100 protein-coding genes, 3 tRNA genes, 1 rRNA gene, 1 other RNA gene and 2 pseudogenes are annotated in these 108,840 nt (G+C 71.3%); 61 read left to right on the plus strand and 46 right to left on the minus strand.

What is annotated here, in order from left to right; all coding sequences use genetic code 11:
- Positions 1-91 (plus strand): 5S ribosomal RNA (gene rrf, locus ACGFH8_RS20220); the annotation flags it as partial.
- A 926-nt stretch (positions 92-1,017) separates the two neighbouring features.
- Positions 1,018-1,497 (plus strand): hypothetical protein, encoded by a 480-nt coding sequence (locus ACGFH8_RS20225; protein ID WP_393369138.1) that lies wholly within the window; start codon positions 1,018-1,020, stop codon positions 1,495-1,497.
- Here ACGFH8_RS20225 and ACGFH8_RS20230 read toward each other — a convergent pair.
- On the minus strand, positions 1,470-3,284 hold the full coding sequence (locus ACGFH8_RS20230; RefSeq protein ID WP_393369141.1) for a VanW family protein: 1,815 nt from the start codon (positions 3,282-3,284) through the stop codon (positions 1,470-1,472). The genes ACGFH8_RS20225 and ACGFH8_RS20230 overlap by 28 nt on opposite strands.
- A 166-nt stretch (positions 3,285-3,450) precedes the next feature.
- Between ACGFH8_RS20230 and nudC the strand changes: the two genes are divergently transcribed.
- From nudC to ACGFH8_RS20245, 3 genes are all read left to right on the plus strand, one after another.
- Positions 3,451-4,368: an NAD(+) diphosphatase gene (gene nudC, locus ACGFH8_RS20235; protein WP_393369143.1), complete on the plus strand. Its 918-nt coding sequence runs from the start codon at positions 3,451-3,453 to the stop codon at positions 4,366-4,368.
- Between the two features lie 334 nt (positions 4,369-4,702).
- Positions 4,703-5,326 (plus strand): DUF6230 family protein, encoded by a 624-nt coding sequence (locus ACGFH8_RS20240; protein ID WP_393369146.1) that lies wholly within the window; start codon positions 4,703-4,705, stop codon positions 5,324-5,326.
- Between the two features lie 77 nt (positions 5,327-5,403).
- Positions 5,404-6,966 carry a DUF6114 domain-containing protein gene (locus ACGFH8_RS20245; RefSeq protein ID WP_393369148.1) on the plus strand — a complete coding sequence of 521 codons (1,563 nt, stop codon included), beginning with the start codon at positions 5,404-5,406 and terminating at the stop codon, positions 6,964-6,966.
- 184 nt (positions 6,967-7,150) lie between these two features.
- Here ACGFH8_RS20245 and ACGFH8_RS20250 read toward each other — a convergent pair whose 3' ends face one another.
- Positions 7,151-8,821 (minus strand): DUF885 domain-containing protein, encoded by a 1,671-nt coding sequence (locus ACGFH8_RS20250; RefSeq protein ID WP_393369151.1) that lies wholly within the window; start codon positions 8,819-8,821, stop codon positions 7,151-7,153.
- A 131-nt stretch (positions 8,822-8,952) separates the two neighbouring features.
- On the opposite strand from ACGFH8_RS20250, the gene ACGFH8_RS20255 reads away from it, so the two are divergent.
- Entirely contained in the window at positions 8,953-9,951 is a 999-nt protein-coding gene (locus ACGFH8_RS20255) for a DMT family transporter (RefSeq protein ID WP_393369153.1), read from the plus strand.
- A 43-nt stretch (positions 9,952-9,994) separates the two neighbouring features.
- On the opposite strand, the gene ACGFH8_RS20260 is transcribed toward ACGFH8_RS20255, so the two are convergent.
- Both ACGFH8_RS20260 and ACGFH8_RS20265 read right to left on the minus strand, forming a co-directional pair.
- Entirely contained in the window at positions 9,995-11,065 is a 1,071-nt protein-coding gene (locus ACGFH8_RS20260) for a PHP domain-containing protein (RefSeq protein WP_393369156.1), read from the minus strand.
- Between the two features lie 29 nt (positions 11,066-11,094).
- On the minus strand, positions 11,095-11,931 hold the full coding sequence (locus ACGFH8_RS20265; RefSeq protein ID WP_393369159.1) for a M23 family metallopeptidase: 837 nt from the start codon (positions 11,929-11,931) through the stop codon (positions 11,095-11,097).
- Here ACGFH8_RS20265 and ACGFH8_RS20270 point away from each other — a divergent pair.
- The 4 genes from ACGFH8_RS20270 (at position 11,930) to ACGFH8_RS20285 (ending at position 13,815) form a co-directional block, all read left to right on the plus strand.
- The gene (locus ACGFH8_RS20270; RefSeq protein ID WP_393370421.1) at positions 11,930-12,316 is read left to right on the plus strand and encodes a hypothetical protein; all 387 of its coding nucleotides are present in this window, start codon (positions 11,930-11,932) and stop codon (positions 12,314-12,316) included. The two genes, ACGFH8_RS20265 and ACGFH8_RS20270, sit on opposite strands and share 2 nt — an antisense overlap.
- Positions 12,317-12,410: 94 nt before the next feature.
- Entirely contained in the window at positions 12,411-12,578 is a 168-nt protein-coding gene (locus ACGFH8_RS20275) for a hypothetical protein (RefSeq protein ID WP_393369162.1), read from the plus strand.
- 117 nt (positions 12,579-12,695) lie between these two features.
- Positions 12,696-13,223, plus strand: coding sequence for a tRNA adenosine deaminase-associated protein (locus ACGFH8_RS20280; protein WP_393369163.1), 528 nt, complete (start codon positions 12,696-12,698; stop codon positions 13,221-13,223).
- A 145-nt stretch (positions 13,224-13,368) separates the two neighbouring features.
- The gene (locus ACGFH8_RS20285; protein ID WP_393370424.1) at positions 13,369-13,815 is read left to right on the plus strand and encodes a nucleoside deaminase; all 447 of its coding nucleotides are present in this window, start codon (positions 13,369-13,371) and stop codon (positions 13,813-13,815) included.
- 15 nt (positions 13,816-13,830) lie between these two features.
- On the opposite strand, the gene ACGFH8_RS20290 is transcribed toward ACGFH8_RS20285, so the two are convergent.
- Positions 13,831-14,997 carry a sensor histidine kinase gene (locus ACGFH8_RS20290; protein WP_393369164.1) on the minus strand — a complete coding sequence of 389 codons (1,167 nt, stop codon included), beginning with the start codon at positions 14,995-14,997 and terminating at the stop codon, positions 13,831-13,833.
- Positions 14,994-15,650 (minus strand): response regulator transcription factor, encoded by a 657-nt coding sequence (locus ACGFH8_RS20295; protein ID WP_357255565.1) that lies wholly within the window; start codon positions 15,648-15,650, stop codon positions 14,994-14,996. The genes ACGFH8_RS20290 and ACGFH8_RS20295 overlap by 4 nt, the downstream gene beginning before the upstream one ends.
- Before the next feature lie 131 nt (positions 15,651-15,781).
- On the opposite strand from ACGFH8_RS20295, the gene ACGFH8_RS20300 reads away from it, so the two are divergent.
- The 4 genes from ACGFH8_RS20300 to ACGFH8_RS20315 are packed head-to-tail and all read left to right on the plus strand — an operon-like array spanning position 15,782 to position 19,279.
- Positions 15,782-16,306: a hypothetical protein gene (locus ACGFH8_RS20300; protein WP_393369166.1), complete on the plus strand. Its 525-nt coding sequence runs from the start codon at positions 15,782-15,784 to the stop codon at positions 16,304-16,306.
- Positions 16,303-17,388 (plus strand): peptidoglycan-binding protein, encoded by a 1,086-nt coding sequence (locus tag ACGFH8_RS20305; protein WP_393369169.1) that lies wholly within the window; start codon positions 16,303-16,305, stop codon positions 17,386-17,388. Before ACGFH8_RS20300 ends, ACGFH8_RS20305 begins: the two co-directional genes overlap by 4 nt.
- Positions 17,385-18,080, plus strand: a complete 696-nt coding sequence (locus ACGFH8_RS20310) for an ABC transporter ATP-binding protein (RefSeq protein WP_393369172.1) — start codon at positions 17,385-17,387, stop codon at positions 18,078-18,080. The genes ACGFH8_RS20305 and ACGFH8_RS20310 overlap by 4 nt, the downstream gene beginning before the upstream one ends.
- Positions 18,080-19,279, plus strand: a complete 1,200-nt coding sequence (locus ACGFH8_RS20315; RefSeq protein ID WP_393369175.1) for an ABC transporter permease — start codon at positions 18,080-18,082, stop codon at positions 19,277-19,279. The genes ACGFH8_RS20310 and ACGFH8_RS20315 overlap by 1 nt, the downstream gene beginning before the upstream one ends.
- A gap of 81 nt (positions 19,280-19,360) precedes the next feature.
- Here ACGFH8_RS20315 and deoD read toward each other — a convergent pair whose 3' ends face one another.
- Positions 19,361-20,068 carry a purine-nucleoside phosphorylase gene (gene deoD / locus ACGFH8_RS20320; protein WP_030328147.1) on the minus strand — a complete coding sequence of 236 codons (708 nt, stop codon included), beginning with the start codon at positions 20,066-20,068 and terminating at the stop codon, positions 19,361-19,363.
- A gap of 75 nt (positions 20,069-20,143) precedes the next feature.
- Between deoD and ACGFH8_RS20325 the strand changes: the two genes are divergently transcribed.
- Both ACGFH8_RS20325 and ACGFH8_RS20330 read left to right on the plus strand, forming a co-directional pair.
- Positions 20,144-20,230: transfer RNA gene (locus tag ACGFH8_RS20325), tRNA-Ser, on the plus strand.
- Positions 20,231-20,532: 302 nt separating this feature from the next.
- Positions 20,533-21,642 (plus strand): NYN domain-containing protein, encoded by a 1,110-nt coding sequence (locus tag ACGFH8_RS20330; RefSeq protein WP_393369178.1) that lies wholly within the window; start codon positions 20,533-20,535, stop codon positions 21,640-21,642.
- On the opposite strand, the gene ACGFH8_RS20335 is transcribed toward ACGFH8_RS20330, so the two are convergent.
- Positions 21,609-22,736, minus strand: coding sequence for an ice-binding family protein (locus ACGFH8_RS20335; protein WP_393369181.1), 1,128 nt, complete (start codon positions 22,734-22,736; stop codon positions 21,609-21,611). The two genes, ACGFH8_RS20330 and ACGFH8_RS20335, sit on opposite strands and share 34 nt — an antisense overlap.
- Positions 22,737-22,870: 134 nt before the next feature.
- The gene (locus ACGFH8_RS20340; RefSeq protein WP_393369184.1) at positions 22,871-23,806 is read right to left on the minus strand and encodes a TetR/AcrR family transcriptional regulator C-terminal domain-containing protein; all 936 of its coding nucleotides are present in this window, start codon (positions 23,804-23,806) and stop codon (positions 22,871-22,873) included.
- Between the two features lie 181 nt (positions 23,807-23,987).
- Between ACGFH8_RS20340 and ACGFH8_RS20345 the strand changes: the two genes are divergently transcribed.
- A complete protein-coding gene (locus tag ACGFH8_RS20345; RefSeq protein ID WP_393369186.1) occupies positions 23,988-25,592 on the plus strand; it encodes a carboxylesterase/lipase family protein in 1,605 nt (534 codons plus the stop codon).
- 65 nt (positions 25,593-25,657) lie between these two features.
- On the opposite strand, the gene ACGFH8_RS20350 is transcribed toward ACGFH8_RS20345, so the two are convergent.
- On the minus strand, positions 25,658-26,305 hold the full coding sequence (locus ACGFH8_RS20350; RefSeq protein WP_393369189.1) for a response regulator: 648 nt from the start codon (positions 26,303-26,305) through the stop codon (positions 25,658-25,660).
- Complete coding sequence (locus ACGFH8_RS20355) at positions 26,293-27,513, minus strand: sensor domain-containing protein (RefSeq protein WP_393369191.1); 1,221 nt, start codon at positions 27,511-27,513, stop codon at positions 26,293-26,295. The genes ACGFH8_RS20350 and ACGFH8_RS20355 overlap by 13 nt, the downstream gene beginning before the upstream one ends.
- 110 nt (positions 27,514-27,623) lie before the next feature.
- On the opposite strand from ACGFH8_RS20355, the gene ACGFH8_RS20360 reads away from it, so the two are divergent.
- On the plus strand, positions 27,624-28,772 hold the full coding sequence (locus ACGFH8_RS20360; protein WP_393369193.1) for a serine hydrolase domain-containing protein: 1,149 nt from the start codon (positions 27,624-27,626) through the stop codon (positions 28,770-28,772).
- A gap of 68 nt (positions 28,773-28,840) precedes the next feature.
- Positions 28,841-30,391, plus strand: a complete 1,551-nt coding sequence (locus ACGFH8_RS20365; RefSeq protein ID WP_393369196.1) for an alpha/beta hydrolase — start codon at positions 28,841-28,843, stop codon at positions 30,389-30,391.
- A gap of 14 nt (positions 30,392-30,405) precedes the next feature.
- Here the strand turns inward: ACGFH8_RS20365 and ACGFH8_RS20370 are convergent, their stop codons facing one another.
- The 3 genes from ACGFH8_RS20370 to ACGFH8_RS20380 form a co-directional block, all read right to left on the minus strand.
- Positions 30,406-30,900: a hypothetical protein gene (locus tag ACGFH8_RS20370; RefSeq protein ID WP_393369199.1), complete on the minus strand. Its 495-nt coding sequence runs from the start codon at positions 30,898-30,900 to the stop codon at positions 30,406-30,408.
- A 92-nt stretch (positions 30,901-30,992) separates the two neighbouring features.
- On the minus strand, positions 30,993-31,547 hold the full coding sequence (locus ACGFH8_RS20375) for a hypothetical protein (protein ID WP_393369202.1): 555 nt from the start codon (positions 31,545-31,547) through the stop codon (positions 30,993-30,995).
- A 94-nt stretch (positions 31,548-31,641) separates the two neighbouring features.
- Entirely contained in the window at positions 31,642-32,364 is a 723-nt protein-coding gene (locus ACGFH8_RS20380; protein ID WP_393369203.1) for an alpha/beta hydrolase, read from the minus strand.
- Between the two features lie 57 nt (positions 32,365-32,421).
- Between ACGFH8_RS20380 and ACGFH8_RS20385 the strand changes: the two genes are divergently transcribed.
- Entirely contained in the window at positions 32,422-32,991 is a 570-nt protein-coding gene (locus tag ACGFH8_RS20385; protein WP_393369205.1) for a TetR/AcrR family transcriptional regulator, read from the plus strand.
- A 136-nt stretch (positions 32,992-33,127) separates the two neighbouring features.
- On the opposite strand, the gene ACGFH8_RS20390 is transcribed toward ACGFH8_RS20385, so the two are convergent.
- Together ACGFH8_RS20390 and ACGFH8_RS20395 are read right to left on the minus strand one after the other, a co-directional pair.
- Positions 33,128-33,319 carry a DUF397 domain-containing protein gene (locus ACGFH8_RS20390; RefSeq protein ID WP_393369208.1) on the minus strand — a complete coding sequence of 64 codons (192 nt, stop codon included), beginning with the start codon at positions 33,317-33,319 and terminating at the stop codon, positions 33,128-33,130.
- Positions 33,310-34,076 (minus strand): annotated as a pseudogene (locus tag ACGFH8_RS20395) (Scr1 family TA system antitoxin-like transcriptional regulator). The gene ACGFH8_RS20390 and the pseudogene ACGFH8_RS20395 overlap by 10 nt, the downstream one beginning before the upstream one ends.
- Positions 34,077-34,276: 200 nt before the next feature.
- Between ACGFH8_RS20395 and ACGFH8_RS20400 the strand changes: the two are divergent.
- Positions 34,277-34,537, plus strand: a complete 261-nt coding sequence (locus ACGFH8_RS20400) for a flavin reductase (RefSeq protein ID WP_393369211.1) — start codon at positions 34,277-34,279, stop codon at positions 34,535-34,537.
- A 339-nt stretch (positions 34,538-34,876) separates the two neighbouring features.
- Here ACGFH8_RS20400 and ACGFH8_RS20405 read toward each other — a convergent pair whose 3' ends face one another.
- Positions 34,877-35,713: a class I SAM-dependent methyltransferase gene (locus tag ACGFH8_RS20405; protein WP_393369214.1), complete on the minus strand. Its 837-nt coding sequence runs from the start codon at positions 35,711-35,713 to the stop codon at positions 34,877-34,879.
- A 178-nt stretch (positions 35,714-35,891) separates the two neighbouring features.
- Here ACGFH8_RS20405 and ACGFH8_RS20410 point away from each other — a divergent pair.
- Positions 35,892-36,194: pseudogene (locus ACGFH8_RS20410) on the plus strand (pentapeptide repeat-containing protein); the annotation flags it as partial.
- A 63-nt stretch (positions 36,195-36,257) separates the two neighbouring features.
- Positions 36,258-37,520 carry a Shedu anti-phage system protein SduA domain-containing protein gene (locus ACGFH8_RS20415; RefSeq protein WP_393369216.1) on the plus strand — a complete coding sequence of 421 codons (1,263 nt, stop codon included), beginning with the start codon at positions 36,258-36,260 and terminating at the stop codon, positions 37,518-37,520.
- Positions 37,521-37,609: 89 nt separating this feature from the next.
- On the opposite strand, the gene ACGFH8_RS20420 is transcribed toward ACGFH8_RS20415, so the two are convergent.
- Positions 37,610-37,694: transfer RNA gene (locus tag ACGFH8_RS20420), tRNA-Ser, on the minus strand.
- A gap of 82 nt (positions 37,695-37,776) precedes the next feature.
- On the opposite strand from ACGFH8_RS20420, the gene ffs reads away from it, so the two are divergent.
- Both ffs and ACGFH8_RS20430 read left to right on the plus strand, forming a co-directional pair.
- Positions 37,777-37,866, plus strand: an RNA gene (ffs, locus tag ACGFH8_RS20425) — signal recognition particle sRNA small type.
- 203 nt (positions 37,867-38,069) lie between these two features.
- The gene (locus ACGFH8_RS20430) at positions 38,070-41,225 is read left to right on the plus strand and encodes a DNA polymerase III subunit gamma and tau (RefSeq protein ID WP_393369219.1); all 3,156 of its coding nucleotides are present in this window, start codon (positions 38,070-38,072) and stop codon (positions 41,223-41,225) included.
- Positions 41,226-41,283: 58 nt separating this feature from the next.
- Here ACGFH8_RS20430 and ACGFH8_RS20435 read toward each other — a convergent pair whose 3' ends face one another.
- A complete protein-coding gene (locus tag ACGFH8_RS20435; protein ID WP_393369221.1) occupies positions 41,284-41,955 on the minus strand; it encodes a DUF998 domain-containing protein in 672 nt (223 codons plus the stop codon).
- A 202-nt stretch (positions 41,956-42,157) separates the two neighbouring features.
- On the opposite strand from ACGFH8_RS20435, the gene ACGFH8_RS20440 reads away from it, so the two are divergent.
- The 8 genes from ACGFH8_RS20440 to ACGFH8_RS20475 all read left to right on the plus strand — a co-directional run bounded on the left by ACGFH8_RS20440 (position 42,158) and on the right by ACGFH8_RS20475 (position 49,869).
- Positions 42,158-42,466, plus strand: a complete 309-nt coding sequence (locus tag ACGFH8_RS20440; protein WP_007466279.1) for a YbaB/EbfC family nucleoid-associated protein — start codon at positions 42,158-42,160, stop codon at positions 42,464-42,466.
- Positions 42,467-42,474: 8 nt separating this feature from the next.
- Positions 42,475-43,068 (plus strand): recombination mediator RecR, encoded by a 594-nt coding sequence (recR, locus tag ACGFH8_RS20445; RefSeq protein WP_393369223.1) that lies wholly within the window; start codon positions 42,475-42,477, stop codon positions 43,066-43,068.
- Positions 43,069-43,181: 113 nt separating this feature from the next.
- Entirely contained in the window at positions 43,182-43,640 is a 459-nt protein-coding gene (locus tag ACGFH8_RS20450; RefSeq protein ID WP_393369225.1) for a hypothetical protein, read from the plus strand.
- A 232-nt stretch (positions 43,641-43,872) separates the two neighbouring features.
- The gene (locus tag ACGFH8_RS20455) at positions 43,873-45,543 is read left to right on the plus strand and encodes an ABC transporter substrate-binding protein (RefSeq protein WP_393369226.1); all 1,671 of its coding nucleotides are present in this window, start codon (positions 43,873-43,875) and stop codon (positions 45,541-45,543) included.
- Between the two features lie 97 nt (positions 45,544-45,640).
- Complete coding sequence (locus ACGFH8_RS20460; protein ID WP_393369229.1) at positions 45,641-46,648, plus strand: ABC transporter permease; 1,008 nt, start codon at positions 45,641-45,643, stop codon at positions 46,646-46,648.
- A gap of 65 nt (positions 46,649-46,713) precedes the next feature.
- On the plus strand, positions 46,714-47,673 hold the full coding sequence (locus ACGFH8_RS20465) for an ABC transporter permease (RefSeq protein WP_357255591.1): 960 nt from the start codon (positions 46,714-46,716) through the stop codon (positions 47,671-47,673).
- A gap of 112 nt (positions 47,674-47,785) precedes the next feature.
- A complete protein-coding gene (locus ACGFH8_RS20470) occupies positions 47,786-48,772 on the plus strand; it encodes an ABC transporter ATP-binding protein (RefSeq protein WP_393369230.1) in 987 nt (328 codons plus the stop codon).
- Entirely contained in the window at positions 48,769-49,869 is a 1,101-nt protein-coding gene (locus tag ACGFH8_RS20475) for an ABC transporter ATP-binding protein (protein WP_393369232.1), read from the plus strand. Before ACGFH8_RS20470 ends, ACGFH8_RS20475 begins: the two co-directional genes overlap by 4 nt.
- Positions 49,870-49,956: 87 nt before the next feature.
- On the opposite strand, the gene ACGFH8_RS20480 is transcribed toward ACGFH8_RS20475, so the two are convergent.
- Positions 49,957-50,346, minus strand: coding sequence for a hypothetical protein (locus tag ACGFH8_RS20480; protein ID WP_393370427.1), 390 nt, complete (start codon positions 50,344-50,346; stop codon positions 49,957-49,959).
- A complete protein-coding gene (locus ACGFH8_RS20485; RefSeq protein ID WP_393369235.1) occupies positions 50,340-50,981 on the minus strand; it encodes an HNH endonuclease family protein in 642 nt (213 codons plus the stop codon). The genes ACGFH8_RS20480 and ACGFH8_RS20485 overlap by 7 nt, the downstream gene beginning before the upstream one ends.
- 107 nt (positions 50,982-51,088) lie before the next feature.
- Here ACGFH8_RS20485 and ACGFH8_RS20490 point away from each other — a divergent pair, with 107 nt between their 5' ends.
- A complete protein-coding gene (locus tag ACGFH8_RS20490) occupies positions 51,089-52,582 on the plus strand; it encodes an MFS transporter (protein WP_393369238.1) in 1,494 nt (497 codons plus the stop codon).
- Between the two features lie 31 nt (positions 52,583-52,613).
- On the opposite strand, the gene leuA is transcribed toward ACGFH8_RS20490, so the two are convergent.
- Together leuA and ACGFH8_RS20500 are read right to left on the minus strand one after the other, a co-directional pair.
- Positions 52,614-54,365, minus strand: a complete 1,752-nt coding sequence (gene leuA / locus ACGFH8_RS20495) for a 2-isopropylmalate synthase (RefSeq protein WP_393369240.1) — start codon at positions 54,363-54,365, stop codon at positions 52,614-52,616.
- 237 nt (positions 54,366-54,602) lie between these two features.
- Positions 54,603-55,874 carry an MFS transporter gene (locus tag ACGFH8_RS20500; RefSeq protein WP_393369242.1) on the minus strand — a complete coding sequence of 424 codons (1,272 nt, stop codon included), beginning with the start codon at positions 55,872-55,874 and terminating at the stop codon, positions 54,603-54,605.
- Positions 55,875-55,950: 76 nt separating this feature from the next.
- On the opposite strand from ACGFH8_RS20500, the gene ACGFH8_RS20505 reads away from it, so the two are divergent.
- Positions 55,951-56,940, plus strand: coding sequence for a DUF5937 family protein (locus ACGFH8_RS20505; RefSeq protein ID WP_393369245.1), 990 nt, complete (start codon positions 55,951-55,953; stop codon positions 56,938-56,940).
- Positions 56,941-56,952: 12 nt separating this feature from the next.
- Here the strand turns inward: ACGFH8_RS20505 and ACGFH8_RS20510 are convergent, their stop codons facing one another.
- Positions 56,953-57,483, minus strand: a complete 531-nt coding sequence (locus ACGFH8_RS20510; RefSeq protein WP_393369246.1) for a nitroreductase family protein — start codon at positions 57,481-57,483, stop codon at positions 56,953-56,955.
- 83 nt (positions 57,484-57,566) lie between these two features.
- Positions 57,567-58,355: a hypothetical protein gene (locus ACGFH8_RS20515; RefSeq protein ID WP_393369249.1), complete on the minus strand. Its 789-nt coding sequence runs from the start codon at positions 58,353-58,355 to the stop codon at positions 57,567-57,569.
- A gap of 256 nt (positions 58,356-58,611) precedes the next feature.
- Between ACGFH8_RS20515 and ACGFH8_RS20520 the strand changes: the two genes are divergently transcribed.
- Together ACGFH8_RS20520 and ACGFH8_RS20525 are read left to right on the plus strand one after the other, a co-directional pair.
- Complete coding sequence (locus tag ACGFH8_RS20520) at positions 58,612-59,877, plus strand: aspartate kinase (protein ID WP_357803330.1); 1,266 nt, start codon at positions 58,612-58,614, stop codon at positions 59,875-59,877.
- A 5-nt stretch (positions 59,878-59,882) separates the two neighbouring features.
- On the plus strand, positions 59,883-60,944 hold the full coding sequence (locus tag ACGFH8_RS20525) for an aspartate-semialdehyde dehydrogenase (protein ID WP_393369252.1): 1,062 nt from the start codon (positions 59,883-59,885) through the stop codon (positions 60,942-60,944).
- 153 nt (positions 60,945-61,097) lie between these two features.
- Here the strand turns inward: ACGFH8_RS20525 and ACGFH8_RS20530 are convergent, their stop codons facing one another.
- Positions 61,098-62,462, minus strand: coding sequence for a diguanylate cyclase (locus ACGFH8_RS20530; RefSeq protein ID WP_393370430.1), 1,365 nt, complete (start codon positions 62,460-62,462; stop codon positions 61,098-61,100).
- Between the two features lie 250 nt (positions 62,463-62,712).
- On the opposite strand from ACGFH8_RS20530, the gene ACGFH8_RS20535 reads away from it, so the two are divergent.
- The 6 genes from ACGFH8_RS20535 (at position 62,713) to ACGFH8_RS20560 (ending at position 65,909) form a co-directional block, all read left to right on the plus strand.
- Positions 62,713-63,054: an ArsR/SmtB family transcription factor gene (locus ACGFH8_RS20535; protein ID WP_393369254.1), complete on the plus strand. Its 342-nt coding sequence runs from the start codon at positions 62,713-62,715 to the stop codon at positions 63,052-63,054.
- Positions 63,055-63,282 carry a hypothetical protein gene (locus tag ACGFH8_RS20540; protein ID WP_393369257.1) on the plus strand — a complete coding sequence of 76 codons (228 nt, stop codon included), beginning with the start codon at positions 63,055-63,057 and terminating at the stop codon, positions 63,280-63,282.
- Entirely contained in the window at positions 63,279-63,869 is a 591-nt protein-coding gene (locus tag ACGFH8_RS20545) for a CDP-alcohol phosphatidyltransferase family protein (RefSeq protein ID WP_393369260.1), read from the plus strand. Before ACGFH8_RS20540 ends, ACGFH8_RS20545 begins: the two co-directional genes overlap by 4 nt.
- Positions 63,866-64,366 carry a hypothetical protein gene (locus ACGFH8_RS20550; protein WP_393369262.1) on the plus strand — a complete coding sequence of 167 codons (501 nt, stop codon included), beginning with the start codon at positions 63,866-63,868 and terminating at the stop codon, positions 64,364-64,366. Before ACGFH8_RS20545 ends, ACGFH8_RS20550 begins: the two co-directional genes overlap by 4 nt.
- A gap of 101 nt (positions 64,367-64,467) precedes the next feature.
- Positions 64,468-65,247 (plus strand): phosphodiesterase, encoded by a 780-nt coding sequence (locus tag ACGFH8_RS20555; RefSeq protein ID WP_393369265.1) that lies wholly within the window; start codon positions 64,468-64,470, stop codon positions 65,245-65,247.
- An 11-nt stretch (positions 65,248-65,258) separates the two neighbouring features.
- A complete protein-coding gene (locus ACGFH8_RS20560) occupies positions 65,259-65,909 on the plus strand; it encodes a histone deacetylase (protein WP_393369267.1) in 651 nt (216 codons plus the stop codon).
- A gap of 18 nt (positions 65,910-65,927) precedes the next feature.
- On the opposite strand, the gene ACGFH8_RS20565 is transcribed toward ACGFH8_RS20560, so the two are convergent.
- Positions 65,928-66,725: an alpha/beta fold hydrolase gene (locus ACGFH8_RS20565; protein ID WP_393369269.1), complete on the minus strand. Its 798-nt coding sequence runs from the start codon at positions 66,723-66,725 to the stop codon at positions 65,928-65,930.
- Positions 66,726-66,978: 253 nt separating this feature from the next.
- Here ACGFH8_RS20565 and ACGFH8_RS20570 point away from each other — a divergent pair, with 253 nt between their 5' ends.
- Complete coding sequence (locus ACGFH8_RS20570; RefSeq protein WP_393369272.1) at positions 66,979-68,685, plus strand: bifunctional metallophosphatase/5'-nucleotidase; 1,707 nt, start codon at positions 66,979-66,981, stop codon at positions 68,683-68,685.
- A 787-nt stretch (positions 68,686-69,472) separates the two neighbouring features.
- Here ACGFH8_RS20570 and ACGFH8_RS20575 read toward each other — a convergent pair.
- On the minus strand, positions 69,473-70,756 hold the full coding sequence (locus ACGFH8_RS20575; protein WP_393369275.1) for an MFS transporter: 1,284 nt from the start codon (positions 70,754-70,756) through the stop codon (positions 69,473-69,475).
- A 151-nt stretch (positions 70,757-70,907) separates the two neighbouring features.
- On the opposite strand from ACGFH8_RS20575, the gene ACGFH8_RS20580 reads away from it, so the two are divergent.
- Entirely contained in the window at positions 70,908-71,381 is a 474-nt protein-coding gene (locus ACGFH8_RS20580) for a hypothetical protein (RefSeq protein WP_393369278.1), read from the plus strand.
- Between the two features lie 48 nt (positions 71,382-71,429).
- On the opposite strand, the gene ACGFH8_RS20585 is transcribed toward ACGFH8_RS20580, so the two are convergent.
- The 3 genes from ACGFH8_RS20585 to ACGFH8_RS20595 form a co-directional block, all read right to left on the minus strand.
- Positions 71,430-73,346: a hypothetical protein gene (locus ACGFH8_RS20585; RefSeq protein WP_393369281.1), complete on the minus strand. Its 1,917-nt coding sequence runs from the start codon at positions 73,344-73,346 to the stop codon at positions 71,430-71,432.
- A gap of 175 nt (positions 73,347-73,521) precedes the next feature.
- On the minus strand, positions 73,522-74,982 hold the full coding sequence (locus ACGFH8_RS20590) for a hypothetical protein (RefSeq protein ID WP_393369284.1): 1,461 nt from the start codon (positions 74,980-74,982) through the stop codon (positions 73,522-73,524).
- On the minus strand, positions 74,979-75,533 hold the full coding sequence (locus tag ACGFH8_RS20595; protein WP_393369287.1) for a SigE family RNA polymerase sigma factor: 555 nt from the start codon (positions 75,531-75,533) through the stop codon (positions 74,979-74,981). The genes ACGFH8_RS20590 and ACGFH8_RS20595 overlap by 4 nt, the downstream gene beginning before the upstream one ends.
- Positions 75,534-75,674: 141 nt before the next feature.
- On the opposite strand from ACGFH8_RS20595, the gene ACGFH8_RS20600 reads away from it, so the two are divergent.
- Positions 75,675-76,328: a class I SAM-dependent DNA methyltransferase gene (locus ACGFH8_RS20600; RefSeq protein WP_393369289.1), complete on the plus strand. Its 654-nt coding sequence runs from the start codon at positions 75,675-75,677 to the stop codon at positions 76,326-76,328.
- 35 nt (positions 76,329-76,363) lie between these two features.
- Here ACGFH8_RS20600 and ACGFH8_RS20605 read toward each other — a convergent pair whose 3' ends face one another.
- From ACGFH8_RS20605 to ACGFH8_RS20615, 3 genes are all read right to left on the minus strand, one after another.
- Positions 76,364-76,882 carry a hypothetical protein gene (locus ACGFH8_RS20605; RefSeq protein ID WP_393369292.1) on the minus strand — a complete coding sequence of 173 codons (519 nt, stop codon included), beginning with the start codon at positions 76,880-76,882 and terminating at the stop codon, positions 76,364-76,366.
- 100 nt (positions 76,883-76,982) lie between these two features.
- Positions 76,983-77,059: transfer RNA gene (locus tag ACGFH8_RS20610), tRNA-Pro, on the minus strand.
- An 85-nt stretch (positions 77,060-77,144) separates the two neighbouring features.
- Positions 77,145-78,038, minus strand: a complete 894-nt coding sequence (locus tag ACGFH8_RS20615) for a metallophosphoesterase (RefSeq protein WP_393369295.1) — start codon at positions 78,036-78,038, stop codon at positions 77,145-77,147.
- A gap of 25 nt (positions 78,039-78,063) precedes the next feature.
- Between ACGFH8_RS20615 and ACGFH8_RS20620 the strand changes: the two genes are divergently transcribed.
- Together ACGFH8_RS20620 and ACGFH8_RS20625 are read left to right on the plus strand one after the other, a co-directional pair.
- A complete protein-coding gene (locus tag ACGFH8_RS20620; RefSeq protein ID WP_393369297.1) occupies positions 78,064-78,519 on the plus strand; it encodes a GatB/YqeY domain-containing protein in 456 nt (151 codons plus the stop codon).
- A gap of 186 nt (positions 78,520-78,705) precedes the next feature.
- Positions 78,706-79,020: a hypothetical protein gene (locus tag ACGFH8_RS20625; RefSeq protein WP_393369300.1), complete on the plus strand. Its 315-nt coding sequence runs from the start codon at positions 78,706-78,708 to the stop codon at positions 79,018-79,020.
- Positions 79,021-79,100: 80 nt separating this feature from the next.
- Here the strand turns inward: ACGFH8_RS20625 and ACGFH8_RS20630 are convergent, their stop codons facing one another.
- Positions 79,101-81,521 (minus strand): penicillin-binding protein, encoded by a 2,421-nt coding sequence (locus ACGFH8_RS20630; protein WP_393369302.1) that lies wholly within the window; start codon positions 81,519-81,521, stop codon positions 79,101-79,103.
- 407 nt (positions 81,522-81,928) lie between these two features.
- Between ACGFH8_RS20630 and ACGFH8_RS20635 the strand changes: the two genes are divergently transcribed.
- Positions 81,929-82,249 carry a WhiB family transcriptional regulator gene (locus tag ACGFH8_RS20635; RefSeq protein WP_393369305.1) on the plus strand — a complete coding sequence of 107 codons (321 nt, stop codon included), beginning with the start codon at positions 81,929-81,931 and terminating at the stop codon, positions 82,247-82,249.
- A 6-nt stretch (positions 82,250-82,255) separates the two neighbouring features.
- On the opposite strand, the gene ACGFH8_RS20640 is transcribed toward ACGFH8_RS20635, so the two are convergent.
- The 3 genes from ACGFH8_RS20640 to ACGFH8_RS20650 are packed head-to-tail and all read right to left on the minus strand — an operon-like array spanning position 82,256 to position 85,055.
- Positions 82,256-83,407, minus strand: a complete 1,152-nt coding sequence (locus ACGFH8_RS20640; RefSeq protein WP_393369308.1) for an ArsA family ATPase — start codon at positions 83,405-83,407, stop codon at positions 82,256-82,258.
- A 53-nt stretch (positions 83,408-83,460) separates the two neighbouring features.
- The gene (locus ACGFH8_RS20645) at positions 83,461-84,438 is read right to left on the minus strand and encodes an ArsA-related P-loop ATPase (RefSeq protein ID WP_393369311.1); all 978 of its coding nucleotides are present in this window, start codon (positions 84,436-84,438) and stop codon (positions 83,461-83,463) included.
- 26 nt (positions 84,439-84,464) lie between these two features.
- On the minus strand, positions 84,465-85,055 hold the full coding sequence (locus ACGFH8_RS20650; protein ID WP_393370433.1) for a hypothetical protein: 591 nt from the start codon (positions 85,053-85,055) through the stop codon (positions 84,465-84,467).
- A gap of 533 nt (positions 85,056-85,588) precedes the next feature.
- On the opposite strand from ACGFH8_RS20650, the gene ACGFH8_RS20655 reads away from it, so the two are divergent.
- The 7 genes from ACGFH8_RS20655 (at position 85,589) to ACGFH8_RS20685 (ending at position 93,539) form a co-directional block, all read left to right on the plus strand.
- Positions 85,589-86,071: a hypothetical protein gene (locus tag ACGFH8_RS20655; protein ID WP_393369313.1), complete on the plus strand. Its 483-nt coding sequence runs from the start codon at positions 85,589-85,591 to the stop codon at positions 86,069-86,071.
- A gap of 45 nt (positions 86,072-86,116) precedes the next feature.
- Positions 86,117-86,272, plus strand: a complete 156-nt coding sequence (locus ACGFH8_RS20660) for a DUF4177 domain-containing protein (RefSeq protein WP_007466198.1) — start codon at positions 86,117-86,119, stop codon at positions 86,270-86,272.
- Complete coding sequence (locus ACGFH8_RS20665) at positions 86,269-86,730, plus strand: RidA family protein (RefSeq protein WP_357252990.1); 462 nt, start codon at positions 86,269-86,271, stop codon at positions 86,728-86,730. The genes ACGFH8_RS20660 and ACGFH8_RS20665 overlap by 4 nt, the downstream gene beginning before the upstream one ends.
- Positions 86,731-86,848: 118 nt before the next feature.
- The gene (locus tag ACGFH8_RS20670) at positions 86,849-87,685 is read left to right on the plus strand and encodes an MBL fold metallo-hydrolase (protein WP_393369315.1); all 837 of its coding nucleotides are present in this window, start codon (positions 86,849-86,851) and stop codon (positions 87,683-87,685) included.
- Positions 87,682-91,308: an adenylate/guanylate cyclase domain-containing protein gene (locus tag ACGFH8_RS20675; protein ID WP_393369318.1), complete on the plus strand. Its 3,627-nt coding sequence runs from the start codon at positions 87,682-87,684 to the stop codon at positions 91,306-91,308. The genes ACGFH8_RS20670 and ACGFH8_RS20675 overlap by 4 nt, the downstream gene beginning before the upstream one ends.
- Before the next feature lie 200 nt (positions 91,309-91,508).
- The gene (locus ACGFH8_RS20680; RefSeq protein WP_393369321.1) at positions 91,509-92,012 is read left to right on the plus strand and encodes a hypothetical protein; all 504 of its coding nucleotides are present in this window, start codon (positions 91,509-91,511) and stop codon (positions 92,010-92,012) included.
- 30 nt (positions 92,013-92,042) lie between these two features.
- Positions 92,043-93,539: a serine/threonine-protein kinase gene (locus ACGFH8_RS20685; protein ID WP_393369324.1), complete on the plus strand. Its 1,497-nt coding sequence runs from the start codon at positions 92,043-92,045 to the stop codon at positions 93,537-93,539.
- Here ACGFH8_RS20685 and ACGFH8_RS20690 read toward each other — a convergent pair.
- Positions 93,526-93,867 carry a hypothetical protein gene (locus ACGFH8_RS20690; RefSeq protein ID WP_393369326.1) on the minus strand — a complete coding sequence of 114 codons (342 nt, stop codon included), beginning with the start codon at positions 93,865-93,867 and terminating at the stop codon, positions 93,526-93,528. The genes ACGFH8_RS20685 and ACGFH8_RS20690 overlap by 14 nt on opposite strands.
- Positions 93,868-94,035: 168 nt before the next feature.
- Between ACGFH8_RS20690 and ACGFH8_RS20695 the strand changes: the two genes are divergently transcribed.
- From ACGFH8_RS20695 to ACGFH8_RS20710, 4 genes are read left to right on the plus strand one after another with little or no spacing between them, the layout of a single operon-like run.
- Entirely contained in the window at positions 94,036-94,977 is a 942-nt protein-coding gene (locus tag ACGFH8_RS20695) for a transporter substrate-binding domain-containing protein (RefSeq protein ID WP_393369328.1), read from the plus strand.
- A complete protein-coding gene (locus ACGFH8_RS20700) occupies positions 94,974-96,167 on the plus strand; it encodes a hypothetical protein (RefSeq protein ID WP_393369331.1) in 1,194 nt (397 codons plus the stop codon). The genes ACGFH8_RS20695 and ACGFH8_RS20700 overlap by 4 nt, the downstream gene beginning before the upstream one ends.
- Before the next feature lie 49 nt (positions 96,168-96,216).
- A complete protein-coding gene (locus ACGFH8_RS20705; protein WP_393369334.1) occupies positions 96,217-96,564 on the plus strand; it encodes a PadR family transcriptional regulator in 348 nt (115 codons plus the stop codon).
- Positions 96,561-97,571: a hypothetical protein gene (locus ACGFH8_RS20710; RefSeq protein ID WP_393369336.1), complete on the plus strand. Its 1,011-nt coding sequence runs from the start codon at positions 96,561-96,563 to the stop codon at positions 97,569-97,571. Before ACGFH8_RS20705 ends, ACGFH8_RS20710 begins: the two co-directional genes overlap by 4 nt.
- An 11-nt stretch (positions 97,572-97,582) precedes the next feature.
- Here ACGFH8_RS20710 and ACGFH8_RS20715 read toward each other — a convergent pair whose 3' ends face one another.
- Genes ACGFH8_RS20715 through ACGFH8_RS20745 form a run of 7 tightly spaced genes read right to left on the minus strand, consistent with a single transcriptional unit; the run spans position 97,583 to position 106,700 of the window.
- On the minus strand, positions 97,583-98,773 hold the full coding sequence (locus ACGFH8_RS20715; RefSeq protein WP_393369339.1) for an acyl-CoA dehydrogenase family protein: 1,191 nt from the start codon (positions 98,771-98,773) through the stop codon (positions 97,583-97,585).
- A 13-nt stretch (positions 98,774-98,786) separates the two neighbouring features.
- Positions 98,787-100,751 carry a biotin carboxylase N-terminal domain-containing protein gene (locus ACGFH8_RS20720; RefSeq protein WP_393369342.1) on the minus strand — a complete coding sequence of 655 codons (1,965 nt, stop codon included), beginning with the start codon at positions 100,749-100,751 and terminating at the stop codon, positions 98,787-98,789.
- A 13-nt stretch (positions 100,752-100,764) separates the two neighbouring features.
- Positions 100,765-102,366 (minus strand): acyl-CoA carboxylase subunit beta, encoded by a 1,602-nt coding sequence (locus ACGFH8_RS20725; protein ID WP_393369345.1) that lies wholly within the window; start codon positions 102,364-102,366, stop codon positions 100,765-100,767.
- Complete coding sequence (locus tag ACGFH8_RS20730; protein WP_393369348.1) at positions 102,363-103,559, minus strand: acyl-CoA dehydrogenase family protein; 1,197 nt, start codon at positions 103,557-103,559, stop codon at positions 102,363-102,365. Before ACGFH8_RS20730 ends, ACGFH8_RS20725 begins: the two co-directional genes overlap by 4 nt.
- 37 nt (positions 103,560-103,596) lie before the next feature.
- Positions 103,597-105,261, minus strand: a complete 1,665-nt coding sequence (locus tag ACGFH8_RS20735; RefSeq protein ID WP_393369351.1) for an acyclic terpene utilization AtuA family protein — start codon at positions 105,259-105,261, stop codon at positions 103,597-103,599.
- The gene (locus ACGFH8_RS20740) at positions 105,258-106,055 is read right to left on the minus strand and encodes a TIGR03084 family metal-binding protein (RefSeq protein WP_393369354.1); all 798 of its coding nucleotides are present in this window, start codon (positions 106,053-106,055) and stop codon (positions 105,258-105,260) included. The genes ACGFH8_RS20735 and ACGFH8_RS20740 overlap by 4 nt, the downstream gene beginning before the upstream one ends.
- A gap of 39 nt (positions 106,056-106,094) precedes the next feature.
- On the minus strand, positions 106,095-106,700 hold the full coding sequence (locus ACGFH8_RS20745; protein ID WP_393369356.1) for a TetR/AcrR family transcriptional regulator: 606 nt from the start codon (positions 106,698-106,700) through the stop codon (positions 106,095-106,097).
- Between the two features lie 202 nt (positions 106,701-106,902).
- On the opposite strand from ACGFH8_RS20745, the gene ACGFH8_RS20750 reads away from it, so the two are divergent.
- Positions 106,903-108,594 carry a helix-turn-helix domain-containing protein gene (locus ACGFH8_RS20750; protein ID WP_393369359.1) on the plus strand — a complete coding sequence of 564 codons (1,692 nt, stop codon included), beginning with the start codon at positions 106,903-106,905 and terminating at the stop codon, positions 108,592-108,594.
- Positions 108,595-108,840 lie beyond the last annotated feature (246 nt).

The following is a 108,840-nucleotide window of genomic DNA, read 5'->3' on the forward strand; positions in this document are numbered from 1 at the left end:
GCCCGGTTACATTCCGAACCCGGAAGCTAAGCCCTCCAGCGCCGATGGTACTGCACTCGTGAGGGTGTGGGAGAGTAGGACGCCGCCGGACAATCCTTCAGATAGGGCCACCCCCAACGGGGTGGCCCTATCTGCGTTCGCCTCTTCTGGTTGATCGACCCGGATTTCCTGACCTCAGGGCTACCCGATGACGGTGAGGCCGGGAACAGCGGGTTCAAGACGCCCGGAACCGGCAAGGTCACGCTCGATCCATGATGTAGTGGCCTCACCGCCGAGCGGATACCACTACAACCAGGATGTTGCACGATCTTGCGGCCTTGCGGTCTGCAGTCTGCGGATAGGCGACGCGGGGCTCGTATGACACTGGGCTCGTATCGGTTGCGTGGCCGCACGTATCGGTTGATCGACTCGGAGTCACCGAATCGGCGGTATCCGTGCCCGGTTGACGCCCCGATATTGGCAAAGCCGAGTCGGACGACTCTGGACGGGCGATCAACTCGCCGGGTAGCCGGCGGGCCGCGAAGTGGTCGACTCGGCGTCCTTGACGTCAGGGAATTGCGGGTGCGGAACCCGCCGATATCCCGGAAATCCGAGTCGATCACCAATGTCGGGGTATCCGCAGGTGCCAGACACCCCGATATCCAGGAACCCGAGTCGATCAAAGGACCGCACCCTTAGGCCCGTGCCGTGCTCACCCGGACGATCCGGCCCGCGCCGCACGACACAGGCAAGGCGCCAGGTCTCGACGGAGTCGCGCCGGCGCCGGGTCAACTTTGGACAAGATCGTGCTGGCACCGGGTCAGATCTGGACGGGGTCGCGCTGGCACCGGGTCAGGTCGATACTTCCGTGGTTACCTTCGGGACGTGGGAGTGCTCATGAGGCCGCCTGTCGGCGAACCAGACGTTGCGGCGCGCACGTCGAATCAGCCCTCACGCGGGCTTCGGGGCACGGCGCGGCTGTCAGCGGTCGCGCTGACTGTGTGGGCGGTCGTCGATGTGGTCCGCACCATTCTCACGGTGGGGCACTATGAGTCCCGCATCGAGATCGCCACCCATGGCAACGTCGACGCGGTGCCTGCCTTCTACGCGTACATGATCCTGAGCGAACCGTTCCCGTACGGATTCGTGCCGGCTGCGGCGGACTGGCTGTGGATACTCACCGCACTCGTCGCGGTCGCTGCCGTCGTCACCTGGCAGTACTACGTGCGGCGTACGACGGAGTGGCTGGGAGATGCGGTGCGGTGGCCGCCGGCCCGGACGATCTGGTCGTGGTTCGTGGCTGTCGTCGGCACCGCCGTCCTCTACCTGCTCAGCTGGCTGTACCGCTGGGCAACCGCGGATGACGGCAGGTCCCACGAGACGTCGTTGGACACCCGAACGGTGGCCTATCCGCTCTGGACCGCCGGGACGGTGCTTGTCGTGGTCACGGTGGTCCTGAGTGTTCGGCTCGTGCGCCGGACAGTCGAGGCTCAGGAGGGCTTCGGCCCGCAGACGTAGCGGGGCTCGGCGTCGTAGCGCCAGGTGAACTTCTCCCGCTTGACCACCGCGCCGTTCTTCTTGATGACCCGGAAGGCGTCCTGGGCGAAACCGTTGATGCCGTTTGTCGCGATGCACGAGGGGCCGGGCTCCAGGTGGATCAGCTTCGGTGTGGTGATGTTGCGACGCGGCCCGTACTCCGTCTTCACGCTGTCGTAGATCTTGGTGCTCCAGATCGACACGGTGATCGTGCTGGACGTGTGCGACGTGTCGATGAGGACGCCGTACTCCGTGTTGTTGCGGAACTTGAAGTCCAGGTCCGGCCAGAAGATCGTCGACTCGATGACCGCCGGGTAGCGGTCGAACCAGTACGAGTGGGGCTTGTGCTCGACGTCCTCCAGTCCGGCGTAGTAGGTCGCGTTGAACAACGTGGTGGTGAACTGTGAGGTGCCGCCGCCGACGCCCGGCACGAGCTTGCCGCCGAGGATGACCGGCGCGTCCCGGTAGCCCTGTGCGTAGCCGCGCTCGCCGGTGTGCCCGTTCAACGAGAACGTCTTGCCCGGCAGGACGACGGTGCCGTCCACCTCCTTCGCGATTGTCGCGATGTTCTGACTGCGCGACGAGGCCATGCCGCCGGTGAAACGGGTGGTGAAGGTGGACACCCGCTCCTTGATGCCCAGGCCGGCCAGCTTCTCCGCGGTCAGCTCCGGTGGCGTCGGCTTCAGCTCGCCGGTCACCTCGCGGCCGTCCGCCTTCGGGAGGACCGCCAGCAGGTTCTGACCCAGTGTCGCGGCGTCCAGTTGTTGCCCGGGTCGCCCGTCTTTGGTGGTGGGTCGGCCACCGACGATGGTCATCGTGGCGTCCTTCGGCGGCACCTCGATGGTGGCCAGGCTGTCGCCGAGCGCCGCCCGCAGTCGCTTGACGTCCACCGACGGGGTCAGCTTGCCGGCCTTGTCGGCGGTGAACCGCAGGCTCTTCGCGATGGCGGCGGGCGGGACCTGCACCGACCCCTTGTCGGTACGCAGGGTGACCGGTGCGGCGACCGCCGGCTTGGCCAGCTCGGTGACCAGCCGGTCCAGCTCCTCCGGGGTGGTCGCCGGGTGGCTCTCCACGAGCGGCACGGTGACCGGGGTGCCGGCCAGCCAGCCGGCGCGCACCACCTCGGCCGAGCGCTGCGGTTGCAGGGTCAACCCCGGCTTGGGCTGTACGACCTTCGGCGTGGTGCCCTGGTAGGTGATTGCCGGCATCGTCATTCCCTGGGCCTGGTCGCCGAGCATTTTACGGAGCGCGTCGTCCAACCGGTCCACGTCGACGGTGACCACCGGGTCGACCGTGCGGGAGCCGACCAGACGGCTGACCGGGTGCGCGTCGGCCGCGGCCGCTGCCGCGACTGTCGCCGGCACGTCGACGGCCAACCCCACCTCGGCCGGATTGATCTCGACGGTCCGCCCGTCGACAGTGATCTTCAATGGGCCGGCGAGAGCCGCCGCCCGCCGGTCCAGTTCGGCCCGCAACTCCCGGTCGGCGTCCGCGCGGCTCCGGCCGCCCAGCTCGGTGCCGAGCACGCTCGTGCCACGGGGAACGTCACCGGCGTACGCCCAGGCGCCGGCACCCGCCACCGCGGCGAGGACGCCACCGGTGACGCCTGCGGCGAGCAGCGTTCGTACGCGGCGGGGTCGGCTCGGGCCGCCCTCCGGATCGCCCGGGGCGGGAGTCGTCACCGGTCCGTCGTCCGGCCAGGTGACAGCGGTGACCTGCACGGTGGGCCGGTCGTCGGCGGTGGGACTCTTTTCGCCGTACAGCGTCACTGCAACCTCGATCGCCAGGGTGCCGCGGGAGATACGCGCTCCCGGAGGCACCTACGGTAACGAATGCCCGGCCGTGCCCATCCGGTGCTGCTACCGCGTGTCGCTCGTGTCGTCGGAGCACGGGGGCGGTGCCGGCGGCGGACCGGAGACGTGGCACGGTGACCGGGTGGACACTGCGGAGCGGGTGTTGGCGTACGGCGGCGGTTGGTTGGACCGGGCGGGTCTTCTGCGTACCGATCCGACCCGGTTGAGCGCACTGCTCGCCGAGTCGAGCACCGTGGTGTTGGCGTTGTGGCGCGACCGCTGTCTCGTCGACGCGGACGGGCCGGTCCGGCTCACCGCGGAGCGGGCGTCGCTCGTCCGGTCCGCCGCGGGTGAGACGGTCTTCCTGGGGCTCGACGGTGACGTCGCCGTGTTCGCCGTGGACCTGTCCGCACTCCCCGAACGGGCCGCCGTCGAGATGGCCGGTGCGGCACGTTCGGTCGACGTGCGGGCCCTGGTCGGGCGACTCGAACCGGGTGAGGCGGCCGTCCAGGCGTACGCCCGGGGTCTGCTGCACTGGCATCGGCAGCAGCGGTACTGCGGGACGTGCGGGGCGCCGGCCGTCGCGGACGGCGGCGGGCACATGCGTACCTGCACCGGCGGTGAGTGCGGGCGTCTCCTCTTTCCCCGGATCGAACCGGCGATCATCGTGCTGGTCGAGGCACCCGGCACGCCGGATCGGTGCCTGCTGGCCCGGCACGCCGGTGCGGCCGAGGACGCGTTCTCGACACTTGCCGGCTTCGTGGAGATCGGCGAGAGCCTGGAGGACGCGGTCCGTCGGGAGATGGCCGAGGAGGCGGGCGTGACCGTCACCGACGTGACCTACCAGGGGTCGCAGGCCTGGCCGTTCCCCGCCGGCCTCATGGTGGGATTCCGGGCCACCGCCACGTCCGACGAGGTACGCGTCGACGGTGAGGAGCTGCTGGAGGCGCGCTGGTTCACCCGGGCGGAGTTGCGGGACCGGGTGGCTTCCGGCCGTACGCTCGGGCGCGTCGACGCGATCGACCACCGCCTTCTCGAGGACTGGCTGGCCGCGTCCTGACCGGTGGGGCTGCGCGGGAAACCGCCCGCTTTACAGTCGTTACATTATTGTAATCCGACTATATGTCGTCACGCTCCGCAGTAGTTGCGGCGAATCGCACGTACCTCCGTCGGTTTTGCCGTCTTTTGCCGGTAACTGCCGCGACCCTTCGTGACCTCGCGCTGGCGCTGGTCCGAGCTCCTGTTACTGCCGGGTAAGCCGGGGGTTGTGACCTACGCCCCAACGGGTGCACCATCAACCCCGATCGTTACCCGCCGGTAACAGATGTCGGGCCCACGCAGGGCCGCCAGACCGTCACCGGCGAGCCGCGCGCACCCACCTCGAGGAGGAATCCGTGCAGGATCGGTTGAACAATCAGGGTCGTACCCGGTGGCGGCGGTTCGCCGCCATGGCGGTGCCCGCCACCGCCGCCGCGGGCGCCATCCTGTTCGGAATGTCGACAGGCGCCATCGCGTCCGACATCACGGTCTCCGGTCAGACCTTCAAGATCGGCGCCGATCGCCTTGAGGGCGACGGCTTCAAGCAGTACGGCGGCATCGTCCGGGAAAAGGGCAAGGACGGAAAGGCCGGTCAGGTCCACCCGATCGCGCTCTCCGAGATCAGCAGCGCCGAGTTGTACAGCCTCTGCCAGTCCGTCCGCGCGGACCTGCCGGGCCTGCCGGTGGTGCTCACCATCAACGCCGGTGAGGGCAAGGAGCCCGCACGGGCCAAGGACCTGCTGATCGCCATGGACTCGCTGGACGGCAACGCGACCTTCACCAACATCAAGATCGGTCGGGACGCCACCGACCTGAACCCGACGGCGCAGGCCGGCTCGTTCGGCCAGAACTCCGACCACGTGACGATCACCAACCTGCAGCAGGTGTCCCGCTACACCACGGCCGCCACGTTCAACCTGGTCGGGCTTCGGCTGAAGGTGAACGTGGGCGAGGACGCCAAGGGCAAGGAGTGCTTCTGAGGTGAGCCGAGGCCCGCGGTGCGCCACCGCCGCGGGTCCGGCCCGTGTCCCTTTCCCCGCGTGGCCAGGAGGAGTACGTGACAACCGCGAACCCGTCCCACGCCCGGCCCGGTGGTCCGGCGCAGGCGTGGCGGCTCTTCCGCCGCTGGCGGCGCAGTCGGCCGTTCACCGGCGGCCTGCTCACCGCCCTGGCCGGGCTGGAGATGTTTGCGTCCACCCGGATGACCCTCAACGGCCTCAGCTTCCACAGTGGGGCGAGCGGTCTACTCTCGCTGCTGATCCCGGTCATCCTGGTCACCTGCGGTCTGCTGCTGTGGTTCACGCCGGCGCAGCGCCTGTTCTACTCGATCGTCGCGGCGGTCACCGCGGTCTACTCGCTGATCGGGCTCAACCTCGGCGGCTTCTTCGTCGGTCTGCTGCTCGGCATCGTCGGCAGTGCGCTCGCGTTCGCCTGGACACCGACCACGCCACAGGCAGGCGGTGAGCCGGCTGGCGTCGAGCCGGCTGGCGGTGAGGGGCCGATGGTCGAGCCGGCTGGTGTGGAGCGGTCGGATGTCGAGCCGGCTGGCGGTGAGGGGCCGATGGCCGAGCCGGCTGGCGTGGAGCGGTCGGGGGTCGAGTTGGCCGGTGTGGAGGGGTCGTTTGTCGAGCGGACTGGCGTCGACGGCGCTGCCTTTCCGACGGCGGCCCCGGCGTCCGACGGCGGCGAGCCGCCCGCGCGGTCGGGGCGAGCCACCGATCCGCGCCGAGCGTTCGGCATCGTTCTGCTGGTGCTCGGCCTGGCCGCCGGTGTGCTTGCCGTCCAACCCCGAGTGGTGCGGGCCGCCCCGAGCCGGCTCGCCCCGACCGCCTGCCCCACCCCGTCCCGGGATGCCAGCCCGTCGCCCAGCCACAGCCCGGCCACGCCGGCCGCGAGCCCGGACCCGGACGGCAACGTGGTCACCGACATCCTGGACGGAGTCGGCGATCTGCTCAGTGGTGGACGCCGTGCGGAGACCCCGACGCCGTCGACCAGCCCGGCCGGCACGCCCACCGCGGGACCGACCGGCACGCCGACGGACGGCAACTGCCCGCCGCCGACCCCGGGTGGCCCGGGCACGGCGACCCCCGAAGGGCCGGGCGCACCAACCCCGGGCCGGCCGGGTACGCCGACCCCCGCCGGGCCGGGCAGGGTGGAGCCGGGCAAGCCGCTGCCGCGCATCGCCGCCGATCCCACCCTGCCGACGGTGGCGCAGACGCCGTCCAAGCTCACCGGATCATCGGTCCGGATGACCGGGCTGCGGTTCGAAGGCGTCACCGATCTGCGCACCGTGACGGGCAACCTCAAGGTGCTGAAGTTCAGCATGCGTGAGGCGGTGACCGACGACTTCCTGCTCAGCGCCGACGGCCCCGCCGGGCGCAACCAGCGGTACGCGACGGACCGGCTGACCGTCAGCGGAAACGTGGCCTTCTACGCCACCAGGTTCGTCGGCCGGCTCATCGGCATCAAGATCACCCTGACGCCGGATCTGCCACTGCCCGACGGTGTGCCGGTCACCTCGCCCATCCCGATCACGTTCACCGACCCGGCCATCGACCTGGCGTACGTCACGAGTGACACGCTGACCGCCCGACCGGCGTTGGCGCTGACCCTCGGCTGAACCGCACCCGCCGTACGGTCGGGAGCGCCGGCGGTTGTCGTACCGCCGGCGCTCGGAACCGTCGCCAACTCGGAACCGTCGCCAACTCGGAGCCGTCGTTGACTCGGAGCCGTCGTTGACTCGGAGCCGTCGCTGACTCGGAGCCGTCGCCGACTCGGAGCCGTCGTGACTCAGAGCCGTCGTCTCAGAGCCGAGCCAGCGCCTGACGCAGCGGGTCGAGGCCCAGGCTGCCCAGGTCCAGCGCCTGCCGGTGGAACTCCCGCAGGTTGAAATCCGCGCCCTTGCGGGCTTTGGCGTCCTCGCGGGCCTGGAGCCAGATCCGCTCACCCACCTTGTACGACGGCGCCTGCCCCGGCCAGCCGAGGTAGCGGTTCAGCTCGAAGCGCAGATTCTCGTCCGGCACCCGGCAGTGCGCCCGCATGAACTCCCAGCCCAGCTCGGGCGTCCACCGCTCGCCCGGGTGGAAGCCGAACGGATTGTCCTTGGGGATCTCCAGCTCCAGGTGCATCCCGATGTCGACGATCACCCGTGCGGCACGCATCGCCTGGCCGTCGAGCATGCCCAGTTTGTCGCCCGGATCATCCAGGTAGCCCAGCTCGTCCATCAGCCGCTCCGAGTAGAGCGCCCAGCCCTCGCCGTGCCCGGAGACCCAGCACAGCAGTCGCTGCCAGCGGTTGAGCAGGTCGGCCCGGACAGCGGTCTGCGCCACCTGGAGGTGATGACCGGGCACACCCTCGTGGAAGACGGTCGTCACCTCCCGCCAGGTGGAGAAGTCGGTGATGCTCTGCGGCACCGCCCACCACATCCGGCCCGGACGGGAGAAGTCCTCGCTGGGGCCGGTGTAGTAGATGGCGCCGTCGCTGGTCGGGGCGAGGCAGCACTCGATGCGGCGTACCTGTTCCGGGATGTCGAAGTGGGTGCCGTGCAGCTCGGCGATCGCCTTGTCGGCGAGGGCCTGCATCCAGTCCCGGAACGCCTCCTTGCCCTGGATGGTCCGGGCCGGGTCGGCGTCCAACCTGGCCACGGCCTCGTCGACGGTGGCACCGGAGCCGGCGATGCGCCCCGCGACGACACGCATCTCCGCCTCCAGGCGGGCCAACTCCGCGAAGCCCCAGGCGTACGTCTCGTCCAGGTCGATCTTGGCGCCGAGGAAGTACTGCGAGGCGAGCTCGTAGCGCTCCCGGCCGGCGGCCTGCTTGTCCCGCCCGTGCGGGGCCAACTCCGTCCGCAGGAACTGGCCGAACTCGGCGGTCGCCGCGGTCGCCGCCGCCGCGCCCCGCCGCAGCTCCGCGCCGAGCGAGCCCTCCGCGCCCAGCCGCTCGACCAGCCCGTGGAAGAAGTTGTCCTGGGTCGGGTCGACCCAGATGTCGCACTGCTTGGCCACCTCGACCAGCTGCACCTTCGAGCTGACCTGACCGGCGGCGAGGGCCTCCCGGAGGGTGACCTTGTAGTTCTCCAGCGCGCCGGCGAAGCCGTTGAGCCGGGCCGCGATGTTCGCCTGCTCGTCGCTGGTCGCGGTCGGCATCAGGTCGAACACCATGCGGATCTCGTGCAGCCCGCTCTCGATCACGCTGATGCCGCTCGTCGTCTCGCCGGCGTCGTACCGGGCCAGGTCCAGGCCGAGGCGTTCCTGCATGGACTCCTTGGCGATCCGCTCGGACTCGGTCTGCGGCTCGGTCACCTCAAGCTCGGCGAGCGTCCGGCGGGTGAGGTCGGCGCGCGCCTGGTAACCCTCCGGTGAGAGGTCGTCGAGCTTGTCTTCATGGCCGGCAATGCCGACGAAGGTCGCGCCGGTGGGGCTCAACGGCGCCCACTCGGCCACGTAACGGTTGGCGATTTCATCGATTCGTCCCACGCTGCGACCCTACGTGACCGCCCCGCCTCCGTGTCGACGACGTTTGTCGTGTTCAGGCCACTGACGTGACGAGCGGCGCAAGGTCCGAAAGGCGCGCGACTTTGTCGGTGGGTTCCGGCAGAGTGTCAGGGGTGACTGCCGATACCACTCCTGACAAGGCGCCGGTTCGCGCCTGGTTGCCAGGCTTCGTCGCCCTCGCCGCGATCTGGGGTTCCAGCTTCCTGTTCATCAAGGTCGGGGTGGCCGAGTTGCACCCGGTCCAGCTCACCCTCTACCGGGTCGCCGCCGGCGCGTTGACCCTGCTCGTCGTCCTCGCCGTGCTGCGCGACCGGTTGCCCCGCGAGCCCCGGATCTGGGCGCACCTGACCGTCGTCGCCGCGTTCGGCGTGGCCGTGCCGTTCACCCTGTTCGGCTACGGCGAGCAGCGGGTCGAGTCGATGCTCGCCGGCATCTGGAACGCCACCACGCCCCTGATCGTGCTGCCGCTCGCGGTGCTGGTCTTCCGCACCGAGCGGCTGACCGTGCGGAGCGCGATCGGTCTCGGGCTGGGCTTCCTCGGGGTGCTTGTGGTGCTGGGGGTCTGGGAGGGCATCGGCGGAGCGCACTTCACCGGGCAGTTGATGTGCTTCGGCGCGGCCGCCTGCTACGGCGTCGCCATCCCGTACCAGAAGCGGTTCATCGCCGGTAGCGAGCACTCCGGCCTGTCGCTCTCCGCCGCCCAACTGCTGCTCGCCGCCGCGCAACTGGCAGTCGTCGCCCCGTTCGTCGCCGGCCTGCCGCCGCTGCCCACCGAGTTGTCGGCGGGTGTGGTCGCCAGCGTGCTGACCCTCGGCGCGCTCGGCACGGGGCTCGCCTTCGTCATCAACATGCGCAACATCCGGGTGGCCGGCGCGAGCACCGCGTCCACAGTCACGTACCTGATCCCGATCTTCGCGGTACTGATCGGAGCCGTCGCGCTCGACGAGCGGCTCAACTGGCACCAGCCGGTCGGCGCGCTCATCGTGCTGCTGGGGGTCGCGGTCGCGCAGGGTGTGTTCGGGCGCCGGGAGGCCCGCCCGGTGGTCGGCGCCGCCGCTCCCGCCGCTCCCGCCGCTCCCGCCGCTCCCGTCGCCGAGCCCGCCCACCACTGAGGGGCGCCGGCCCGGCCCGGCTCGGCCCGAGACGTCGAGTCGGTCAGGACTTTTCGCGCGTCCAGGCGACCAGCTGGTCCGCCGGCCAGGTGTTGACCACCGAGTCGACGGGGACGCCGCAGAGGGCGGCCCGCTCGCAGCCGAACCGCTGCCAGTCGAGTTGGCCGGGCGCGTGCGCGTCGGTGTTGATGGCGAACCGGCAGCCAGCCTCCAGCGCTCGACGGATCAGGCGCTTCGGCGGATCCTGCCGCTCCGGCCGCGAGTTGATCTCGACGGCGGTGTCGTGCTCGGCGCAGGCGGCGAAGACGGCATCCGCGTCGAAGTCACTCTCCGCCCTGGTCCGGGCGCGGTGCCCCCGGTCGCCCGGACCGGTCACCCCGGCCGGGCGGGACGACACCATCCGGCCGGTGACGTGACCGAGGATGTCCAGGTGCGGGTTGGCGACCGCGGCCAACATGCGCCGGGTCATCTTCGACCGCTCGTCCTTGAGGCCGCTGTGCACCGAGCCGACCACCACGTCCAGCCGGGCCAGTAGCTCGTCGTCCTGGTCGAGGGAGCCGTCGGCGAGGATGTCCACCTCGATGCCGGTGAGGATCCGGAACCCCTCCGGCAGCGCCGCGTTGACCTGCGCCACGTGGTCGAGCTGCCGACGCAGGCGGTCGGCGGTCAGCCCCCGGGCCACCGTCAGCCGCGGCGAGTGGTCGGTCAGCACCAGATATTCGTGGCCCAACTCGACAGCGGCCAGCGCCATCTCCTCGATGGGCGAGCCGCCGTCGGACCAGTCCGAGTGGGTGTGGCAGTCGCCCTTCAGGGCGGCGCGCAGCGCCGTGGCCTCGGCATCCAGGTCGCTGCCCTCGGTCGCCACCAGCCGGCGCAGGTAGACCGGCTCCTCCCCGGCCAGCGACTCCGCCACGCAGCGGGCCGTCACGTCGCCGACACCTGCCAACTCGGTGAGCGTGCCGTTGCCGGCCCGCGCGGCCACCTCGGTCGCCGGCAGGCCCGCCAACGCCGTCGCCGCCGACCGGAACGCGCGTACCCGGTAGGTCGCCTCGTTGGCCCGCTCCAGCAGGAACGCGATGCGGCGCAGGTCGGCGATGGGGTCCCGGGCCTTCATCCCACCGAACCTAGTCGCTGCGGAACCGGTCAGGGAGCCTTCGGGCACCCGTTTTTGCGCTGCCACGTGACGACCTCGGCGGCCGGTTCCCGATTGCCGCCGCCGCGCCAGGAATCCAGGTACCGCGCCGGCCAGAGCACGCCGCGCCGGATCCACCAGCCGTCCTTGCCCTTACACGGCGGCGAGATGCCGAAGTGCACGTGGCAGACGTTGTTGGCGTTGCCGGTGCGCCCCACCTTGCCGAGCTGCTGCCCGGCCCGGACCCGCACTCCGGCGTCGACGCCGCTGGACACGACGCTCAGGTGCGAACCGTAGTAACGCACGCCGTCGTCGCCGAGCAGGGAGACCGACAGGCCGCCGTTGTCCGGGCCCTGCGGTCCACCCTTGGTGTACCTGTCGACGCGACTGACCTCGAGCACCGTCCCGTCGGTCACGGCGACGAACGGTTCACCGCAGTTCGCGAAGAGATCCGTGGCGGGGTACGCGCCGTGGGTCGGGTGGTAGTCCACGTTGCCGGCGCGTACCGGAAAGACATGCCGCACCCCGGCGCGCGGTGCCGTCGCCGACGGGCTGGCCGGCGACGGCTTCGGGCGGGCCGGGACGGTCGCCGTCGGCGCGGCCGACGGCGACACGGGCTGGTCGCCGGTCTCCCAGACCGCCGACGGCGTCTGCGGGGCGCCGTCGGACGGCACCCCCGGCCGGGTGGTCGCGCAGCCGGCGGCCAGCACCGGGGCGAGAAGCAGCAGGATCGGGTACGCCGAACGCGCGCGGCGGCTGATCGTCGGCGAGGGCATCCGGTCATCCTGGCAGAACCGGTACCGTGAGCACGAGCGGCGCGCGTGAGGGAGGGCAGCGACGGTGACCATCGCCCGACCCGATCCTGGCCCGGACCCCGGTGTCGCCGCAGCGCAGGTGGCGCGTGTCCCGTCGGGGCTCTTCCCCGCCGGGCCCCCGTCCCGTCCCACCTACCGCGAGCCGCACCCGGTCACCGGTGGCGGCGTCGCGGCCGGCGGTGGCGCGGCGGCCACCTGGCTGCTGCTGTTCGGCCTGCTCGGCACCGATGTCACAAGCTACGCGTGGTGGACGGTGGTGGCGGGCCTGTTGGCGTGGCTGACCGCGTTGGTGCTGGTCCGCTTCGGCGACCGCGGGGTCGCCACCGGGGTGGCCATCGTCACGGCGGGTGGCTGGAGCATCGCCGCCGCCGTGGTGGCGGTCCGCTGGGCCACGAGTGGTGACTGGCCGCTGTGGTGATCGGGCGGTTGTCGACGACTGCGGCGTGTGCCCGGTTGGCTGCGTAGCGAACGCCGTCTTGACGTAGCCGCCGAGACTCGGCACGCTCGGGTCCATGGCCTGGACCACCCCGCGACAGGACCCCGATCGCAGTCGACGCCGCCTGCAGTTGCTCGCCGAGTTGGCGGGCGCCCGCGCGGTCCGTCAGCGCAGCCGACCCCAGCGGCAGCGCACCGAGCATCTGCGCCAGCTCATCGCTACCCGCCGTCGAGTAACCGGCTGATCCGACTTTGACACGAATGACCGGCCCTTCGGGGCGTTGACGAGTCGCCTGCCGACCCGACCGGCTAACGTGCACGCGTAACGAGTCGACGCTGTGTCGAGGGCTATTGGGGGGACCGTGTCGTACTTCGCTGCGGCCGTGGTGCGCGACGACAGTGGCTGGACCGCCGCCGAGGTCAGCCTGCGTGGCGCCACCGACATCGACGAGGTCGCCGAGCGGCTTCGTGACGTCGACCAGGAGGCCGACGTGTCGCTGCTCTTCGTCGAGGCCGATGACGCGTACCTGGTGATCCTGCGTCTCGACGAGGGCGAGGACCTGCGGGTGTTCGGTTCGGATTCCGCGTACGCCGAGGAGTCCCCGCTGGGCGCGCTGCTGGTCGGCGACCTGAAGACCTCGGTGACCGGGCTCGACGGCGACGAGGAGCCACGCCCGGTGACCACCGGTGACGAGGAGAGCGAGCAGCCCGTCGTCGACCCGGAGGCCGATCCGGTGGGTGAGGCCGATCTGCTGGCCAACCTGGGCATCTCCGCGCAGAAGCTGTTGACCCTGTGCACGCACGAGGGGATGCTGCCGGCGGATGTCACCGCCGAGATCTGCCAGGTGCTCGGCTGCGTCGACGAGGTCGAGGAGCTGCGTGAGGTCTGAGCCGGCCGACGCCACCGACCCGGCACTGGAAACGATCCGGCCGGGGCAGCCGACTCCCGGTGCGGTGGGGCGTGCCGGACCGGGAGCGCACGAGGGCCTGGCCGACCCGGGTGAGGTCGGCCGTCGGCAGCGACACGAGCTGTGGATGCGCCGTGCCCTGGAGGTCGCCGTCACCGGCGGCGCCGGTGCCGCCACAGGTGCCACGGATGTCGACGACGTGCCGGTGGGCGCGGTGCTCTACGCACCGGACGGGACCGAGCTGGCCATCGGGCGCAACGAGCGGGAGCTGACCGGCGATCCCACCGCGCACGCCGAGGTGCTGGCCCTGCGCCGGGGCGCCGAGCGGGCGGGCCAGTGGCGGCTGGACGGCTGCACCCTGGTGGTCACGCTGGAACCCTGCACCATGTGCGCGGGGGCGCTGGTGCTGGCCCGGGTCTCCACAGTCGTCTTCGGCGCGTGGGAGCCCAAGACCGGCGCGGCCGGTTCGCTCTGGGACGTGCTCCGCGACCGCCGGCTCAACCATCGACCCGAGGTCTACGGCGGCGTCCTGGAGGCCGAGACCGCCGCCGTCCTGCGCGCCTTCTTCCGCTGAGGACACCCCGCCTGGTCACTCCGGCGGTCCGGCCACGGGCAGCGTGACCGTGACGATCAGACCGCCCGCCGGGCGAGGTTGCGCGTCGGCTGTGCCACCGTGTGCGCGGGCCACCGCGCGGACGATGGACAGCCCCAACCCGAAGCCCCGCGCGCCGGCGACCCGCTCCCGCGACAGCCGGCGGAACGGCTGGAACATCGTCTCGATGTCGTAGCCGGCGATCGCCGGACCGGTGTTCGTCACCGTGAGGGTGGCCTGGCCGTCGATCAGGGCGGTACGCACCTCGACCCAACCGTCGGCGGGCAGGTTGTGCCGCACCGCGTTCTCCACCAGGTTGACGGTGAGCCGTTCCACGAGCACCGGGTCACCGCTGACCGGGGCCGGTGCCAGCGACCGGCGCACCGGGACGTCGGGCGCCTGCCTCCCCACCTGGTCGATGACGTGCGCGCAGACCTCGGCCAGGTCGACGGGCGTACGCTCGGTCAGCTCGTTCTCGGAGTCGGCCAGGGTCAGCAGGCCGTCGATGAGCCGCTCGTGCCGCTCGTTGATCGCCAGCAACGACTCACCCAACCGGCGCGTCTCCGCCGACGCCTCGGGCCGGCTGACCGCCAGCTCCACCAGTGCCCGATTGAGTGCCAGCGGGGTACGCAGCTCGTGCGAGGCGTTCGCCACGAACCGGCGCTGCCCGTCGAAGGAGCGGTCCAACCGTTCCAGCATCTCGTCGAACGTGTCGGCGAGTTCGCGTACCTCGTCGCGGGGGCCGGTGAGCGCGATCCGCTCGTGCAGGCCCCGGCCGGCGGTGTCCGCACCGGCGATCCGCCGGGCCGTGTCGGTGACCTGGTGCAGCGGCTGCAACGCCCGGCCGGCGAGCAGCCAACCGAAGGCGATCGCCACCGCCGACACCACGATCAACGCGATGCCACCCTGGGTGAGCAGGGACTCCAGGGCGTTGCGCTTGGCCTCGTCCTGCGCGTCCTGCAACAGGGCGCGCACATTGTCGATGTTCTGCCCGCTGGGCGTCGTGGGGGCGGTCTTCGGCAGGTCGCTCAGTTTCACCCCGAACGGCTGCGGCATCCGCTGATCGACGAGCACGTACGTGACGGCCAGCAGGACCACGCCGGCCAGCAGGAAGAGCCCGCCGTAGATCAGGGTGAGTCGGGCACGGATGGTCAGGCGCTTCATCGGATCTGGTACCCCGCGCCGGGCACCGTCTCGATCACCGGCGGGTCACCGAGCTTGCGGCGCAGCTTCATCACGGTGACCCGGACGACATTCGTGAACGGGTCGATGTGCTCGTCCCAGGCACGTTCCAGCAGATCCTCGGCGGAGACCACCGCGCCGTCGGCGCGCAGCAACTCGACGAGCACCGCGAACTCCTTGCGGGACAGCGCCACGTGCCGGTCGTCCCGGCGTACCTCGTGTCGGGCCGGGTCGAGCTGGATACCGGCGCGGCGCAGCGTCGGCGGGGCCGCCGGGCGGGCTCGCCGGGTCAGCGCGTGCACCCGCGCCGACAACTCGACAAGGGCGAACGGCTTGGTCAGGTAGTCGTCGGCGCCGAGCGCCAACCCCGCCACCCGCTCCCGGACCGCCGCCGCCGCGGTCAGCATCAGGACCCGGGTCTCCCCGCCCGCGTCCACGATCGCCCGGCACACGTCGTCGCCGTGCACCACCGGCAGGTCCCGGTCCAGGACCACCACGGCGTACTCGTTGACGCCGAGCCGCTCCAGCGCCGCGTCACCGTCGTACGCCACGTCGACCGCGAACGACTCCCGCCGCAGCCACTCCGCGATGGCGTCCGCCAGCACGGTCTCGTCCTCGACAACCAGCACTCTCACCCCTCCATGGTCCTCGGGATGCGGTAACGGCGGCATAACCGCCGACGGTAACGCCGGGGATACACCCGCTGCCGTGCACTGGGTGCCGACGTTCGACGAGTCGCGTCGGACCCACAGCGGAGGTGGACACCATGCGGCGACAGATGCTCGCGATACCCGTCCTGCTCGCCCTGGCGGTGGCCGGGTGCGGCGGGGGAGGCGACGACGGCGGCGGGGTGGCGACCGCCGGTGGGGCGACGACAAGCGCCACGGCAAGCGCCGCGCCGGTCAGCGATTCGGACAAACAGCTCGCCTTTGCCAGGTGCATGCGGGAGAACGGCGTGGACATGCCCGACCCGGAGGCGGGCGGCCGTCCCGGCTTCCGGTTCGGAGCGGACGTGGATCGGCAGAAGGTCCAGGCGGCCATGGAGAAGTGCCAGGACAAGCTGCCCAACGGTGGGCAGGGACCGCAGCTCAACCCCGAGCAGGCCGAGCAGATGCGCGCGCTCGCCAAGTGCATGCGGGAGAACGGGGTGCCGGACTTCCCCGACCCGGACGCCGACGGCAGGGTCCGCATCGGGCAGGGGGGCAACGCGATCGACATCAGCGACCCGGCCATGAAGGCCGCGATGGAGAAGTGCCGGCAGAACGCGCCACAGTTCGGGGGCGGCCGGTGACCGGCGTCTCCCGACGCGTGCGGCTGCGCGCCGCCGTCATCGGCGGCGTCGTCCTGCTGGTCGCCGCCGTGGGCGTGAGCGCCGCGGTGGGCGTCGGCGGCGGCGGAGACCGTGCCGAGGCCGGCGGCGCACCACCGGCCACCGCGACCGTCACCCGGCAGACCCTCGCCGACTCGGAGACCGCCGAGGGCGAGTTGGGGTACGGGGCGACGCGTACCGCCACGGCGAGGCTCAGCGGCACCATCACCGCGTTGCCGCCGACCGGGTCGACGGTACGGCGGGGCGGGGCGCTCTACTCGGTCGACAACGAGGGGGTGGTGCTCCTCTACGGCGGGTTGCCCGCGTACCGGACCCTCGCCCCCGGGGTGGAGGGTGCCGACGTCGCGCAGTTCGAGCGGAACCTCAGGGCGTTGGGCCACACCGGTTTCACTGTCGACGACGAGTACACCGGCGCCACCGCCGACGCCGTCCGGGACTGGCAGGAGGACCTCGGTCTGGCCGAGAGCGGTCGGGTCGAGCCGGGGCGGATCGTGTACGCCGACCGGGAGGTGCGGGTGGAGAGCCACCAGGCCGACGTCGGTGACCTCACCCAACCCGGCCAGGCGGTGCTCACCTACACCGGCACCAGCCGGGTGGTGAGCGTCGAGTTGGACGTGGACGACAAGCGGTTGGCCAAGCGCGACGCGACTGTCGGCGTGCGGCTGCCGGACGGCCGGACGGTGGCGGGCACGGTCAGCACTGTCGAAACCGTCATCCAGGCAGGTGCCGCCGGCGCGGACGGGCAGTCCGGCGACGCCGAGACCAGGATCGAGGTGACGGTCGCGGTGGCCGACCCGAAGGCCCTCGCCGGCTTCGACCAGGCCAGCGCCGACGTCGTGTTCACCGCCGCCGAGCGCCAGGGCGTCCTCACCGTGCCGGTGTCGGCGCTCCTCGCGCTCGCCGAGGGCGGGTACGGCGTCCAGATCGCCGAGGGGGAGGCGAGCCGGGTCGTCGCCGTGACCACGGGGCTGTTCGCCGACGGCCGGGTGGAGGTCACCGGCGCGGACCTCACCGAGGGCACGACCGTGGTGGTGCCGAGATGACCGGCGAGGTGATCGTGCTCGACCGGGTCAGCAAACGGTACGCGGGAGACGTCGTCGCGTTGGACGACGTGTCGCTGCGGATCGGCCACGGTGAGCTGGTGGCGATCGTCGGCCCGTCCGGGTCGGGCAAGTCGACGATGCTGCACCTGATCGGCACCCTGGACCGGCCGTCGTCGGGAAGCGTGCTCATCGACGGGTACGACGCGGCGAAACTGACCGACCGGGAGTTGTCCGCCCTGCGGGCCACCCGGATCGGCTTCGTCTTCCAGCAGTTCCACCTGGCTCCCGGCGTCCCGATCGTGGACAACGTGGCGGACGGGTTGCTCTACTCCGGCGTACCCCTGCGTCGGCGCCGCGAACGCGCGGAGGCCGCGCTGGTCCGGGTTGGCCTGGGCCACCGACTCGGGCACCGGCCGCACGAGCTTTCCGGCGGGGAACGGCAGCGGGTGGCCGTGGCGCGGGCGGTGGTCGGCGAGCCGACGGTGCTGCTCGCCGACGAACCGACCGGCAACCTGGACTCGGCGTCCGGCGCCGGGGTGCTGGAGTTGCTGCACGAGCTGCACCGGTCCGGCACCACAGTCGTGGTGATCACCCACGACCGGGAGATCGCGGAGGGGCTGCCCCGGCAGGTGCGGATGCGCGACGGCGCGGTGCGGCACGACTCGGCCGGTACGCCCGGAGGGGTCCGCTGATGGCGACGTTGACCCCGGCCCGGCTGGGACCGGCGGACATCCTGCGGGTCGGCGGGGTGGGGCTGCGAACCCGTCCGCTGCGGGCGTTCCTCTCCGCGCTGGGCATCGCCATCGGGATCGCCGCGATGATCGCGGTCGTCGGGATCTCGTCGTCGTCCCGGGCGGAGCTGGACCGCGCGCTCGACGCGCTCGGCACCAACCTGCTCACCGTCGAGCCGGGCAACACCCTGTTCGGGGCGGACGCCCAACTGCCCGACGAGTCGATCGCCATGATCGGGCGGATCGGCCCGGTGACCGAGGTGTCCGCGACCGGGCAGGTCTCCGACGCCAAGGTCTACCGGTCGGATCGGATCCCGGCCGCGGAGACCGGTGGCATCGCCACCCGGGCCGCCCGGCTGGACCTGCTCGGCACCGTCGGGGCCGAGCTGACGAGCGGCACCTGGCTCAACGAGGCGACCGCCCACTATCCGGCGGTGGTGCTCGGCGCCACCGCGGCGCAACGGCTCGGGATCATCGCGGCCGACCCGCAGGTGCAGGTGTGGCTGGGTGGGCGGACGTTCACGGTGGTCGGCATCCTCGCCGCCGCGCCACTGGCTCCGGAGCTGGACACCGCGGCGTTGGTCGGCTGGCCGGCGGCGACCGACTACCTGGGCTTCGACGGGCACCCCACCACCATCTACACCCGGGCGCGGGAGGCACAGGTCGAGGCGGTCCGCTCGGTGCTCGGCGCGACAGCCAACCCGAAGGCGCCCAACGAGGTCGAGGTGTCCCGTCCCTCGGACGCGCTCGCCGCCGCCCAGGCGACCGACGACGCGTTCACCGGGCTGCTGCTGGGCCTGGGCGCGGTCGCCCTGCTGGTCGGCGGGGTCGGCGTGGCGAACACCATGGTGATCTCGGTGCTGGAACGGCGGGCCGAGATCGGCCTGCGCCGCTCGCTCGGCGCGACCCGTGGCCAGGTACGGACCCAGTTCCTCGCCGAATCGCTGCTGCTCTCCGCGCTCGGCGGGGTCGGCGGGGTGGTGCTGGGCATCCTGGTCACCTCGGGGTACGCGTTCTCCCAGGACTGGCCGACGGTGGTGCCGGCCTGGGCGATGCTCGGCGGAGTGGGCGCGACGGTGGTCATCGGCGGTTTCGCGGGCCTCTACCCGGCGGTACGTGCCGCCCGCCTATCGCCGACGGAGGCGCTGGCCGCCGTCTGAGCTGCGCGCCTCGATGCGAAAGAGCGGGATGACGGATCGCGCCCGTCATCCCGCTCTTCGGGGTCCTTCTCGTCCGAACGGTCAGGCGATGATGGTGTCGAGGGCGATCTCGACCATCTGGCTGAAGGTCTGCTCCCGCTCCTCGGAGGTGGTCTTCTCACCGGTCTTGATGTGGTCGCTGACGGTCAGCACGGTCAGCGCGCGGGCCTTGAACCGCGCGGCGATCGTGTAGAGCGCCGCCGACTCCATCTCCACCGCCAGCACGCCGTAGTCGGCGAGGGTGTCGTAGAGGTCCGGCCGGTCCGTGTAGAAGGCGTCCGCCGCCAGGATCGGCCCGACGTGCATGCTGATGCCGCGCCGCTCGGCCACCTCGACCGAGGTACGCAGCAGCCCGAAGTCGGCCACCGGCGCGTAGTCGATCAACCCGTCGAAGCGCATCCGGTTCATGTTCGAGTCGGTGGACGACCCGATCGCGGCCACCACGTCGCGCAACTGGAGGTCGGTGCTGAGAGCACCGCAGGAGCCGACCCGGATCAGCGTCTTCACGCCGTACTCGTTGATCAACTCGTGGGCGTAGATGGAGGCCGACGGCATGCCCATGCCGGAGCCCTGGACGGAAACCTCGACGCCGTTCCAGCGGCCGGTGAAGCCCAGCATGCCCCGAACCGTCGAGTAGCAGGTCGCGCCCTCGAGGTAGGTCTCCGCGATCCACTTGGCCCGCAGGGGGTCGCCCGGCATCAGGACCCGCTCGGCGATCTCGCCCGGCTTCGCGCCGATGTGCGTACTCATGACAAAGATCCTGCCAGGCCGGCGCGGGCGATACCGGTTCGGCGTCCGAACCGGCGGTCCTGTACCCTCGTCGGCGGTGGCGTGTCCGAGCGGCCTAAGGAGCACGCCTCGAAAGCGTGTGAGGGTTAACGCCCTCCGAGGGTTCAAATCCCTCCGCCACCGCTCTGTAGTGCAGAAACGCCCGGTTGATCCGCGAGGGTCAGCCGGGCGTTTTTTCGTGGGTCGCCCAGTCGACGACCCGTACTGCGCCCGTGCCTGGATCGCGCCGACGGCCACGCGGAGATCAACTCCGGCCCGCCGCGTACCGGCTCCCTTGCTGAGGGGACGCGACTGGCTCGCCTGAGGGATTCGGCCGCGTCGACGTGTGGTGATGCTGGACGTGTCAGCGACCGATGGTTGGGAAGGAGCGGCATGTTCAGATCTGGACGGTGTGTGACGGTGGGGCGCCGAGAACGGTCGCGACCGTGACCTGGCGTTTGTGGGCGCACTGGCCGACGTGGTCCGGTTACCTGGCCGCGGCCTTCTCGCTCGTGTACGGGGTGTTGGGGCTGTACTGGTGGGCCGGTGGGGACGGGTTCCCGTTCGCGCCGATCGACCCGGAGCGCGCGTCGGGGTCTTTCCTGGAAGGCAGTCGCGTCGAGGTCGTCGCCCCGGTCATCGCCGTACTCGGGCTGGCCGGCGCGGTCATCGCGTTGGTGATGACGCGACGTGCCCGGCCCGGTCGCCTGTCCGTGGGGCTGGCTGTCTTCGGATGGGTCATGGCGGGCGGGCTGATCCTGATCATTCCCGACTACACCCTGATCATCCTGGTGGCGTTCGCGCCGCTGTTGCTTGTCTTCGCCTTCACCGGCGTGCCCGGCGACCAGGGCGGTGTCGGCGACATCCTCTACTGGCACCGGACGAACCTGATCATCATCTTTGTCGGTGGCCTGCTCTGGGCCGCCGCCACCCTCGCCTACCGTCGGCGGGTCCGGGGCGCATGCGTGCACTGTGGACGCCGTCACGGGGCCGGCGACGGGCCGTCTCGGCAGACTCTGCTGCGGTGGGGAAGGTGGGCCGTCGTGGTCGCCTGCCTCGCCCCGCTGCCCTACGAGATCACCAGGATCGCCTGGGCTCTCGGTGTCCCACTCGGCGTGACCTCGGACTTCCTGCGGATGATGCAGGAAACGCCGGCGATGCTCGCGGTCGGGCTCGGCTGCGCGGTGGCGTCGGCGGTGGGTGGCGTACTCACCCATGGGCTGGTGGGACGGTGGGGCGAGGTGTATCCCCGCTGGATCTGGTTCCGGGCCGGCAGACGCGTCCCACCCGCCCTCGCCGTCATCCCCGCGTCGATCGTCGCGGTAACGATCATCCCGGCTGGACTGATGTTCCTCTGGACGCCCGAGGTCCGGGGCACCTGGGCCGTGCACGTCCCGAGCATTTTCTGGATCGCCTGGGGGGTCGGGCTCGGTGCCGCCACCATCGCCTACCACCTGCGCCGACGCGGAGCCTGTCGCCGCTGCGGCCTGGGGATTGAGCACGCCTCGTCTGTGGTGCCCGTTCAGGCGACCGAGAAGGTGACGGTGCCGGAGTAGGCGCCCGCGACGGCGGTCGGCGGGATCTGGACCGAGACGACGGGATCCCAGGTCGCTGAGTTGTTGCCGATGCCGTTGGTCAGGGTGAACGCCGTCCGTTCGACATTGATGATCTCCGCGTCACCGGCGGTGGGTTGGCCCGAGGTGAAGGTGCCGATACCGCTGGTCGAGGTGGCCGGTCCCGACCAGCAGGAGACGTTGGTGTTGGAGATCGTGTGCACCGGGATACCGCTGGTGACGAAGTCCGTCGCGACGACTGTCGCGGTCCAGGTCGGCGCGGACAGCAGGCGCTCGTCCGTCACCGTGACCGGACCCAGGCTTCCGGACACGACTCCGCCCAGGCTGGCGCTGCCCAGGTCGGCTGTCGTCGGTGCGCTGATCGACAGATCCCCGGGTACCGCGCAGGTCGAGCGGGTGATCGTGGCGGTGTCCATGGTGACCGCGCCGTTCATCGCCAGGGTTCGGCCGTCGACCTCGAGCGCCGCGCCCACGGTGATCGAGGTGAACGCCAGCAGGTTGCCGCGAAGTGTGGAGTTGGCGCCCAGCGTGGCAGAGCTACCGACCTGCCAGAAGACGTTGCACGCCTGGGCGCCGTTGGCCAGGTTCACCATGCTCGACGCGCCCGTGATCAGCGTGGTGGTGGTCTTGAAGATGAAGACGGCGTTCGGGTCACCCTCCGCGTCGAGGGTCAGGTCACCGGTGATGTTGAAGGTGCCGGCGACGGATTCGTACACGCCTGTGGTCTTGGTGGTCCCGCCGAGCTGATCCGAGACGACCTCGGTGGTGGTTCGTCCGACGGCGTCGTTGTAGGCGATGGCCAGATCGCTCTGACCCGCCACGGCGGCGGCGTCGTTGGAGTGCAGTGACCCGTTCAGCTGCCCGGGAGGAAAGCCGGTCACGGCGGTACCCGGGCTCACGCCGATGTCACCGTTGACCTCGCTGAGCCCGGTGCTGGTGATCGTGGTGCCGGCGAGGACCGCGAAGTTGGCGGCGGCGCCCAGCGGCACCGGCAGCTCGGCAGCGCTCGCGCTGCGGGGGACGGCCAGCACGGCCAGGGCGGTGATCGCGCCGACCAGGGTCAGCGCAGTAGCCATCCTGGACGTCCCGATGATCTTTCGGGACGTGCCCGTGCTGCCGGAGATCGCCATGTTTCCTCAGGACACTCGACGGTGAAAAGCCTCTTCGCGCCCCATATTGGCATGAAACTCCACAAAGTGGACAAGATCCGTCAATGTTCGAGAAGTTCGGCCACCCCGGCGAGCAGGCGTTGCAGGCCGAACTCGAAGAGACTGTCGACGTTGAGATCGATCTCCGACCGGGACAGCCGCGCCAGGTGCGGAAACTCGCCGGCGGTGAGCAGGCCGGCGAAAACCTCGGCCTGCGTCACCATCCACTCGTCGTCGGTCAGGCCGGTGTCCTGCTCCGCCTCGGCCCCCTGTTGCAGGTTCACCGCCGTGCCGCGTACGTGATTGGCCAGGGCGGCCACCAGATGCAGCTGGGTGTGCTGGTCCACGCCGTGCCCGGCGAGGGCGCGCAGAGCCCACTCGGTGTGCGCGACGGCGTGCGGCGCCATCAGCGGACGGGTCACCGAGATCACCTGGGCCAGCCAGGGATGCCGGCGGTAGATCGACCACTGGAGTCGGCAGAGCAACTCCAACTGGGCACGCCACCCGACCGGGAGCGTGCGGGGCAGCCGATGGGCGGCGAACGCGGCGTCCGCCATCAGCAGCAGAAGCTGCTCCTTGCCCCGCACCTGCCGGTACAGCGACATGGTCGGCACATCCAGCTCGGTGGCGATGCGCCGCATGCTCAACCCGGCCAACCCCTCGGCGTCGGCGATCTCGGTGGCGGTGCGTACCACCTGGTCGCGGGTCACCCCTCTGCTCGGACGCTGACCTGCGTCGACCCGTGCGGCCCGACCGACCGGCGTCGAATCGGGACCGGTCACCACCATGCCGACGCCGGGCACCGCCCGGACCAGTTCCTCCTGCCGGAGCAGGGTGAGCGCCCGACTGGCGGTCGCCATGGCGACCCCCCACTCCCGGACGATCTGGCGGGTCGACGGCACCCGGTCGCCGGGGCTCAACTCGCCCGCGGTGATGCGCCGCCGCAACTCCCCGACGATGCGCAGATAGGGCGGAGTGGACTCGTCGAACTCGGTCACGGTGCGCCTCCCGACGGTCGCCAGTGACCGTAGCGCACTAGAGCACCGACGGCCGCCCCGTCGATGCTCGCCGGTCGAACGGCTCGGCGTACTAGAGCTCTCTGGGCGAACGATTGACGGATCGGCATGCTCACCGCAACACGGCTCGTACGCCGTACCGGCTTCGACCAGGAGGAGAATCATGACCAGGATCGCGTACCCCAGGTGGGCCGTCGTGATGGGCGCCGTCGCGCTCCTCGCGCCGGCGCTGACGGTCGGCCCGGCCGCGGCGACCGACCGCCGGAGCGCGGCCGTCGTCCGAACCGACCAGGGCGCGGTACGCGGCACCGTCTCGGCCGACCACCTGTCGTTCCAGGGCATCCCGTACGCCCGTCCGCCGCTGGGCCCGCTGCGGTGGGCCCCACCGCAGCCGGGTCCGGTCTGGACCGGCGTCCGCGACGCGACGAGGCCCGGCGCCGCCTGCGCCCAACTGCAGGGGCTGCCGATGGACAGTGCCTCGGCGGCCGAGGACTGCCTCCACCTGAACGTCACGACCCCGCGTACTGCCGCGCGGAAACCCCGACCGGTCATGGTGTGGCTGCACGGCGGGGACTTCCGGTTCGGCAGGGGCGACGTGTACGACGGGCAGCGACTGGCCGCCGACGGTGACGTCGTCGTGGTCACGGTCAACTACCGGCTCGGCGCGCTCGGGTTCCTGGCGCATCCGGCCCTCGCCGGTCCCGGTGGGGTCACCGGCAACTTCGGCCTGCAGGATCAGCAGGCCGCGCTGCGGTGGGTGCGGCACAACGCGGCGGCCTTCGGCGGCGACCCGGGCAATGTCACCCTGTTCGGCCAGTCCGCCGGGGCGACAAGCGTCTGCGCGCACCTCGCCGCACCCGGCTCCGCCGGCCTGTTCCACCGCGCGATCCTGCAGAGCAACTCGTGCGCCAACCCGGTCCAGACCCGGGTCGAGGCCGCCCGGGCGGCCGAGGAGTTCGCCCGGAACATCGGCTGCACCGACCCGGGTACGGTCTCCGTCTGCCTGCGCGGACGTGACCCCGCCCGGTTGGCCGAAACGGCCGGCTACCCGGGTGCCGGTGTCGACCTCGGCCCGGTCGTCGACGGCCACACGTTGCCGGTGGACCCGGCCGCAGCCCTGGCCGCCGGAAGGCTGCATCCGGTGCCGGTGCTGACCGGCACGAACCGCGACGAGTCCCGCCTCGTGGTGTGGGGCATGGAGCACAGCGGCCTGAACTGCCCGGAGCCGCAGCCGGGGGACGAGGCCGAGTCGTGCCCGCTCACCGACGACCAGTACCGGGACCAGGTACGCGGCATGTTCGGCGACCGGGCGGAGGACGTGCTGGCCCGCTATCCCCGCACTGACAAGCAGGTCGCCAGCGAGACGCTGGGCGCCGTGTTGACCGACCACGACTACGCCGAACCGATCTACTCCGCCGCGTTGGCGTTCGCTCGACGGGTGCCGACGTACCTGTACGAGTTCGCCGACGACGACGCGCCGTTCTTCACCAAGGGGCCGGAGCCGACCTTCCCCACCGGGGCGTACCACTGCGCCGAACTGCCGTACCTGTTCAATGTCGACTACGCCGAGGCGTTCACGCCCGCCCAGCAGCGGCTCTCCGACGAGATGGTCCGGGTCTGGAGCGATTTCGCCCGGACGGGTCGGGCCGGTTGGCCCCGACTGCACGGTGCCGCCCCGTACGCGCGGGTGTTCGCGAATGGCACGGCATCGGGCACGACGACCTTCGCCGTAGACCACTCGTACGACTTCTGGCGGTCGTTGCGCTGATGTCGTCGCCTGACCAGGTGTGACGGACGGGCCGGTCCCCAGCGGACCGGCCCGCTCAGCGCTGCTCACCTGCCCGGGTCGTTGAGGAAGGTGAGCACGGCGGCGACGCGGCGGTGCACGTCGGTGTCGGGCGGCAGGTCGAGTTTGGTGAAGATGTTGCCGATGTGCTTGCTCACCGCCCGCTCGGTGACCACGAGCTGGGTGGCGATGCCGGTGTTGGTGCTGCCTCCCGCCATCAACGCGAGCACCTGGCGCTCGCGTGGGGTGAGGCCGGCGAGCGGGCTACGCCGGGCGGCGACGAGTTGCGCCACGACCTGGGGATCCAGCACGGTGCCGCCAGCGGCGACCCGGCGCAGCGCGTCGAGGAACTGCTCGACCCGGGACACCCGGTCCTTGAGGAGGTAACCGACGGCGCCCTGCCCGTCGGCGAGCAACTCGGTCGCGTAGGCGCGCTCCACGTACTGGGACAGCAGCACCACCGGCAGCCCCGGGTGCTGCCGGCGGGCGGTCAAGGCGGTCCGGAGCCCTTCGTCGCGGAACGTGGGTGGCAGTCGGATGTCCACGATGGCGACGTCGGGCCGCTGCCGGTCGATCGCCGCGAGGATGTCGGCAGGTGAATCCACCGCGGCCGTCACCTCGAAGCCGGCGGTGCTGAGCAGCAGGTTGAGCCCCTCCTGGAGGAGGATGTTGTCTTCGGCGATCAGGACGCGCACGGCAACTCCACGCGCAGCACCGTCGGCCCGCCGACGGGGCTGCTCAGCTCGACCCTGCCGTCCAACGCCGCGACCCGACGGCGGATGCCGGTCAGGCCGGTGCCGGTCGATGTCCGTGCGCCGCCGACGCCGTCGTCGCTCACGTTGACCACGAGCCGGCCCGCCCGGTGTTCGACCCGCAGGTCGCCGCCTGTCGCCCGGCTGTGTCGGGCGATGTTGGCCAGCGCCTCCGCGACGACGAAGTAGGCGGCGCTCTCCAGCGCCGCCGGTAGTCGTTGCAGCGGGGTGACCCGGACGGTGAGCGGCACCGGACAGTCGGCCGCGAGTGCGTGCACCGCACCGGGCAACCCCCGGTCGGCGAGAATCGGCGGATAGATACCTCGCACCACGGCCCGTAGCTCGGTCAGCGCGGCCTCGACGTTCGTCCGGGCGCGGTCGATCAGTTGGTCGGCGAGCGCCGGGTCGGCGGCTCGTTGACCCTGCGCGACACCGAGGTGGATGGCGATCGCCACCAACCGGGCCTGGGTGCCGTCGTGCAGGTCGCGCTCGATCCGTCGTAGCTCCGCCGCGTGCGCGTCGAGCGCGCCGGACCGGGTGGCGGTCAGTTCCGTGACCCGGCGCTCCAACCGGCTCCGCGACGACGGCGCGAGCGCTGTCCGGGCGGCCCGCGCGTACGCCACGCCGAAGGCCGGAACGGCCGACCGCAGGAGCGTCAACGCGGCGAGCGCGAGCAGGGGTGGCACCAGCAGTGCGTCGCCCCAGCTCGTGATCGGCACGACGAAGGTGAGTGGTGCCTCGTCCGGCGCGACCCACCACGTGAGCGGGACGATCGTCCCGCCGAGCGCGAACACCCAGAGCAGCAGCACGCCGGCCGTGAGCGGCACTCCGACGATGGCATGCGCGGCCAGCCAGGCCACGTTTCGATAGGTGGCCACGTCACCCGCGGCGGCGCGTAGCCGTTCGACAGGTGTTGGCTCGGGCTCCCGGGGCTCGGCCCCGGCCAGCGCGACGAGCAGTCGGTGCGCGCGGCGTCGTTCCAGGCCGGCGAGCCATCCGAGGAAGCGCACGGCCGGGGCCAGCAGCGGGAGGCCGACCAGGACGAGGCTCAACCCGAGTGCCCCGGCCAGCGCGCCGATCGAGACCACCGCGACGAGCGCGGTGGAGCCGCCCGTCACCAGGTACGTCGTTGCGAACCATGCCCGCCGCATCGTCATATTCTGCGTCCACAACGGAGGCCCGGGCAGTGTAGCCAGCTACACCATTGGTTCGGGTCCCTGCTCCCTCGTCGGCGCACGCGGCCGTCCCTAGCGTCGATGACATGAGAAAACCGCAACGTCTCGGCGTGCTCGCCGGGGTCGTCCTGCTCGCCGTCGGCGCTGCGAGCGCGCCGGCTGCTGCCCACCGACCAGGGCAGGGGTGTTCCACCCGGCCGGCGACGACGGCCGCGCTGCACGACCTGACCACCATCCACCGGCTGGCCGGCGCGGCCATCGAGGTGCACGGGCCCGAGTGCGGCCGGTGGTCCGCCGCCGAGGGCCGGGCCGACCTGCGAACGGGCCGGCCGATGCAGGTCGACGAGCGGATCAGGATCGGCAGCTCCACCAAGACGTTCACCGCGACAGTGGTGCTGCAACTCGTCACCGAGGGCCGTCTGGGGCTGGACGTCCCCATCGAGGCGTACCTGCCCGGCCTGGTCCGGGGCATCGGGCACGACGGTCGACGGATCAGCGTGCGTGATCTGCTGCGGCACACAAGCGGCCTGCCCGACCATGTCGACGCGCTGGACTGGGACCGGGTGGACCGGTGGCGGTACCGGCACTATTCGTCGGCGGAGCTGGTCGCGATGGCACTGGCCCAGCCGTCGCCCGGTGCGGGCTGGCACTACTCGACCACCAACTACGTCCTTGCCGGCCTGATCGTGGAGCAGGTCACCGGCCGCGACATCGGCGAGGAGATCGGCCGGCGGATCATCGGTCCGCTGGGCCTGACCGATACCTACTGGCCGGGCGACTCGGTGCGGATCCGGGGGGCGCATCCGCGCGGCTACGCGTTGGCCGCTGCCGAGCGGCGGCGAGACGTCACCGAGTTCAATATGTCGTACGGCGGGGCCGGCGGGGCGCTGGTCTCGACCCTCGCCGACCAGAATCGCTTCTTCGCCGCGCTGCTCGGCGGTCAGCTACTCGACCCCGTCCGCCTCGCCGCGCTGACCGAGACCGTGCCGGCCGACCCGGACCGACTGTGGCCCGCCGCCCGATACGGGCTCGGGATCATCTCGACGCCGCTGGACGACTGTGGCGGAACCCTGTACTGGGGCCACGGCGGGACGACGCCGGGCTTCCGCACCCTGGGCGGCGTCACCGCCGACGGTCGACGGGCGCAGCTCGTCGTGAACGACGAACCGGCGTCGTACGAGAGCTGGCAGGCGCTGCGGACGACCCTCCACGCCGCGCTCTGTGAGGCCCGGTGACCGGCCGCCGGCCGGGCTCCCCGACGACGAATCCGACGACACATCCGACGACGAGGGAGACGAGAGCGATGACCTGGAATGCTGTGCTCACCAGCGCGACGCGAACGGTAGCGGTGCTGGCCGCCGTCACCATTACCGTCACGGCCGTGGCCGGTCCGGTTCGGGCCGATGCCCATGATCTGGGCGGCTACGAGCGACAACGATTGTTCTGGCACACCTGTCAGCGGGATTCGGCCGACCAGACCGGTGCGGAGTTGGATCAGGCGGGCGCGAGCTGCACCGAGTTGACCGTGCCACTGGACTACGCCCGCCCGCGCGGCGCCACCATCACCCTCGCGTTGTCCCGGCTCGCGGCGACCGACACCGCGCGCCGGGTCGGCGTCCTGCTGCTGAACACCGGCGGTCCGGGGGCGCCGGGGATGTCGGATGTCCTGCCGATCCGGCAGTGGCTGGGTGACGTCGGGGCGACGTTCGACCTGATCGGGTTGGATCCCCGGTTCGTCGGTCGCAGCACCCCACTGGACTGCGGCTGGCCGACCGGCACCTTGAGCCGCTCGGCCGGGCCGGACCGCGCGTCCTTCGACCGGCTGATCGCCTTCGAGCGCGATCTCACCGCCCGGTGCGCTCGTCGCGGCGGCGAGCTGCTGCCGCACGTGACCACCCGAAACACGGCCCGCGACATGGATCTCCTGCGGGCCGTGCTCGGCGAGTCGAAGCTGTCCTACCTCGGCTACTCCTACGGCACGTACCTCGGTGCGGTCTACCTGCAGATGTTCCCCGAGCGTGCGGACCGGGTCGTCCTGGACAGCGCCGTCGACCCGGCGGGCTACGGCGCGCGGGTGCTGCGCGAGGCCGGGCCCGCCAACGAGGTCGCACTGCGCGACTGGGCTGACTGGGTGGCACGCCACCATGACCGGTACGGCCTGGGCGGCACGGGCCAGCAGGTGCTGGCCGTCCTGGACGGGATCTGGGCCGCCGCCACCCGCCGTCCGCTGCGGGTGGGCGAATACCGGGTCGACCGACAGTCGCTGCCGTTCCTGCTGCTCAACCGGCTCAGCGACGACCGGGACGAGACCCACGCCGATCTCGCCCAGACGGTCCAGGTGCTTCGGCAGGCCGCGACGACGGGATCGGCGACGCCCACCGCGTCGTTGGCGGACACGCTGTCGTTCCTGCTGACCGGCGCCGAGTCGGCAACGGGTAGCGCGCAGGCCGCGATCCTCTGCGGCGACGTGCCGGTGTCCCGCGACCCGGGGGACTACTGGCGGGACATCCGTCAGCATCACGCCAGCGAGCCACGGTTCGGGGAGCTGACCAGGGCGATCAACCCGTGTGCATTCTGGCCGCAGGGGCCACGGGAGCGGCCGACAGTGGTGGGGAACGCGGTGCCCGCTCTGATCGTGCAGTCCACCGGCGACACTCGGACGATCTACCGGCACGGTCAGGCGATGCACCGAGCGCTGACCGGCTCCCGGCTGCTCACCCTGCGCGATGCGCGGATCCACGGAGTCTTCGGCAACTATGGCAACGCCTGCGTGGACGGGGCGGTCATCGCCTATCTCGCCGACGGCAGGTTGCCCGCGACCGACCTCGAGTGCGTCAGCACCGCGTCACGTTGATCCGTCTGCGCCGGTCAGCACGGGCCCGCACCCTCCTCGAAGAGGCGGCGGGCCCAGTCGGCGTACCCGGCGATGGTTTTTCGGACCGTGTGTCCGTCGTGCAGGAAAAGGTACGCGCGGTCGCCGCTGCGCGCGAGCAGCCCGTCGAGACGGTATGTCCCCTGCGGAGCGCGCAGAGGGCTGACCTGCGGGTAGCGGGCCCAGACCTGGTCGATGGGCGAGCCCGCGGTAATGCCCTCCGGTGTCCGCATCGGGTCACCGACCCAGAGCAGCACCAGTTTGTCCTCCACGAAGACCGGGCTGACGGTGTCGTGGCCGGCGAGCGTCGGCCCGCAGGCGTCCATATTGGTCAACAGGATGCCGCGTCGGGCCAGCTCCTGCTCCGTGTCACCGAACTCGATGTTGCGCAGGCCGTTCAGGTCAATGATCTCCACGCTGCCGGCGGGCCGGCCGTCCGGGATCGGCCCGGTCGGCGGCACTCCGCTGCCAGCAATCCAGGCAGCCGTCATCAGCGTGGCAATAAACGCGAATTGTCGCAATTTCATGGAATCCCCCAGTCCCCAACGGGACGGGAGCGTTCAGGTTGCTGCCGATCGCCGGATTAGTGATTTTCCCACTGTTCGACCAGCTCGTCCCAGTAATCGGCGCTGAGCCGACGCCGTCCGTGCGCCAGCCAACCGTCGGTGTTCCGTTCCAGGTGCAACCCCAGTTCGGCGAACGGGTCGATCCACGTACCCGGCTCCGCGCCGAGCCGCGTCAGGGCCGAGTTGATCGGCCACTGCTCGCGCGGGTCATCGAAGACGTCGGCGAAATGGGGGCCCCACGACAGAGTCCCGCCCAGCCACACCGCCGCCGACTGGTAGCCGTCGCCGCCGAAGAACTCCGCCTCCAGGTACGCCACCGGCCCCGATGTGGACCAGGCCGCCAGCAACTCGACCAGCGGCGGCGACAGCACCAGCGCGAACGGCTGCTCGGCGCTGGGATCGTCCGCCGCGTAATCCGGCAGTGATCCGGTCAGCTCGACAATCAACTGCGGGGTGACCGGCAGCAGCGCGAAGTCCTGGCGCAGCTCGCCGAGGACCGCGTGATCCAGCTCGGCGGTGTGCTCCCGGAGCAGCTCGGCGTCCGCGACCACCGCGCTGAGCTGGTAACCCATCGATCCCTCCGCCATCCACAGCCTGTGGATAGAACATGTGTACGACGGTCGTGTGATCCGTCGATGCCTGGCACCGTACCGGTTGTGGTTGTGGTCAGATCCGCCCCGGCGGCACCGCGGCGGTCCGCACCGCATCGGCGAGCAGGTGCGGATGGGACAGCATCGGGTGGTGGCCGGCGGGTAGTTCGACAGTCCGGGTCGCGCGGGCGGCCTGGGACCGTTGCAGGGCGGGTGGGGTGGCCCGGTCCTCGGCACAGACGATCGCCGTCGACGGCAGGTGACGCCACCCCACGTACCGGACCGGGGCGGTGAGCACCGAAGCGGCCTGTCGGGTCAGGCGGGCGACCGCACCCTCGACCGCCTGCTCGTCGCAGTCCTGAAGAAACAGGTCGCGCACCAACTCGTGTCGCGCGCCAAATGTGCCATCCGGGAAGAATTCCAGGTGGGGGGCCGGCTCCGCCGGGCCGAGGTGGGCGAGGGCCTGCCCGACGTCCGGCAGGAAAGAGGAGACGTACACCAGATGAGCGACCTCGCCGGCGTCGGCGGCCTCGGTCGCGACCACCCCGCCGTAGGAGTGCCCCACCAGCACTGCCGGGCCGACCTCGCGCAGCACCCGTCGGGTCTCGGCTACGTCGGCCGCGAAGTCGGCTGCGGCACCCGCCACCTCGCCGCAGCTCGGCAGCCGGACCGCGACGCTGTCCAGCCCGTCGGCTCGCAGCGCGGCGGCGACCCGCGACCACCACCACTCGCCGTCGCGGACGCAGGCTCCGTGCACGAACACCACATTCATCGCTGTCTCCCGTCGGAGGATCGTCACCAGTTCGCTCCGTCCTCGACGTTAGACGTAGCAATCGTTACGTGAAAAAGTGGCGGCATGGGACGCCGTCTACAGCCGGAGATCCGTGAGCGGCTCCTCGACGGGTGCGTCGAACACCTGCTGGAGCACGGACTCCCGGTCACCTCGTTGACACCGGTCGCGGCGGCGGTTGGAGTAAGCCCACGCATGCTGATCTATCACTTCAGCACGAAGGATCGGCTGGTCCGGTCGGCGCTGATCGAGGCCCGGCGGCGGCAGCGAGCGCTGTTCGAGAATGCCTTGCGACATCGCCCCGGCACGCCCTACGTCGACACCCTGGCCGCGGCCTGGGCGACCCTCTCCGGGTCGGCTGCCCGACGCTACGTGCGCCTGTTCAGCGTCGTGCAAGCGCTGCCGCCGGCCGAGACGCCCTGGCAAAACTTCCCGGTGATGGCGGTGCATGACTGGCTGCCCACGATCGCCGGCGGGCTACGCGCCGACCGTCACCCCCAGGCGGATGTGCTGGCCACGTTGGTCCTCGGGGTGGCGCGTGGGCTCCTGCTCGACGATCGAGCGACAGGTGAACACGACCGCACCGGGGAGGCGTTCGCCGCCTTTCTCGGCATGCTGGCCGGCCACCGGAGTTGAACCCGGCTGAGGCCGCGAGCCCAACTCCGTGACCGGCTCAGATCTTGGACACTTTCCGTTCAGGCGGAACGGAAAGTTTCCAAGATCTCGCTGGGCGCGCGGTCAGCCGGGCGGGTCACCGAGGCGTCGGGGGCGGTCAGGCTCGCCGGGCGAGCTGGCTGACGAACGCGCGCCAGGCCGTCGGCGCGAAGGCGAGCGCCGGGCCGTTCGGGTCCTTGGAATCCCGTACGCCGACCACGTCGGGCAGGTTGTCGGCGACCTCCACACAGTTGCCGCCGTTGCCGCTGCTGCGGCTGCTCTTGCGCCACCGGGTGCCGTTCAGCTCCATGACTCCGCCACTTCCCTGATGAGATCGACCGACTGCCAGTGGGACAGCGCCTCCCCGCGCACGTTCTCCCATGCCGCCATCATGGCCGCGATGTCCTCTGGGTCGCTAGCGACTTGGCCCTGGAGTTGGTTGTCGAGGTAGCCGGCGACCCGGTGGTCAGGACTGTGCGCGATCACGAATGGCCCGTTGAGGCCGGCGTAGGCGCCGACCGTGCTGGGCACGACATGCACCCGGATGTGCGGCTCGGCGCAGGCCGCCGCCACGGCCAGCAGTTGCTCGCGCATGGTCGACCGGCCACCCACCGGTCGGCGGAGGATCGCCTCATCGATGACCGCCGTGAACTGCGGCGGGTCGTCGCGCTTGAGCACTCCCTGTCGGCCGAGTCGGACCGTGAGGTGCCGCTCGATCTCACCCCGGGGGATCAGGCCCGCGCCGCTCAACACGGCACGGGCGTACGCCTCGGTCTGCAGCAACCCCGGCAGGACGGTCGACTCGTATGACCGAAGCGACACCGCTTCTCGCTCGATCTCCTGCCACGAACGAAACCAAATGGGATCACGACGTCTTGAAGTGTCCGGCCAGTGTCCGGCACCTTCTTGTGGAGAGCCTCGGCTGCCGCCAGGCGGTGCCGAGGATGCGGGATGCGGTCCTCGGTTAACCACCGCCCCACGGTCTTCGGGTCGACGCCGACCGTCTCGGCGAGAGATTCGGTGGTGTGTCCAGTGTCGCTGAGCGCCACCCGCAACGCGTCGTTCACGGCCCCTCCATCGAGATGTCTCAAATATCTGAGGACCATATCGCTACGCGGTGTATCTGTCTGGTGACGCGCCCGAGGGTGGTCCACAGAAGACGGCGCGACCGGTGGAGGCGCAGAAGCCCGGCGGTCGGCGTCAGTCAGAGGGTCGCCCCGGCGGGGAGGGCGGGGTGACCCTCTTCCACCGCAAAGGAGGCTCGCCCATGCCCCGCCGCCCGCCCAAGCCCCGCCGCCGCCACCGGGATCACGTACCGACTCGCCCCACCTGGCGCTGCGCGGCATGCGGCATCGCCTGGCCCTGCTCGGCGGCGAAGCTGCGGTTGCTCGGCGAGTATCGACACGATTGGCTGGCGTTGACCGTCTACCTGGCGACGCTTCAGGCCGAGGCCGGCGAACAGTTAGCCGAGCTGGACCCCACCCGGCTGAGGGAACGCTTCCTCTCCTGGGCCCGCGCCCGCGCCTGACGGTGCTGCCGCGCCCGCGCCCGCGCCTGACCGCGCCCGCGCCCGCGCCCGTGCCTGACGGGCTGCCGCGCCCGCGCCCGTGCCTGACCGTGCTGCCGCGCTCGCGCTTGACGGGCTGCCGCGCCCGCGCTCGCGCCTGACGTTCTGCCGCGCCCACGCCTGACGGGCTGCTTCCGCCTGGTCGGATCGGGCTGCCTCACCGGGTCCGCCTACCTGTAGAGCTGCCCCACAAATGGGGCAGCTCTACAGGCGCGCACTCGGGCACGCGCGACTGCGGCGACCGCGGCGTGACTGCGGCGACCCCAGCGTGACTGCGGTGCGGCCGCAGCGACCCGGATGTCAGGGGCGCCAGATCGCCACTTCGATGTCGCGTCGCCTCTCGGCGAAGCGGCCGTCCCGTGCGGCAGTCGTCAAGAGCTGGCGCAGATCCGCCTCGAAGTCCGGGAGCCGGTCGCCGAACAGGTGCGGTGCCGAACTGGACAGCGAGAACACCGCCGAGGCGACCTCGTCCACGGTGCGTTCCACGACGACCCCCTGTTCGACGGTGATCCGGGTGGGACCGGTGAAGCCCGCCTCGCGCATGATCTCGGCCTCACCGGAGGGGGTGCCCCCTGGCAACAACGCCTGGCCGGCCCGACGGATCGGCCCCAGGTAACTCGCGACCAGCTCGTCGATCCGCGGCCAGGGTGCGCGGGGGTAGGGCAGCGGGTCGTCCCCGGCCACGCCCTGATGCGTGTTCGCGCCCACGTGGACCCAGGCCCCGTCGGGCGTGAGCATGTCGCGGACGCGCCGAGCCACGAGTGGGCGGTCCATCCAGTGGAACGACTGGGCGAACGTGGCCACCCGGAAGACGCCCAGGTCGGCCGGCAGGGCCTCGGCGCGTAGGTGCCGCCACTCGACGTTGAGCACCCCGACGCCGTCCGCTCTGCGCCGCCCCTCCGCGAGCATGTCCTGGTCGGCGTCGACGCCCACCGCCGCCTCGAACAGGGGCGCGAGCAGCAGCGTCAACGATCCGGGCCCGCAGCCCACGTCCAGGAGTCGACCGGTGCCGTCGAGGTCGAGCGCTGTACGGATGGCGTCGGCGAGACCGGCGGGGTAGGGCAGCCGTCCGACGCTGTAGTGGCGGGCGCTGCCCGCGTACAAAGTCTCGTCCCACTGCCACGCCGCTTCGGTCATGACGTCGATGAGACCACGGGGCGGGTGATGGCGTCTCGCGCGGCACGGTGCAAACGCCGGCTATGTTGATGTCCCTCAGCTCACATGATCACCTTGAGCGACCGAGGGGACACATGACTGCCGAGGTTCGACCCGCGGGCGGGCAGTCGCCGAGCGCGTCGTCGCGGCCCAACTCGACGACGCGGTGCTGGACGGCGCCGATCTCGGTCACGCGATCCTCAATTCCGCAAAGCTCTACAAGACGGAGCTGCGCGACGCCAACCTGGAGTACGCCAGCCTGCGCTGGTGCACGCTCGGCGGCACGAGCATGCCGACGGTGCTGAGCGGCGCGCGGATGTTCGGCTGCCAGCTCGACGGCGCGAAGGGCGCGGTTATCGGCCCGGTCTTCCTGGACGAGGACGGGACCCGGTCCCTCGGGGGCGGCGACCTTGAGAGGTGGCTTTCGGCGCGGGGCGCGGAGAGTGTCCGGGTGATGGGCTGACGCCACCCCGGAGACGACTCGGGGATTCGGATTTGTGTCGTACCTGCCATGCATTATGTCGCCATGGAGATCAGGGCAGACTGGGCGCTTGAGCTGCAGTTGGAGCAGACCGAAAAGATTGCGGACCGCCAAGAGGTGAAGGCTGCTCTTGCAGCTACAAGAGGGCATCTAATAAGCGGTGGTCGCAGTCGCAAGGGTGGTCGAGAGTTACTCACGTTTCTCGGTGATGCCCGCTATGAAGCCGCTATGGCCGACGAGTGGCAGGTGGTGAGACTCCTTCAGGATTCGATCGACTACGCTGAGGGTCGGATCACGAAGCATGAATTCGAGGAACGATACAGGCTGTTTCAGGACGGGGCCGCTAGGGATAGCGGTTTACTTTCAACGGCAGCCAACATCGTAGCCGTGACCTGCGAGTTCGCTGCTCGACAGGGCCGAGCCTACTTGGATGCTAATCCGGATGCGAGCGCTGAACAGATTCTCACCCAGATTCGGTCGCTCGGTGAAGACTCAAAGTTGATGGAGGCCCCGGAGGACCGCCCGGGGCGCTATCGCATCGTCCGCGGAAGCGCCGAACGCATGCTGTGGCTAGAACGCGTGATCCGCAGCGGCCGGCTGGACGTCGAGGATGCCCGAGATGCTGCTCGATCGCTTGCCATGTCACCCGAGGCTATGGCCATCCTGGCTGCAGACACGGAAGGTCGACTGATCTTCAGGGCGGTTGAACTTCAGGTACGCGCTGCAGGATTGAAGGAATTGCGTCGTGTCATTGAGGATCCTGAGGCATCGGAGCATGAGATTCAGCGGTCTCTGCAGGGTCACCTGTGGATCTTCGGAGGCAGGTTTGTGGGTGAGGCCGCACATCGGAGGCTTGTTCCGGGCGATGAAATGGATATCCCGCTGATCCGTGGTGATGGTGCATTACACGTCGTTGAGCTGAAGCTGTCCATGAAATTGGACGGAGCCCTGGTCAAGAAACACAGAAATGCCTGGGTGCCGTCCTCAAAGGTGCACGATGCTGTCGGGCAGGCTGTCAATTATCTGGTTGGCCTTGACGAGAATCGGGAACGTATCCGTCGAGAGTTCGGTATCGAGACGCGGCGCACGAGCGCAGTTGTACTTATCGGGCACCCGGCTCTACAGCCGGATGTACCGGAGGAGGAGATCAACGAGACACTGCGCACGTACAACACCCACCTCAATCGAGTCGAGGTGCTCACCTACAAAGAACTTGTGGACAGCGCGGAGCGCTCGCTGGGCGGCAGCCTCGATGGCGCGGGCGGCAGCGTCGAAGAGGTGGCGGAGCGACCCGCGACCATCAACTGAGACGACAGCCTGGGCTGACGCCACCCCGGAGACGACTCAGGGCCGGTCCCCGTGGGGGCCGGCCCTGTCGTTCGTGCAGCTCAGGCGAGCGGAGGATACGAGATTCGAACTCGTGAGGGTGTAAACCCAACACGCTTTCCAAGCGTGCGCCCTAGGCCTCTAGGCGAATCCTCCGCGAGCCAGGATACAGGCCCCCGCCGGCCGGGCCACCCCACCACCCCCTGAAGATCGACGGGCGGTCGGGTAGGCTTGGCGGCACCTCCCGTGCGGCGGTATCTCGTGAACCTCCCCAGGGCCGGAAGGCAGCAAGGATAAGCGAGCTCTGCCGGGTGCACGGGAGGCCTTTTCGTCTGTGGGCCGGTTGATCCACTCGACATCCGTGATGTCGGGGCATCCCGGGCATGCGGACGCCCCGATTTCCCGGAAGCCGAGTCGATCAAGGCCGGAAGCCGAGTCGGTCAACGCGCGCCGACCATGCTGCCCGGCGGGGTGGGTGGTCACCCGCGTCCGACCGGCGCAGAATGGCTCGGTCGAGAGGAGGCGGGACGAGTGACGCTGGCGCTCTACCGCAAGTACCGGCCGCGTACCTTCGCTGAGGTCATCGGTCAGGAGCACGTGACCGAGCCGCTGTCGCAGGCGCTGCGCAGCGGCCGGCTCAACCACGCCTACCTCTTCTCCGGCCCCCGTGGCTGCGGCAAGACCACCAGCGCCCGGATCATGGCCCGCTCGCTCAACTGTGAGCAGGGCCCCACTCCCGAGCCGTGCGGCAAATGTGCCTCCTGCCGCTCGCTGGCCGCCGACGGTGCCGGCTCCATCGACGTGATCGAGATCGACGCGGCCAGCCACGGTGGTGTCGACGACGCCCGCGAGCTGCGCGAGCGCGCCTTCTTCGCGCCGGCCAGCAGCCGCTTCAAGATCTACATCATCGACGAGGCGCACATGGTCTCGACCCAGGGCTTCAACGCCCTGCTCAAACTGGTCGAGGAGCCCCCGGAGTACGTCAAGTTCATCTTCGCCACCACCGAGCCGGAGAAGGTCCTCGGCACGATCCGGTCGCGGACCCACCACTACCCGTTCCGGCTGTTTCCGCCGAAGGTGGTCCGCCCGTACCTGGAGCAACTCACCCAGGCCGAGGGCGTCGCCGTCGAGCCGGCGGTCTTTCCTCTTGTGGTCCGCGCCGGTGGCGGCAGCATGCGGGACAGCCTCTCGGTGCTCGACCAGCTCATCGCCGGCGCCGGCGCGGAGGGGGTCAGCTACGCGCGGGCCGTCGCGCTGCTCGGAGTCACCGACTCGGCGCTGATCGACGAGATGTGCGACGCGCTTGCCGCCGGTGACGGCGCCGCTGCGTACGCCACCGTCGACCGGGTCGCCGAGGCCGGCCACGACATGCGCCGGTTCGCCTCCGACCTGCTGGAACGGCTCCGCGACCTGATCGTCATCCAGCAGGTGCCGGACGCCGCCGCGAAGGGTCTGATCGACGGCCCGGGCGACCAGATCGAGCGGATGGCCGCCCAGGCCGCGCAGCTCGGCTCGGCCACGCTGTCGCGCTGCGCCGACATCGTGCACAACGGGCTGGTCGAGATGCGCGGCACCACCGCGCCCCGCCTGCTGCTGGAGCTGATCTGCGCCCGGATGCTGCTGCCCGGCGCGGACGACTCCACAGGTGGCCTGCTCCAACGCCTCGAACGGATGGAACGCCGGCTCACCCTGAGCGGCACCGACGCGCCGCCGGCCGCCGCCGGCTCCGCGCCGACCAACCACCCGGGAGTACGCCCACAGCACGCCGCTCCGGTCCCGGCTGCCGCGAACCCAGCACCCGTCAACGCCCCGACCTCCGCACCGCCGTGGGCTGTCGACCCGGCCACGTCCCCGACCCGGAGCGCCGCGACCTCGGGCGCTCCCGCCCCGGCTGCTTCGGTCTCCGGCGCACCTGCCTCGCCCGGCCCGGTGCCGGGCGCACCGGCTCCAACCTCCGGCGCGCCTGCCTCGCACGGTCCGGCCTTCGGCGCGCCTGCCTCGCACGCTCCGACCTCGGGCGCGCCTGCGTCATACGGTGCGTCTGCCTCGCACGGTCCGAACTCGGGCGCACCTGCCTCGCACGTCTCGGCCGCCGACTCGCCGATCCCGGCGTCACCCGGTGCGTCGGCCGTCGCCGGGTCGGCACCCGTTTCGCCCGCCGGGTCGGCCCCTCGTCGTGTGGTGCCACCGTCGGCGGTGCTGCCCGACCCGGCCACGCCCCAGCCGCCCCGACCGGGTGCGCCGGCCGCAGCGTTGGACGCCGTCGCGGTCCGCCGGGTCTGGCCCGACGTGGTCGGCAAGGTCAACCGGACCAACAAGCGGATCGCCGCCCTGATGCGCGACGCCGTGGTGCGTGAACTCGACGGCGACACGCTGGTGCTGACGGTCAAGTCCACAGTGTTGGCCAAGATGATGGCCGACCACGCGGCGGTGCTCACCGACGCGCTCTACGAGGAGTTGGGCGGGCGCTGGCAGATCCGCTGCGAGGTGGCCGGCGAGCGCGGAGGCGTGTCGCTGTCCAGCCCACCGCGCTCGCAACCCGCCGCGCCGGCCCGACCCGCCGCGCCGGACATGCCGCCCGCCCCGACGAACGCCACGACCCCGACTGCCGCCGGCCCGACGAGCGCGCCGCCAGCCGCGCCAAGCCCGAACCCCGCGTCGGGCTCGAATCCCGGGTCGGGCTCGAACCTCGGGTCCGGCTCGAACCTCGGGTCCGGCTCGAATCCCGGGTCGGGCTCGAATTCCGCGTCGGGCCCGAATCCCGGGTCCGGCTCGAATCCCGGGTCCGGCTCGAACGCCGCGCCAAGCACGAACCCCGCGCCAAGCACGAACCCCGGCTCAGGCTGGAACCCCGCGTCGGGCTCGAACCCCGGGTCCGGCTCGAACGCCGCGCCTGGCTCGAATGCCGCGCCTGGCTCGAATGCCGCGTCTGGTTCGAACCCCACGCCTGGCTCGACCCCCACGCCTGGTGCTGGTGGGCGGGGCGCGGTTCCGTCCGCCCCGGCGGCGGACGACGATTGGCCGGAGGCGGCCCGCCCCGGCGGCGGCGCTCCCGTCGCCGAGGCGACGGATGACGAGGACTGGCCGGAGGCGGCACGCCCCGGCGGTGTGGCGGCCGGAAACGAGTCGAGTTCCCACTCCGCGCCGACCTCGGCCGGCGCGAACGGCAGCGCCGGGAACGGGAACGCCGGAAACGGTAGCGGCGCCAACGGCGGTAACCCCACCAGTGGCGGTAACCCCAATGGCGGCGGCGCGAACGGCACCGGACCGGGTGGTTCGGGTGGGGCAGCAGCAGGTGGCGGTAAGCCGGGCGGGCGGGGTAACCCGACACCGGCGGCCCGGCAGCCGGCGACAGCCGGTGGTGCGCCGGTGAGCAGCGCCATCGCCGCGGCTCGCGCGGCGGCGGCGGGGCGCGGTGCGCGTACCGGAGCGGCAGCCCGGCCCGTCGCGGACGCCGAGTGGGCCGGCGAGCCGCCCTACGACCCGGACTTCGACGGCCCCGCGCGGGCCGGCCGGCCCGGCGGCGCGGCACCGGCCCCGGCCTTCGAGGGGTTCGACCCGGGCGACGAGCCGCTGGACGAGATCATCGACGAGAAGACCGCGCGGGAGTCGAGCGAGGAGCAGGCGGTACGCCTCCTCCGGGACACCTTGGGCGCGGAGAAGATCAACGAAGTCGACGCTCGCTAGGCACGCCCCGGCTTGGCGATCTTGCACTTTCGGTCGCCGTTTTGTGGAGAATGCCCTCTTATTTCTGGGCAGAAAGTGCAAGATCGCGCACGGGGTGGGTTTCGGCTAGGAGGACGCCTAGGCAGCAGGCCCAGAGAGGGAAGGGGAGGACGGCTACTCGTTCCATGCCGCCCACTCCGATTCCCAGGCCCTGCTGGGCGAAGAACAGCACCGACCCGACCAGCGCGACGAGCCCGGCGGCGAGGGTGAGCCGTCGCCGCCGGCCGAGCGTCGTGGTGTCCGGTGCGAAGCCGGCGAGCAGCAGGCCGACGTTGCCGATTCCCATGATCAGAAATGCGCCGAGGACGTGCAGGTTCTCGTCGATGTCGGCCGGGTAGAGGGCCGCCAGGGCGTAGCCGCCGCTGGCCAGCAGCAGGAGAACCTGCGCTGAGCGCACCACGCCACCGCGACCGAGGAGCCGCCAGGTCAGCAGGAGCCCGGCGGCGAGCAGGACGGCGGTGACAAGCATCGAGGCGTTCATCAGCGGGTGCCAGGGCGAGCAGACGTAGCGGGGTCTGGTGGTGTCCCAGATGCCGCAGTGGGCGTTGCCGAGATCGCTGATGTTGTGGGTGGCCCAACTGTAGGCCGGCTGCCGCCAGCGCAGTCCGGTGACCAGATTGGCGACGAGGAATACCGGTGCGGCTGCCGCCCAGCACAGCGCGCCGGCCCGGCCGGTGCGGTTGAGGTTCATGCCGTCGAGCAGACCAGCGCGACGGGTCCCGGCGCACTACTGGCAGATGGCCGGTTCGGGGTAGTGATAGCCGTACCCGGAGGGCTCGGCGTGGGGCACGTACCGGACGAGGGCGTGGTCGGTCCCAGCGGATAGGCTGGGCGGCGGCCGAGCAGACGAGTGCGAGAAGGAGCCATCCGTGCGCCCAGGTGGACAGCCGAACATGCAGCAGATGCTGAAGCAGGCGCAGAAGATGCAGCAGCAGATCGCCGCCGCCCAGGCCGAGCTGGCCGAGGCCGAGCTGACCGGCACGGCCGGCGGAGGGCTGGTCACCGCGACCGTCTCCGGCTCCGGTGAGCTGAAGGCCATCAAGATCGACCCGAAGGCCGTCGACCCGGACGACGTGGAGACGCTTGAGGACCTGGTGGTCGCGGCCGTGCACAACGCCGCCGAGGCCGCCCGCGAGCTGACCGAGCGCAAGATGGGTCCGGTCGCCGGTGGCATGGGCGGCCTCGGCCTGCCCGGTTTCTGAGCCGGCAGATGTACGAAGGTGCCATCCAGGACCTGATCGACGAGCTGGGGCGGCTGCCGGGCGTGGGCCCGAAGAGCGCCCAGCGGATCGCCTTCCACGTCCTGTCGGCCGACCCGGCCGACGTCAACCGCCTGGCCGGCGCGCTGCGCAAGGTCAAGGAACTGGTGCGCTTCTGCACGACCTGTTACAACGTGGCCGAGTCCGAGCAGTGCCGGATCTGCCGCGACCCGCGCCGCACCGACGAGGTGCTGTGCGTGGTGGAGGAGCCAAAGGACGTGGTGGCCATCGAGCGGACCGGTGAGTTCCGCGGTCGCTACCACGTGCTGGGCGGCGCGATCAATCCGCTGGAGGGGATCGGCCCGGACAATCTGCGTATCCGGGAGCTGCTGATCCGGCTCGGTGGGGGCGGCATCCGGGAGTTGATCCTGGCCACCGACCCGAACACCGAGGGCGAGGCGACCGCCACCTATCTGGCGCTGATGGTGAAGCCGATGGGGATCTCGGTGACCCGGCTGGCCAGCGGGCTGCCGGTCGGCGGCGACCTGGAGTACGCCGACGAGATCACCCTCGGCCGGGCCTTCGAGGGGCGCCGGGCCGTCTGATCCCTGGGCCGCCGGTCTGCCGGCGATGACGCCACGATGAGATACAACTGAGTGGATGCGATGGGCCCGCGTGTCGAGCGCGGACCCACCGGCGTACCACTTGGAGGTGGCGAGTGGCGACACGGCAGCCGGTCCGGCAGTCCTGGACCCCAGCGGTGCTGGTGATCGTGCTGGCCCTGGTCATCGCGGTCCCCACCGTGGCGATCGAGGTGGGGTTCCGGCGAATGGCCACGGACGGCCGCGCGGAACAGGCCCGAGCCGAAGCCGACGTGACCCGCTTCACGCAGGCGTACGCCGACGCGGTGGTCGCCGACGGCGACCCGGCGCCGACCGACGACCGGTTGGCGGCGGTCGCGGAGGACGCCCGGGTGCAGGTGCGGGAGGTGCGCAGGCTGCCCGACCTCACGGTGATCGTGTACGGAGAGGCCCTCTTCAGCAGAATGTACTCGGTGAGCAGGTCGGACGTCTGCCACCGCGTGACCTTCCACGACCTGGGTACGGCCGCGGCGGGTTCGGTTGCCGAGCGGCTGGCGGACTGCCCACCACCCGTGCCCGGGCCGACACCCTCCTGACGCGTCGCGACGTCGTCGACGGTGCCGCCCCCGTTCCGGTGTCCGGTCCGGCACGGATCGATGTGTCGCTCCCTGTCTGCGCCGTGCCGTCGACTGTCAGACCTCGGCGCAAGGTGTCGGCTTGGTAGCGATTGCCTAACGCCCGTTCCGCTTGACGTGTGACATGTCATAGCCTCCCGCACACGGACCGAGCCACAGCTCGGCGTGGTCATGCGCATGACAGAGGTGAGAGATGCAGGCGAGAAGGCTAAAAACGGCCGTGGCCATCGCGGCCGTTGCCGCTCTGGCGGTCGGCGCGGCCGGCTGCGCGGAGAGCGAGCGCGGCGACAGTGGCGAGGCCAAGACTGGCGGCACCTTCATCTTCGCGGGTGCCGGTGACCCGAAGAACTTCGACCCGATCTTCAACGATGACGGTGAGTCGTTCCGGCCGGTCCGGCAGATGTTCGACACCCTGGTGAGCCACAAGCCGGGCACGGCGGAGCTTCAGGGCGGTCTGGCGGAGAGCTGGGAGCACGACCCGGATGGCAAGGTCTGGACGTTCAAGCTCCGTCAGGGCGTGAAGTTCCACGACGGTACGCCGTTCAACGCCGCCGCGGTCTGCTTCAACTTCGACCGCTGGTACAACATGAAGGGCGCCGCCGCCCAGTCCCAGATGATCTACTACATGGACGTCTTCGGGGGCTTCGCCAAGAACGAGAGCGAGTCCGCCGGCAAGCCGGTCTACAACAAGTGTGAGGCGCAGGGCGACGGCACCGCGGTCGTCACGCTGAACCAGTACAAGGGCGCCTTCCCGGGGGCCTTCGCGCTGACCTCGCTGTCGATCGCGAGCCCGGAGGCGTTGAAGAAGTACGACGCCAACACGGTGAAGCAGAACGGCGACTCGTTCGAGTACAGCGCCTTCGCCACCACCAACCCGGTCGGCACCGGCCCGTTCACCTTCGGTGGCTGGGACAAGGCCAAGAACGAGATCACCCTGAACCGTAACCCGGACTACTTTGGCGACAAGGCCAAGGTGGACAAGATGATCATCAAGATCATCAAGGACGAGAGCACCCGTAAGCAGGAGCTTCGTGCCGGCACCGTCCAGGGCATCGACTTCCCGGCCCCGGCCGACCGCAAGGCGCTCGAGGGTGAGGGCTTCCAGGTCATCAACCGCCCGGCGTTCAACATCCTCTACCTCGGCCTCAACCAGAAGAACCCGAAGCTGAAGGACCTGCGGGTGCGCCAGGCGATCGCCTACGCCCTCAACCGCCAGCAGCTGGTGCAGACCAAGGGCCCGGGTGGCGCGAAGGTCGCCGACGAGTTCCTGCCGGACACGGTGCTGGGCTACGCCCCGGACGTGCAGAAGTACGAGTACAACCCGGAGAAGGCCAAGCAGCTCCTCAAGGACGCTGGCGCCGAGGGCCTGACGCTCAACTTCTACTACCCGCCGGACGTCACCCGGCCGTACATGCCGAACCCGCAGGAGATCTTCACCGTCCTCGCCAACGACCTGCAGGCCGTCGGCATCAAGGTCAACGGTGTGCCTCGCCCGTGGAACGGTGGCTTCAAGGACGACGTGCAGCAGTTCGGCAAGCAGGACCTGCACATCCTCGGCTGGACGGGTGACTACAACGACCCGGGCAACTTCGTCGGCACCTTCTTCGGCCGGGCCAAGGTCGAGTTCGGCGACCAGTCGATGACCGAGATGTTCGACGCCATCGCCAAGGCTGACGGCATCGTCGACGACGCGGGCAAGAAGGCGGCCTGGGAGCAGGTCAACCGGGACATCGCCGCCAAGTGGCTGCCGGCCGTGCCGGTCTGGCACGCTCCGCCGGCCATCGTCGTCACCAAGGATGTCAAGGGCGTGGTGGCCAGCCCGTTGACCGACGAGCGATTCAACACGGTCAGCATCAGCAAGTGACGTCCCTCGGCTGAGGCCGTAGGCGTGATCGGCCCGGGTCCGGGGTTCCTCCCGGCCCGGGCCGATCCGCGATCTTTGAGAGTCTGGTGTGTGAGAGATGTTGCGAGTCATAATCCGCCGCCTGTTGCAGTTGGTGGTGACCCTCATAGCGCTGTCGGCGCTGATCTTCGTCTGGCTGCGGAACCTGCCCGGTGGCCCGATCGAGGCACTGCTCGGCGAGCGGGCCACGCCCGAGCGTCGCGAGCTGCTGACCAAGGCGCTCGGCTACGACCAGCCGATCCTGGTGCAGTACGGCAAGTTCATGCAGCGGGTGGTCACCGGCGACTTCGGCAACTCGATCCGGACCGGTGACCCGGTCACCGAGGTCATCAGCCGCGCCTTCCCGGCCACCATCGAGCTGGCCATCGCCGCGATGATCATCGCCGTCGGACTCGGTGTGCCGCTCGGCTACCTCGCCGCCCGCTGGCGCGGACGGTGGCCGGACAACCTCACCATCGCCGGCACCCTGCTCGGCATCTCCATCCCGATCTTCTTCCTGGGCTACCTGCTCAAGGACGTCTTCACCCAGAACATCCACTGGTTCCCGCCGTCCGGGCGGCTCACCACCGGACTGGACAACACGAACGTCACCGGGTTCTTCGTGCTCGACGGCCTGTTGACCCGGGAGTTCGACGCCAGCGCGGACGCGTTGTGGCACCTGATCCTGCCGGCGATCACGCTCGCCACCATTCCGTTGGCGGTGATCGTGCGGATCACCCGGGCCAGCGTGCTCGACGTCCTGGACGAGGACTACGTACGGACCGCCGAGGCGAAGGGCCTGCGCCACCGTACGATCCGCGGCCGGCACATCCTGCGTAACGCGCTCCTGCCCGTGGTCACGACCATCGGCCTGCAGACCGGCGCGCTGCTCTCCGGTGCGGTGCTCACCGAGAAGGTCTACAACTGGGGCGGCATCGGCACGCTGATCACCGACTCGATCAGCGGTGGCCGGGACTACCCGGTGCTCCAGGCGATCATCCTGCTGGCCGCGCTGGTCTTCGTGGTGGTCAACCTGCTCGTCGACCTCTCCTACGCCTTCATCGACCCGAGGGTGCGTGTGCGATGAGTGACCCGATCACCCAGGCCGGCACGCCGGCGCCCCGCCCCGGGGACGACAAGCCACGTCCCGGCATGAGCGAGCGCAGCATCGGCCTGCTCGGCGACCGCAAGAAGGCACGACTCGACGAACTGGCCCAGGCGAGCGCCTCCGACCGGGGCGGGATCAGCCTCGTCCGCGACGCCCTGCGCCGGCTGCGGCGTAACCCGGTCGCCGTCGTCGGAGCCGTGATCGTGGGGCTGTTCGTCCTGGTGGCGATCTTCGCTCCGCTGATCGCACCGCACGACCCGGTGCAGCGCTTCGACGAGCTGACCAAGGGCCTCACCGTGGACACCATCCCGGGAGCCAGCAGTGGGTTCCCGTTCGGCTCCGACCCGCTCGGCCGGGACTTCCTGTCCCGCATGATCTACGGCGCCCGGCAGACGCTCTTCGTGGGCGTGCTCGCGACTCTCATCGGTCTCGCGCTCGGAGTCCTGATCGGCGCGATCGCCGGCGCGTTCGGCGGCTGGGTCGACGTGGTCCTGATGCGGCTCACCGACGTGATGCTTGCCCTGCCGAGCCTGCTGCTCGCCATCACCCTCGTCGCGATGGCCAGCCGGTCGAGCCAGTGGACCGTCATCTTCGCGGTGGCCATCGTGAGCGTGCCGATCTTCGCCCGGCTGCTGCGCGGCTCGATGCTGGCCCAGCGCGAGAGCGACCACGTGTTGGCCGCCCGCGCGCTCGGCGTCAAGGAGCGCAACATCGTGCTGCGGCACATGTTGCCCAACTCGTTGACCGCGGTGATCGTGCAGGCGACCCTGACCTTCGCCGTGGCCATCCTGGACGCCGCGGCGCTGTCCTTCCTGGGCCTCGGCGACCCGGACATCAACCGCGCCGAGTGGGGTCTGATGCTCGGCGTGGACGGCCAGCGCTACTTCGAGGTCCGCCCGGAGTTGGCGTACTACCCCGCGCTCGCGATCATCGTGGTCGCGCTCGGCTTCACCCTGCTGGGTGAGGCGATGCGCGACGCGATCGACCCGAAGAACCGGCGGTGACCACGGTGAACGCTGTCAGCGTGCCCGGACCCCGTCTCGGGCGAGCGCGAGGAGTGAGCTTGCGAGCCCCACAGTCGCGAGCGAAGGACCACAGCAGTGAGGAAGTGACTCGATGAGCCTGCTCGACGTCCGTGACCTGAGCGTCGTGTTCCAGCGGCGCGGCGAGCGGCCCTTCACCGCCGTGGACAAGGTCAGCTTCACCGTGGAGCCGGGGCAGACGGTCGGCCTGGTCGGCGAGTCCGGCTGCGGCAAGAGCGTGACCAGCCTGGCCATCATGGGCCTACTGCCCAAGCGCGGTAACAAGGTCACCGGTGAGGTGCTCTTCGACGGCACCGACCTGCTGAAACTGCGACCGGACGACATGCGCGACCGCCGCGGCCGGGAGATCAGCATGATCTTCCAGGACCCGCTGTCCTCGCTGAATCCCGTCATCCCGATCGGGGTCCAGGTGGCCGAGGTGTTGGAGCGCCACCAGGGCCGGGATCGCAAGCAGGCACTGCGCGAATCGCGGGACCTGCTGGACGCGGTCGGCATCCCCGACCCGCAGCGGCGGCTCAGCGAGTATCCGCACCAGATCTCCGGTGGGATGCGTCAGCGCGCGCTGATCGCCATCGCGCTGGCCTGCAAGCCTCGGCTGCTGATCGCCGACGAGCCGACCACCGCGCTCGACGTGACCATCCAGGCGCAGATCCTCACCCTGCTCAAGCAGTTGGTCGACGAGACCGGCACGGCGCTCGTCATGATCACGCACGATCTGGGCGTGGTGGCCGGGCTCTGTGACACCGTGAACGTCCTCTACGGCGGCAAGGTGGTCGAGCGGGAACGGCGGCACGAGCTGTTCGCGCACGCCCGGCACCCGTACACCCACGGGCTGCTCAGCTCGGTGCCCCGGCTGGACTCTCCGCGCGGTGAGCGACTGCACGCGATCCGCGGGTCGGTCGCCGACAACATCCCGTGGGCCGAGGGGTGCGCCTTCGCGCCGCGCTGCGACAACGTTGTGGACGCGTGTCTCGAAGGACCGCCGCCGCTCGAACCCACCGCCACCGGCGGCGACCTCCGCTGCAACAACCCCGTCTCCGAGGAGGTGGCGGTCCGATGACCGAACAGACCGAACCCCTGATCGAGCTGCGCGACGTCAAGGTCCACTTCCCGATCAAGAGCGGCCTGCTCTTCGACCGCACCATCGGGTACGTCTACGCGGTGGACGGGGTGTCGCTGAGCATCCGCAAGGGCGAGACGTACGGCCTGGTCGGCGAGTCGGGCTGCGGCAAGTCGACGTTGGGTCGTGGCCTGCTGCGGCTCGTCGAGCCGACCGAGGGCGAGATCGTCTTCGACGGCGTCGACGTGCGCTCGCTGAAGGGCGAGGCCATGCGGAAGGCCCGCCGCCGGATGCAGATGATCTTCCAGGATCCGCTCTCCAGCCTCGACCCCCGGCAGTCGGTGGAGTCGCTGCTGGTGGAGGGGCTCAAGGCGCACGGGTTGGCCGGCGACAAGGTCGAGACGAACCGGCGGCTGCGCGAGACCCTGGAGGCGGTCGGCCTGCCCGCGTCGGCCCTCGGCAAATACCCGCACGAGTTCTCCGGTGGCCAGCGCCAGCGGATCGGCATCGCCCGCGCGTTGGTGCTCGACCCGGACCTGATCGTCGCCGACGAGCCGGTCTCCGCGCTTGACGTGTCGATCCAGGCCCAGGTGCTCAACCTGCTGGAGGACCTGCAGAACGAGCGTGGCCTGACGTACCTGATCATCGCGCACGACCTCGCGGTGGTGCGGCACATCGCCGACACGGTGGGCGTCATGTACCTCGGCGGGCTGGTGGAGGAGGCGTCCAGCGACGACCTCTACCGCGAGCCGATGCACCCGTACACCCGGGCGCTGATGTCCGCGGTGCCGGTGCCCGACCCGCTCGTGGAGGACCGCCGGGAGCGGATCCTGCTCGCCGGTGACCTGCCGTCGCCGACCAACCCGCCGTCCGGCTGCCGGTTCCACACCCGGTGCCCGTGGGCGCAACCGACCCGGTGCTCCGACGAGCGGCCGGAACTGCGCGACGTCGTCGGCGGCCACCGGGTCGCCTGCCACTTCGCGGAGGACATCGCCGCCGGCCGGATCCGGCCGCACGAGGTCGAGGTGGAGCTGGTCCGCCCGATCGAGGGCACCGGCCCCGTCGACCCGCCGGGCGAGCTGATCCCCACCCCGTGACGCCGCCAGGGGCCGTCCGGTGACGGACGGCCCCTGGACGGGTACGTGGCGCGGGCGGCTCAGCCGACGGTACGTGGCGCGGGCGGTTCAGCCCTCGGGGCGGTGCAGCAGGCCCACCGCGACGCCATGTACCGCGTCCAGCCCCGCCGGGTCGGCCAACGCGACAGACGCGCCGGTCACCGAATACCACTCGTCGGCGTCCTTGTACTGCACCCGCAGGGTGACCTTGCCGTCCGCGTACTCGGTGCGCAGCGTCAGGTCGCCGGTGACGACGCCGACCTCGTCGGTCATCACGCCACCGGGGCCGGGCACGATGTCGCTGGTGCGGCTCTGCGGGTCGGCCGCGCCTCCCGAATCCGCGACCATGCCGGCGCCCGGCACGGCGGCGGGCGTCTCGGCGGTGCCGTCCGCGGTCATGCCGGCGGCGGCCGGGCCGCCCTCCCCGGCGGCGGTCACGAGTAGCTCCCCACTCAACAGCCCTCCAACATGTCGGTCAGGGCGGCCTTCTCGGCGCTTGTCACCGTCAGCCTCCAGTGGTGCTTGACCGTCACCCAGTCCTGGGCGTACTTGCACCAGTACGATCGGTTTGCCGGCTTCCACTGGGACGGGTCCTGGTCACCCTTTGCCCGATTGGAGGACGCGGAAACCGCGAAGAGCTGCGGACGGGTGGTGTCGTTGGCGAAATCACCGCGCTTCGCGTCGTCCCACTCGTCGGCGCCCGAGCGCCACGCGTTGGCCAACGGCACCATGTGGTCGATGTCCACGTCGGAGGGATCGGAGAAGCTGCGACCGTCGTACACGCTCTCCCAGCGCCCACCGACCACGTTGCAGCCGGAGAGCTTCACGTCCTTGCCGTCGCGCTGGAGGATGCTGTCCCGCACGTCGCAGTTCTTGCCGGTGTCCCGCCAGTGCGGGAAGCGGTCCCGGCTGTAGCCCTTCATCGAGCCGGCGGCGGCCACGGTGAGCTGGCTGAGCTGCTCTGCCGCGTTGCCGCCGTCGCTCGACGGCGGTGGCGTGACCGGCTCGTCCTGCGGGACACAACCGGCCACGCCGAGCGCCAGCGCCGCGGCGAGCGCGATCACCGCCGCTCGCGGTCCTGATCTGGTACGCACAGACGACACCTCTCCAGCTTGCGGTCTCCCGGCGATTGCGTACAGTACCCGGGAATGGTTTCGGCGTTTCGTGGCATCTCCCACATGACGCAGGGCAGATTGGTGGGATGACCGCACCCGTACCGGCGCCCGCCCTCCGGATGGGCACCGCCGCCGGCCGGGGCACGCTCCTCGCCGCCGTACTCGCCTCTGGCATGGTCTTCCTCGACAGCACTGTCGTCAACGTCGCGCTGCCGAAGCTCGGGCAGGATCTCGGGGCGAACGTGGCCGATCTCCAGTGGACCATCAACGGCTACCTGCTGATGCTGGCGGCGTTCGTGCTGCTCGGCGGCTCACTCGGGGACCGCTTCGGTCGTCGGCGGATCTTCCTCATCGGAGTGGTCTGGTTCACCGCCGCCTCGGTGCTGTGCGGGCTGGCCCAGGACACCGGAATGCTGATCGGTGCCCGGTTCCTCCAGGGCGCCGGCGGCGCGCTGCTCACCCCCGGGTCGCTCTCCGTGCTCCAGGCCAGCTTCCACCCGGACGACAGGGGTCGGGCGATCGGCGCCTGGGCCGGGCTGTCCGGGGTGTCCACCGCGCTGGGCCCGTTCATCGGCGGCTGGCTCATCGACGCGCTGTCCTGGCGCTGGATCTTCTTCCTCAACCTGCCGATCGCCGTGCTCGTGGTGTTGGCCGCGCTGCGCTGGGTGCCGGAGAGCCGGGACGAGAGCGCCTCCCGGACACAGGGGCCGGGTCGGACCCGACGGCGGTTCGACGTCTCCGGCGCGCTGCTCGGCGCGCTCGCGTTGGCCGGCGTCACGTACGCCCTGGTGGACGCGCCGGCACGTGGCTTCGACTCGGCCCCGGTGCTGATCGCGGCGCTCGTCGGGGTGCTGTCCGCGGTGACCTTCGTGCTGCTGGAACGGCGGCGGGGCGACGCCGCGATGCTGCCCACCGGGCTGTTCGGTAGCCGGCTCTTCTCGGTGCTGAACATCTTCACGGTGGTCGTCTACGCGGCGCTCGGCGGCTTCACCTTCTTCTTCGCCGTCTACCTGCAGAACGTGGTGGGGTGGTCGGCCTTCCGCACCGGCATCGCCTTGCTGCCGATGACCCTGCTGCTGTTGGCCGGGTCGGCCCGCGCCGGAGCGCTGTCGGCGCGGATCGGCCCGCGCCTGCCGCTGACCATCGGGCCGGTGGTGGCCGCCGTCGGTCTGCTGCTGCTGCGCGGCGTCGACCCGGGCGCGTCGTACTGGACCGACGTGCTGCCCGGGGTGCTGCTCTTCGGCATCGGGCTGACCCTGGTGGTGGCACCGCTCACCGCGTCGGTGCTGGCCGCCGTGCAGGACCGGTTCTCCGGGGTGGCCAGTGGCTTCAACAACGCCGCGTCCCGGGCCGGCGGCCTGCTCGCGGTGGCGGCGCTGCCGCTGCTCGTCGGCCTCTCCGGCAGCGGTTATGCGCAGAAGGCCGAGCTGACCGAAGCGTTCCGGGGCGCCCTGCTCTGGTGTGCGGGGTTGTTGCTGGCCGGAGCCGTGCTGGCCCTCGTGCTCGTGCACCGGCCGCCCCGCCCGGCCCCACCGTCGCAGCCCTGTCACTCGCTGCCCGCGGCCACGCCCCCGAGGTAGGAAACCACCCTCGGGGGCGCGGCGCGTGCGGTCAGCCGCGGGCGCGGTTGACGGCGCTGGTGACCGCCTTGATCGAGGCGGTGACGATGTTGGCGTCGGTGCCGACACCCCAGACCGTCCGGCCGTCGACCTCGCACTCCACGTACGCGGCGGCCTGTGCGTCCCCACCCGAGGAGAGCGCGTGCTCGTGGTAGTCGAGCACCCGTACGCCCACCCCGACCGACTGGAGCGCGTTGACGTACGCGTCGATCGGGCCGTTGCCGACCGCGGCGAGCGAGTGCCGCTCGGTGCCCGTGACGACCTGAGCCTCGATCTCGACCTTGCCGTCGGCGGTGCCGATCGTGTAGCCGCTCAGCCGGACCGCCGGGTCGGGCTGGTGGTCGAGCAGGTAGTGCGTCGCGAAGATCTCCCACATGGCGGCCGGGTCGACCTCGCCGCCGTCGTGATCGGTGACGTGCTGCACCACTCCGGAGAACTCGATCTGGAGCCGGCGCGGCAGGTCCAGTTGGTGCTCGCTCTTCATGATGTACGCGATGCCGCCCTTGCCGGACTGCGAGTTGACCCGGATGACCGCCTCGTAGGTGCGGCCCAGGTCCTTCGGGTCGATCGGCAGGTACGGCACGGCCCAGGTGTGCTCGTCCATCGGCACCCCGGCGGCCTTGGCGTCGGCGGCGAGGGCGTCGAAGCCCTTCTTGATCGCGTCCTGGTGGGAGCCGGAGAAGGCGGTGTAGACCAGGTCGCCCGCGTACGGGTGGCGCTCGTGCACCGGCAGTTGGTTGCAGTATTCGACGGCGCGCCGGATCTCGTCGATGTTCGAGAAGTCGATCATCGGGTCGAGGCCCTGGGAGAACAGGTTGAGCCCCAGGGTCACCAGGTCGACGTTGCCGGTGCGCTCGCCGTTGCCGAACAGGCAGCCCTCGATGCGGTCCGCGCCGGCGAGCAGGCCCAGCTCGGCGGCGGCGACCCCGGTGCCCCGGTCGTTGTGGGGGTGCAGGCTCAGCACCACGCTGTCCCGGCGCGGCAGGTGCCTGTGCATCCACTCGATCGAGTCGGCGTACACGTTGGGGGTGGCCATCTCGACGGTGGCCGGCAGGTTGATGATCAGCGGCCGGTCCGGCGTCGGGTCGATCACGTCGATCACCCGGGAGCAGACCTCCAGCGCGTACTCCAGCTCGGTGCCCGTGTACGACTCCGGCGAGTACTCGTAGAAGATCTCCGTGTCCGGGGTGTGGATCTCCGCGTACTTCTGGCAGAGCCGCGCGCCGGTCGTGGCGATGTCGGCGATGCCGTCCCGGTCCAGCCCGAAGACCACCCGCCGCTGGAGGGTGGAGGTCGAGTTGTAGAAGTGCACGATGGCCCGCTTCGCGCCGCGCAGCGACTCGAACGTCCGCTCGATGAGGTGCTCCCGGCACTGCGTGAGCACCTGGATCGTGACGTCGTCCGGGATCATGTCCTGCTCGATGAGCTGCCGGACGAAGTCGAAGTCGGTCTGGCTGGCCGACGGGAAGCCGACCTCGATCTCCTTGTAGCCCATCTGGACCAGCAGCTGGAACATCCGCCGCTTGCGCTCGGGCGACATCGGGTCGATGAGTGCCTGGTTGCCGTCGCGGAGATCCACGGCGCACCAGCGGGGGGCGGCCTCGACGGTGCGGGTGGGCCAGGTGCGATCCGGCAGGTCGATCCGGAACTGCTCCCGGTACGGCTGGTAGCGGTGGTACGGCATCCGACTCGGGCGTTGCCGGGCGATCGGATCGGACTCGGCGTCGGTGACAGGTTGAGCCATCTCGGAGTGCTCCCTGGAACATGTGGCGTCAGCAGATCGGAAGGTGTCGGCGAGTTGCCGGGCGACGATGCGCGGCGGTGCCGAGAAGAAGATCGGATGTGCTGGACGGCGCGATGCGACACCGCGACGAGGTGCCGGCCGGTCAGGCCTCGTCGCGGCGGCTAAGGAGGAGAAGCGCCCGCCACATGACCACGTCACCCTACGTGATGGAACGGAGGGTGGAAAGGCAGGTCCGGACTATGGGACCGGTGTCCGGGCCGGCTCGGGGACCTCGGCGCCCAGCCGTGGCGTCCGTACGGCCCAGGCCACGACGGGTACGACAGCCAGCCCGACCAGCACGAAGATCGCTGCCGCCGGCAACCAGCCCCACCCGCCGGTGCTCACCCCGAGCGCGGTCAGTCCGGCCGGGGCGAGGAGATACTGCAACTGCGTGCCGAGCCGGAACGCCCCCACGTACGCGCCGCGCTGGGCGGCCGGCGGCAGGGTGGCGGTGAGCCCCCAGGACCCCGCCGATTCGATCAACTCGGCCAGGATCAGCAACGTCGCGGCGGCCACCAGCACCACCACCGTGAGCAGGCCCCGGGTGGCCCCGGAGATCGGCAGGACCAGACAGAACAGGGCGATCAGCAGGGCACCCCGTCGCGAGGCCCGCGCCGCGCCCGGCGCGGTGTCGGCGCCCCGGCTCACGCGTACCTGGAGCACCACGATCAGGACCGTGTTGAGCAGCACCAGCCCGGCGATCACGGTTTTCGGGGCATCGGTGTGGCTGAGGATCCAGAGCGGCAGCACCGTCAGGTAGAGCGTCTGGTGCGCGGTGAGCAACCCGGACAGCAGGGTGACGGCCAGGAACGGGCGGTCGCGGAGCACGGCGAGCCGACTCATCGGCTCGGTTGGCCGGGTCACCTGCGGCAGTCGGGGCAGTCGCCGCACGAAGAGCGCCGTCACCAGGAAGACCGTCGAGATGAACCAGACCATCCCGTGGTACGCCTCGATCGTGTCCACCGCCAGCACCAGGCCACTGATCACCGCGCCCAGCCCGAACCCGACGTTCAGTGACGAACGCTGGTACGCCATCGCCGTGACCCGCTCGGCCGGGGGCAGTGCGTTGATCGAGTAGACCTGCTGGGCCACGCCGGTCGAGGCGTCCACGGCGGCCAGTGCCACCACCACGGCAAGGAATCCGGCGAAGCCGCCCACGAACGGGTAGGTCGCGAAGAGCGCCGCGTCCAGCACCAGCCCCACCACCCAGACCCGTTGTGGTCCGTACCTGTCGGTGAGCCCGCCCAGCGGCACGGTGCCCAGCAGCGACACCCCCGCCGCGATGGACAGCCCCAGCCCGACCTGGGCGGCGCTGAGCCCGAGCGCCCGGGTGAAGAAGACTGCGCTGCCGGCGTGGAACAGGCCACTGCCGACGGCGTAGACCATCGCCTGCACGGCCAGGGCGCGGGTCAACCCGGCCGGCGGCACGACGTTTCGGACAGCGGTGCGGATGGTTTCTCTGGCCCCCATGGCCGGGAGTGAACCGTGCCCCCACGACCTCGGTCGAGCCTTTTAGGCTGGACCAAATCCTGCCCCGGGGGTGGCCATGTCCGAGTTGCGGTTCAGCCTGGCCGACGTGGCGGGTGTGCGGCTCGCCGTGTCGCCGGTCAACGAGACGGTCATGAGCATGTGGGCGGTCGGCAGCCCGGTGCACCACCCGGTTCACCTGCCCTGGATCGACCGCGCCCGGGTGATCCTGCGGCGTCCGGAGGTGGCCGACCGGGTCCGACCGCTTGTGGAGCTGGCCCGGCCGCGTTGCTGGCTGCCCGACTTCCTCACCCCGGCGCCCCGGCCGAACGTGGAGATGGCCGAGCAACTCGACCAGATCGCCACGACACCGCCGGACGTGGTGGTCCGGGATCTGCTGGCGACCACCCCGCGCCGGCCGTTGGGCGCGTTCGGGCGGGCGTTGCTCACCGATCCCCGCGGGCTGCTGCCGCAGCTCGTCGACGCGGTGCGGGTCTGGCACGAGGAGGCGATCGCCCCGGACTGGCCGCGGATGCGCGCGCTGCTCGACGCCGACGTGGCGTACCGTGCCGCCCAGCTCGCCGGGGGCGGTGCCAGCGGGCTCTTCGAGCAGCTCCACCCGACCCTGCGCTGGCTCGGCGACCGGGTGGTCACCGACGACCCGTTCGGGCGGGACTTCGACCTGCGCGGGCGCGGGCTGGCGCTGAATCCGACGGTGTTCTCCAACCAGCGGGTGCTGTGGAATCTGCTGGAGGACTCGTTGCCGGTCGGGGCGTACCCGGTCCGTGCGGTCGGAACGCTCTGGGAGGCGACCGGGCCGCCACCCGGCGACCCGCTGGCCCGGGTGATCGGCCCCGGCCGGGCCGCGCTGCTGCACCTGCTCGACACGGCGACGACCACCACCGACCTCGCCCGACTCGCCGGGATGTCCGCCGGGAACGTCTCCCAGCACCTGGCCGCCCTGCACGCCGCCGGCCTGGTCTCCCGGTCCCGGCAGGGCCGACACGTGCTCTACCGCAACACCGACGCCGCGCGGGTCCTGCTCCGGGCCAGTGGTGGCGGCGGGTGAGCCGCCGACCGATCAGCGCAGCAGCAGGTCGGCGACCGGGCGGCGGTGCCGCAGGCCGGTCTCCCGGGCGCGCAGGTCGGCCGGCAGGGTGAACGGGTCGCCGAGCCGGCCGACGGCGGCGACCACCAGCGGGCGAACGCCGCCGGGGAGGTCGAGTTCGGTGGCGAGGCCGGTCTGGTCGAAGCGGGTCAGTTGCCGCACGTGCAGGCCGAGCGCGGTGGCCTGGAGGGTCAGGTGGGCCACGGCCTGACCGAGGTCGTACGCGGCCCGCTCGGCGTCGCCGCCGGTGTGCGCGCCGACCACGAGGGTCGACGCGAGTCGGGCCCAGCCCTGGTCACCGCCCGGCAGGTTGATCAGGATCCGCTTCCAGGTGTCGTCGTCGCGGTGGCCGACAGCGAACCGCCAGGGCTGGCGGTTGTCGGCCGACGGCGCCCAGCGTGCGGCCTCCAGCAGCGAGGCCGCCTCGTCCGGGGTCAACTCGGCGCTCGGGTCGAAGGCCCGGGGGCTCCAGCGGAAGGCGAGCAGCGACGTCAGATCGGCCATGGGTGAAGTGTGCCCGATGGGTGATTCGTCCCCTTGTCCGGGTACGTCAAATGTGGTCAAGAGCACCCGTAACGGGACGATGATCAGGGCGTTCCCGTGCTGGGACTACCCGACGGATCGGGGGTCGGCGGCGCGGCGGTGTCGAGCGGGTCCCGGTCCACCACCACCGGGCCGGCCAACTGCACGGTGGCCGGCGCCGGACCCGGCGGTGCGGCCAGCCGCAGCGTCCCCGCCCCGGTCCGCACCCCGGTCGGCGTGCCGTCCCCCTCGTAGCAGTAGATGCCCACCTCCACCGGAGCGTTGAGCGACGCCGAGGTGGAGTCCACCGAGTAGCAGGTCCCGGTGAGGCCCTCGGGTGGGCTGGCGGGGGCCACCGCCAGCGCCGCGCGCCGGTCGGTGAGCACGTCCAGCCAGTCGGTGAGCGGATGCTGGACGCGGGGGTCCGACCGGCGTGGGATCGCGTCGTCGCGCTCACCGAGGCGTACGCAGCTCGCCGACTCGGGTCGCCCGGCCGACGGCAGGGCGCACTGGAACAGCCCGTCGTTCGTGGCGGCTATCGAGATGTCGGCGGCGCCGCCCAGCGCGCCGCCCGGCACGTCGACCCGCCAGCTGCCGTCGTTCGCGCTCGTGAACGTGATGGTGCGAGCCGGTTGACCGGTCTGGCTGTAGACGTACTGCGCCACCAGGTGGCGATCCTGGGCAGCCGCGGCGAGAGCGGCCAGCTCGTCCCGCGCGGCGTCCACCGCCACCGGGCCCGGCTCGGCGGGCGGCGGGGCCGGAGGCTGCGCGTCGGTGCAGGCGACCAGGAGAGCTGGCAGGGCGATCACGAGTGGCCCGAGCACGCGGACGGCCGAGCGGGTGAGGACGGGCACCGGCCCATTCTGGTGGGTGCGGACTGTTGGTGGGCGCCAGCGGGTGAAGGCTCGTTCCGGCGTGTCGGACGTGTCGTCGCCGCGTACCGCCGGAGCTGGTGGGAGCGGCCCGGCCGCCCCGCGCGGGCCGGATGGTGGGATCACCTGACCCGCCGTCGTTACCCGCCGGATACCCTCAAGGGGACTGACACGCGCCGCCGGCCCCGGTTCCGGCGGCGTCGGCACGCTCAGGGTCGCTGGGAGGGAGTGCACCGTCGTGGCACTCGTGGTGCAGAAGTACGGCGGGTCCTCCGTCGCCAACGCCGAGCGGATCAAGCGGGTGGCCGAGCGCATCGTCGCCGCCCGCAAGGCCGGCGACGACGTGGTGGTGGTGGTCTCCGCGATGGGGGACACCACCGACGAGCTGCTGGACCTGGCCAACCAGGTCAGCCCGCTGCCGCCGGGCCGCGAGTTGGACATGCTGCTCACCGCCGGGGAGCGGATCTCCATGGCGTTGCTCGCCATGGCCATCCACAACCTGGGGTACGAAGCCCGCTCGTTCACCGGCTCGCAGGCCGGCGTGATCACCACCTCGGTGCACGGCCGCGCCCGGATCATCGACGTCACCCCGGGGCGGCTCAAGGGCGCGCTCGACGAGGGGTCGGTGGTCATCGTCGCCGGCTTCCAGGGTGTCTCGCAGGACACCAAGGACGTCACGACGCTGGGCCGGGGTGGTTCGGACACCACAGCCGTGGCGCTCGCCGCCGCCCTGCACGCCGACGTCTGCGAGATCTACACCGACGTGGACGGCATCTTCACCGCCGACCCGCGGATCGTGCCCAACGCCCGGCACATCCGGCACATCACCTACGAGGAGACGCTGGAGCTGGCCGCGTGCGGCGCGAAGGTACTGCACCTGCGTAGCGTGGAATACGCCCGTCGGGCGGGGTTGCCGATCCACGTCCGTTCGTCATACTCGACCAACACCGGCACGATGGTCACCGGATCGATGGAGGACCTTTCCGTGGAGCAGGCACTGATCACCGGGGTCGCGCACGACCGCAGCGAGGCCAAGATCACGATCGTCGGGGTGCCCGACGAGCCGGGTGCCGCCGCGGCGATCTTCGACACCGTCGCCGGTGCCGAGATCAACATTGACATGATCGTGCAGAACGTCTCCACCGAGGGCACCGGCCGGACGGACATCTCGTTCACCCTGCCCAAGGCCGACGGCCCCACCGCGATGGCCGCGCTCAGCAAGATCCAGGAGCCGGTCAAGTTCAAGGGCCTGCTCTACGACGACCACGTCGGCAAGGTCTCGCTGATCGGTGCCGGCATGCGCTCGCACCCCGGTGTGGCCGCCGGCTTCTTCGCCGCGCTCGGCGCTGCCGGGGTCAACATCGAGATGATCTCCACCTCCGAGATCCGGGTCTCCGTGGTCTGCCGGGACACCGACCTCGACGCCGCCGTGCGCGCCATCCACGACGCGTTCGAGCTTGGCGGCGATACCGAAGCCGTGGTCTACGCGGGGACGGGTAGGTAGCGCCGATGACGGCGCTGCCCACCCTCGCCGTGGTCGGAGCGACAGGTGCCGTCGGCACCGTGATGTGTGAGCTGCTCACGGGGCGCCGCAACGTCTGGGGTGAGATCCGGCTGCTCGCCTCCGAGCGCTCGGTCGGCAAGCGGGTGCGGTGCCGAGGTGAGGACGTCGTCGTCCAGGCGCTGACCCCGGAGGCGTTCGACGGGGTCGACGTGGCGATGTTCGACGTCCCCGACGGGGTCTCCGCCGAGTGGGCGCCGATCGCCGTCGCCCGCGGCGCGATCGCCGTCGACAACTCCGGCGCGTTCCGGATGGACCGGGACGTCCCGCTCGTCGTTCCGGAGATCAACCCCGAGCAGGTCCGCAACCGGCCCCGGGGCATCATCGCGAACGCCAACTGCACCACCCTCGCGATGATCGTCGCGGTGGCGCCCCTGCACCGCGAGTACGGCCTGCGGGAGCTGGTGCTCGCCTCCTACCAGGCGGTCTCCGGCGCCGGCCAGGCCGGCGTGGACATCCTGCACGACCAGCTCACGAAGGTTGCCGGGGACCGCGCGCTCGGCTCGCGCACCGGCGACGTCCGCCAGGCGGTCGGCGACGACCTGGGCCCGTTCCCCGCCCCGCTGGCGCTCAACGTGGTGCCCTGGGCCGGCTCGTCGGCCGACGGCGGCTGGTCGTCGGAGGAGATGAAGATCCGCAACGAGTCGCGGAAGATCCTCGGCCTGCCCGACCTCAAGGTGTCCGCCACCTGCGTCCGGGTGCCGGTGGTCACCGCCCACTCGGTGGCCGTGCACGCGGTCTTCGGCACCGAGGTCGATGCCGAGGGCGCCCGCGAGGCGCTGCGCAACGCGCCCGGGGTGATCCTGGTCGACGACCCCGAGGCGGGGGAGTTCCCGATGCCGATCGACGCGGTCGGCACCGACCCGTCCTGGGTCGGCCGGATCCGCCGCTCCCTGGACGACCCCCGGGCCCTGGACTTCTTCGTCACCGGCGACAACCTCCGCAAGGGCGCCGCCCTCAACACCGCCCAAATCGCCGAACTCCTAGCAAAAGAACTCCGCACCCCCTAACCCCACCCCCACCCCCACCCCGCCCCGCCCCGCCCCTGCCCCGCCCTGCCCCGCCCCGCATCGCGATCTTGCACTTTCTGTCGCGGCGAAAGGGGCGAAAGTGGACGAACCGGCGACAGAAAGTGCAAGATCGCGGGGGTGTGGGGTGTGGGGTTAGGCGGCGGAGAGTAGGACTCCGTCTCGGCCTTGGCGTTTTACCGCGTAGAGGGCCTGGTCGGCTCTGCGCAGGGTGCGGTCGGGGGTTTCGCCGGGGCGGGGGAGCGCGACGCCCACGCTGATCGTGCGGCCGACGCGTCGAGCCGCCTCGGTCAGCCGTTCGGCGATCCGGACCGCCTCCTCGGGGCGACTCACCTCGATCACCGCGACGAACTCGTCGCCGCCGATCCGGTACAGCTCGTCGCCGTGCCGGAGCGCCTCCTCCAGAGCGCGGGCCAACCCGACGAGCACCCGGTCGCCGGCCTGGTGGCCGTACGTGTCGTTGACGGTCTTGAAGCCGTCCACGTCGATCGCCAGCAGGGCCGTACGCCCCGGTGTGGCCGCCGCGATCCGCTGCCCGAACGGGCCGGTGTGCCGCAACCCGGTCAGCGGGTCGGAGCTGGCCTGCTCGCGTAGTCGAGCCAGCGTGCGGAGCCGGTCCAGGTTGGTCCAGGCCTGCCCGGCGAGCAGGTCCATCAGGCTGACGGTGGTCGGGTCCGGGCGCAGGGCGCGTTCGTCGGCGACCAGCAGCACGCCGTCGGCCTCCGGTGGCCCGACCGGTACGGCGACCAACGTCTGCGCCCCCGCCCGGGTCAGCGGTCGGTAGTCCTCGGTCGGGGGGTGCCCCGCCTCCCCGAGCGTGTATCCGGCGCCGTAGCGGTGTGCCCGGTCGACCATCCGGGCCAGGGCCGCCGGGCCAGCCTCGGTCAGCTCGGCACGGATCCGGGTCTCCAGGTCGCTCGGCGTCGCCGGGGGTGGACCGAGCTGGCCGGCGACCAGGAGGACCGCGGTGGAGAGGGTGGAGACCTCCCGGGCGGCGCGGGCCGCCGCGTCCATCAGCTCCGCCTCGGTGAGCGCGGAGGAGAGCGCGGCGGTGTGCCGGAGCAGCTTCTCGCCGCGGCTCTCCTCGGGTGGGCCGCCGAGCGCGGTGATTCGCGCGCCGAGTCGGTCGGCCAGCCGCTGTGCCGTCTCCCGCCACAGCTCCAGGTCGGCTGGCTCACTCCACTGGAGGTCGAGCACGCCGATGGCCCGGCCCGTCGGGTCCAGCACCGGTACGCACAGCTCGGCGGTCACGTCGGGGCGTACCGGAAGGTAGTCCGGGTCGGCGGTGACGTCCGGGACGACGGCGGGGGCGCCGGTGGCGTACACCCGCCCGACGATGCCGGTGCGCGCCGGCACGGTCGCGAAGACCTGCCAGGCCCCGGTCGCCGCGACGCAGCGCAGACGGTCGTGGGCCGCGAGCAGCACGGAGATCGTCGCGGTCGTGTGGCGGGACAGCGCGGTGACCGTCCATCGACAGGCCTCCGGCACGCTCGACGCCATCGGGAGGCGGACGATGACGTCACGGCTGACTCGCTGATGATCCACTCGCACGTCGTTCCAGGTAGGGGAGGGGCCCGGCCGGCGCCGAGCCGCACGATCAAGCGTACTCACGATGACGCGACGGCCGGGCTTCGTACACACGTGCTATCCACAGGCTGTGGACACAGCCTGTGGGCGGTGCCACCGGGCATCGGAGTTGACGATCGCGTTTGCGCCTGCCAATAATAGTTGGCATGAGCCAAGGTGAGCTATGGGAGAGCTGAGCGGCGACCGGCTGGTCGAGGTCCTTGCCACGCTGGCCAGCCCGCACCGACTGCGGGTGCTCGCCGCACTGACCGGCAGACGCGTGTACGTCTCACAGCTCGCCCGCGATCTGGGCATCAGCCGCGCACTGCTGCAGGTGCACCTCAAGAAGTTGGAAAAAGCCGGGCTGGTCACCGCACATCTGGAGTTGTCCGAGGACGGCAAGGCACTCAAGTACTACGAGACCGCGCCTTTCTCGTTGCACCTCACGCCCGACGTGGTGGCGGCCGCCGTCACCACCCTGAGCAACGCCGGAGACGGCAATGCCCCACCGGAAGGAACACGTTAGATGGACGTCACCGCCTCGGTCTTCCTCGTCGTCGTCGCCGCCCTGCTCATCTCGGGCGTCTGGTACGCGGGCGTCCGCACGCGGACCGCGCTGGCGGGCGAACTGCAGCGGCAGTACGCCGAGCAGGCCGCCGAGACCCAACGCCTACTCGCCGACGTGAGCGCGCAGTTGGCCGACCTGAACCGGCGCACCGCCGACATGCAACGCATCCTCAAGGACGCCGAATGACAGCCGTCGGCCTCAGTCCGCCGGTCACGCTGCTCAACGTCCCCAACGCCATCACCGCCGTACGCACGGCCGGTGCCGTCGGGCTCGCCGTGGCGGCGCTGACCCAGCGCAGCGCGCATCTGCTGGTCGCCGCCTACCTGCTCTACTGGATCGGAGACATCCTCGACGGTGCCGCCGCCCGGAGCCTGGGGCAGGAGACGCGTACCGGCGCGGTCTTCGACATCGTCGCGGACCGTGCCTGCACGTCGGCCTGCGCCGCCGCGCTGATCGTGCTGCGGCCGGCCACGGCCCTGCCGATCGCGGTGTTCCTGGTCCAGTTCATGGTCGTCGACCAGTTGCTGAGCCTGATGTTCCTGCGCTGGCCGCTGCTCAGCCCGAACTACTTCGCCCGCGTCGACAGGCGCATCTACCTGTGGAACTGGTCTCCGCCGGCCAAGGCGCTGAACACCGCCGCGGTGGTGCTGCTGGCGATCTTCGCGCCGATGACCGTGGCCGTCACGTTCGCCCTCGCGGTCGCCGCGGTGAAGGTCGTCTCGTTGGCCTGCGCGGCCAAGCTGCCGGCGGGCCTCCCGCGCACCCAACCATGATCGCCGTCCTGGTGGCCGCGGCCGTCGGGCTGCTGTCGGCCTTCCTGCCGTTCACCCCGGCCGAGCCGTACCTGATCGCGACCGTCGCGACGACAAGCGCGCCGCCCGTGGCGCTCGGCGTGGCCGCCGCTGCCGGTCAGACCGTCGGCAAGGTCCTGATCTTCCTCGGTGCGCGCGGCGCGATCCGCTCGACGTGGCTGCAACGGCGGCTGCGCAGAGACGCGCCCGCCGTGCCGGCGCGGCCGGGTCGACTGGGCACGATGCTGGCGCGTCCGAAGGCGGCCGGCGCGCGACTCGTCGAGGTGCTGGAACGCCCCCACCAGTCGACCGGGATGCTGCTGGTCAGCGCCGTCACCGGCCTGCCGCCGCTGCTGGCCGCCAGTGTCTACCTGGGACGCACACCCATGCGCCCGGCCGCCTTCGCCGTGACGTGCCTGCTGGGCCGGGCGATCCGCTTCGTCACTGTCGCGCTGGCCCCGCAGCTCGCCGGCTACTGAGACGGTGCCGGGCCGAGCGCGGACTGCCGCGTCTGGTCACCCCCGCAACCGCGCGCCCGGCGATAGCGTGAAACCCTCGACACCGAGGAGGCGAGCCGCCCATGCTCATCGCTCAGCTCAGTGATCCCCACCTGACCACCGGACTGCTCGCCGCCGCACCGGCCGCCGGGCTGCACCGCGCGCTCGGCCGGGTGCTGGCCGTGCGGCCGCGGCCGGACTGCGTGGTGATCACCGGTGACCTGGTCGACCACGGCCGGCCGGACGAGTACGAGGCGCTGCGCGAGCTGATCGGCCGGTTCCCGCTGCCGGTGTACCTGGCCCCCGGCAACCACGACGACCGTGAGGCGCTGCTCGACGCCTTCGGCGGCACACCGTGGCTCGGCGGCGGCTTCTCGACCCACTACCACGTCGACCACGAGGCGGCGACGATCGTCGTGCTCGACTCGCTCGTCGCCGGCAGCGACGGTGGCCAACTCGGCGAGGAGCAGCTCGGCTGGCTGGACGGGGTGCTGGCCGGGCGACCCGAGGTGCCCGCCGTGCTCTGCCTGCACCATCCGCCAGTGGCGGTCGGTATCCCCGTGGCCGACTCCATCCAGCTCGCCGACGGTGCCGCGCTCGCCGAGGTGGTCGGGCGGCACCCGCACGTCGTCCGGGTCGCCGCCGGCCACCTGCACCGCCCGGTCACCACGGCCTACGCGGGCACGGTGCTCACCGTGGCGCCCAGCACGTGGAGGCAGGCCACGCTCACCATGAGCGCCGACGACCAGATCGGCTGGGTCGACGAGCCGACCGCCTTCCTGCTGCACCTGGTCGAGGCGGGTGGCTGCGTCACACACACCGTGCAGGTGAGCCACTCGGCCGGTCAGACCTGTAGCTCCTGAGGGAGCCCGCCGTGGTGCTCTGGTACGTCGCGTACGGCTCGAACATGCACGCCGCCCGCCTGGCCTGGTACATCGGTGGCGGCTGCCCGCCGGGTGGGAGGCGGACGTACCCGGGCTGCCGGGATCGGCGCCCACCGAGCCGGTCGGTCCCGGTGTCGCTGCCCGGCGGGATCTACTTCGCCGGTGAGTCCCGGGCCTGGACCGGGGGCATGGCCTTCTACGACCCGCGGTTGCCGGGCGAGGCCGCGGCCCGCGCCTACCTGGTCACCGAGGAGCAGTTCGCCGACATCGCCGCCCAGGAGATGTATCGCCCGGCCGGTGCCGACGCCGACCTGATCCCCGCCACCGGGGCGGCGATCGAGGCGGCCATCGCCGCTGGACGGGCGACGCTCGGCCCCGGCCGGTACGAGACGTTGATCTGCCCCGGCAGCCACAGCGGCGTGCCCCTGCTCACCTTCACCGCGCCCGAGGGGGCGTCGGCCACCCGGTGCCGGCCGCCCGCGCCGATCTACCTCGGCATGATCGCCCGCGGCCTACGGGAGGCACACGGCTGGCCGACCGAGCGGATCATCAGCTATCTGGCCGCCCGACCCGGCGTGGCCGACGGGTGGCGCCCCGACGACGTTGCCGACCTGGTCACCGAGGCGCTGGCCGCCGGGTGACCCGCTGCGCCGGTGCCGTCAACCGAGCAGGAACTCGCGCAGCGCGGGAGCCAGCGTCGCCGGCGGCACGTCGTGGTAACCACCGTCGAGGCTGATGGACCGGCCGCCCGGGACCGCCTCGGCGGCGGCCCCGCTCGCGTCCCGCAGCCACTGTGGACTGCCGGTGCTGTGCACCGCGAGAGTCGGCACGGTGATGGCCGCCAGCCGGCCGGTGGGCAGTCGCCCGCCGGCGGTGACGATCGAGTCGTACACCAGTGTGTGCGCGATTGTCGTGAGCCCGCCCCACATCGGTTGCGACCGCATCCTGGTGATCTCCTCCGCCGGCAGCCCCACCGAGTCGCCGAGGAAGAGCTGCACCGCGCCGTCCCTGTCGTCGGCGGCGATCAGCTCGATGAGGCGCGCGGTGAGATCCCGCCAGACGCCCACGTGCGGACCGACCTGGAACGGTGGCTCGAACAGGGCCAACCTGGTCACCGGAAGGCCCTGCGCGGTGGCGAGGGCGGACAGGATCGCGCCGGAGGAGATCCCGTAGACGGCGGCGGAACCACCTGCCGCCGCGATCAGGGCGGCCAGGTCGTCGATCTCGCGACCGATCTCGTAGGGCGCGGTGTCGCCGCTGAAGCCCCGCCCGCGGCGGTCGTAGCCGAGGACTGTGAAATCCGGTGCCAACGCCTCGGCCAGCGCACGGGTTGCGGTGCGATCGCTGAACGCCCCGCCGACCAGGACGATCGCCGGCCCGGCGCCGGACCGCTCGAACGCGATGGGTGTGCCGTCCGCCGATCGCACCTGCTCCACCTGCGGTGTCGTCTCGCTCACGATGCTGCCTCCGTCCGCGCCGACCGTCAGGTCCTTTCTAGACCCTGGGTACGACGATGTCTGGCAAACGCTCCTCCGAGGTGCGGGCGTACCCGCAGCTCCGGGTCGACCCGGCGGCGTCCGGATGAGAGGCTGTCGGTGCAGGCGGCCATCCCCAACCGCCGCCAACCGCGACCCTGACGACGGCGTCGCTCGGCGGCCCGGTCGACCCAGAGGCCAGGCCCCGCGGGCGCCGATTCTTCCAAGGAGATCCATGTCCATGACCGGGATGCGACGGGCCGCTGTCGGCCTGACCGCGCTCGCGGTGGCCGCGTTCGGCGCGGTCGCCACCAGCCCAGAACAGGCCGACGCGCGACCGAAGCCGGTCGACGTCACCCTGCTGGCCCTCAACGACCTCCACGGCAACCTCGAACCGCCGAGCGGCTCCAGCGGCACGATCGCCGGGCAGGCCGCGGGCGGCGTCGAATACCTGGCGACCCACCTGGCCGAGTTGCGCGCCGCCGCCAAGAAGAAGAACACCATCACGGTGGCCGCCGGTGACCTGATCGGCGCGTCCCCGCTGCTCTCCGCCGCGTTCCACGACGAGCCGACGATCGAGGCGCTGAACATGGCCGGGCTGGACTACGCCAGCGTCGGCAACCACGAGTTCGACGAGGGCGCCGCCGAGCTGCTGCGGATCCAGAACGGCGGCTGCCACCCGGTGGACGGCTGCGCCGACGGCACCCCGTTCCGGGGCGCCGACTTCACGTACCTCTCCGCGAACGCCTTCAAGACCGCCACCGGCAAGCCGCTGCTGGCACCGTACGCGATCCACAAGGTGCAGGGCGTCAAGGTCGGCTTCATCGGCATGACCCTGGAGGGCACCCCGCAGATCGTCAGCCAGCAGGGCGTCGCCGGCCTCACCTTCGCCGACGAGGCGGACACCGCCAACCGGTACGCGCGCGAGCTGCGCCGCAAGGGCGTACAGGCCATCGTCGTGCTGCTGCACGAGGGCGGCACCCAGGCGGCGACCGGTGGCATCAACGACTGCGTCGGCATGACCGGGCCCATCGTGGACATCGCCAACCGAATGGACCCGTCGATCGACGTGGTGGTCAGCGGGCACACCCACCAGGCGTACAACTGCGACATCAACGGCAAGCTGGTCACCAGTGCCAGCTCGTTCGGACGCCTGGTCACCGACATCGACCTGAAGATCGACCGCCGGAGCGGGGACGTCATCTCCGCCGCCGCGAACAACGTCGTGGTCACCCGTGACGTGGCCAAGGACCCGAGGCAGACCGCCCTGATCGACAGGTACAAGACGGTGCTCGGCCCGGTCGCCGGCCGCCAGGTCGGCGTGACCAGCCAGGCCATCACCCGGAGCCAGGAAACCCTCTTCGGTACGAGTCTCGGTGAGTCCCCGCTCGGCAACCTGATCGCCGACGCCCAACTCGCCGCCACCGACGACGAAGAGGGCGCGGTCGCCGCCTTCATGAACCCGGGCGGAGTACGGGCCGACCTCGACGCCGGCCCGGTCACCTACGAGGAGGCGTTCACGGTGCAGCCGTTCGCCAACAACCTGGTGACGCTCGACCTGACCGGCGCACAGCTCTACTGCGTGCTGGAGCAACAGTTCGTCACCAACCGGACGCTGTACCCGTCGGCGACCGTGGGCTACGTGGTCGACCCGAACGGCACCACCGGCACGGTGGCCGACCCGTGCGCCGGCACCCGGGTGGTCCGGGGCAGCCTCACCCTCGGCGGGACCGCCGTCGACACCACCGCCACCTACCGGGTGACGGTGAACAACTTCCTGGCCGGCGGCGGCGACGGCTTCAGCGCCCTCACCGGCGGGACCAACCAGGTCACCGGCCAGATCGACCTGGACGCGTTCGTGGCGTACCTGACCGCGCAGTCGCCGGTCTCCGCCCCGACGCTGGACCGCATCCGCACCACCGCCGAGGTCCCCGCCGCCTGACGGCCGACCCCGCTACACCGGGCCCCGGAGCAGCCGCTCCGGGGCCCGACCCGTCCTTTGCCCGCGTCCGTGCTTCCGTGCTCGTGCGTGTCCGTGCTTCCGTGCTCGTGCGTGTCCGTGCTTCCGTCCGCGCTTCCGTGCTCGTGCGTGTCCGTGCTTCCGTCCGTGCTTCCGTGCTCGTGCGTGTCCGTGCTTCCGTGCTCGTGCGTGTCTGTGCTTCCGTGCTCGCGCGCGTGTCTGTGCTTCCGTGCTCGCGCGCGTGTCTGTGCTTCCGTGCTCGCGCGCGTGTCTGTGCTTCCGTGCTCGTGCGTGTCCGCGCTCCCGTGCTCGTGCGTGTCCGCGCTCCCGTGCTCGTGCGTGTCCGCGCTCCCGTGCCCGACGTCCCCTGCGTGTGCCCGTCCCAGAGGCCCGTGCCTGCGTGCGCCTGGGCCCACCTGCGCCCGCGCGGACAAGATCGCGCTCGAACATGGATGTAGTGGCATCGGCGTTCGGAGATGCCACTACATCCTGGATCCAGCACGATCTTGGTCTGCGTCGAGAGCAAGGCGGGCTCAACCTCGACGCCATAGCCACCCTCACGAAGACCACGGAAGGGTGTTGCAGTCACCGGCTGAGCCTGCCCAATGGGGAAATCCCCCGCAACATCAGGGATGTTGCTGCCTCCCGCGTGCCCGAGGCAGCAACATCCCTGATGTTGCTCAGATCTTGGCGCGGGGCGCGGGGCGCGGGGCGCGGGCGCGCGGGGCGCGGGGCGCGGGCGCGGGGTGCCTGGGGCGGGTGTTTGAGGTCAGGCGGGGGTGGGGGTCGGGGCGGGAGATGCCGCGACGGCCGTGGTGCGGCCGTCCTGCTCGGCGCTGAGCAGCCGGCGCAGCGAGAGCGCGATCAACGACGCGACCAGGCAACCGCCGACCACCGTCGCCACCCAGACTCGGCCGTCGGCGGCGCCGATCAGCGGTCCCGCGGTCACCGGGCCGATCACACCGCTGATTCCGAAGATCATCGAACTCATCGCGTTGTACCGGCCGCGAAGCTCGTCAGTGGCCAGGGCGTTGGTCAGCGCGGGCATCACCGGCGACAGCATCGTCTCGCCGAAGCCGAAGATCGCCGAGCAGGCCACCACGCACAGGGCGGCCAGCACCGCGCTCTCCCCGGTGACCAGGCCGGCCGCGCCGAGGACCAACCAGGCGGCGGCGAACACCGCCCCCACCACCGCCAGTGCCCGGGTGCGGCTGCGGCCCTCGATCCGACGGATCACCAGCAGTTGCGCGAGCACGATCATCACGGTGTTGGCCGCGAGCGCCCAGGCCACCACCCGGGGGTTCACCTCGACCACCCGCACCGCGTACGCGGCGAAGCCCACCTCGATCTGCGCGTACCCGCAGGTGGTGAGAACCAGCCCGAAGACCACCAGCCGTCGGAACGGGCGGTCCCGCAGCACGGTCAGGTAGCCGCCGGGCGACGGCTCGTCGACACCTCGACGGTTGCCGAGCCGGTGACCCACGGCGGGCAGGGAGAGCAGGATCAGCGCCGGCAGCAGGTACGTCAGCGCGTCCAGCAGGTAGATCGTCTGGAAGGTGCCGGGCCGGGCGGTGTCGACGATCGCGCCGGAGGTCATGCCGCCGACGCCGATACCGAGATTGAGCAGGGCGAAGTTCAGCCCGAACACGCGTTGCCGCTCGTCGTCGTCGGTCAACGACGCGAGGATCGTGTTCTGCCCGGACCAGATCGCCGAGCTGCCGATGGCGATCACCGTCATCACCAGCAGGGCCGAACCGGTCGAGTGGACCAGCGCGAGCGAGCCCGTGCCGATCGCCTCGATCACCAGGCAGGTCACCACCACCCAGCGGGCGCCGATCCGGTCGATGAGCGTCCCGCCCAGCGGCGACAGCGCAAGGGTGACCGCGCCGTACCAGCCGATGACGAGGCCGGCGCGGGCGTCGGTGAGCCCGCGTACGTCGGTCAGGTAGATGAACAGGAACGGCAGGGTCAGACCGCGCCCGACCGCCGACAGCAGAGTGCCGAGCATGATCCGGCGGGCGTCCGATCGGCGGGGCAGGGCGCGACGCAGCATGTCCGGCATTCTGTTCGTCAGGTGTGACACGGCGCGAACCGTTTTGGTCGCGCCCCGCCGTCGCCGAGGCCATCGGGTGACCAATCCCACGATGATCCACTCGGCTCGGTGGTGGTCAGTAGGTGTCCGCCGGGTCTGCGATGCTGGCCCGATGACCGGCACCTGGCGACATCTGCCCGCTACCGCCCGCGCCATCGCGGTGACCGCCACCGCGGCCGTCGCCGCCGCCCAGGCACGCGACGGTCAGGCGTACGACGAGGCGGTCGGTGGCCTCGCCGCCGACGAGCGATCCGGCCTGGTGCTCGGCGCGGTGGTCCGGCTGCTGTTGGAGGAGAGCCATCCGGAGGGGCTGGCCGGCGACGACATCCGCCAGGTGTTGACCCGTTGCGTGCAGAGCGCGACGCGGTGGCGGTCGGACGTGGACCCGCACGTGGTGCTCGTCCTGCTGGCGGGCGCGCTCGGCGTGTACGACCCCGACGGCGACGAGTCGCCCCCGGACGCGTCGGCGCTGGCCTGGCATGCCCCGCTCCTGGTGGCCGACCTGTTGGCGACGACAGGCGTGTCGTTCGACGACTACCTCGCCGCCGCGTTCGCCGAGATCGAACGCACCGAGCGACAGGACTGACCGGCGGGGGCGGCCACCTCCATGTGGTGGCCGCCCCCGCCGCTCAGGTCAGGCGGCGGGGGCCGCCACCTCGAACGAGTACCAGTTGGCGTCGTATCCGACCGAACCGTCGGCGTGGACGCCGTAGACGGTAAGCGTCACGTATCCGCTGGCAGTCGGCGTCCAGGTGATCGTGGCGCGACCGTTCTCGTCGGCCGCCACCTCGGTCGGCTCGGCGTCGTCGAAGCTGTAGCGGAAGGCCTTGGTGTCCGTCCAACCCACCGGCGGGGAGAAGGTGAAGGTGCCCTCGACTCCCACCCCGCCGACCGGCGAGCCGTCACGCGAGTAGTAGACGTCGGACTTCACCCCGGGGCCGGGGCTGTAGTACCCGGACCAGGAGGCCGCCTGTGACACGAACCCGTTGTCGCTGCGGCTGCGTACCGTGATCTGGGGTCCGTCCGGCTTGGTGGAGACGAAGCGGAAGTAGGCCGTCCCGTCCTCCTCCGCGGACCTGATCTCGGGGTCTCGCCCGTCCAGGGTGATCTCGTACTCGCGGACGCCTGTGACACCGGGCGCCGGGACGAACCTCAGCAGCACTTCCTGCCCCCACTGCGGCGGACCGTTCTCCTCCCGCACCTCGGGGGCGGTCCACGGCACGAGGGTGCGGTACTCGACGGTCCCGGAGACGTTGCCGGCGAGGTCGATGGAGCGGACGGTAAGCGTCTGCGTTCCGAAATCGGTCGGATTGATCGTCACGGTCGCCGAACCGCCCGGCTTGTCCGCCCGGACCGATCCCGGCTGGTCGAGCGGGTTCGTGCACTCCAGCTGACCGTAGTCACCGCTGGTCGAGCAGCTGCGGACGCCCAGACCGCGCCAGGAGTACTCGAAGCCGGCGACGTCCTTGTTGCCGTTGCCGGAGAAGGTGAAGGTCCCGGGCACACCTGCCGGTGCCCACTCGCCGGTGCTGTCCGCCGGGTAGTTGGCCGAGGTGACGGTGGGCGCGCCGGGCGCGGTGCCGTCGTGGGTGAAGAAGCACTTCTTCGACCACGCCGAGGCGTCGGTGCCGTCGGTCACCCGGGCCTGCCAGACGTACGACTCCCCGTCGGCGAGGAAACCGTCGGGCAGGTTGACGGTGTTGGCCCGACCGGAGATGCCGTGCTCGCCGGTGAACACCTGCCGGGCGTCCGGCGTGGCCTTCGGCCAAATGGCGACCTCGGTCCGGACGGCCCACTCGTCGTTGCCGTCCGCGTCGGAGCCGACCGCCTGCAGCACGTTGGCGAACCCGCCGATGCGCGGGTACGGCTTCAGTTGGGTGCAGGGGAGGCCACCGTTGTAGAGGTGGGCACCGTCGATCTGCGGCACCGAGTTGTACTCGGTGCTCATGCGGACGCCCTGGTAGGCGTCGAGTCGTCGACCGTAGGAGGCGTCGCTCTCGAACTGCTCCGGCACCCGGATCTCGAGGGTGATGTGGCGCTGCCGGTGTGCCACCGCATCCTGCACCGCCGGGGTCACGTCGAGGGCGATGCCACGGGGGCAGTACTGCGTGGGCGTCACGTCTTCGGCGACCTTGACGATGGGCGCGGGCGACCGGTTCCAGGTGGGCGTCGTGGTCACCGGCTTCGTACGCCAGATCTCGACGGCACGCTTACCGCAGTCGGCGACGCTGTCCTCGTCGACGAACACCTTGCCGGAGTAGACCTTCTTGCCCTCGTACGCGGCGAGGTCGAAGGTGACGTACACCCGCGAGGTGTGGCTCTTGCCCGCGTCGTCCTGCCAGGTGCCGAGCGGGAGAGGGGTGCCGGCTTCCGACGGGTACGCCTTCTTCGGTGTCGCCGAGTCGGTCCAGCCCACCGCGACTGTCGGCGTGCGCTCGGGCTGCGGTGCCGCGAGGGCCGCGCTCGTGGTGGACATGAGACTGAGCCCGCTGACGCCCATCGTCAGCGCGAGGGCGCCGAGGGCAGCGCGGCGCGGCCTGGATCTGATCACAGTGGATGTTCCTCCCCGTGTGCCATCCGCCTACTGAACGGATGATCAGGCGCATCAAACCCTGGATGGTGTGGGGCGGCAACAGCCTTTCGGCCGGCTTGGTAGCCGGCCGAAAGGATCGACGATCTTTTGAGCCGCGCCGACGGGACCGCGGACCCGGACCAGCTCGGCGCGCTCAGTCCTGGTTCCAGGTGTCCGTCTCGAATATCGACTGCGCACCCTCCCCGGCCACCTGGCCGCTGGCGAGCGTCCGGCCGGCCGCGTCGAGCGCCTCGACGACGAGGCCCGTCATGGAGTGGGGCACGGGCAACACCGCCCCGGAGCCGCTGACCGCAACCGTCGACACCTGGCGCCCATCGTGCGTCACCCGCACCTGGGTGGCTGCCGCCGGCGTCACCACAAGCAGGGACCGCCGGCCCTCGACGCCGATGCGGTCATCGTCGATCGGCACAGCCAGGACGCCTGCGGGGTCGGTCGGGTCCGCCGCGACGGTGAAGGAGGTGCCGGTGCCGATCACACCGTTGGCCCTCGGTTGATCGAGGTCGATCGTCACCTCGCCGACCCAACCGCCGCCGCCGGCCGCGGGAGCGGCCAGGATCGTCGCCCTGCCGCTCTCCACCGACCCGTCGGCGGCCGACAACCCGTCGGTGGAGCGGACGGGGAGGCCGGCTACCTGCCCGCCCCACACCACGCTGGGCAGGGCGGCCAGTTGGTATCCCCTCGACTTGGCGTACCCCGACACCATCAGTCGGGCGCGCTGCTCCGGAACGCTGCCGCGTACGCCTGACATCGCGGTCGTGAGCTGCGCGTCGGTGAGCGGTCCCGGCAACAGCGACCCCGGGCCCGGGGTCATCTTGCGTGTCACCGTGCCGCAGTCGACCCGCCACCACTCGGGCCGCTGGGTCTTCGGGGTACGGATCAGGTAGGACCCGGTCGGCTCCGGGGCCCACTGGAACGCTGTGCCGTTGGGCAATGGTGAGGTGAGGAAGACGCATCCGGCGGGTGCGATCGCCACGTGGATGGTCGTGCCCGGCCCGGACGGGTCGCCCAGGGCGAGGCTCTCGTAGGGTTCCAGGCCGTCGCCGACGCCTCGACCAATGTTGGTGCTGGCCAGCTTCTCGGCGCTGGCCCCCTCGTCGGCGGACAGCCACATCGCGGCGCTCGGCCAGCCGGTGGCCGGATCGGGCTGGTCGCGGACGAAGGCGGCGAGCGCGATCCGCTGGCCGCCGACGTCGTCGACGAACAGCACCTTCACCGCGCTCACCGGCACGGCCAGCCGGGGGATGTCGCCCCGGCGCTGCGCGGCCAACAGGAGTTCGGAGAGCTGGCGGACATAGCCGCTGTCCTGGCCGACGGCGCCCCGCGGCGGTGACTGGAGGAGTTTGTCCGACCAGGCCAGCACGGGTGCGATGGACTCGGTCGAGTCTGCCGGTGGTGGTTGGGTGGTCCGACCCGGGTCGGCGATCGCGAAGGCCGCTCCGCCCAGGGAGACCACAAGTGCGAGGGCCAGCCCACCCATGCGACGCTGCCGGCTCCGTCGATAGCGTGCCCTGGCTCGGCCGTACGGATCCGGCTGTGGGGTCAGGTTCCTGCCCAGCTCGGCCAGCGCCTGGCCCACTTCCTCGTCGACAGTCATGGTGTAACCCCCGTCATCGTCGTCGTCCCGGTCGGTGCTGGACTGGCTGCCGCTGAGGCCGGTGTCGGTGGCGACGCGTCCGACGCCAGTGCGAGACGCAGGCGTGCCAGACCTCGCGACGCGCGGCTCTTGACCGACCCCACAGAGCAGCCCAGGGCGGCAGCGACCGCCACCTCCGGCAGATCGACCACGTACCGGAGCACGATCACGGCCCGGGTGCGAGGCGTCAGCTCCCGCATCGCCTCGTACAGGGCGTGCCGTTCCGTCACCGCCTCCGTCATGTCCCGGCCGGACCGGTCCGGCAGGATCGACGTCACCACCTCGTGCACGCGGTGGCGGCGCCAACTGCTGATGTGGTGATTGACCATGACCCGTCGCAGGTACGCCATCGGATCGTCGACCCGACGCCACCTGCGCATCACCTTCACCAGCGCCGTCTGGACCAGATCCTCGGCATCCTGGGCCGACCCGGTGAGGTGGTACGCCACGCGCAGAAGATCCATGTAGCGCGTCTCGACGAACTCTCGAAAATGCTCGTCGTCCACTGCCATAAGCCCCCGCCTCGGTTGGTTACCCATCACGACTCCGTCGGGGGCCAATAGGTTGAAAGCCGGCCGGGGGCACATCGTGCAGTTCCAGCGCGTCCTGCCGGCGGGCGGTGCGCTGTCGACCGCCGCGCTACTGTGCCCGGGATGAGCGCCGACGGCTGGCTGGCCGACACCCGGACGTCCTACGACACGGTGGCCGCAAGTTACGCCGAGATGCTGCGCGACGCACTCGTCGCCGCGCCGTACGAACGGGCGGTCCTGGCGTTGTTCGCCGAGCTGACCCGCCTTGGCGGCGAGGGACCCGTGGCAGACATCGGCTGTGGGCCGGGACGGATCACCGCCCACCTGCACGGCCTCGGTGTGGACGCCTTCGGCATCGATCTCTCGCCCGCGATGATCGACATCGCCCGACGCGACAATCCTGACCTGCGGTTCGCTGTGGGCTCCATGACCGACCTCGATCTCACCGACTCCTGCGTCGCCGGCATCCTGGCCTGGTTCTCACTCATCCACGTCCCGGACGACGACGTTTCCACCGTGCTGGCCCACTTCCACCGGGTGCTACGTCCCGGTGGCACCCTGCTGCTCGCCTTCCACGTCGGTGACGGGCATCGGCTGAAGACCGAGGGCTACGGCGGTCACCCGATGAACGTCTACGTGCACCGCCGCCCACCCGACCGGGTCGCCGCCTGGCTCGGCGACGCCGGGTTCACTGTCGAGGCCCAACTGCTGCACCGCCCCGACGAGACCAGGCACGGAGCGTTTCTCTTCGCACGCCGGGGGTCTGACAAGGAATGACAGCGTTCGCGTGCCGTCGACACGGGCCTCGGATATCAGGGCCGGCTTGCGTGGAGGAACACCGTCACGGTGTCCTCCCGGTCCAGGTCCGCCAGTAGGCGACGGTAGGTGCCGTCGGGTCCCGGTGTTTCCTCGTCCAGTCCGGAGATCCGAACAGCCGTCTCGGGGTGCCAGCTGTTTCCTCCGCCGACGTCGTCCTGCTTGCTCACGACGCGTAGCCCGGGGGTCAACGTGGCGGCGAAATCTCCGTCGGTCAGGAAGGTGTCGAGGGCGTCGCGAGGAATCCGGAACCTCGCCGACAGGTAGGTCTCCAGCCCGTTGCTCTGGGCGGCCGAGAGGAGCACCGTGCCGGGCGGAAAGGTCACGTGGGCGAAGGCTTCGACCTCCGACGCGCTCGCCGGCTGCGGCGCCGACTGAAGCGAGTCATCCAAGTCCTCAAGCCCGCTGACGGCCACGAAGCCGCACGAGACCAGAGACAGCACGAGGCTCAAGCTGGCTAGGACGAGAGCGGCCGTGGCCCTGCGGCTGGGCTTCGGCGCCGGCTGGTCAGACACCTGCCGCACGATACGCGACTCATAGCGTGGTGTTGATCTCCGGCACCGCCGTTGAAGCACCAGAGGGCACATCCATGGATCGGATGTGCCCTCTAACCTCTGGTCGGGGTGGCCGGATTCGAACCGACGACCTCTTCGTCCCGAACGAAGCGCGCTACCAAGCTGCGCCACACCCCGAGGCGTGCCGACAAATAGTAGCCCACCCGCCCGGATGGTCAAACTCGGTACCCCCGCCGCCCTGGCCAGCGGGCGGCGGGGTTCGTCAGCGGGGGATGAGGGTGAGGATGCTGGCCTCCGGGGGGCAGGCGAAGCGGATCGGGGCGGTCGGGTGGGTGCCGAGGCCGGCGGAGACGTGCAGCCAGGAGTCCGAACCAGGCCAGCGGTGCAGGCCACGCGCCATCGAGCGGGGCAGGCCGCAGTTGGTCACCAGGGCCCCGTAGCCCGGTACGCAGACCTGACCGCCGTGGGTGTGCCCGGCGAGCAGCAGCCCGAAGCCGTCCGCGGCCATCTGGTCGAGCACCCGCGGCTCCGGGGAGTGCGTCAGCGCGATGGACAGATCCGCCGACGACGAGACCGCCCCGGCCACGGCGGGGTAGTCGTCCCGGTCGATGTGGGGGTCGTCCACGCCGACCAGGTCGAGCTGCCGACCGCCGGCCTTCAGCGTGGTCCGGGCGTTGTTGAGGTCCGCCCAGCCGGCGCCCGTGAACACCTGGCGCAACTCCTCGTAGGGCAGCTCGACGCCCTCGGTGTACTCCCGGTCGGGCAGGAAGTAGGTGAAGGGGTTCTTCAACACCGGGCCGGTGTAGTCGTTGGAGCCGAACACGAACGCCCCGGGATAGTCCAGCAGCGGCTGGAGGGCCCGCAGCACTCCGGGCACCGCTCCCGGGTGGGCCATGTTGTCGCCGGTCACCACCACCAGGTCAGGGTCGAGGGCGGCCAGCGACGCCACCCAGCGCTGCTTGCGCGCCTGGTCGGGCATCATGTGCAGGTCCGACAGGTGCAGCACGCGCAACGGCTCCGCGTCGGCCGGCAGCACCGGCACGTCGTACCGTCGCAGGGTGAACATGTTGCGCTCGATGAGCGACGCGTACGCGAGGGTGGCCGCGCCGACCGTGGCGGTTCCGGCGGCAAGCCGGAATAGTGTGCGCTTTCGCATGGCGTTCAGGGTAGTTTGACCGTCCATGAGCACGCTGAAGGACCGCCTCACCGCCGACATGCGTTCCGCGCTCAAGGCGCGCGACGAGCTGACCACCTCCACGCTGCGGATGGCCCTGGCCGCCGTCGGCACCGCCGAGGTCGCCGGCAAGGCCAAGCGCGAGCTCACCGATGACGAGGTGCTCGCCGTGTTGACCAAGGAGGCCAAGAAGCGCCGGGAGGCGGCCACCGCCTTCGCCGACGCCGGCCGCGCCGAGCAGGCCGCGAAGGAGACCGCCGAGGGCGAGGTGCTGGACCGCTACCTGCCCAAGCAGCTCTCCGACGCCGAGTTGGCCGAGCTGGTTTCGGGGGCGCTCGCCGCGGGCGGCTTCACCGGGAAGACCCAGATGGGCCCGGCCATGAAGGCTGCCCAGGCCGCGGTGGCGGGCCAGGCCGAGGGTGGTCGGGTGGCCGCCGAGGTACGCCGACAGCTCGGCCTCTGACAGTCGGCGGTGTGACACTTGGCCCCCGCCGATCTTGTGGTTCGACGGGGCACACCGAAGGGCATGTCACTGATATATGGAAGCCCTGGCTTGCCCTGATCCGGTCCGCATTGTGATCCGGGAGCAAGGGAGTCGGCCGTAGGTATCCTCTGGTTTGAATGGCCGTACCTGGCGGTGACGTCCACGGTGCTGGTTGCGATCTGGATCGTTCTCGTGATCCGCAATCACCGCGTGGGCTGGCGCTTCTTCGCCTTTGGCGGAGGGCTGGTCGTCCTGTGCTTTGTCGGGGGGCCGTTGGTGGGCAGATTGGCGGCACCAGAAATTGGGTGCCAAGCTCAGGAGGGGTTGGCCTGCGGCATGGGGGGTGTCACCGCAGCAGCCTGGGCGAACGGCGCAGTGGCGCTGTGCTGCCTGGTCGTGCTCCTGATCCTGACCCCTCTGGTCAGGCTCGCCGCCCGCGGCGGCTCGACGCCGTTGCCCAGGTCCGGTGACGGTTCATAGGGCCGCCGCCTGAGTCCGGTCTAGACGAAACGGGCGGGCACCCGGTGTGGGTGCCCGCCCGTCGTGTCCTGATCGTCGACTCAGCCGCCGGGACGGCCACCGGGTCGACCGGTGTTGCCGGGTTGCCCGCCGCCGGTGTTGCCCGGCGTGGCGCCACCGCCGCCGTTACTGACCTGGATGGTGACCACGCCACCCTTGATGGTGCGGCCGTCGGGGCTGGTGCCGTGGGCGGTGCCCGCCGGGCAGGACGACGGCACCTTGGCCTCGGAGACCACCGGCTCGAAGCCCGCGTCCTTGAGCCGGGACTTCGCCTGCTCCACCGAAATGCAGCTCACGCCGGGGATGCTGCGCTGGTCACCCTCGGAGATCTTCTGGCCCGGTGGCTCGAACTGGATGCGCTCCTTGTTCTTCATGGCATCCCGCAGCGTCTCGTACACCGGCGGGTTGATGCCGTTCTTTTCCTTGTGCAGCATCCTGACGTTCGTCTGCGGCCAGTCCGGGTCGGCCATGATGCCGGCCACCGCGTACTGCCTGGTCATCGCGACCAGTGCGGCGGTCTTCTCCGAGTCGGTGGTGCCGGACTTGCCGGCCACCGGCGCGTCGACGATGCCCTTCACGACGGCGGCGGTGCGGCTGCTGCCGCACTTGCTGGTGCTGGAGTTGTCGCCGACCGGGCAGCGGGCGGCGTCCACGGCGGCTCGGGCCACCTCGGTGCTGAACCGCTTCTCACAGCGCGGGTTGGCGATGTCCAGCTTGTTGCCGTCCGGGTCGCGGATCTCCTGCACCGGGATCGGCTCGCAGTACTTGCCGTCCGCCGCCAGGGTCGCGTACGCGTTGGCCAGGTCGAGCGGGGTGGTCTGCGAGACACCGAGGGTGAAGGCGCCCCACTGGTGCGCCCCCTTCTCCAGGGTCAGATCCTCCTCGGTGCGGAACTGGATGCCGGCCCGCTTGGCGGCGCTGACCACGTTTTCCGCGCCGACCTGCTGCTGGAGCGGGACGAAGAAGGTGTTCACCGACTGGGCGAAGGCGGTCCACATGTTCTGGACGCCACCGGGCTTCAGACCGGAGTTGGTCGGGCAGTACAGGTTGGTGCCGGGGCAGGCGGCGGGGCCGGGCTGGATCTTGTATTCCGACCGGAACTGCTGCGGCGCGTTCATGCTGAAGCTGAGCGGGATGCCCTTCTCCAGCGCCGCCACGATGGTGAAGATCTTGAAGGTCGAGCCGGCCTGGTAGCCGGTGATGCCGTCGCCACCGGTCAGCAGCGGGTTGACCGTCGCCGGATAGTTGCCCCGGATGCCCTTCCTGCTCTTCGCCGGATCGCTGGAGATCTTGTTCCTGGGCTTCTTCGGGTCGTCCAGCTTGAACTGCCTGTTGACCGCAAGGGCCCGGACCCGGCCGGAGCCGGGCTCGACCACCGCGACCATGGCGGCTTCCTTGCTGTTCTCGCTCTTGGCCTTACGGACCGCCTTGTCCGCCCCGCGCTGCGCCTGGACGTCGATCGAGGTCACCACTGTGTAGCCGCCGCTCTTCAGCCGCCGCTCCCGGTCGTACGTGGTGGAACCGAACGTCTCCTGCTGCATCCACCAGCGGTAGAAGTAGTCGCAGAAGAAGCCCCAGCTGTTGACGTTCGCGGCGACGCAGCCGTTCGGGGTGCGCTTGTCCAGCACCTTGAGCTCGACGGCCTTGGCGGCGTCGGCCTCCTGCTGGGTGATGGCCTTGATCTCGACCATGTTGTTGATGACGTAGTCACGTCGTTCCAGCGCGGCCGGGTAGCCCGACTCGGTGGTCGGGTCGTTCGTGGTGGGCGCCTTGACCATGCCGGCCAGCAGCGCCGCCTCCTCGATCTTGAGCTTGCTCGGCGGCTTACCGAAGTAGACCTGGCTGGCGGCGTAGATGCCGTACGCGCCGTTGCCGAACGCGGCGAGGTTGAGGTAGCGGGTGAGGATCTCGTCCTTGGAGAATTCCTTGTCGACCTGGAGGGCCAGCCGCATCTCGCGAAGCTTGCGGGCGCTGGTGTCCTCGGTGGCCGCGACCACGTCGGCCGGGTGGGTGGCCGAGTAGGCGATGGCCAGCCGGACGTACTGCATGGTCAGCGTCGAGGCGCCTTGCCGGCCGCCGTCGCTCTGGTTGTTGACGAACGCGCGGGCGACACCGTTGATGTCGACGCCGTTGTGTTTGTAGAAGTCGTGGTCCTCGGCCGCGATGATGGCCTTCTGCATGTACGGAGAGATGTCGGCGAGCTTCACGTCGCGCCGGTTCTCGTCGTACATGGTCGCGAGCGGTGTCTTGCCGTCCGAGGCCAGCAGATAACTGATCTGTGGCGCGCGGGCCACCGTCAGCTCCGTGGGCAGGGCGCCGAATGTCTCGGCGCCGGCCTTCGCGGCCAGGCCGGACATCGCCACCGCGGGGAAGGCCGCCGCAGCGACCACCACGCCAGCCAGCAGGCCGCACACCAGCAGCGATGCGGCGTTGGTCAGCACATTGTGGTCACGTTTCCGCATCCAGGTCACCTCGGCATGGTACGCGAGTAGGGAACGAGGGGCGCCTGGGAGTTCTTTCCCCATTTCCTGCGCGCGCTGCCCTCGTTGTGCTAAACGCACGACCCCCGGTGCTTGGTTGCGTGTGACCCGGCGTGAGTCTCCTCCGATTCAGGTGGGCGGCGCAGAGTTATCGCCGACCTCAGCGGGGTAACCGGCGGTCGAAGGCCCGGGAAGCCGGGAAAGTCCGGAATGATGGATTTCGTCGACAACGTTGCGTAATCAGTCGACTACAGAGCATGATGGGGGCGGCGACAGCGCCACATGTCGTCCGTGCCGCCTTGGGGAAGGCGAGCCGGGCGATCGGGGGGAATTGCCGGCTGGCGTGCATCGACGAGGTCGGTAGGTACTGCAAGGGGGGACGTGTACACATGGGCATGATCACTGACTGGCCGTCGCTGGCGGCGTGTCAGAACGGGGACCCGGACGCGTTGTTCGTACAGGGTGCCGAACAGAACGTGGCGAAGCGGATCTGCCGAAGCTGCCCCGTTCGGTACGAGTGCCTGGCCGACGCACTGGACAACCGGATCGAGTTCGGTGTGTGGGGCGGCATGACCGAACGCGAACGGCGGGCGCTGCTGCGTCGACACCCGCAGGTGACGAGCTGGCGCAAGATGTTCGAGGCCGCGATGAAGAAGAACAGCAAGGAAAAGGCCGAAAAGGACAAGATCCTCGTCAGTGCGGCCAACTGACGACGGTCACGGCCGGCTGATCGCCGCGCCGATCGTCCGTAGCCCGTCGACGTCGTGGACGTCGGCGGGCTGCGCCGTCACCGACACCGCCGGCACCGCCGGGAACTCCTCGGTGAACCGCGCGGCGACCTGCTGCTCGCGTGCCGCCTGACGGGCCAGCGCCGCGTGCGCCCGCAGCACATCGGCGGTGGCCTCGTGCCCACCCAGCTCGGTCAACCGCTCGGCGGCGACCCGACTCTGCTCGGCGTCCAGCTCCGGCACCGCGAGTCGGTGCACCCGGTTGAGCACCAGGCCGGCCAGCGGCATCCGCTCCTCCCGCAGGCGGCCCGCGAAGTAGGCGGCCTCCCGGACCGCGTCCGGCTCCGGTGTCGCGATCAGGAGGAAGGCCGTCTCCCGTGCCTGGAGGATCCGGTACGTCTGCTCGGCGCGCTGCCGGAAACCGCCGAACATCGAGTCCAGTGCGGCCACGAAGCCGGACAGGTCGGTGAGCAGTTGCGCGCCGAGGACCTTCTGCACCACCTTCGAGAACATCCCGAACGAGGCGGTGACCAGGCTGAACATGCTCCGTCCGCCGCTGCGCGCCGGGGCCAGCAACAGGCGCAGCATCCGGCCGTCGAGGAAGCGGGAGAGCCGGGCCGGGGCGTCCAGGAAATCAAGTGCCGAGCGGGACGGTGGGGTGTCCACCACGATCAGGTCCCACTCGCCCCGGGCGTGCAGTTGGCCGAGCTTCTCCATCGCCATGTATTCCTGCGTGCCAGCGAATGTCGAACTCATCGCCTGGTAGAACGGGTTCGAGAAGATCTCCGCGGCCTTCGTCGGATCGGTGTGCTGCAACACCACGTCGTCGAAGGTGCGCTTCATGTCCAGCATCATGGCGTGCAACTCGCCGCCGCTGCTCTCGACGTCGATCCCCTTGACCTGCCGGGGTGTGTTGTCCAGCTCGGTCAGGCCCAGCGACTGGGCCAGCCGGCGGGCCGGGTCGATGGTGAGCACCACCGTGCGCCGGCCATGGTGCTCGGCGGCCCGCAGCGCCAGCGCCGCGGCCGTTGTCGTCTTTCCCACCCCGCCGGCACCGCAGCACACGACGATCCGTACGCCGGGGTCGGCGAGGATCTGGTCGACGTCCAGCTGCGGCGCCGCGTCTTCGGAAGGCACCAATCGAGCGTATCGGGCCGCGTGGTCAACGCGCCCGTGCTGCGCTCAGGTGTGAGTCAATCGGCGCGGACGAGGGCCTGGGCCAGTGCCGCCAACCCCGCCCGGTCCACCCCGTCGGGCAGCAACGGCAGCTCGACCATCGGCAGCCCCAACTCCACCAGGTCGGCGCGGAGCGAATCCTCCAGTTCGCGCCGGATGAGCTGGTCACGCGCCTCGTCGTGCAAACCGGCCACGGTGTCCCGATCGGCTGGCAACCCGGCGGCGACAAGCCCCCGCCGCAGCTCCGCGGCGGTGACCGCCGAGCCGGCGGGCAGTGGCGGTCGGGTGCCGTTGACGATCACCTTTCCGGTGCCGAAGCCGAGCGCGGTCAGGTCGGCGATCGCGTCCACCGTCTCCTGCACCGGCATCTCCTCCAGCAGCGTGACCACGTGGACCGCGGTCATCGGGGAGCGCAACAGCGCGGCGACCCCCTCGCTCTGGGTCTTGATCGGGCCCACCTTCGCCAGCCGGGCCGTCTCCGCCGTGACGTTGAGGAACCGACCGATCCGCCCGGTCGGTGGGGCGTCCAGCACCACCGCGTCGTACGCCCGCCGCTGCCCGGAGGTGCGGGTGGTGGCCTCCTTCACCTTGCCGGTGAGCAGCACGTCCCGCAGACCCGGCGCGATCGTGGTGGCGAAGTCGATGGCGCCGAGTTTGCGCAGCGCCCGGCCCGCCGCGCCCAGCTTGTAGAACATGTCCAGGTATTCGAGCAGCGCCTCCTCGGCGTCCACCGCGAGCGCGCGCACCTCACCGCCGTCCGGCGCGTCGGCGAGGTGTCGCTCCTCGTACGGCAGCGGGTCGATGCCGAAGAGTTGGGCGATGCCCTGCCGCCCCTCGACCTCGACCAGCAGGGTGCGCCGGCCACCGGCGGCGAGCGCGAGGGCCAGGGCCGCCGCCACGCTGGTTTTGCCGGTGCCACCCTTGCCGGTCACCACGTGGAGGCGGGCCGACCATCCGGTACCGGCCGAGTCGAACGGCCGCTCAGCTGCACACACCCGACGAGCCTATCCACGCCCGGTGGTCAGGCGACCTCGCAGACCCACCAACCCGTCTTCTGCACCACCGTGAAACGCAGGTCCTGGTCGGCGACCTTCTCGTCGGCGGTGGTCATGGTGACCCGGGTGGAGACGGTGGCCCGGTCGCCGGTCTGGTTGTCCACCTTCGGGGTGGTCCACCGGAACCGGGGGTTCTGGTACTCGGAGGCGTACTTCTGCACCTCGGCCACCTTCGCGGCGATCTTCTTGTCGTCGCGGGAGGCGGCGCACACCCGGTTTGTCGCCTTTGTCGCGTCGCGATCCTTGTAGACCGCGGTGAGGAACTCGTCGACGGCGACGGCCGGCTCCTTGGCGCCCTCGCCGGTCTCGGCGTTGCGCAGGGTCAGGAACGCCAGCACGCCACCGCCCACGCAGAGCACCATGATCACGACGAGTGCGATCGCCGCGATCAACAGGCCGCGCTTCTTCTTCGGCTCGGCCGTCCCGGGATACGGCGGGTACGCCGGTGGGGGTGGCGGGATGGCCGCGGAGCCCGGTGTGCCGGGTGCTGTCGGGGCCGGCGTGCCGGCCGCCTCGGCCCCACCGGTCGGCGCGGGGAAGGCCTGCTGGCTGGGGATCGTCGGTGGGGCGGGGAGCGCCGCCGGTGCGGGCGGCGCGGGGAGCGCGAGCTGCCCGGACGGCACGGTGGGGGCCGGTTGGGCGGGGGCGGCCGCGACGCCGGGCTGATCGGTGGGTTCCGGCTGGGCCGGCGGGAGGGCGGGTGGCCCGGCCTGGTCGCCGCTGGGCGGTTGGGTCATCGTCTTCCCCCGGGGGTCCGGCGCCCGCCGCCACCCCTGGCGTCGAGCGTGATCGAGCGGGCTGCCGGGCGCTGCGCGACCGCCCGACCGGAAGGGTAGCGGTCGATGACGCGAGCGGTGTCGCCCGTGCCGCGCGGCTGCCCGCCGATCGGCCGGCGGGACCCCGCGCCAGGAGCGCAATCGGGCCTCTCACCTGCCATGTGTCGCATATGTGACTGTAGGTGGCCATTCGGGCGCGTCTTGTTGGCGGGACTACGGCCCCGGACCTACCTTTCGTCCCGGCGCGGGGGCCGGAACGGACGAATGGGTCCGGACCGGAAGAGCGATCCGAGCGGTACTACCGGAGGCAGTGCATGCGCGACGTGGACAACATCCCTCGCACCCAGTTCCCGACCAACGAACGGCCGCACCGGTCCGGGTCCATGTTCACGGCCGGTGGACAGATCGGCGGCCAGCCGATCAACGAACGGTCGTACCGCCGGATGCCGGAGCAGACGGAGGTGGGCCAGGCGCCGGGCCACGCCGCCGAGCGGGCCCGCGACGACGACGAGTCGGGTTTCGTCATCCACCTGCCGATCCGGGTGCCGAGTCTGGCGGCGGCGACGGTGCTGGCCGGCCGGGTCGCCGTGTCGCTGGGCTTCCTGCCCGAGCTGGACGCGGGCGAGACCACCGTGTCCAACGCCGACGATCAGAACAACAGGCACCGGGTCTTCTGCGACCTGCTGCTGCCCGACCGGTCCCGCTGCCCCCAGGGGTACGAGCACGAAGGGCTCTGCGGGGAGCTGCCGACCGCGCCGGAGCAACGTCCCGCGCCTCGTCCGGCCAGCGGAACGTAGGCTGTCCCTCGAACAAATTCCGCACCGAGAGGGAGCCCTTCAGCGATGCAGAAGTGGGAATACTCCACGGTCCCGCTGCTGGTCCACGCGACCAAGCAGATCCTCGACAACTGGGGCGAGGACGGGTGGGAGCTCGTCGCCGTGGTCCCCGGGCCGAACCCCGACCAGCTGGTCGCCTACCTGAAGCGACCGAAGGCGTGAGCAACGGTCCGCACGCGAAGCTCGCCGAGCTGGGGCTCGACCTGCCCGAGGTCGTACCGCCGGTGGCCAGTTACGTGCCGGCGGTGCAGTCCGGGCAGCACGTGTACGTCTCCGGCCAGTTGCCGATCGCCGAGGGCAAGCTGCTCGCGACCGGCAAGGTCGGCGCGGGGATCTCCGCCGAGCAGGCGAAGGACCTGGCCCAGCGGTGCGCGCTCAACGCGCTGGCCGCGGTCGACTCGCTTGTCGGCCTGGAAAATGTGGTCAAGGTGGTCAAGGTGACCGGTTTCGTGGCCTCCGCGCCCGGCTTCACCGGTCAACCCGCGGTGATCAACGGCGCCTCCGACCTCTTCGGCACCGTCTTCGGCGAGGCCGGCCGCCACGCCCGCAGCGCCGTGGGGGTGGCCGAGTTGCCCCTCGACGCCCCGGTGGAGGTCGAGCTGATCGTCGAGGTCGCCTGACCCATCCCTCTCGCGATCTTGCACTCTCCGCCCGGACGAAAGCCCTGAACAGGGACGAACCAGGGGCGGAAAGTGCAAGATCGCGGAGGGTGGCGAGCGGGGTCGTACGATCGCAGCCATGAGCGGGCACGTGACGGGGGCGGTGGCGGCGCTTGCCGACGAACTGCCCCGCTGGGTGACACTTCTGCGCGCACCGAACCCGGGGCCGATGACCCTCGACGGCACCAACACCTGGGTGCTGCGGGCCCCGGCAGCCGAGTTCGCCATCGTGGTCGACCCCGGCCCGGCGGACGAGGGGCACCTGACCCGGATCGCCGCGCACGGCCCGATCGGGCTGATCCTGATCACCCACGGCCACCCCGACCACACCGAGGGCGCGGCCCGGCTGAGTGAGCTGCTCGACGGTGTGCACGTCCTCGCCGTCGACCCGGCGCACACCATCGGCGGCGAGCCGCTGACCGAGCCGGGTGAGCACCTCGGCGGCTTCGGCCTGGCGGTCCGCCTGCTGAGCACCCCGGGGCACACCGCCGACTCGGTCTGCTTCCTGGTCGAGCACGGCGACGAGCGGGTGGTGCTCACCGGTGACACCATCCTCGGCCGGGGCACCACAGTCGTCGCCCACCCGGACGGGCACCTCGGTGACTACCTGACAAGCCTGGAGTTGCTGTCCGCGTACCGGGGGATTCCGGCGCTGCCCGGGCACGGCCCGGCGCTCGCCGACTGCGCAGCCGCCGCCGACTTCTACCTCGCGCACCGCCGGGCCCGCCTCGACCAGGTCCGGGCCGCGGTCGCGGCCGGCGCCGCCACGCCCGCCGACGTGGTCGCGGCGGTCTACGCGGACGTGGACCGCTCGCTCTGGTGGGCGGCTGAGTGGTCGGTCCGCGCGCAGTTGGAGTATCTGGGTGTCGGCACCGGGGAATCCGCGCCCGGGGTCAGTGGGTTGGAGCACATGTGACCTGCCCCGTGTGCGGAACCGTAGCCGTTCCCGGTGCGCGGTTCTGCCACAACTGCGGTGCCGCGTTGCCGGCCGCCGCCACGTTGCCGGCGGCCGAGCGCCGGGTGGTCACCGTGCTCTTCGGCGACCTCTCCGAGTTCACCTCCTGGTCGGAGGATCTCGACCCGGAACGCGTCGGCGCGGTCACCGACCGGGTGCTGGCCGCCCTCGCCGGTGCCGTGAAGACCTTCGGTGGGCACGTCGACAAGTTGACCGGCGACGGGATCATGGCGGTCTTCGGTGCGCCGGTGGCCCACGAGGACGACGCCGAACGCGCGGTCCGGGCCGCCCTGTCCATGCAGCGGGCCGTCCGCCGGGTGCTCGACGACGAGCGGGGCGGCGGCGCGCCGCTCGGGCTGCGGGTCGGGCTGAACACCGGCGACGTCATCGCCGGCATCCAGGCCGCCATCGAATACACGGTCATCGGCGACACGGTGAACACCGCCGCCCGGCTGGCCGACGCCGCCGCGGTCGGCGCGGTCTACGCCGGCGGGCGGACCGCCGCCGCCACCCGGCACGTGTCCTCCTGGCGGGCACTGCGCCCGCTGCGGCTCAAGGGCAAGCGTGAGCCGGTCGAGGCGTACGAGCTGCTTGGTCTGCTGGACGCGCCGGGCACCCGCTCGGGGCTCGGCGACGAGGCGCCGTACGTGGGGCGGGAGACGGAGATCGGCCGGATCGCCGGGCGGCTCGCCGAGGTTATCGACCAGGGTGACCCGCGGGTGCTGCTGATGACCGCCGAGGCGGGCATCGGCAAGTCCCGGTTCGCCGCGGAGGTGGAGCGTCTCGCCGCCGGGTACGACGTGGGCGCCGGCCGGTACGCGGCGCACACCGGCGCCCGGGTGCTCTCGGTGCGCTGCGCCGCGTTCGGTGAACGACGCCGGCTCGCGCCCCTCGCCGACCTGGTGCGGGCCGCCGTCGGCCTGCCCAGTGACGCGTCCACCGCGCTGACCCGACCGGCGGTGGAGGAGCGGCTGCGGCGACTCGGGCAGCGGCTCGCCCGGTCCGCTGGGGAGACCCCGCCGATCGCCACCGAGCAGCTGCTCGCCCTGCTCGGCTACGCCGAGTTGTCCGCCCACGGCGGCACCGACGCCGGCGAGTGGGGCGGCTCGGGCACGCCGACCGCGGATGCCGAGGTGCTGCCGAACGCGGTCGCCGACCTGCTCAGTGGGCTCGCCTCGGAGGCGCCGCTGGTGATCGTGGTGGACGACCTGCACGACGCCACCGCCGAGACCATCGGTGCCCTCGGGCTGACCCTGTCCAGGCTCACCGGCCCGGTGCTGGTGCTGCTGCTCGGCCGCCCCGAGTTGGTGCGTACCGCCGGCGCGCTGACCCGGGTCGCGGACGCCGAGGTGCACTCCCTGCCCCCGCTGCGGGGTGCCGACGCGGCGCGGCTGCTCACCAGCTACCTCGGCGGCGGCAAGTTGCCACCGGCCGACGCGGACCGGCTGCTCGCCACCGCCCAGGGCAACCCCTTCTACCTGGCCGAGTTGGTCACCCTGCTCATCGAGCGCGGGGCGCTCACCACGGAGACCGCGCGCGGCGTCCGCGCCGCGAAGGAACGGCCCGGTTCCGGCGAGTGGGACCAGAGCACCTCGGCCGGCTGGCGGTTGGTGCCCGGTTCGCTGGGCAGCCGGCTGCTCTCCCGTGACCTCGCCGCCGTCCTCGCCGCCCGGATCGACGCGCTGCCGCCGGACGCCCGCTCGGTGCTGCGCGACGCCGCGGTGATCGGAGACACGGTGCCGACCGGTGCGTTGGAGGCGATGCGTGAGCAGCGCGCCGGCCGCGACGGTCGGCCTTCGGCGGTGGTCGCCGTGGAACTCGACCGAGCTGTCGAGGAGCTGCTGCAACGTCGGATGCTGCACCGCTCCCGGGTCGGCTACGCGTTCGCGACCCCGCTGATGCGGGAGGCCGCGTACGCCGGGGTGAGCAAGGCGGAGCTGGCCGAGCGGCACGCCGCGTTGGCGCGCTGGGCGGCGCCGGCGGACGGGACCGCGGCCTCGGCGCCGGGCGGGTTCGCCGACGAGGCCCGCGACGACTTCGTGGCGACGCACGTCGAGCGGGCCGCCACGCTCGCCGACGCGGTGAAGCTGCGCCCGGACGCGCCGGCCCGGGCGGTGGTACCGCTCGGCGTCGCCGCGCTCGGCCGGGCCGCCCGCCGGTCACTGGCCGCCGGTGAGCCGGTGCTGGCCATCGAGTACGCCGAACGCGCCACCGAGTTGGCCCGCGACGGGCTGTCGGCGGCCGATCGGGTGGTGCACGCGCGGGCACTGCTCCAGGTCGGCCGCGTCGCCGACGCGCTGGCGTACGCGGAGAAGATCGCCGCGAACGCCGGGGACGAGGCCACCCGAGTCGGTGCCCTGCTGCTCGCGGGACAGGCCCAGGAGACCCTCGGTGACCAGGGCCGGGCGATGACCGCCTGGCACGAGGCGTTGCAGGTCGCCACGGCCGGTGGGTTGCCGGTGCAGCGGGCGACGGCGATGCGCCGGCTCGGCATGGCCGACTTCGTGGCCGGGCGGTTGAGCCAGGCGAGCAGCCGGTTGGCTGCCGCGTACCAGGTCAGCCTCGGTGCGCAGGACCGGCGGGGGCAGGCCTGGTCGCTACAGAACCTGGCGTGGGTGACCACCACCCGGGGTGACTTCGCCGGCACCGACGCGGTCCTCGGCCGGGCCGCCCGGCTCTTCGCCGAGCTGAAGGACCCGTACGGGCGGGCCTGGCTGCGCGGCACCACGGCGTTCGCCCGGCTGCTCGCCGGCCGACTGCGCGAGGCGTGTCGGATGGCGCAGGTGTTCCTGCCCTTCGGTGAGCGGGTCGGCGAGGCGTGGGCGGTCGGCACGCTGCGCGCGGTGGCGGCGTTCGCCACCGCCGAGTTGGGTGACCTGGCCGAGGCGGACCGGGAGGCCCGGCGGGCGTACCGGGAGTTCGCCGCCGCCTCCGACGACTGGGGGCGCGGCTTCGCGCTCGTGGTCCGGGCGGTGGTGGCGCGCGGGCTGGGTGAGCCGGAGCACGCGGCGGACCTGCTCACCGACGCCCTGGCGTACGCCGAGCGCACCTCGCACCCGCTGCTCACCGGGATGGCCGGCACGCTGCGCGGCTTCGTGGCGTTGGACATGGGTGACTGCGAGACCGCCGAGCGGGTGGCCCGCTCGGTGCTGACGGCCGTGGAGCCGCACAATCCGCAGGCCCCGGCGCAGGTGGCACCCCGGGTGCTGCTGGCGACGGCGCGGCTGGCAGCCGGTGACTCGGCGACCGCCGTCGGGCTGCTCGCCCCGGTGGCGACGGCCGCCGCGAACGCGCCCTCGCTGCTCTTCTCCCGCCGCCAGACGATGGCCCAGTACGCGGCGGCCCTGCTCGCGCACGGTCAGCGGGAGCAGGCGTTGGACTGGGCCCGGCGGGCGGTCACCGCGCCGGCCGAGGACGTGCGCAGTCAGGTGATCGCGGCCAGTGTGCTGGCCGAGGCGCTGGCCGCCTGCGGTCAGCCGACGGAGGCCCGGTCCTGTGCGGACGAGGCGGTCCGCCTGGCGTACGCGACCGAGCAGCGCAGCGAACGCGCCGCCGCCAACGCCCTCCGCGCCCGCCTGACCTGATCCCCTCCTCCTGTTGACCACGACGTTGGCGTCGGAAAGTGGCCCCCCGGTGACCGAAAGCTCTCGGTCGATCCGGTGTCGGGGTGCGGGCAGGGTTTTTGCCGGTTCTGGGGATGTGGCGGTCGGGGTGAGGGGCTAGCGTGTCAGCACCGTGTGCCGGTCCACAGTGCTGACCGTCGCCGTGCCTGGGGAGGCCCTTCATGAAGCTGCCGCGTTCCATCGCGGGCTGGACCATCGCGGTCTTCGGCGTGTTGGCGCTGGTGATGGGCGCGGTCGGGCTGGTCTGGCCGGAGGCGCAGTTGCGCCTGCTCGGGTTCGAGGTGCCCCAGACGCGTGCCGTCGGTGACCACACCGGCACGTTCCTGCTGGCGTCCTCGATGGCGGCGTTCAACATGGGCGTCTACTACCTGCTCGCCACGATCACCGAGTGGCGGGTGTTCTACCGGTTCACTGTCGTCTTCCGACTTGTCACGTTCACCGTGTTCACCATCGCCGTGCTCTCCGACATCGCTCCGGACCGGTTCTTCGGCGTGGCGGCCTGGGAGGGTCTGGGGGCCGTGGCCACCGCCATCGGCCTGCGCCTGGATGCCCGCCGGGGTGCCCCGGCCGGCGGAGTCGCCTCGTCCGAGGGTGCCGGGACGGCCATGGCCGCCGAGGAGGGTACCGGTCCCGCCGGTGCGACTCCGGCGGACACGGCGCGCTGAGCCATCGGTCGGGTTGGGTATTTTCGAGCGGTGACCGACACCCCGACCGGCGGCGTGCCGGTGCCGATCGTGCCTGGTCTGACCGATTTGCGGGTTTTTGCCCGAGGTGGGTACGCGACCGTCTACCAGGCCACCCAGATCTCGGTGGGTCGCGAGGTCGCCGTCAAGGTGGAGAACCGGACGCTCGACAGCGAGCGCGACCAGGCCCGTTTCCTGCGCGAGGCGCGGGCGGCCGGCCGGATGTCCTCACACCCGCACGTGGTGGACCTCTTCGACGTCGGGGTCACCGTCGACCAGCACCCCTACCTGATCATGGAGCTCTGCGACGGCTCGTACGCCGAGCGGATGCGGACCTCGCCGCTGGACCCGGTGGAGGCCCGCGACCTCGGCATCAAGATCGCCGACGCGCTGGCCCACTCGCACGCGGCAGGGGTGCTGCACCGGGACGTGAAACCGGCGAACATCCTCCACTCGGCCTTCAACTCGGCGGTGCTCGCCGACTTCGGGCTGGCCGTGCTCGCCGAGCACCGGGACGCCTCGGTCACCCTCGAGGTGCTCACCCCGGCGTACGCGCCGCCGGAGATGTTCAGCCACAGCCCGCCGTCGCCGGCCGTCGACGTGTACGCGCTCTGCGCCACCCTCTACGCGGTGATGCACGGTCGGCCGCCCCGCTGGCAGTCCGAGCGCAACCCCAGCCTGATCACCGTCCTGGAGATGTTCAACCAGCCGCTCCCCGCCCTGCCCGGCGTCCCGGACGAGCTGATCGACGTCCTGCGCGCCGGCATGGCGAACGACCCGGCCGAGCGCCCCTCCGCCCTCGAACTGCACGACCTGCTCGTCAACCTGCCGCTCGGGCCACCGTCCGCCCCGGTCAGCGGCGCCCCGGTCAGCGGTGGGGCGACCCGCCCCGGCCCGTACGCGCCCAGCCAACCGGTGCCCCGGCCGCCCATCGAGGACACCCAGCCGGTGGTCCCCGGCGTCCGACGGTGGCGGCGCTGGTTCCTCGGCGGCGCCGGCGTCCTCGCGCTCGCCGGCTCCGCGACCGCCGGGGCGTGGTTCGCCGACCGGGCCGGGCCGCCGACCCCGAACCCGACTGTCACCCAGGTCGCCGCGCCGGCGACCGGGCCGCTGCCCGGCTGCACGACCGGCACCGGCACGCCCACCGTCCTGCCCGAGGGTGCCCGGTGCCTGCCCGAGCTGGAGTGCTTCGGCCCGATGCGGATCCGCGGCGACCGCGCCGAGGCGGCTCGGCTGTCCTGCACCGGTCGGCACACCTGGGAGACGTACGCCGAGGGCATCCTGCCGGTGTCCCTGCTCGGCGCCGCCTACGACGACGTGATCGCCGCCGGGCCGGTGCGACAGGTGTGCAGCGCCACGACGTTCCGGTTGACCACCGGGATCACCGAGCCGCGCGGCTGGCACCTCGAGGTGCTTCCCCCGGTCGACGGAAGCATCGACCGGACCTACCGGTGCCTGGCCGGGCGGGGCGTGGACGCGCTCGCCGCCCCCACCCTCACCGGCCGCTGATCCCGTCCGACCCGCGTCGCCGATCCCGCACCGCCCGCAGGGCGTCCCGACTGTCCAGGGCGTCGAGGGTGTCCGCGTCGATCCCGTACGGCATCAGCTCGGGCGGCCCGGTGGTCGCCGGCCGGTCCTCCGGCTCCGGGCCGTCGGCGTGACGGGCGGCGGAGAAGGCGACCCCGGCGACCATCGTCAGCAGGACGCAGAGCAGGGCGAGAACCACGCCGACAAGGTCCTGTCGGCGCCAGACGACAAGCAGGGCCAGTGGTACGAGGGCTCCCAGTGCCGCGAGCACCGCCACCGTCCGCGCATCGGGCCGGGACAATCGACTCATTCGTTCAGCATGTCGTGACATTGGCGGCTGTCAACCGGAGAGCCGGTCGCCGCGCCGGTCGGCATGGCCGACCGGGCCGTCCGAGGTGTCCGGTTGGCGTCGCTACGGAAAGGCCTACGGTCGCTACCCTGAGTGTTCCGCAGGCTGGTCCGTCAGCGAGGTCACCGAATGAACGTACGCGGTTCCCGGTCCCGGCTCCGTTCGGTCGCGACGACACTTGCGGCCGCCCTCACCCTCACCCTGGCGGCCGCCGCCGGCTGCGACAGCCGGAAGGAGCCGGAGCTGCCGTCCGTGCAGCAGAAGATCCGTGAGTCGCACATCTACCGGCAGGCACAGTTACGCATCGGCGTGGCCACCAAGGAGCCGCTGATGGGCGACCTTCGCAACGGCCAGCACGTCGGCTTCGACGTCGAGATCGGCAGGTACATCGCCGCCTCCCTGGGCTACGAGGGCGAGCAGCGGTTGGAGTTCGTGTCGGTGGCCACCGAAAATCGCATCCCGGCGCTTCAGGGAGGCACCGTCGACCTCGTGGTGTCCAGCTTCTCCATGACCAAGGAGCGCGAAGAGCTGGTGAGCTTCGCCGGCCCGTACTTCGTCACCACCCAGGAGGTGCTGGTGCCGGTCCGTCTCAAGGACAAGATCCGCACCATCGAGGACCTGCGCGACCCGGCCTACAAGGTCTGCACCAGCGGCGGTTCGACCACCGAGGCCGAGCTGGAGAAGCACCAGGTCAGGACATTCGTGGTGAAGGACGTCGGGGACTGCGTCGACGGCATCCGCAAGGGCCGGTACGACGCGGTCAGCTCGGACGAGACGATCCTCGCCGGGTTCCTGGCCACCTACCCCAGGGAGTTCGAGGTCGTGGACATGCCCTTCGGCACCAGCGAGCTGCTGGGCATCGGCGTGCCGATCGGCGACCCCGCGCTGCGCGACCTGGTCGCGTTCTTCTTGCAGAAGAGCTACGAGCGGGGCCGCAACGGGCAGGTGAGCCCCTGGCAGAGCGCCTACAACCGCACCCTGGGCCCGTGGCTGAAGGTCGAGAAGCGCCAGCCTCAGCCGCTGCGGGTGCCGAAGCTCGTCGACTTCGACGACAAGGCGCCCTCGACGTGAGCACGGCGCCGACCGCGACCGGCGCCGACGGCCCGGTGCCGCCACCCCGCACGTCCGTGCCGGGTGCCGCCGCCTCGCCGGCCACCGACGGTACGGCCGCAGCCGAACCGCCGTCTGCCGTGGTGGACCGCGCCGACTGGCCGGTCGGCGTGCCGGTCGCCGAGCCGGCCGACCCGGTCGTCGCCGACGCCGAGCCCGGGCGGATCCGTTGGGACCCGGCGGAGCGGCGCGCCCGCGCCAGCCAGTCCTTCTGGACGGCGCTTGTGGGCGTACCGGCGATCTTCTCGGTGCTCCGCCTCGGGGTGGAGGCGGGCGGCGAACTGCAGACCACGCTGCTGCTGGTGGCGAACGTCGGGCCGGTCAACCTGCTCGCCGGCTTCCTGACCACCGCGGCCCGGCTGCTCTCCACCGGAATGGTCGCCGTCTTCGCGCTCGGGGCGGTGCTGGCCGTCAGCGCGGATCGACTTCCGCCGGGTGCCCGTCGCCGCCCGCTCTTCGCCCGCTGGGCCGACCTCACCCCGGCCTGGGTGGTGCTTGCCGCTTTCCTGCTCGCCCTGATCACCTGGCCGCTGCTCTACCTACCGCTGCTGCTGCCGGCGTTCGCGGCCGCGTTCCAGCTTGGCCCCGGGCGACTGCACGAACGGGTGGTGCCACGACTGGTCATGATCGCCGCGCTGCTCGCCGGGTACGGCTGGCTGATGCTGCCCACCCTGCGCGACGCCGGGAAGCAGGGCGATCTGTTGGCGCTGGCGCTGCTCGCGGTGCCGCCGCTGTTGGCCCTCTTCATCGCGGGGCCGTTGCCCGGCGCGGTGATCCGGCCGCTGGCGTCGGTGACCGAGGTGGCGATGCTCGCCGTGTTGGTCTGGGCCGCGGTGCCGGTGATCAGCACACCTGTGCTGCCGCTGACCGTCACGACCGTGGGCGCGGAGAACGGACCCACCGAGGACGTACGCGGGCACGTGATCACCACCGACGACGTCAACATGGTGCTCCTTCAGGAGAGGGGTGGCGTGCGGTACGTGCCCGTCGATCTGGTCCGCGCGCAGGTCCTCTGCCCGAGTGAGGAGGAGTTGCCCCGTTACCGGCTGCGCATCCGCGACTTCCACGTCGAGGACTCGCTGTTGGAGGGCATGGGCCGCCGGGTTCGCCCGGTCCACCGCATCGACGCCGCCTGCCGGATTCCCGGCTGATGTCGTGTGGGGGCCCCGCATATACATTCCGACTGTATATGCTGCGGCGATGGCGAAGGCTTCCCTACACGAATCGACATATCTGATCCTCACCGCGCTCGTCGAGGCTCCACGGCACGGATACGCCGTCCTCGACGAGGTCCGCCGGATCTCCGACGGGCGTGTCGACCTGCGCGCCGGCACCCTCTACGCGGCGCTGGACCGGCTGCGCACCGAGGGCCTCGTCGACGTCGAGCGCGAGGAGCAGGTGCAGTCCCGGTTGCGCCGCTACTACCGACTCACCGCCGCCGGAGTGCAACGCCTGGCCGAGGAGTCGGCGCGGCTGCGGAGCAACGCCGACGCGGCGAGCGTGCGGCTGCGCCGTGCCGGCCTCCTGGTCGAAGGCGGTGCGGCGTGACGTTGCACCAGGTCTACCGGTGGCTGCTGGCCTGCTACCCCCGCGCGTACCGGCGGCAGTACGAGGACGAGCTGATCGGGGTGTTGCTCGACGACGCCGCGCCGGGCCAGCGCAGGCCCCTGGCACGAGACGTGTCCGCCCTGCTCGGTGGGGCGGTTCGGGCGCACGTCCGGCAGATCGGCGCCCGATTCTCGGTCGACGCGTGGCGGGACGCGGCGCAGGTGCTCGGCCTGATCGCCGCGCTGCTGTTGTTCGTGCGCTCGGCGCGCGTACCGGTGCTGCATTCCGCCATGTACGCGCAGAGCTATCCGGACGGGATCGGTGAACCGTTCGTCCTCTGGCCGCATGGTCTCGGGGCGGCGCTCTGGCTCGTCGTGGCGGTGTTCACCGTACTCGGGTGGGGGCGGGCGGCAGCCGCGATCGCCGTCGGCGGCGTGGCGTTCGAGGTGGTTCGGGTCGCCGAGGCCTACGGATATTATTCGACGGTCTTTGACATCTGGCCCCTCGTGCTCGCCGCGATGGCCGCGTTGGCACTCGCCCTCCGCGCTCCCCAATCCGGCGCGGCTGCCCTCGGGCGTTGGCGGCTCGGCACACTGGCGGCGGCGACGCTTGTCAGCGTCGGTGCTCCGAGCGTCGCCCTGACCGGCGCTGACGACTCGACGTGGCCCATCTACGGGACGTGGATATTCACCAGCGGCGTCGGCCGGGTCGAGGCGATCCTGCTGATCGCGGGATACCTGCTCTTCGCCCTTGTCGTCCTGTCGACGCCGACGGCGCTCCGACTGCGTTTGCTCGCGCTCGTCGTCCCGGTGGGCGTCACGCTGCTGCTCACCCGGGTGGGGCTCCGCACCACCGGGACGTACCTGGAGCGGTCCAGCCACGACGGTGTGCCCGACGCGCTCACCTGGGCGCAGTGGTCGACGTTGGTGCTGGCACCCGTGCTGCTCTTCGCGGTCGCCGTGGCGATCCTGCACCGCCGCGAGCGTCCGGGCACGCCCGGCGAGTAGGCCGGTCGGGCTCAGTAGGACTTGTCCTGGCCGAGGACGTGTTGGGCCACGAAGTTGAGGATCATCTCCCGACTGACCGGGGCGATCCGGCCGGCCCGTACCGCACCGAGCAGGGTCGCCACCCCGTACTCGGTGGTCATGCCGGCCCCGCCGAGCACCTGCACGGCGGTGTCGACGGCGAGCGCGGCCGCCTCCCCGGCCGCGTACTTGGCCATGTTGCCGGCCACCCCGGCCTCCAGGTCGCGGCCGGCGTCGTACAGGGTGGCGGCTTTCTGGATCATGAGGCGGGCCAGCTCCACCTGCACGGCCGCGTGCGCTAGCGGATGGGACACGCCCTGGTGCGAGCCGATGCTCCGGCCACCCCAGACCTTGCGCGTGGCGGTGTACTCGCTGGCCCGCTCGATGGCGTACCGACCGGTGCCGGCACCCATCGCGGCCACCGTGATCCGCTCCGGGTTGAGCCCGGCGAAGAGCGCCGGTAGCCCGGCGTCCAGCGACTCACCGAGCAGCGCGTCGGCGGGCACCCGCACGTCGTCCAGGTAGAGCAGGAACTGGTTCTCCGGGGACACGATCTCCATGTCCAGTTTGGAACGGGTCAGCCCGGCCGCGTCGGTCGGCACGAGGAACAGTGCCGGCTTCAGCTTCTGCGCAGAGGCGTCGGTTGAACCGGCTGAGCCGTCCTCGACGGCGACGCGCGCCACCACCAGGACGTGATCCGCCTCGTCGACCCCGGAGATGTAGCACTTGCGTCCGTTGAGCAGCCACCCGTCGCCGTCGCGGCGGGCGACGGTGCCCAGCCGGTGGAAGTTGGAACCGGCCTCCGGCTCGGTGATCGCGAAGACGATCTTCTGGGAGCCGTCGGCGAGGCCGGGCAGGTGCCGCTTGCGCTGCTCCTCGGTGCCGTGCCGGGTGAGCACGGTGGCGGCGATCGCGGGGGAGACCACCAACAGCAGCAGCGGGCAGCCCGCGGCGGCCAACTCCTCGCAGACGATGGCCAACTCGGTGATGCCGCCGCCACCGCCGCCGTACTCGGTGGGGATGTTGACCCCCAGGTAGCCGAGCCGTCCCGCGTCGGCCCACAGTTCGGTGGTGTGCTCGCCGGCCTTCGCCTTCTCGACGAAGTAGCCGTGGCCGTAGCGACGGCCGAGCGCCCGCACGGCGTCGCGAAGCTGGTCCTGCTCAGGGGTGAGGTCGAAGGTCATCAGGGGGTCCTCCTCAACAGACGTCGATGACGGCCAGCACGGCACCGGTGCGCACCTGACCACCGGCTGGCACCGGCAACTCGGTGACCACGCCGTCGGTCGGGGCGAGCACCTGATGTTCCAGCTTCATCGCTTCCAGGGTGAGCAGTGGATCGCCGGCAGCGACCCGCTGGCCGACCTGGACGTGCACCCGGGTCACCGCGCCGGGCAGCGGCGCGAGCAGCGACCCGGCCGCCACCTCCGCCGTGGGCAGCGGGAGACGCGGCAGCTCGACCAGGCTCGTCGCCCCCGCCGGGCCGTCCAGGAAGACCTCCGACCCCACCCGGTGTACGCCCACCCGCCAGCGGCTCTCCAACACGGTGAGCACCACCCGGTCCGGGGTGGCCTCCTCCAGTCGGGCCGGGATCTCGCCGGCCGGATCCGTCGACCACTCGGCGAGGCGGCCGTCCCGGTCCAACCGGTAGCGGACCTCGATCTCTCGCCCGGCCCGATCGGTGTACCGAGACACCTGTGGGAACGCGGGCACGTTGCGCCAACCCGAGGGGAGCCCGGCGAGCACCGGGGCGGTCGCCCGACGTGCGGCGGCCGAGGCCAGCGCGGCGGCCAGCGCCATCACCGGCAACAGATCCGCGGACAGCAGCGGGGCGAACACCTCCGCGTGCCGGTCGAGGAAGCCGGTGTCGACTGCCAACGCGCCGAACTCCGGGCTGCGCAGCACCCGCACCAGCAGATCCCGGTTGGTGGCCACGCCGTGCAGTTCGGCCCGCGCGAGCGCGCCGGCCAACGCCCGGGCCGCCTCGGCGCGGGTCGGCGCCCACGCGATCAGCTTGGCCAGCATCGAGTCGTAGTGCACGCTCACGGTCGAGCCGTCCAGCACGCCGGAATCCAGGCGCAGGCCCTTCGTCGGCGTGAACTCGCCGGACAGCCCGGGGACCGCGAACCGGTGCAGGGTGCCGGTGGCCGGGCGGAAGTTCTGGGCCGGGTCCTCGGCGCACAGGCGTACCTCGATCGCGTGGCCGTCGGTCGGCGGGGCCACCGCGAATGGCAGCGGCTCGCCCTCGGCGACCAGCAGTTGCAGCCGAACCAGGTCCAACCCGGTGACCGCCTCGGTGACCGGGTGCTCGACCTGGAGACGGGTGTTCATCTCCAGGAAGAAGAACTCCCCGCTCGGTGCGAGCAGGAACTCCACGGTGCCCGCGCCGACGTAGTCGACGGCGCTGCCGGCCACCACCGCCGCCTCGTGCAGTCGGGCCCGCAACCCCGGATCGACGACCGCCGGGGCCTCCTCGACGATCTTCTGGTGCCGTCGCTGGATCGAGCAGTCCCGCTCGCCGAGCGCCACAATCGTCCCGTGGGTGTCGCCGAAGATCTGTACTTCGACGTGCCGGCCGCCCTCGACGTACCGCTCGACGAAGACCGTGCCGTCGCCGAACGCCGCGGCCGCCTCGCGGCGCGCGGAGGCGATGGCCTCGGCGAGCCCGTCCGGCTCGCGGACCACGCGCATCCCCCGGCCGCCGCCCCCCGCGGCGGCCTTGACCAGCACGGGGTAGTCGGCAACCTGCTCGGCGTCGGTCCAGGTGGGCAGCATCGGCACGCCCGCGTCGGAGAGCAGCGCCTTCGCCGCCAGCTTGTCGCCCATCGCGGCGATCACCTTGGCCGGCGGGCCGACCCAGGTCAGCCCGGCGTGGTCGGCGACCCGCGTCGCGAACTCGGCGTTCTCGGCGAGGAAGCCGTAGCCGGGGTGCACGGCGTCCGCGCCGGACCGGCGGGCCGCCCGCAGGATCTGCACCATGTCCAGGTACGTCTCGGCGGGCGTGTTCCCGGGCAGGCGTACGGCCAGGTCGGACTCGGCGACGAAGGGCGCGTCGGCGTCCGCGTCGGAGTACACCGCGATGGTGGTGATGCCGAGCTTGCGACAGGTGGCGAAGATCCGGCGGGCGATCTCGCCCCGGTTGGCGACCAGCAGTCGAGTGATCACGGTTCTCAACCCCTCACATCCGGAAGACGCCGAAACCGTCGGCGCCCTCCATCGGTCCGTTGTGGATCGCCGAGAGGCAGAGCCCGAGGACGGTACGCGTGTCCCGAGGGTCGATCACCCCGTCGTCGTAGAGCCGGCCGGAGAGGAACAGCGCGCCGGACTGCGACTCGATCTGTTGCTCGACCATCATCCGCATCGCGGTGTCGGACTCCTCGTCGAAGGAGCGTCCCCGGGCGGCGGCGGCCTGCCGGGCCACGATGGACAGCACCCCGGCGAGCTGTGCCGGGCCCATCACCGCCGACTTCGCGTTCGGCCAGGTGAACAGGAACCTCGGCTCGTACGCCCGACCGCACATCCCGTAGTTGCCGGCCCCGTACGAGGCGCCCAGGTTCACCGTCAGGTGCGGCACCGTCGAGTTCGACACCGCGTTGATCATCAGGGCGCCGTGCTTGATGATGCCGCGCTGCTCGTACTCGGTGCCGACCATGTAACCGGTCGTGTTCTGTAGGAAGATCAACGGTGTGTCGGACGCGTTCGCGAGCTGGATGAACTGGGCGGCCTTCTGCGCCTCCGCGCTGAACAGCACACCCCGGGCGTTGGCCAGCACGCCCACCGGATATCCGTGCAGTTCGCCCCAGCCGGTGACAAGCGCGTCCCCGTACGCCGGCTTGAACTCGTCGAAGTCGCTGCCGTCCAGGATCCGCGCCAACACCTCACGGGGATCGAACGGCACCTTCAGGTCGGCGCTCGTGATGCCGAGCAGCTCCTCCGGGTCGTACTTCGGCGGCTGCGGCGCCGCCGTACGCGGCGACGGGCCGTGCTTGCGCCAGTTCAGCCGGCGTACGCACTGCCGGGCCAGCCGGATGCCGTCGGACTCGTCGGCGGCCAGGTAGTCGGCGAGCCCGGACGTGGCGGCGTGCATCGTCGCCCCGCCCAGCGACTCGTCGTCGGTCACCTCGCCGGTCGCCATCTTCACCAGCGGTGGCCCGGCCAGGTAGACCTGCGACCGGTCCCGGATCATGATCACGTGGTCGGACATCCCCGGCACGTACGCGCCACCGGCCGTGGCGTTGCCGAAGACCACGCTCACCGTGGGGATGCCCGCCGCCGAGAGTCGGGTCAGGTCCCGGAACACCCGACCGCCCGGGATGAAGATCTCCGCCTGGGTGGGCAGGTCCGCCCCGGCCGACTCGACCAGATTGATCATCGGCAGCCGGTTGGCCAGGGCGATCTCACCGGCCCGCCGGGTCTTGGCGAGGGACCACGGGTTGACCGCGCCACCGCGTACCGTCGGGTCGTTGGCGACGATCAGGCACTCCACACCCTCGACCACCCCGATGCCGGTGACCACGCTGGCCCCGACCGGGAAGTCCGTGCCGTACGCGGCGACAGGCGACAGCTCCAGGAACGGGCTGTCCGCGTCCACCAGCAGCTCGATCCGCTCCCGGGGGAGCAGCTTGCCGCGGCCGTGGTGCCGGGACACGTACTTCTCGCCGCCGCCCGCCCGCGCCTGGTCCAGCGCGGCGTCCAACTCGGCCAGCCGCTCCAACAGTGCGGACCGGTTCGCCGCGTACCCGGGCGCGGCCGGGTCGACCGCGCTGTCCAGGATGCTCATAGGCCCATGCCCTTCGCGATGATCTCGTTCATGATCTCGGTGGTGCCGCCGCCGATGCCGAGGATCCGGGCATCGCGGTAGTGCCGCTCCACCTCGGCGTCGCGCAGGTAACCGAAGCCGCCGTGCAACTGCAACGCCTGGTCGACGACCTGGTCGCAGGCGGCCACCGCCACGTTCTTCGCCATCGCCACCTCGGTCACCACCGGCTCACCCGCGGCCACCCGGGCGGCCACCTCGTGCACGTACGACCGGGCCGCCTCGGCCCTCGTGTGCATCTCGGCCAACCGGTGCCGGATCACCTGCCGGCTGGCCAGCGGACGCCCGAAGGTCTCCCGGTCCCGGCACCAGCGCGTCGCCAGCTCGACGCAGCGCTGCGCGGTCGCGTACGCCTGGGTCGCCAACGAGAGCCGCTCGGTGGCGAAGTGCTGCATGATCGCCAGGAAGCCGGTGTTCTCGGCGCCGATCCGGTTGGCGACCGGGACCCGCACGTCGACGAACGACAGCTCGGCGGTGTCCGAGCAGTGCCAGCCCAACTTCTCCAGCCGGCGTCCCACGTTGAAGCCGGGCAACCCCTTGTCGATGACCAGCAGGGTGAGTTCGCCGCTGCCGGAAAAGCCGGTACACACCGCCGTGGTGACGAAGTCCGCCCGGTGCCCGCTCGTGATGTACGTCTTCGACCCGTTCACCACGTAGTGGTCGCCGTCCCGCAGGGCGGTCGTGCGGATGCCCGCCACGTCCGAACCAGTGTCCGGCTCGGTGATGGCCAGCGCGCCGATCATCGTGCCGTCCAGGGTGGGCCGGATGTAGCGCTCGACCAGGCTGTCGTCGCCCGGGGACGCGGTCCCACCGAGCCGGCCGCCCAGCGAGCCACCGGAGTGCGCTCCGGCCGCCGCCACCATGTGCGGCAACGCGATGCCGTGCGTGAACAAGGCCGCCACCAGGCCGGACGAGCCGCCGGAGCGGATCAGCTCCTCGGTCACGATGATCGAGTCGAGCAGGTCGCCGCCGCTGCCACCGACCGACTCCGGGAAGCCGATGCCGAGCAGGCCGAGCTTCGCGGCGCACGCGTGCAGCGCCCGGGGCACCTCGCCGGCCCGCTCCCAGTCGTCCAGGTGCGGCAGCACCTCCCGGGTCACGAAGGCCCGGGTCAGCTCGCGCAGTTGCCGCCGCTCCGGCGTGTCCACGATGCTCACGCGAGCGCCTCCGGTGCCGACCGCGCGCTCCTCGCGCTCACGGCGTCACCTCGGCCGGCAGGTCGACGATCCGGGCGCGCAGCAGCTCACCGAGCGCCTTGGCCTGCGGGTCGAACCGGGTGGACGCGGCCACCCCGGCCCCGAGCAGGCCCTCGATCACGAAGTTGACCGCACGTAGGTTGGGCAGCTCGTAGCGCCGCACCGACAGCGGCGCGGTCTCCGGCAACAGCACGGCCAGCCGCTCGACTGTCAACCAGGCGCGCAGCCACGCGTACCCGGTCTCGGTCCGTGCCCAGACACCGAGGTTGGCATCCCCACCCTTGTCCCCGGAGCGTGCGCCGACCACCTCGCCGAGCGCTCCGCGCCGCGTCGGGCCGCCCACGGCCGCGCCGCCGCCGGGGGCCGTCTCGTCGGCGGGGAGCGGGGCGGTGCGGATCGGCGGGGCGATCGGCACCCGCTCACCACCGGGCAGCACCGCGACGTGCGCCACCGCGTCCTGCGGCACCGCGTCGGCGGTGAAGACGCCGTACGGTGTCGCGTCACCCGGCAGGGTGGTCAGTGTGCAGCCCGGGTACGAGGCCAGCGCCAGCTCCACCGCGGCGGCCGAGAAGGCCCGTCCGGCCCGCGCCCGGTCGCCGTCCCGCAGGTGTACGTGCAGCAGGGCGCTCGCGGTCTCGGTGTCGGCGGCGTCCGCGTGGTCGGTACGGGCCAGCGTGAACTCCAGCCCGTCCTTCCCCACCGCCTCCTCGACCTGCCCCCGGACCAGCGTTGCCTTCGCCTCGATGTCGAGCCCGCAGAGAACGAACGTCATCGAGTTGCGGAAGCCGCCGAGGTTGTTGACGCCCACCTTGAGCGTTCTCGGCGGCGGCGTACCCCGGACACCGGAGACCCGGACCCGATCCGGCCCGTCCTGGTGCACCGTCACCGTGTCTAGCCGGGTCACCACGTCCGGCCCCAGGTACGCGGGCCCACCGATCTCGTAGAGCAGCTGTGCGGTGACCGTCTCCACGGTGACCGCGCCGCCGGTGCCCGCGTGTTTGGTGAGCACGGTCGAGCCGTCGGCGTGCACCTCGGCGATCGGAAACCCGGGCCGGTGCCCGCCGTCGGGCAGTTCGGTGAAGAAGCTGAAGTTGCCACCGGTGACCTGCGCGCCGCACTCGACGAGGTGCCCCGCGACCGTCGCCCCGGCCAGCTCGTCCAGGTCGTCGCGGCCCCAGCCGTACCGCGCGATTGCCGGGCCGACGACAAGCGACGCGTCGGTGACCCGGCCGGTGACCACCACGTCCGCACCGCCGTCGAGGCAGGCCGCGATGCCGAACGCGCCGAGGTAGGCGTTCGCGCTCAACGCGTCCGGCCGCTGGACGGCGTCGCCCTCGACGTACCCGACCCGGGCCGGCAGGCCCAGCCGGGCGGCGAGTGCGGTGATGGCGGCGGCCAGGCCGGCCGGGTTCAACCCGCCCGCGTTCGTCACGATCCGCACCCCCCGTTCCAGGGCGGTGCCGAGGCACGTCTCGAGTTGACGCAGGAACGTCTTCGCGTAGCCCAGGTCGGGGTCGCGCAGCCGATCCCGGGCGAGGATCAGCATGGTCAGCTCGGCCAGGTAGTCACCGGTCAGCACGTCCAGCTCGCCGCCGTCGAGCATCTCCTGCCAGGCGCTGAACCGGTCGCCGTAGAAGCCGGAGGCGTTTCCGATCCGGATCATGCCGGCGTTCCGATCCCGCTGGCCGGCTTCCGGCCGTCGCCCGGCGGCCCGGCAAACGCCTGCGCCACGTCGAGCCACTCGTCGGCGACCGGTCCGGTGGCGACAAGGGCGAGGTCCGCGCGGTGTCGGCGCTGGGTGACGAGCAGGCAGAAGTCCAGGGCGGGTCCGCTCAGCCGGTCGGCGGCGTCCGTCGGACCCCAGGCCCAGATAGCGCCGCCGGGCCCGACCAGCTCGACCCGGACCGGCGTCGTCGGGATGTCCCGGCCGTGGGCGGCGAAACCGTGCCCGAGGGTACGCACACCGAGGTGCGCGACGTGCCGGAGCCGGTCGCTGGCGGGTCGGACGACGCCGAGCGTGTCGGCCACGTCCTCGCCGTGCGCCCAGGTCTCCATGATCCGGGCGGTCGCCATCGAGGTGGCCGACATCCGGGTGCCGAACCACTGCAGTTTCTCGCCGGCCGGAACGGCGGTCAACGCGTCGGCGAGCGCCGCCCGACCGGCCCGCCAACGGGCGAGCAGCTCCGCCGGCGGGGCCAGGAACTCCTCCGCGCCGTCGTCGACCATCCGGGTCGGGTCCGGCGCGGCGGTCACCGCCGCGAAGAACGCCTCGGTATCGGTGGCCGCCAGCAACGACACGTGGTCGGTCCAGGCGAGGTGGGCGATCTGGTGCCCGATGCTCCAACCCGGCGCGGGGGTCGGTCGGGCCCAGTCGGCCGCCGGTAGGGGCGCCACCAGGCTGTCCAGGTGGGCGGACTCGGCGGCCAGGTCCGTGAGCAGGTCGGCGTGGTCGACCATGGGGTGCCTCCGGTCGGTCGTGGCCGGCGCGGCCAGTGGTCAGGGTGTGAGCAGGGTGGCGAGTTGGCGCTTCCAGGTGCTCAGCAGGGCAGCGCGGCGGGCCGAGTCGTCGCTGAGCAGGTTGGCCACTCCGAGCCCGCGGAGCAGGTCGAGCGTGGCCTGGACCGCCTCGCGGACGCCGGGTCGGCGCTCGTCGACACCGAGGAGTGCCACGGTGAGGCGGTGCATCTCCCGGCCGACGGTCGCCTCCAGTGGCACCAGGGCGTCGCGGAGTTCCTGGTCGGTGCGGGCGGCGACCCAGAGTTCGAGAGCGGCCACGAACAGCGGCCCGGTGAACGCCACCCCGAGCAGGTCGATCACCCGGTCCAGCCGCTGCGGGCCGGCCGGCAACGCCTCGGCCTCGGTGCGCAACTCGACGGCCCGTCGCTCGGCGAGATGGGCCACGGCGGCCGTCACCAGCGCCGCCTTCGTCGGGTAATGGTGGAGTTGGGCGCCGCGCGAGACACCGGCCCGCGCGGCGACGACAGTGGTCGTGGTGCCGGACCAGCCGTGCTCGATCAGGCAGTCGACGGTCGCCTCCAGCAGGCGGGCCTGGGTGGCGCGGCTGCGCTCCTGTTGAGGGACGCGCGTCGATGCGGTGGACACCGGTACAGCCTGCGGCCTGAAAAACAAACAGTCAAGACTGACTTTTTCTGCTCGTCGTTCCGCCCGGTGTCGGGGCGTCGCCCTGGTTGTGGGAGTTGTTCGGGTTTGCTCCGCACGAGGTGGCGTCACGCCGAACGATCGGCTTGAATCGGTCCCGCATGGCTGTGAGCGCGCTGGCTGAGACGCGGGGGACGAACGGTCGATGGCGAACGAGCAGTACAACGACGGCTCAGCACCTGACCCGGCGACCGCCGGTTCGGCTGCCGAGTTCGTGGCCCAGATGCGCGCGCTACGGCAGTGGTCCGGGCTGACCATTCGGCAGGTGTCGAAGAGGGCGCGGGATGCCGGTGACGTGCTCCCACACAGCACCCTGAACACCGCCCTGGGCCGGGCCAACCTGCCGAGGGAGACGCTTGTCGCGGCGTTCGTCCGCGCCTGCGGGGGTGATCCGGACACGGTGGACCGCTGGCTCGCCGCGCGCAGGGCGCTGGCCGCGGCCACCGCCGGTCAGCCCGAGCCGGTCGCCGTCGCCGTCGCCGCCGACCCGGGCATGGTCGAAGCCGACTCGTTCGTCGACGAGCCGAGGGTCCGCCCGCCGTGGGGGCTGCTCGACGCGGCACCACCCCTGCCGGCCGAGCTGGCATCGGAACCCGGCTGGGGGCTCGACGGCCCGACGCCGCTGGCGGCCGAGACCGACGACGATCCTGATTCCACCGGCGACTCGGTGGCCGGTGGCGACCAGCCCGCCCTCGGCACGGCGGGCAGCGGTGGGCCGCACACGTCGGTTGCGACCGGGCCGAGTCCGGTCGTCGAGGGCACCCGCGAGCCGGGTGACGAGTCCGGCCTCAGCCGCGAACCCGGCCCCGAGGGCGTGCGGCCCGGCCCCGAGGGCGTGCGGCCCGAGGCCGGCGAGGCGACGGTGAACCAGCCGGCTCGTCCCCTTCTCTACGCCGACGGGCCGCTGGCCACGGCCGTGAAGGACCGGCACGGCAGTGCCTGGGCGGGGTTGCACCGCAAACGGGCCCCGGGCGCGGATGCTCCCGCCGCGCCACTTCGACCGCGGGACTTCGTACCGCCGCTGGCCTTCCGGTTCGGCCGGCCGACACGCGTACTCCTCGGTGCGCTGGTGCTGTTGCTGATCGTGGTGGCCGGTGGCCTGGTCGTCCGGACCCTCCGCGATCCCGACGCTGGGGACGACCCCCCGGCGGTGCTCGCCGAGCCGACAGCCAGCGTCGACGTCGACGTGCCGTTGCCACCGGCGGCCGGCGGGGCGCGGACCTCCGACCCGAGCCCCAGCCTGGCACCGGCCAGCGCCGCACCGGCGGTCCCGAGCCCCGCGCAGAGTGCGCCCAAGGCGAGTGCGTCCAGGTCGAGTGCGCCCCAGGTGGCGCCGACGAAGGCCGCCACCACCACCACACTCCCCGCCGCGGGGCAGTACCGCATGATGCCGGCAGCCACCGTCGGGCAGTCGTACTGCGTGGGCGTGGGCCCGGAGCCGGGAAACGCCCGCCCGGAGGTGGCGACGCTCGTTCCCTGCGCCCAGGCCGAGCCTGCCACCAGCGAGCTGCGGAAGGTCGGCTCGAACACGTACCAGATCTACTGGGCGGACCCGTCCGGGGACGGTGGTTGCCTGCAGGTCGACCCCGACCCGAACGGCGAACCGTCGACGGTTGACGGGCAACTGGTGGCCCCACGCTACTACTGCAACCGCCCGGATCAACGATTCGTCCTCGAACCGGTGCAGAGCAGCGCGGGTCAGGGTTACCGGCTGCACGCCACGACCGCACCGAACAGGTGCATCGGCACGATCGGCGGTAGCCGGACCGTGGGTACAGCGATCGCCCAGGTGTCGTGCGTCAACGACAACGTGCAGGTGTTCCTCTTCCAGCGGTGATGCTCGCCGGCCAGCCACTCGGACGTCCTGGGTGGTGGTCGTGACCGGTCGAGGTGCTGCCTCGCTGAGTACGACCATGGGCTGCCCCTGACCGCCTATTACCGTCCCGCCCCTACTTCCCGCCGCTCTTCTTCCCGCCCTTGCCACCCGTCTTCTTGGCGCCCTTGTCGGTGTCCGCGTTCTTCTTGGTGGTGGTCGTGGTCTTGGCGTCGCGGGCGTTCTGTTCGCGGAGCTTGCGGGTGCGTT

The organism is Micromonospora sp. NPDC049175 (assembly GCF_043197345.1).
Lineage (GTDB): Bacteria > Actinomycetota > Actinomycetes > Mycobacteriales > Micromonosporaceae > Micromonospora.

Bases quoted from the DNA above. Each gene is read 5' to 3' on its own strand.
- ACGFH8_RS20690 (WP_393369326.1), bottom strand. From the start codon at position 93,867: ATGAGTCGATTGTCCCGGCCCGATGCGCGGACGGTGGCGGTGCTCGCG.
- ACGFH8_RS20375 (WP_393369202.1), bottom strand. From the start codon at position 31,547: ATGGGTTACCAGCTCAGCGCGGTGGTCGCGGACGCCGAGCTGCTCCGG.
- ACGFH8_RS20505 (WP_393369245.1), top strand. From the start codon at position 55,951: ATGTCCGAGTTGCGGTTCAGCCTGGCCGACGTGGCGGGTGTGCGGCTC.
- ACGFH8_RS20510 (WP_393369246.1), bottom strand. From the start codon at position 57,483: ATGGCCGATCTGACGTCGCTGCTCGCCTTCCGCTGGAGCCCCCGGGCC.
- ACGFH8_RS20715 (WP_393369339.1), bottom strand. From the start codon at position 98,773: ATGACCTTCGACCTCACCCCTGAGCAGGACCAGCTTCGCGACGCCGTG.
- ACGFH8_RS20300 (WP_393369166.1), top strand. From the start codon at position 15,782: ATGCGGCGACAGATGCTCGCGATACCCGTCCTGCTCGCCCTGGCGGTG.
- ACGFH8_RS20555 (WP_393369265.1), top strand. From the start codon at position 64,468: ATGCTCATCGCTCAGCTCAGTGATCCCCACCTGACCACCGGACTGCTC.
- ACGFH8_RS20435 (WP_393369221.1), bottom strand. From the start codon at position 41,955: ATGAACCTCAACCGCACCGGCCGGGCCGGCGCGCTGTGCTGGGCGGCA.
- ACGFH8_RS20550 (WP_393369262.1), top strand. From the start codon at position 63,866: ATGATCGCCGTCCTGGTGGCCGCGGCCGTCGGGCTGCTGTCGGCCTTC.
- leuA (WP_393369240.1), bottom strand. From the start codon at position 54,365: ATGGCTCAACCTGTCACCGACGCCGAGTCCGATCCGATCGCCCGGCAA.
- ACGFH8_RS20345 (WP_393369186.1), top strand. From the start codon at position 23,988: ATGACCAGGATCGCGTACCCCAGGTGGGCCGTCGTGATGGGCGCCGTC.
- ACGFH8_RS20695 (WP_393369328.1), top strand. From the start codon at position 94,036: ATGAACGTACGCGGTTCCCGGTCCCGGCTCCGTTCGGTCGCGACGACA.
- ACGFH8_RS20315 (WP_393369175.1), top strand. From the start codon at position 18,080: ATGGCGACGTTGACCCCGGCCCGGCTGGGACCGGCGGACATCCTGCGG.
- ACGFH8_RS20725 (WP_393369345.1), bottom strand. From the start codon at position 102,366: ATGAGCATCCTGGACAGCGCGGTCGACCCGGCCGCGCCCGGGTACGCG.
- ACGFH8_RS20670 (WP_393369315.1), top strand. From the start codon at position 86,849: ATGAGCGGGCACGTGACGGGGGCGGTGGCGGCGCTTGCCGACGAACTG.
- ACGFH8_RS20405 (WP_393369214.1), bottom strand. From the start codon at position 35,713: ATGACCGAAGCGGCGTGGCAGTGGGACGAGACTTTGTACGCGGGCAGC.
- ACGFH8_RS20355 (WP_393369191.1), bottom strand. From the start codon at position 27,513: ATGCGGCGGGCATGGTTCGCAACGACGTACCTGGTGACGGGCGGCTCC.
- ACGFH8_RS20335 (WP_393369181.1), bottom strand. From the start codon at position 22,736: ATGGCTACTGCGCTGACCCTGGTCGGCGCGATCACCGCCCTGGCCGTG.
- ACGFH8_RS20390 (WP_393369208.1), bottom strand. From the start codon at position 33,319: ATGGAGCTGAACGGCACCCGGTGGCGCAAGAGCAGCCGCAGCAGCGGC.
- ACGFH8_RS20365 (WP_393369196.1), top strand. From the start codon at position 28,841: ATGACCTGGAATGCTGTGCTCACCAGCGCGACGCGAACGGTAGCGGTG.
- ACGFH8_RS20465 (WP_357255591.1), top strand. From the start codon at position 46,714: ATGAGCGAGCGCAGCATCGGCCTGCTCGGCGACCGCAAGAAGGCACGA.
- ACGFH8_RS20285 (WP_393370424.1), top strand. From the start codon at position 13,369: ATGCGCCGTGCCCTGGAGGTCGCCGTCACCGGCGGCGCCGGTGCCGCC.
- ACGFH8_RS20415 (WP_393369216.1), top strand. From the start codon at position 36,258: ATGGAGATCAGGGCAGACTGGGCGCTTGAGCTGCAGTTGGAGCAGACC.
- ACGFH8_RS20545 (WP_393369260.1), top strand. From the start codon at position 63,279: ATGACAGCCGTCGGCCTCAGTCCGCCGGTCACGCTGCTCAACGTCCCC.
- ACGFH8_RS20680 (WP_393369321.1), top strand. From the start codon at position 91,509: ATGAAGCTGCCGCGTTCCATCGCGGGCTGGACCATCGCGGTCTTCGGC.
- ACGFH8_RS20620 (WP_393369297.1), top strand. From the start codon at position 78,064: ATGAGCACGCTGAAGGACCGCCTCACCGCCGACATGCGTTCCGCGCTC.
- ACGFH8_RS20540 (WP_393369257.1), top strand. From the start codon at position 63,055: ATGGACGTCACCGCCTCGGTCTTCCTCGTCGTCGTCGCCGCCCTGCTC.
- ACGFH8_RS20525 (WP_393369252.1), top strand. From the start codon at position 59,883: ATGACGGCGCTGCCCACCCTCGCCGTGGTCGGAGCGACAGGTGCCGTC.
- recR (WP_393369223.1), top strand. From the start codon at position 42,475: ATGTACGAAGGTGCCATCCAGGACCTGATCGACGAGCTGGGGCGGCTG.
- ACGFH8_RS20470 (WP_393369230.1), top strand. From the start codon at position 47,786: ATGAGCCTGCTCGACGTCCGTGACCTGAGCGTCGTGTTCCAGCGGCGC.
- ACGFH8_RS20290 (WP_393369164.1), bottom strand. From the start codon at position 14,997: ATGAAGCGCCTGACCATCCGTGCCCGACTCACCCTGATCTACGGCGGG.
- ACGFH8_RS20705 (WP_393369334.1), top strand. From the start codon at position 96,217: ATGGCGAAGGCTTCCCTACACGAATCGACATATCTGATCCTCACCGCG.
- ACGFH8_RS20655 (WP_393369313.1), top strand. From the start codon at position 85,589: ATGCGCGACGTGGACAACATCCCTCGCACCCAGTTCCCGACCAACGAA.
- ACGFH8_RS20600 (WP_393369289.1), top strand. From the start codon at position 75,675: ATGAGCGCCGACGGCTGGCTGGCCGACACCCGGACGTCCTACGACACG.
- ACGFH8_RS20580 (WP_393369278.1), top strand. From the start codon at position 70,908: ATGACCGGCACCTGGCGACATCTGCCCGCTACCGCCCGCGCCATCGCG.
- ACGFH8_RS20400 (WP_393369211.1), top strand. From the start codon at position 34,277: ATGCCCCGCCGCCCGCCCAAGCCCCGCCGCCGCCACCGGGATCACGTA.
- ACGFH8_RS20535 (WP_393369254.1), top strand. From the start codon at position 62,713: ATGGGAGAGCTGAGCGGCGACCGGCTGGTCGAGGTCCTTGCCACGCTG.
- ACGFH8_RS20500 (WP_393369242.1), bottom strand. From the start codon at position 55,874: ATGGGGGCCAGAGAAACCATCCGCACCGCTGTCCGAAACGTCGTGCCG.
- ACGFH8_RS20475 (WP_393369232.1), top strand. From the start codon at position 48,769: ATGACCGAACAGACCGAACCCCTGATCGAGCTGCGCGACGTCAAGGTC.
- ACGFH8_RS20740 (WP_393369354.1), bottom strand. From the start codon at position 106,055: ATGGTCGACCACGCCGACCTGCTCACGGACCTGGCCGCCGAGTCCGCC.
- ACGFH8_RS20660 (WP_007466198.1), top strand. From the start codon at position 86,117: ATGCAGAAGTGGGAATACTCCACGGTCCCGCTGCTGGTCCACGCGACC.
- ACGFH8_RS20595 (WP_393369287.1), bottom strand. From the start codon at position 75,533: ATGGCAGTGGACGACGAGCATTTTCGAGAGTTCGTCGAGACGCGCTAC.
- ACGFH8_RS20635 (WP_393369305.1), top strand. From the start codon at position 81,929: ATGGGCATGATCACTGACTGGCCGTCGCTGGCGGCGTGTCAGAACGGG.
- ACGFH8_RS20385 (WP_393369205.1), top strand. From the start codon at position 32,422: ATGGGACGCCGTCTACAGCCGGAGATCCGTGAGCGGCTCCTCGACGGG.
- ACGFH8_RS20530 (WP_393370430.1), bottom strand. From the start codon at position 62,462: ATGGCGTCGAGCGTGCCGGAGGCCTGTCGATGGACGGTCACCGCGCTG.
- ACGFH8_RS20440 (WP_007466279.1), top strand. From the start codon at position 42,158: ATGCAGCAGATGCTGAAGCAGGCGCAGAAGATGCAGCAGCAGATCGCC.
- ACGFH8_RS20360 (WP_393369193.1), top strand. From the start codon at position 27,624: ATGAGAAAACCGCAACGTCTCGGCGTGCTCGCCGGGGTCGTCCTGCTC.
- ACGFH8_RS20570 (WP_393369272.1), top strand. From the start codon at position 66,979: ATGTCCATGACCGGGATGCGACGGGCCGCTGTCGGCCTGACCGCGCTC.
- ACGFH8_RS20575 (WP_393369275.1), bottom strand. From the start codon at position 70,756: ATGCTGCGTCGCGCCCTGCCCCGCCGATCGGACGCCCGCCGGATCATG.
- deoD (WP_030328147.1), bottom strand. From the start codon at position 20,068: ATGAGTACGCACATCGGCGCGAAGCCGGGCGAGATCGCCGAGCGGGTC.
- ACGFH8_RS20260 (WP_393369156.1), bottom strand. From the start codon at position 11,065: ATGAAGGCCCGGGACCCCATCGCCGACCTGCGCCGCATCGCGTTCCTG.
- ACGFH8_RS20310 (WP_393369172.1), top strand. From the start codon at position 17,385: ATGACCGGCGAGGTGATCGTGCTCGACCGGGTCAGCAAACGGTACGCG.
- ACGFH8_RS20630 (WP_393369302.1), bottom strand. From the start codon at position 81,521: ATGCGGAAACGTGACCACAATGTGCTGACCAACGCCGCATCGCTGCTG.
- ACGFH8_RS20490 (WP_393369238.1), top strand. From the start codon at position 51,089: ATGACCGCACCCGTACCGGCGCCCGCCCTCCGGATGGGCACCGCCGCC.
- ACGFH8_RS20265 (WP_393369159.1), bottom strand. From the start codon at position 11,931: ATGGTCACCGTCGCTGCCCTCCCTCACGCGCGCCGCTCGTGCTCACGG.
- ACGFH8_RS20370 (WP_393369199.1), bottom strand. From the start codon at position 30,900: ATGACGGCTGCCTGGATTGCTGGCAGCGGAGTGCCGCCGACCGGGCCG.
- ACGFH8_RS20615 (WP_393369295.1), bottom strand. From the start codon at position 78,038: ATGCGAAAGCGCACACTATTCCGGCTTGCCGCCGGAACCGCCACGGTC.
- ACGFH8_RS20735 (WP_393369351.1), bottom strand. From the start codon at position 105,261: ATGATCCGGATCGGAAACGCCTCCGGCTTCTACGGCGACCGGTTCAGC.
- ACGFH8_RS20275 (WP_393369162.1), top strand. From the start codon at position 12,411: ATGGCCTGGACCACCCCGCGACAGGACCCCGATCGCAGTCGACGCCGC.
- ACGFH8_RS20460 (WP_393369229.1), top strand. From the start codon at position 45,641: ATGTTGCGAGTCATAATCCGCCGCCTGTTGCAGTTGGTGGTGACCCTC.
- ACGFH8_RS20750 (WP_393369359.1), top strand. From the start codon at position 106,903: ATGGCGAACGAGCAGTACAACGACGGCTCAGCACCTGACCCGGCGACC.
- ACGFH8_RS20590 (WP_393369284.1), bottom strand. From the start codon at position 74,982: ATGACTGTCGACGAGGAAGTGGGCCAGGCGCTGGCCGAGCTGGGCAGG.
- ACGFH8_RS20455 (WP_393369226.1), top strand. From the start codon at position 43,873: ATGCAGGCGAGAAGGCTAAAAACGGCCGTGGCCATCGCGGCCGTTGCC.